The sequence below is a fragment of the Pseudorhizobium endolithicum genome (assembly GCF_902153245.2).
Classification (GTDB): Bacteria; Pseudomonadota; Alphaproteobacteria; order Rhizobiales; family Rhizobiaceae; genus Neorhizobium; species Neorhizobium endolithicum.
The window spans coordinates 57,125-169,688 of sequence record NZ_CABFWF030000008.1; the positions used below are offsets into that span (position 1 = coordinate 57,125).

Sequence of the window (112,564 nt, forward strand, 5' to 3'; positions counted from 1 at the left end):
CGTAGGGGACCATTCCGTGCTGTTCGCCGGTGAGGGTGAGCTGGTGACGCTATCCCATAGCGCCCGCGACCGCTCCATCTTCGCGCGCGGCGCAGTCGCAGCCGCGCTTTGGGGCCGCGACCGGAAGCCCGGCCACTACGACATGCTCGACGTTCTGGGACTGAAACACCGACATCCGGAGGAAATGACTTCATGAGTGGCACCCTCGTCCTCGTTCGCCATGGCCAGAGCGAATGGAACCTGAAGAACCTGTTCACGGGCTGGCGCGATCCGGACCTGACGGAGCTCGGCATCAGGGAAGCGGAGACCGGCGGCCAGGCGCTCGCGGATGCCGGGCTGAAGTTCGATATCGCCTTCACCTCCGTCCTGAAGCGCGCCCAGGACACCCTGCGCATCGTCCTCGACAAGGTCGGCCAGACCGGGCTGGAAACCATTCGCGACGAAGCCCTGAACGAGCGCGACTACGGCGATCTCTCCGGCCTCAACAAGGATGATGCCCGTGCCAAATGGGGCGAGGAGCAGGTGCATATCTGGCGGCGCTCCTACGACGTGCCGCCTCCGGGAGGCGAAAGCCTGCGCGATACCGGCGCACGCGTCTGGCCCTATTACATGACGGAGATCCTTCCCCGCGTCCTGCGCGGACAGACGGTGCTGGTCGCCGCCCACGGCAATTCGCTGCGGGCCCTGGTCATGGTGCTCGACCGATTGAGCAAGGAAGAGATCCTCAAGCTCAATCTCGCGACAGGCGTGCCGATGGTCTACAGGCTGAACGCGGATTCCACCGTCGCATCGAAGCAGGTCTTGGGCGACATGTCCGACGCCCATTGACAGCAACGTACGGCACCGGGCTCAGTTCTCTACGGTGAACTGCACCCGGTCCGCCGGAAACCGGCTGACGGCGTACTGAACGGGAACCCCCTCCGGATCCGCATTCAGCGACCGCGTCACCAACACGACCGCCCCCGCCGACAGGTCCAGGTCCTTCATGTCCCCGGATTCGGCATGGCTGGCGGTGACCTCGGTCGAAACACGAACGTAATCCGCAAGGCCCAGCCTCCTGAAGGCCGCGGTGATCGAGCCGCTGTCGCGATAGGCCTCATCGATCCCCGAAAACCGCTCCGCCGGAAACCAGGCCGTGGCCCGCGACACGGGGCGGCCATCCGCCTTGCGCAGGGTTTCGAGCCGAATGACGGAAGCCCCTTCCGGCACCCCCAACCGGCGCGCCAGGTCAGCGGAAGCCGGCTCATGCGCCGATTGCAAAAGCAGGCCTTCCGTTTCGCGCGCCTGGCTACCCAAACCTTCTATGAACCGGGTCCGGCGGGAAATCGGAAAGTTAAGACGCTCCTTGCGCTCGATCAGCGTACCCACGCCCTGCACCGGACGGACAATTCCTTCCCGGGCGAGAGCTGCCAGCGCGCTGCGCACGGTGTGGCGGTTCACGCCGAACTGGGCAGCCAGCACCGTCTCCGGCGGCACCCGACCGCTCTCGTCATAGTCGCCGCCGGCAATCGACGCGCGGATCCGGTCGGCGATCTGCCGCCACAATGCAACGCCGCTCTGCCTCTGAACCGTCGAATCCGCCGCCATGTCATACTCTTGTTACGTGAGGGATTTAACTCTACAGTAAATTGTATGGTTGTCTATAACAATAGACATTTAAGAGGTGCAGATGTCAGAACCGTTACCGACCTCCTCTCCCCCGCCCCCGGAAGCCCGCCGCCGTACATTGAGCCTGCTGGCCCGCGCTTCCGCCGACGAGTTGCGCGCCGCCTGGGACGCGCTTCCCGCAAAGCCGGAGGTCAAGCCCGTGCGCGGACCGGAAACAGGCCTGGTGATGGTGCGCGGCCGGATCGGCGGCGGCGGCGGACCGTTCAATCTCGGCGAGGCAACCGTCACGCGGGCTACGGTGCTGCTCGGCTCCGGCACCGCCGGCCATGCCCATGCCCTCGGGACCGACAAGGCAAAGGCACGGCTCGGCGCCATCTTCGATGCCCTGTGGCAGGAGGAGCAGACCCGCCCATACGTGGAAAGCAGGCTTCTCGCTCCGGTCGCGGCGCGAATAGAGGCCGAGGACCGCAAGCTGGCGGAGGAAACCGCAGCGACACGGGTCGATTTCTTCACGATGGTCCGGGGAGACGATTGATGAATACCAACCTCCAGGCCCTTTCCGGCGGCTTCGCCCAGCCGGTGCTGAATGCGCAGGCCGTCTTCCGCCTTCTGATGGACGGCATGTCCCGTCCGGGCACCATCCAGACAACGGCGGTCGAGACGGGGCAGCCGGCGCCGCTCGGGCAGGCGGCCGCAGCCGTCGCCCTTACCCTTTGCGATGCCGACACACCGGTCTGGCTGCAATCATCCCTTGCAAAGTCCGCGGTCGGCGAATGGATCGCGTTCCATACGGGCGCGGCTATGGTGCAGGAGAAGGCGGAGGCGAAGTTCGCCTTCCTTCAGGCTTCCGCCGGCGTCTGCTCCTTCGATCTCTTTGCATCCGGAACGCAGGAATATCCCGACCGATCGGCGACGGTCGTCATCGAAGTATCCGCCTTCGGCGAAGGACGCAGCTTCACTCTCGCCGGGCCCGGCATCAGGGACCAATCGAAGGTTTCGATCGCCGGTCTTCCCGCCATGTTCGACGAGATCTGGAGGAACAATCGAACCCTCTTTCCGCGAGGGGTCGACGTCATTCTGACCGCCGGCGCATCCCTGCTCTGCCTGCCCCGAACCACGAAGATCGCGTAAGGAGACAAGCCATGTACGTAGCCGTGAAGGGGGGCGAGACCGCCATCGATGCCGCCCACCGCCTGCTCGCCGATCGTCGCCGCGGCGACCGCTCGCTTCCCTCGCTCACCATAGAACAGATCGCCGAGCAGCTCGCGCTGGCGGTCGACCGGGTCATGGCCGAGGCATCGCTTTACGACCGTACGCTTGCGGCACTCGCGATACGTCAGTCACGCGGCGACCTTATAGAAGCGATCTTCCTGCTGCGCGCTTACAGGACGACCTTGCCGCGCCTCGGCACCTCCGCTCCCGTAGACACGGCGCAGATGAAGATCGAGCGGCGCATCTCCGCCACCTACAAGGACCTGCCGGGAGGCCAGGTGCTGGGACCGACATTCGACTACACCCACCGCCTGCTGGACCCCTCGCTTCTCGCGGACGAGGGTGTGGACGAGCCGCTGCGGAAGGAACCGCTGGCAGGCGCGACGACGCGCGTATCCGACATCCTCGCAGGCGAGGGGCTGATCGAGCACGACGGCATGCTGCCCGAGGATCAGCCGCCGGGAGACCTGACGCGCGAACCGATGGAGTTTCCCATGGGACGCGATCTTCGCCTGCAGGCGCTCGCGCGCGGCGACGAAGGCTTCCTGCTCGCGCTCGGCTACTCGACGCAGCGCGGCTACGGCCGCAACCATCCCTTCGTGGGGGAAATCCGCATCGGCGAGGTCGATGTCGAACTGGACCTGCCGGAACTGGGATTTGCGGTCTCGCTCGGCCGCATTCAGGTGACGGAGTGCCAGATGGTCAACCAGTTCAAGGGATCGGCAAAGGCGCCGCCGCAATTCACACGCGGCTATGGCCTGGTGTTCGGCCAGAGCGAACGCAAGGCGATGAGCATGTCGCTGGTTGACCGGGCACTGAGAGCGGAAGAGCTAGGCGAAGATGTCACCGCACCCGCGCAGGACGAGGAATTCGTTATCTCGCACGCCGACAACGTGCAGGCGACAGGCTTCGTCGAGCATCTCAAGCTGCCGCATTACGTTGATTTCCAGGCCGAGCTTGCACTGGTGAGAAAGATGCGTGCCGACATTGGGGCGACAGCGGGAGAAAGCAACGGCCCCGTGAGCGAGGCTGCGGAATAGGCGCGATCAGTCGCGGCCGGTTTCGCCGTACCAATAGGCACAGCAAATGCCGGTAGCTGCAAATACCGAAAAGAACATCGTGATCAGAAGGCCAGTATCCATGACAATCATCTCCGTTTGTACGGGAGTAACACGCCATGTCCCTTGAGGTTCCCTTCGACGGTGGACTGGCGGAATACAACTTCGCCTATCTCGACGAACAGACGAAGCGGATGATCCGCCGCGCGATCCTGAAGGCGATCGCCATTCCCGGCTATCAGGTGCCATTCGCCTCCCGCGAAATGCCGATGCCCTATGGCTGGGGAACGGGCGGCGTACAGGTTACCGCGTCGATCCTCGGCCCTGACGACGTGCTCAAGGTGATCGACCAGGGCGCCGACGACACGACCAACGCGGTCTCCATCCGCGCCTTCTTCCAGAAGGTGGCGAATGTCGCAGTGACGACGCATACCAAGGACGCGACCATCATCCAGACGCGTCACCGGATACCGGAGCAGACGCTCTCCGAGGGCCAGGTACTGGTCTACCAGGTGCCGATCCCGGAGCCCCTGCGCTTCCTCGAACCTCGGGAGACGGAGACGCGCAAGATGCACGCACTGGAGGAATACGGCCTCATGCACGTGAAGCTGTACGAGGACATCGCGCACAACGGCCGGATCTCGAAGACCTACGCCTATCCGGTGAAGGTCGCGGGCCGCTATGTGATGGACCCCTCGCCGACGCCGAAGTTCGACAATCCGAAGATGCACATGTCCGACGCCCTGCAGCTGTTCGGTGCCGGCCGCGAAAAGCGCATCTACGCCATCCCTCCCCACACCGAAGTGGTCAGCCTCGATTTCGACGATCATCCCTTCGAGATCCAGCGCTTCGACAAGCCTTGCGCGCTGTGCGGCGCGGAGAACGTCTATCTCGACGAGGTAATCCTCGACGACAAGGGCGGCCGCATGTTCGTCTGCTCCGACACCGACCATTGCGAGGAACGGCGCGAGCAGGGGCATGCCGGGGAACTGCTCGCACGCCAGGAGGCCGCGGAATGAGCGAGGCACCGCTTCTCAAGGTCAACGCCGTGTCGAAGTTCTACGGCCAGCGCATCGGCTGCAAGGAGGTCTCCTTCGAGCTTTGGCCGGGAGAGGTGCTGGCGATCGTCGGAGAATCCGGCTCCGGCAAGACAACGCTTCTGAACTGCATCTCCACCCGTCTTCTGCCGACGACCGGCAGCGTGGAATATGCCATGCGCGACGGCAGCATCCGTGACCTCTACCACATGAGCGAAGCCGAGCGCCGCTTCCTGATGCGCACCGACTGGGGCTTCGTGCACCAGAACCCGGCCGATGGGTTGCGGATGACCGTTTCGGCGGGCGCCAATGTCGGGGAGCGGCTGATGGCGGTCGGAAACCGCCACTACGGCAACATACGCTCCACCGCCATAGACTGGCTGACACGGGTCGAGATCGGCACGGATCGCATAGACGATGCGCCGCGCGCATTCTCGGGCGGAATGCGGCAACGGCTGCAGATCGCCCGCAACCTGGTAACGGGCCCCCGCCTCGTCTTCATGGACGAGCCCACCGGCGGTCTCGACGTCTCCGTGCAGGCACGCCTGCTCGATCTCGTCCGCGGCCTCGTCAACGACCTCGGCCTTGCCGCCATCATCGTTACCCACGACCTCGCCGTCGCACGGCTCCTGTCGCACCGGATGATGGTGATGAAGGACGGTCATGTGATCGAGCACGGCCTCACGGACCGGGTGCTCGACGATCCGCGCGAGCCCTATACACAGCTCCTCGTGTCATCCATCCTGCAGGTATAGGAGAGCACCATGGCCACTCCCCTCGTCGTTGCGGAAGTCTTCAAGAGCTTCATCATGCATTTGCGCGAAGGCATCCGGCTGCCGGTCGTCAACGATGTGAACTTCTCCGTCGCCAGCGGCGAATGCGTGGTGCTGGGCGGGCCGTCGGGCATCGGCAAGAGCTCGATCCTCAAGATGCTCTACGGCAATTACGCCGTCGATGCCGGTCAGATCCTGGTCGCCCACCGCGACAAGATCGTCAACATCGCCAATGCCGATCCGCGCACGGTTCTGGATGTCCGCCGCCACACCATGGGCTATGTCAGCCAGTTTCTCCGCACCGTGCCACGCGTTTGCACCCTCGACGTCGTCGCCGAACCGCTGCTCGCCCGAGGGCTCGAGACCGGCGAAGCGAGAGAAGAAGCCTCGGCGCTGCTGTCCCAGCTCAACCTGCCGAGGGAGCTATGGGGTCTGCCGCCGGCGACCTTCTCCGGCGGCGAGCAGCAGCGGGTCAATATTGCGCGCGGCTTTATCACGGACCACAGCATCCTCCTGCTCGACGAACCGACGGCCTCCCTCGACGCGCGCAACCGCCGTGTCGTCATCGAGATGATCACGGAGAAGAAGCGGAACGGCGTGGCGCTCCTCGGTATCTTCCACGACGAAGAGGTGCGCGAAGCGGTTGCCGACCGCGTTCTGGATGTCATGCAGTTCTCGCCGCGAAAGGCTGCCGCATGAGCGTCAAGGTCGGGATCGAGCCATCGGTCCATCCGAGCGCCAGCGTCAGGAACTCGGTTCTCGGGCGCTACACGGAAGTCGCCGAGCGCTGCCGGATCGACGAGGCGGAGATCGGCGACTATTCCTACATCATGCAGGACGGAGCCGTCTGGTGCGCTACGATCGGCAAGTTCGTCAACATAGCCGCCTCCGTCCGCATCAACGCCACCAACCACCCCACATGGCGGGCGACGCTCCACCATTTCACCTATCGCGCCGCGAACTACTGGGACGATGCGGACAACGAGGAGGGATTCTTCGAGTGGCGCCGCGACCATCGGGTCACGATCGGCCACGACGTGTGGATCGGCCACGGCGCGACCATTCTGCCCGGCGTGACCGTGGGCAACGGCGCGGTCATCGGTGCCGGCGCGGTCGTCTCAAAGGATGTCGCCCCCTACGCCATCGTCGGCGGCGTCCCCGCCAAGCTCATCCGCGAGCGCTTCACGAAAGACGTCGGCGAGCGGATGGACGAGCTCGCCTGGTGGGAGTGGGATCATGGGACACTTCGCGCCGCACTCGATGACTTCCGCAGCTTGACGGCGGAGGAATTCCTTGACCGCCACGGCAGTCGGGAGCGTGCAGCATGACGGCGAGGAACGGCTGGACGGCAGGCAATCCATCATCATTCTGTCACGGAAATCCCTTAGCGCAGGGGCCCGTCTGCCGAACGAGCCTGCCTCCACCTCCCGGACAACCCCTGAAACACGGACCTGACGTGCGTTACGCCATTTATTTCTCTCCCGCCCCCTATGATCCGTTGACCTCCACCGCCAGCGAATGGCTGGGACGCGATGCCTTTGCAGGGGAGACGCGCGATGTTCCCGCCTCGCTTTCTCTGTCCGCGGGGCAATGGCGGGAGCTTGTCGCCGAGCCGAGGCGCTACGGGTTCCACGCGACGTTGAAGGCGCCGTTCGAGCTGCGCGAGGGCCGGACGGAGGCAGAGCTTATCGACGCCTTCGACCGTTTCGCTGCCTCGGCGGAGGTTCTTGAAATCCCGCGGGTCGTGATCGGTCAGCTCGGTCCGTTCTTTGCCCTCGTCCCGCATGCGCTTCATCCACCCCTGCAGGCTTTCGCTGCCTCCGTCGTGCGGGACTTCGAGCCGTTCAGGGCGCCTCTTTCCGATGCCGACATGGCGCGCCGCAAGCCGGAGCGGCTGACGGCAGCGCAGCGCGCTCATCTGATGACCTGGGGCTACCCCTATGTGATGGAGGAATTCCGCTTCCACATGACGTTGACCGGCCCCGTCGATCCCGCACTCGCGCCGAGTGTCGAGGAGGAGCTGCAACAACGGTTTTCCTCCTGCACGAACGTGCCGTTGACGCTGGACGGGTTGGCGCTCTTCGTCGAGCGCAGCCGCGGCGAGCCCTTCACCATCCATCGCTGGCGGCCGCTTGGCCGCGAGAACGCCAACAGGAAGACCTTCCCATGAGTCGCGAAACCGTTCTCTCCAATGCCCGCATCATCATCGATGACGCGATCGTATCCGGCTCGGTGCTGATCCGGGACGACAGGATCGCAGACATCTCAGAAGGAACCGCCCGGTCCGGCGAGGACCTGGAAGGCGATTATCTCATTCCGGGCTTGATCGAGCTGCATACGGACCACCTGGAGCAGCATTATTCGCCGCGCCCCGGGGTCCGCTGGAACACGACGGCGGCCATCCAGGCGCATGACGCGCAGGTCGCGACCTCCGGGATCACGACGGTCTTCGACTGCCTGCGGATGGGTGCGGACGAGGACGGCGGTTTTGACAAGGGCGAGATGCGCAGCCTTGCCGATGCTATCCAGGCGGCCCAGGCCGACGGGCGGCTACGGGCGGAGCACTTCTTCCACCTCCGCTGCGAGGTTTCATCCGACAACGTACTCGAACATTTCGCTGACTTCGAGCACGATCCCTATGTCCGCCTCGTCTCCCTGATGGACCATGCGCCGGGCCAGCGGCAGTTCCAGTCGATGGACCAGTATGTCCTTTACTACAAGGAGAAGCGGGGCTTGAGCGACGAGGCCTTTGCTCACTTCGTGGCACGGCGCCAAGCGGCCTCGGCCAAGTACTCAGCCATTCATCGCGACGAGCTTGCGCGCATCTGCGCGGAACGCGGGATCACGGTTGCCAGCCATGATGATGCGACGCTGGACCATGTCGACGAGGCCATCGGGCACGGCGTTCGCCTGGCGGAATTCCCGACCAGCTTCGACGCGGCAGAAGCCTCCCACAAGGCCGGAATGAGCGTGCTGATGGGCGCGCCGAACATCGTGCGCGGCAAATCCCATTCCGGCAACATCGCCGCGCGCGAACTCGCCGAACGCGGCGTGCTCGACGTGCTCTCATCCGATTACGTGCCGCTCAGCCTGCTGCACGCCCCCTTCGTGCTCGCCGACGATCTGGACGGCATTTCGCTGCCGAAGGCGATCGCCATGGTCACCTCGACGCCGGCGCGGACCGTCGGGCTCGACGACCGCGGCCGGATCGCGCCGGGGCTGCGTGCCGATCTCGTGCGCGTGAAGCGGGACCAGGGCGTCCCAGTAGCACGGGCTACATGGCGGGAAGGACGACGGGTGGCGTGATGGGTCAGGCTGCGACAGCCGCGCACGGCAGCAGGGGCCGCCTGGTGGTGGTCGTCGGCCCGAGCGGTGCGGGCAAGGACACGTTGATGGACTTTGCCGCCCGCCGGCTAAGCGGCTCGCCCGATCTGGTCTTCGTCCGGCGCGTCATCACCCGCGACGGTGACGCGGGCGGAGAGGATCACGAGGCGGTTACCGAAGAAATATTCGAGGATATGGCTAAGGCAGGCGGCTTTGCCGTCTCCTGGAACGCCCACGGCCTCCGCTACGGGATTCCCGCCGAAACACTGCAACACATCATCGCCGGCCGAGTGGCGATCGCGAACGGCTCGCGCTCGGCACTGCCCCATTTCCGGGCTGCCTTCCCGTCGATGGTGGTCATCAACGTCACGGCCAGGCCGGAAGTGCTCGCAGCAAGGCTGGAAGGCCGCGGACGCGAGACGCGGGAGGAGATCCTCAGGCGGCTGCAACGCGCCTCGCCGGGCATCTCCGGTGACTTCGAGCTGGTCACGATCGACAACAGCGGCTCGCTGGACGAAGCCGGCGAAGCGATGGTCGCTGTGCTGAAGCGATACCTTCCGGTTTCCGCGGACCGGTAGCGGTCAGTGCGCTTCATCCCAGTTGGCAGCGGCGCGTGCATCGACCTTCAACGGAACCTTCATCGCGATCGCCGGCATGGCCGCCTGCTCCATCGTCGTTATGATCACCGGCAGGGTCTTGTCGATCTCACCGTCCTCGACTTCGAAGATCAGTTCGTCATGCACCTGCAGGAGCATGCGCGCGGACAGCTTCGCCGCCTGAAGCGCCGGCTCCATCCTTACCATCGCTCGGCGGATTATATCGGCCGCCGAACCCTGGATCGGGGCGTTGATCGCCGCACGCTCGTTGAAGGAGCGGACCTGCGGGTTAGACGAACGGATATCAGGATAGTAAGCGCGCCGACCGAAGATGGTCTCGACATAGCCGTGCTCGCGGGCGAACTCCTTCGTGCTGTCCATGTAGTCGCGGATGCCGGGGAAACGTTCGAAATACTTCTTGATGTACTCGCTCGCCTCCGATCGCTCAATGGAGAGCTGATTGGCGAGGCCGAAGGCCGAGATGCCATAGATGATGCCAAAGTTGATCGCCTTGGCCCGGCGACGGATCTCGCTCGGCATGCCCTCCACCGGCACGCCGAACATTTCCGAGGCCGTCATTGCGTGGATGTCGATGCCGTCGGCGAAGGCCTGGCGCAACTGCGGGATATCGGCCACGTGGGCGAGTACCCGCAGCTCGATCTGGCTGTAGTCGGCCGAGACCAGCTTATTGCCGGGCGTTGAGATGAAGGCGGTGCGAATCTTGCGGCCTTCGGCGGTACGGATCGGAATATTCTGCAGGTTCGGCTCGACCGAGGAAAGACGGCCGGTGGTGGTCGATGCCAGGGAATAGGAGGTGTGCACCCGCCGGGTCTGCGGGTGGATGTATCCAGGCAATGCATCCGTATAGGTCGACTTCAGCTTGGTCAGCTGCCGCCAGTCGACGATTTTTCTGGGGAACTCGTGACCTGAAGCCGCAAGATCTTCCAGTACCTGCGCGGATGTCGACCACTGCCCCGTCTTGGTTTTTGCCCCGCCGGGCAGGCCCATCTTGCCGAACAGGATATCGCCGAGCTGCTTCGGGGAGCCGATCGTGAAGCGCTCGCCGGCGATCCGGTAGATCTCGTCCTCGATGGCAGCGGCCTTCTGCGCCAGTTCGCCCGAGAGCCGCGACAGTATCTGCCGGTCCACGGTGATGCCGCGCTCCTCCATCCGGGCGAGGGTGCAGACCAGCGGCCGCTCCAGCCGTTCATAAACCCGCGTCAGGTGCTCGGCCGTCAGCCACGGCTTCAGGACCATCGCAAGCCGGAGGGCGAGATCTGCCTTCTCGGCGGCATAGACGGTGGCGCGGTCGATTTCGACCATGTCGAAGCTCACGCTCGACTTGCCAGTCCCCGCGACATCCTTGAAGGATGCGGGCATATGGCCGAGCCAGCGGTCGGAGAGCGAATCCAGGCTGTGACCGCCCTTCCCCGCCTCCAGGACGTAGGACATCAGCATCACGTCGTCATAGGCCTTGATTTCGATCTCGTACCGCTTGAGGAGCAGATAGGCATATTTAAGGTTATGCCCGACCTTCAGGACCGAAGTATCCTCCAACAACGGCTTCAACCGTCCCAGGACTTCCCCCGCCGTCAGTTGGTTGTCCGCCCGCCCGTTGCCAAGCAGGTCGTCGCTGCCGGTCTTGTGCCCGAGGGGAACATAGGCGGCGCGGACATCGAGGCCGGAAGGATTGTGCGTGTTGTCGGCAAGCGCGAGCGAAATACCGACGATCTCCGACAGCATGGGATCGATGGAGGTCCCCTCGGCCTCGAACGCGACGATACCCGTTTCCCGCGCTGCTCGGATCCAGTCGTCGAGGTCCTCGACGTCGTCGATGGTCACGTAGCAGCTCTTGTCTATCCTGGCGGTGGCGAAGGCTTCAGCCCTCGCCTTGGCGAGCTCCGCCGGCCTATTGTCGCCATAGATGTCTGCAGCACCGGTTCCGTTCGCCGCGCGGACAGGCGCAGCGGCACTGGCACCTGCGTCAAGATCCGGTCCGCGTGCCGCAGGCCCCCATTCCACCTTCACCTGGGCCGGCTCGATCGCGCCGGCATCGCAGTCACAGGCTTCAGCAACACGGCGGGTCAGCGTCCCGAATTCCATGGCTTTCAGGAAGGCGATCAGCTTCGGTCCATCCTGCGGCTCGAGAACCAGAGCGTCCAGCGGCATGTCGAGTGGAGCATCCGTCCTCAGTTGCACCAGCCGACGCGACAGGCGTGCAAGCTCGGCATTCGCAATGATGTTCTCGCGCCGTTTCACCTGCTTGATCTCATTGGCACGGGCCAGCAATGTGTCGAGGTCGCCGAATTCCTCGAGCAGCTGTGCCGCGGTCTTCGGGCCGATGCCGGGGATGCCCGGCACGTTGTCGACGGAATCGCCGACCATGGCCTGCAGGTCGATCATCTTTTCCGGCGGAACGCCCCACTTCTCGATCACTTCGGGGATGCCGATCTGCTTGTCCTTCATGCTGTCGTACATGTGGACATTGGGGGTCACGAGTTGCATCAGGTCCTTGTCGGACGAGATGATGGTGACGTCGGCGCCGATCGCCTCCGCCTGCCTCGCATAGGTGGCGATGATGTCGTCGGCCTCGTAGCCTTCGGTCTCGATGCAAGGCAGGTTGAATGCTCGCGTTGCTTCACGGATCAGGCCGAACTGGGGAACCAGGTCCTCCGGCGGCTCCGACCGGTTCGCCTTGTAGGCATTGTAGAGGTCCTTGCGGAACGTCTTGGCGGAGTAGTCGAAGATCACCGCAAAATGCGTGGGCGTTACCCCAACCGACGTGTCTCGCGCATCGGTCAGGAGCTTCCATAGCATGTTGCAGAAGCCGGAGACCGCGCCGACAGGCAGGCCGTCGGACTTTCGGGTCAAAGGAGGCAGGGCGTGGAACGCCCGGAAGATGAAGCCCGAGCCATCGACAAGGAAGAGGTGATCGCCTTTTTTCATGGCTATGGAATAGCGTGGGGCACCTGCCCCGTCCATGAAAAGTTCAGGGGAGTGGCTGCACCCGAAGACATCACCCGAACGTTACCGATTTGTAATATGTCATCCCTTGAAAAGCCCGATTCGGCTTCTCATCTCAGCGTTACCGGCGCCTGATCACGCCGCAGTCCGGCAGCTGGCTCGTCCCCCGCCGCGCCGGACCGGGCAAAGGCCTTATCCCCTCTCCGGGCCTTTGTCCATCTATCGAATCGCCACGGCCGATCCCCTCCCGGCCGTGGCGATTTTCATTTGCCCTTCCCCTCGGACCCGCAGGCTTGGCGAAAGCAAAGGCTGCCATATATCGTTCCAATTCCTGTAAGGGACGGGCGACTGACAACCATGGCCTATGACCGCTCGCATTCCGCAACCTATCTTGCCGGACAGCTTGCCAAGGGATTCGCACGTTCCCTGCAACGACGGGCGACCGCCCTCGGCTTCTCCCCTGGCCAATTCCCCGTCCTCCTCGAACTCTGGCAGGAAGACGGACTGACACAGAAACAGCTTCTGGATCGGTTGGAGGTTGAGCAGGCGACGCTTGCCAACACGCTTGCGCGTATGGAGCGCGACGGGTTGATCCGCCGCAATCCGCATCCGCAGGACCGCCGGTCGCAGATCATCCTGCTGACGGAACTGGGCCGCGATCTCGAGCCCCGGGCGGTGGTCGCGGCCACGGAAGCGGATGCCGTCCTCTTCGATGGTTTCCGCCAGTTCGAACGCGAACTGATGATGGAATACATGCGCATGGTGATCGAGAACGCGCGCAAGCTCTGACACCCTCCATCACCTCGGGTCTCGAAACCGCCCCTGCTTTGCACTAGAGTCGCCCCGATTTCAGCAGACAGGAATATCCATGACCAAGCTTTCCTCCGTCCTCGACCGCGCCGACCAGAACATCGACGACAGCCTCGACCGGCTCTTCGACCTCGTGCGGATCAGGTCCATATCCACCGACCCGGCATACAGGGCCGATTGCCGCAAGGCCGCGGAATGGCTCGTGAACTGCCTGGCGGATATCGGCTTCGACGCTTCCGTGCGCGACACGGCGGGACATCCCATGGTGGTTGCCCATCATCCGGGCGCCACGCCGGACGCGCCGCACGTGCTGTTCTACGGCCATTACGACGTTCAGCCGGTGGATCCGGTCGAACTGTGGGAGGACGATCCGTTCGCGCCGGCTATCAAGGATGCCGGCAACGGGCGCAAGGTCATCACCGGCCGCGGCACCGCCGACGACAAGGGACAGTTGATGACCTTCGTCGAAGCCTGCCGTGCCTACAAGGAGGTTCACGGCTCCCTTCCCCTGCGGATCACGATCCTGTTCGAGGGCGAGGAGGAGTCCGGCTCGCCATCGCTCAAGCCTTTTCTTGAAGCCAATGCAGATGAACTGAAGGCGAGCTACGCCCTCGTCTGCGATACCAGCATGTGGGACAGCGAGACGCCTGCGATCGCCGCCGCGCTGCGAGGCCTGGTCGGAGAGGAAGTCACGATCTCGGCGGCAGATCGCGACCTGCATTCGGGCCTCTTCGGAGGTGCCGCCGCCAATCCCATCCATATCCTCACCGAAATCCTAGCTGGCCTGAGGGATGAGACGGGGCGGGTGACGCTCCCCGGGTTCTATGACGGGGTGGAGGAGACGCCGGCAAACATAAAGGCCAGTTGGGAGGCTCTCGGGCGAACTGCTGAAACCTTCCTTGGGGAAGTTGGCCTTTCCTTACCATCAGGAGAGAAAGGCCGCTCGGTCCTCGAGCTCACCTGGGCTCGGCCGACCTGCGAGGTCAACGGCATCTGGGGCGGCTATACCGGCGAAGGCTTCAAGACGGTGATCGCCGCCAGGGCATCCGCGAAGGTCTCCTTCCGGCTCGTCGGGCAGCAGGATCCGGCCAGTATCCGCGAGAGCTTCCGCAATTATGTCCGGTCGAGAACCCCGGCAGACTGCTCGGTGGAATTCCATGAGCATGGTGGCTCACCGGCAATCCAGCTCTCCTACGACTCGCCTGTTCTGACGAAGGCGAAGAACGCCCTCTCGGAGGAATGGGAGAAGCCCGCGGTGGTCGTCGGCATGGGGGGATCCATCCCGATCGTCGGCGATTTCCAGAAGATGCTCGGCATGGAATCGCTGCTCGTCGGTTTCGGGCTGGTCGACGACCGTATCCATTCGCCGAACGAAAAATACGACCTGAAGTCCTTCCACAAAGGTATCCGGTCCTGGATACGGATCATGGACGCGCTGGCAGCAAAATAAGGCTTATGGAGAAGGGAGCAGCCATCGCGGCTGCTCCTGAAAAACAAAAAGGCCGGGACGAACCCGACCTTTCCACTCCCGATCTGATGGTGCCAGTACATCCGTGGTCACCGGCGATCGGGACAGGCATTTCCGACGCGTCCGCCTCAGGCTCGATGCCAATGGCGGCTCTGGCGATCATCATCACCTCGATTGGTTAACATCTCGTAAAACACGAATATGTCACCCGACCGGGTGTGGCGCGGTCTCCCGCATTTGCTCACTGCGTCGGAAATGCCGTTAACCTCTCAGATGGGGTCGAGCCCTTGCATTTGCAAGGGCTAAAATAAAAAAGGCCGGACGAGCCGGCCTCTGGTTCGTCTTTTTGGGACGATTTATGCGGCCTGCAGCTGGTCTGCTGCGACCTTGCCCGAACGACGGTCGGTCACCAGCTCGTAGGACAGCTTCTGGCCATCGTTGAGCGAGTTCATACCGGCGCGCTCGACGGCCGAGATGTGAACGAAAACGTCGGCCGAGCCGTCATCCGGTTGGATGAAGCCATAGCCCTTGGTCGCGTTGAACCACTTAACAGTACCGGTTGCCATGATTGAATGCCTTTCTCTTGCAAATAGCGGCGATGTTCCAGCCAGGCCGGAACGGCGAAGTCTCGTATTTGAAGGAAAGATGGTCGAGAACGCCGGAGCGCTTAGAGCAGACTTGTCGAACAAATAGCGATGCTTGTGAGATAGAAGTGAGGCCTGCTCCTGTCAAGGATTTCAGTCCTTGCAGAGGCCACCGCCTATCCCGAAAAACAGAAAACCCGGCGCGGGAGGAGGAGCGCCGGGTTTCCAAAACTGACTGGCAACCGGGAGGAGGAGGTGTTGCCAGTCCCATCGAAGGAACGCTGGGAGGAGGAGTGCGTCCTTCGATGTTTTGGATCATACATCAGAGCCGCACAAAAAACAGCCGCAAGTTTGCAGCGCAGCATTGCGTGAGGCGCATGCCTCGCGCCGGTGACTTCCAGGTTGCAGTACCGGTGAAGAGTCCGTACTCATTGGACATGAGCCTTTCTTCCGTACAAGAATTCTTCGCCGCCCGCGCACCCGATATCGAAGTCCTAGTGACCGAAGCAAGTTCAGCCACTGTTCCGCTGGCCGCCGCCGCCCACGGCGTGGCGCCTGAACAGATCGCCAAGACGATCTGCATACGCGTGAAGGACATGGTGGCGCTCGTCGTCATGGCCGGCACCTCGCGACTGGACAACCGGAAGTTCAAGGACCGGTTCGGCACCAAGCCGCGCATGGTGGCGCCAGAGGAAGTCCTGGAGATGACGAGTCATCCGGTCGGCGGCGTATGCCCCTTCGGTCTGCGGGCACCGCTTCCTGTTCTTTGCGATGTCTCGCTGCGTATTTTCGATATCGTCATCCCGGCCGCCGGTGCGCCTAACGCAGCGGTCCGCATCAACCCTCTACGGCTGGCGGAACTGACAGAGGCCGAATGGGTCGATCTCTGCCAGGATCCGGAGAGCGCCGTCGCGGCTCAATAATAGCGGCGATACCAGGCTGTCTTGGTTTCTGCCGATTGAACGCCCACGAGGTAGCCGATTGCAAAACCGATGGCGCCGACGAGCGTGAAAAGGGTCGTGGCCGTGGCGGGATGCTCCCGTATTGCTCCGGCGACCGAACTTGCTTCACCCTGCACATAGCTGGCGGCGCTGCCTGCCCGATCGGCAAGGCGATCCCTGAGGCTTGCGATCTCCGCCCGCAGGCTGGCGATTTCGAGACCGACCCGGTCGGATTGCCGGTCCTGCTCGGTCTGCCCCATAGGCTTCACACTGCCCACACTCTCAGCCATCGTTATCTCCATCTTTCGGGAAGGACGAACTTTAACTGACGGGATGCAGGATAGGTTCCGCCGCTGCCGGTTTTCGGTCAGTTGCCCCGGCTCTCCGCCAGGATATGCGCGAGCGCTTCCAGCTTATCCTGCTCACTCAGGCCCTTCTGCATCGAATGGACGAGAATCAGAGCCAGGGCTTCGCCATCCGGGCTGGATTTATTGATGTTGTGTTCGACACAGGCCTGGTCGAAGACCTTCTGCAGCATGCTCAGCTGGTCCGGACCAACCGGATTACGAACGATCTGTGTCGGCACACCAAGCTCCCCTCTGTTGCGGCCTTACTCAGTCTACGCCCCTCGGTCCCACAGACCGGATTGATCGTATAAACTTTGGCTTTATGAAGGCGGGCTTGTGCAAGACTTGTGCGGCAACACTCCTCAGCGCTGCTAGCGAAATGCTACAGGGCTCCGATACCCCGGTGTTGGATGTCGGGACAATCCTCAGGCTGCGCCAGCCGGATCCCCGATCGGCAGAAGCGCCGGGTTGAGGTTGGGATCCTGCGGGTTCTTCGTATCGCCCGGGTTCTGAACAGGCGTCAACGGCGGTTTTCCCTGCGTCCTGTCGGGAATACCGGGTGTCGAGGTCGGACCGCGCGGCGTGTCTGGTGCCGGATTGGGAATGGGGTTTCGACTTGGCATCATGACTCTCCCTGTTTCCTTGTGGCGGAACGGGGGAAATCCGACATTGTTCCCAGTGGCGGCTGGGCCGATGCTGACGGAGCGATTCGGCGGCTGATTATTCAGTCGTTACAGCCTGCTCTCCCCCGGCCTTCCTCTTGGCAACCAGGACCGCTTCATCTTCCGAAGCAACGCTTGCCGTCGTGGTAACCTGATCTACCTGCCTGGATGCCGTCACCTTGGAGTGGCCGGCACATTCGGCCAATGCAACGGATGTGAGGAGACCGAATGCAGACGCAGTCACGAGAAATGTCTTCATGGCATTCTCCTTCGCTTGTGGCGTCGGCAGATTAGTGCGGCAGCCGCGAAGGGGGAAATCACGATTGAGTATATCCAGTTGCATCCTCCCGACTCTCGTTATCCCCATGTCTGCCCGACCTCCTCGGCTAATGCCCCCTTAGCCTCAAGTCCCTAATCTTCACGCCGTCCGTTACCGTCGACCTCTTCGGTATTGCCATGCGGTGGCGGAATCCCATCTCCTTGTCACCAAGGAGATGTTGAGATGATCAAGAAGCTAGCCACTGCCTCGGCTCTCGGTCTAATCTGCCTCATGGGGGCAGGCTGCGTCAGCGAAACTGGTTCTTACGTGGCCTACGATTCCGGCCTGAGATATGAGCGCGTCGAACCGGGTTACAGGAACTATCATCGGTGGGACCGTGATCGCCGGGATCGATACGAGCGCCACTATTCGCGCCGTGATGACGACCGGCGTCGAAGATATGACGGGCGGGATCGACGCCGGGATAGTGACAGCAGGAGCCGCCCTGATCGTCCGGATCGCGATGTGAACGCGCGCGATGACTACCGCGGCAGCGAGCTAAGGCGTCTAATCTGGCAATCGGAGCGGAAGTAGTTCCATCAGGCGAAACAGCCCACGCTGCGCTCGAAACCCGCAGCCGCGGAAGGCGCGGTAACGTGCGGTAACGCACTAGCCTCAAGACATTGCGAAGCCGAGGGAATTCACCTTCTGTTGTTTAATACCCCCTTAAATCGCCGCATTTAGAGTCCACCGGAACAACGGGTGAGTGTGGACACGTCGGTTTCGGCCGGCCAGCAGACGGGGGTGCCGATCCGGCATGGCAGCCAGAGGCAAATCGCGGCAAAGGGTGGAGCCGTCCTTCGATGAGGGTTACGGCTATGACGAGGAGGAACTGCGGCTCGACGAGGACGACCGCATCATCGGAAGCCATGCCGGGAAACGCGCGTCGAAAGTCAAAGGACGACCTGCGGCTTCACGACGGGCCAAGAAGGCCGCCCGCGCGCGCCGGAGCTTCGCTCCGCTCCGCAGGCTCGTCTACTGGTGCATCGTCCTCGGCATATGGGCAGGCATCGGCGTCGGCGGCCTGGTGCTCTACTACGGAGCACAGATGCCGGCCGCGAGCACGTGGTCGATTCCGGACCGTCCGCCGAACATCAAGATCGTCTCCACCGACGGCTCCGTGATCGCCAATCGGGGCGCGACCGGCGGCGAGGCATTGTCGTTGGAAGAGATGTCGCCGTTCATCCCGCAGGCCGTGATGGCGATCGAGGACCGCCGCTTCTACATGCACTTCGGGGTGGATCCGCTCGGACTGACGCGGGCCTTCGTCAACAACCTGACGGGACAGCCGATCCAGGGCGGATCGACGATCACGCAGCAGCTCGCCAAGAACCTGTTCCTGTCGCCCGAGCGAACCTTCGAGCGCAAGATCCAGGAGGTACTGCTCGCCTTCTGGCTGGAGCACAAGTTCAGCAAGGACCAGATCCTTGCCATGTACCTCAACCGCGTCTTCTTCGGCTCCAACGCCTACGGCGTCGAGGCCGCATCCCGACGCTACTTCAACAAGTCGGCCCGCGAGGTGAATTTGGGCGAGGCGGCGCTGCTTGCCGGCCTCCTGAAGGCGCCGTCGCGACTGTCCCCCGCGCGGGATCCGGAGGCTGCCGAAGAGCGCGCCCAGGTCGTTCTCCATGCGATGCAGGAAGAAGGCTACATCACGGAGGATGAAATCAAGTCCGCCATGTCGCAGCCGCCGGCCAAGGCCCGCAGCTACTGGTCCGGCGCCGAGCACTATGCGGCCGACATGGTGATGGACGAAGTGACGAAGCTGCTCGGCGAGGTGAAGCTCGACATCGTCGTGGAAACCACGATCGACCTTTCGCTGGAACGGAAGGCCGAGGAAGTATTGACAACCGCGCTGGACGGCGACGGCGCAAAGCAGAATGCCAGCCAGGCAGCGCTGGTATCCATGGATGCAACCGGTGCCATTCGGGCGCTGGTCGGCGGCAAGGACTACGCGCAAAGCCAGTTCAACCGCGCGGTGACGGCGAAGCGCCAGCCTGGTTCCGCCTTCAAACCCTTCGTTTATGCGGCCGCACTCGAGGCGGGCATCCGGCCGGACTCGATACGCAGTGACGCACCAGTGCGGATCGGCAAATGGACGCCGGAGAACTACGACCAGAAATATCGGGGCGACGTGACGGTGTCCTCCGCGCTCGCCCAGTCGCTGAATACGATCGCCGCGCAGTTGGTCATGGAAGTGGGACCGGAAGAGGTCGTCAGCCTGGCGCACCGGATGGGCATAGAACAGGAAATGCAGCCGAACGCATCCATCGCACTCGGAACGTCGGAAGTGCCGCTGGTCGAGCTGACGGCAGCCTATGCGCCCCTCATGAACGGCGGCTACAAGGCGACGCCGCACATCGTGCGCCGCATTCTCGATACGGACGGCAACGTCCTGCACGAGAGCAGCTATGACAACCCGCCGCGGGTGCTGAGCGAAGCGGTGGTCGCGACCATGAACGGCATGCTGACACGTGCCGTCCAGGACGGCACGGGGAAGGCAGCGAGACTGGAGGACTGGCAGGTCGCCGGCAAGACCGGCACCACGCAGTCCTTCCGCGACGCCTTATTCGTCGGCTACACCAGCATCATGACCACGGGCATCTGGTTCGGCAACGACGACGGCACTTCCATGAAGAAGGTCACCGGCGGCGGCCTTCCAGCGAAGGCCTGGAAAGAATACATGTCCGAGGCGCTTGCGGGCTACTCACCAACGCCTCTGTTCGGAAGCCATGGCAGCTACGAGCTTCCGCCCGCCGCGACCGAGCCGGCGCAGGAGCCGACGACCATTGGCGACATCATCTCCGGTGTTTTCCACGGAGGCTCCGGGCGGGACCGGTACCCGGATGCACCAGCGGCGCCAACCCAGGACCAAGCCTTCCCCCCGGACGATATTGCCCCCCGCGATTATCGCGAATACCGCGGGCCATATGACGATCATGCCGCGGCCCCCGTGCCGCCCGCGGATATCGGTGGCGGACCTGTGCCGCCCGCGGAGATCGGCGTGGCCGGCGGCCGCTATGAGCCGCGACAGACCACACTCTACGACCTGATCATGGGACAGTAGGCTCATTCACATTTGCGTGTTTTTTTGCTGAGCTCCGCAGGCACACCCGCCTTGCAGTCCAAAATGCCCATCCTTATATACGCCGCATGATGCAGCGCATGCTGCAGCAACAAGGTATACAAAGACCATCCCAGTCGAGGAACTGTCAGCGGAATGCCTGAGCGGGGTTCCGACGGTTCGCTTAAAGGAGAGAGAAAAATGGCTAAAGTAATTGGCATCGACCTCGGTACGACGAACTCGTGCGTCGCCATCATGGACGGCAAGGACGCCAAGGTGATCGAGAACGCCGAAGGCGCCCGCACCACCCCCTCGATGGTAGCTTTCACCGAAGACGGCGAACGCCTCGTCGGCCAGCCGGCAAAGCGCCAGGCGGTGACCAACCCCACGAATACTCTTTTTGCCGTGAAGCGCCTCATCGGCCGCCGCTACGAAGATCCGACCGTCGAAAAGGACAAGGGCCTGGTTCCGTTCGAGATCTCCAAGGGCGACAATGGCGACGCCTGGGTCAAGGCCCAGGGCAAGGGATACTCTCCCGCGCAGATTTCAGCGATGATCCTTCAGAAGATGAAAGAAACCGCCGAGTCCTACCTCGGCGAGAAGGTCGAGAAGGCGGTCATCACCGTTCCGGCCTACTTCAACGACGCCCAGCGCCAGGCCACCAAGGATGCCGGCCGCATCGCCGGCCTCGAAGTGCTCCGCATCATCAACGAGCCGACCGCTGCCGCTCTGGCCTACGGCCTCGACAAGAAGGACGGCAAGACGATCGCCGTCTACGACCTCGGCGGCGGCACCTTCGATATCTCGGTGCTTGAAATCGGCGACGGCGTCTTCGAAGTGAAGTCGACCAACGGCGACACCTTCCTTGGCGGTGAAGACTTCGACATGCGTCTCGTCGAGTATCTCGCGGCCGAGTTCAAGAAGGATCAGGGCATCGACCTGAAGAACGACAAGCTCGCACTGCAGCGCCTCAAGGAAGCCGCCGAAAAGGCCAAGATCGAGCTCTCGTCCTCGCAGCAGACCGAAATCAACCTGCCGTTCATCACGGCGGACGCCTCCGGTCCGAAGCACCTGACGATGAAGCTGACCCGCGCCAAGTTCGAGAGCCTGGTCGACGATCTCGTCCAGCGGACCGTTGCACCGTGCAAGGCCGCGCTCAAGGACGCAGGCGTTACCGCCGGCGAAATCGACGAAGTGGTTCTCGTTGGCGGCATGAGCCGCATGCCCAAGGTTCAGGAGACCGTCAAGCAGCTGTTCGGCAAGGAGCCCCACAAGGGCGTCAACCCGGACGAAGTGGTCGCCATGGGTGCCGCCATCCAGGCCGGCGTTCTGCAGGGCGACGTCAAGGACGTCCTGCTTCTGGACGTGACCCCGCTGTCGCTCGGCATTGAAACGCTCGGCGGCGTGTTCACCCGTCTGATCGACCGCAACACGACCATCCCGACCAAGAAGTCGCAGACCTTCTCGACCGCCGAGGACAACCAGTCGGCCGTGACGATCCGCGTCTCCCAGGGCGAGCGTGAAATGGCGGCGGACAACAAGCTGCTCGGCCAGTTCGACCTCGTCGGCATTCCGCCGGCACCGCGCGGCGTTCCGCAGATCGAAGTCACGTTCGACATCGATGCCAACGGCATCGTGCAGGTTTCGGCCAAGGACAAGGGCACGGGCAAGGAGCAGCAGATCCGCATCCAGGCTTCCGGTGGTCTGTCCGACGCCGACATCGAGAAGATGGTCAAGGACGCCGAGGCCCATGCCGAGGAAGACAAGAAGCGCCGTGCAGCCGTCGAGGCGAAGAACCAGGCCGAAAGCCTGATCCATTCGACCGAGAAGTCGATCCAGGAATACGGCGACAAGGTTTCCGAGACCGACCGCAAGGCGATCGAAGATGCCATCGCTTCCCTGAAGACCGCGGTCGAAGCGTCCGAGCCGGATGCCGATGACATCCAGGCCAAGACCCAGACGCTCATGGAAGTTTCCATGAAGCTGGGCCAGGCGATCTACGAGGCGCAGCAGGCTGAAGCTTCCGAGGGCTCCGAGGGCGGCAAGGGCGACGACGGCGTGGTCGATGCCGACTACGAGGAAATCAAGGACGACAAGAAGTCGGCCTAAGGCTTCGCCTTTGGGCGAAGCACGATAAAAGGTCGACTAGACATCCGGCTGCCATCGTGCAGCCGGAATCCTTTCGGGAGCCGTTACCTCCATGGCAAAAGCAGACTTTTACGAAACGCTGGGTGTCGGCAGGTCCGCTGACGAGAAGGAGCTGAAAGGTGCCTTCCGCAAGCTCGCGATGAAATATCACCCGGACAAGAACCCGGGCGATGCGGAAGCCGAGAAGAAATTCAAGGAGATCAACGAGGCCTACGAGACCTTGAAGGATCCCCAGAAGCGTGCAGCCTACGACCGCTTCGGCCATGCAGCGTTCGAAGGCGGCGGAGGCTTCGGTGGAGGCGGCTTCGGAGCGGCCGGTGCCGGTGGCTTCTCAGACATCTTCGAAGATATCTTCGGCGAAATGATGGGCGGCGGACGGGCGCGCCGGTCTTCGGGCGGACGCGAACGCGGCGCCGACCTCCGCTACAACATGGAAATCACGCTGGAGGAAGCCTTCACCGGCAAGACCGCGCAGATCCGCGTGCCGACATCGATTACCTGCGACCTGTGCTCCGGTTCCGGTGCGAAGCCCGGCACCCAGCCCAAGACCTGCGGGACCTGCCACGGCTCCGGACGCGTCCGCGCCAGCCAGGGCTTCTTCTCCGTCGAGCGGACCTGTCCGACGTGCCATGGCCGCGGTCAGACCATCACCGATCCGTGCACCAAGTGCCACGGCCAGGGGCGCGTATCGGAAGAACGCTCGCTGTCGGTCAACATCCCATCGGGCATCGAGGACGGCACGCGCATTCGCCTGCAGGGCGAAGGCGAGGCCGGCATGCGCGGCGGCCCATCGGGAGACCTCTACATCTTCCTCTCGGTGAAGCCGCACCAGTTCTTCCAGCGTGACGGAGCGGATCTTTTCTGCACCGTGCCGATCTCCATGACGACGGCGGCGCTCGGCGGCACGTTCGACGTCGCCACGCTGGACGGCACGAAGTCCCGCGTGACGGTGCCGGAAGGCACGCAGCCGGGCAAGCAGTTCCGCCTCAAGGGGAAGGGCATGCCGGTGCTGCGCTCGTCGCAGACGGGCGACCTCTACATCCAGATCCAGATCGAGACGCCGCAGAAACTGACGAAGCGGCAGCGCGAACTTCTCCAGGAATTCGAGGAAATCTCCTCGAAGGAGAACAACCCGGAATCGAGCGGCTTCTTCGCGCGCATGAAGGAGTTCTTCGAGGGATAGCGTCTTTCGATCACCCTCCTCAACCGGAAAGGCGGCGGCATTCGTCGCCTTTTCCGTCTCAGGCCATGGCATGAACCGAGGAGGACGCAAGCAGCAGGGCAAAGCCGAACAGGCCGGCCGCGGCCAGCCTTCGGACGATGCCCGGCCCCAGCCTACGCCCCGCACCACGGGCAGCCTGCGCTCCCGCGATCAGCCAAAGATTGGCCGCGAGGACAACAAAGCCGGAAAACAGCACAAGCCACGGCAGGAGTTCGACGAACGGTATCTGCGGCATGATGACGAGGGCGATGATCGGCGCCTTTGGATTGAGGGCGGTGGTCAGGAAGACGCGCAACCCGTCCAGGTCGCCGCCGGGGGCGGGCGGGCGGTTTGCGGCATACCACAGGCGCCAGCTCAGGAAGAGAACCCAGACCGCTGCTACGCCTCGCGCCCATACCAGCGCCGATGGATACAGGGCCAATGCAGGAGCCGCGACAAGCAGAACCGGCACGATCACCAGAAGATAGCCTGCCAGTTCAGCTGCGATGAGCGTGAGGGCGCCGCGCCAGCCTCGACCGTATCCCGCCAGCATCATCAGCGTGTTTGTCGGACCAGGGGTCAGGAGCAACAAAAGGACGGCGGCAGAAAAGGAAAGAACGTGCATGATCAGTTTCGACAGGAGCAAGCCGGCAGTGGCATTCGCGCCCTCCTACCACACCGTCAGGATCGGGAGTTGACGTCGATCAAGTGAGTTGCCGCGCGGGTTCCGAGGTCAGTAGTGGGGTGGCCGCGTGATCGGCGGCGCTTCCAGCGACGTCTCCTCCAGAAGCAGGAAGCGTTCGGTCAACCGATCGAGCTTGGCGCGCGTCTGCTCGACCACCTCCCACTGCTCGGCCAACTGTTCCGACAGTTCCTCGATCACCTTGGTCTGGTGCGCGGCGAGTTCTTCCAGGCGCATGATCCGCTCGTCCACATCGGCCACGGCAGGTCCTTCCGGTCGTTGCAGCGAAGGCGCTAGAGCTGCTTCTTCCGCTTATAGGGCATCAACATGATGGCCGAGGCTGTTACAGCACCGCCAAAGGTCAGCGCAAGTGGTACGGCCACCATGACGAAGGACAGAAGCGGCGTGCGCGAGCGGCCTATATGCGTGCCCAAGCCGTAGAGATTGAACCACCACAAGGCTGCGGCGATGGCGATGCCGAGCCCGATGCCGAAAAGCGCGTTGACCGCCAGGAACCGCAACATCTCAAGGTGGTCCCGGCGGGCCTCCTCCGGCGTCAAGTCATCATTCGTCAACATAAAGAGCCTCCCGGGAGACATGGGGTCGCCTTGGATAGCGAAAGAGCCCGCGCATGTCGCGCGACAAACTATCAATCTTCGGAAAAGTTCCGCACCCCGCAGATCCTCCTACGGCGCGAAAGGCCGCGCTTGCCATCGCGGCAGAGAACCCTTAGCTCATCGGTACCAGATGCGGACACCCATGGTTCAGAAAGCATTCCTCTCCCGCCTGAAGCTGACCGACTTCCGGAACTATCCGGAAGCGGTGCTCATGCTCGACGGCCGCCATGTCGTTCTGACGGGCGACAACGGCGCAGGCAAGACCAACCTGCTGGAAGCCGTCTCGTTCCTTTCGCCTGGACGAGGCCTGCGCCGCGCCGTCCTGAGCGAGGTGAGCCGCGTCGGGGGAACCGGCGGCTTCTCGGTCTTTGCCGAGGTCGAGGGCATGGAGGGCGAAGTCTCGTTGGGCACCGGCATCGACGGAGACAGCGACAGCCTTTCCCGGCGTTTGCGGATCAACGGCACACCCGCAAGATCCACCGAAGAACTCTCCGATCATCTGAGTGTCCTCTGGCTCACCCCCGCGATGGACGGGCTGTTCACCGGACCATCGGCGGACCGCCGGCGGTTCCTCGACCGGCTGGTCCTGTCGATCGACCCCGGCCATGGCCGGCGCGCGAGCGACTTCGAAAGGGCCATGCGCAGCCGCAACCGGCTTCTCTCCGAAGGGCGGTACGATCCGGCTTGGGTTTCCGCCGTGGAGGCGCAGATGGCGGGGCTGGGTATTTCGATGGCGGCGGCCCGCCGGGAAATGCTCGACCTGCTGCGCCATCTCGCCAGCGTGAGCCAACAGGAACCGTTCCCCACCCCCGTCCTCGCACTGGAAGGCTTTCTCGACGCAGCGGGCGACATGCCTGCAGCGGAACTGGAGGAACGATACCTGGACATGCTCCGCGAGGGCCGCGGGCGTGATGCCGCGGCCGGCCGCACCCTGGAAGGTCCCCACCGGAGCGACCTCCTGGTTCGCCACCGCGAGAAGGACATGGACGCCGGGCGATGCTCGACGGGCGAGCAGAAGGCCCTGCTGATCGGCCTCATCCTCGCCCATGCGCGCCTGACCGCGAACATGACCGGGTTTGCGCCGGTGCTCCTCCTGGACGAGATCGCCGCACACCTGGATGAAGGCCGGCGGATAGCGCTCTTCGATCTCGTGCACGAACTGGGCGGGCAGGCCTTCATGACGGGTACCGATGACGCAATGTTCTCCCCGCTCGGCGAAAGGGCGCAGTTCCTCGAAGTGGACGGCGGCAGTATCCGCAGGGGACCGCTGCTTTCAACGCGCCTGCAAGACTGCTAGACTCCTCCGATGCAGCTGACATCGGAAGACATCGAGCGCTATCGTCGTCACATCCTGCTTCCGGAAATCGGGGGAGCAGGCCAGCAGCGCCTTAAGAATGCAAGGGTTCTGGTTATCGGGGCCGGAGGCTTGGGGGCACCCGTCCTCCTCTATCTCGCCGCGGCCGGGGTCGGGACGATCGGCATCATGGATGACGACATGGTCTCGCTTTCGAACCTGCAGCGGCAGGTCGTCCATGATACCGGAACGATCGGCGAGGCGAAGACGGCGAGCGCCCGCGCCCATATGGCGCGCCTCAATCCAGCAGTTCGCGTGCTGACCTTCGAGGAGCGCTTCTCGCCCGGATGGGCGCTGCTGCATCTGCCGCTCTTCGACTTCATGGTCGACGGGTCCGACAACTTCGACACCCGCTACGCCTGTGCCGACGCGGCCCATGTTGCGGAAATTCCGCTGGTTACCGGAGCCGTGGGACGCTTCGACGGCTCCGTCACTGTTCTCAAGCCCTACGAAGCCGGAAGCGACGGGACCCTTAACCCCACTTACCGCGACCTTTTCCCGGAGAAGCCGCCGGAGGGCCTGATCCCTGCCTGCGCGGAGACCGGCATCATCGGCGCGCTGCCCGGTGTGATCGGCACGCTGATGGCGATGGAGACCATCAAGCTCATAACCGGCGTGGGAGACCCTCTCGTCGGCCGCCTGATGCTTTACGACGCGCTCGCCGCGCGGTTCGACACCATCCGCTATATGCGCCGCACCGCCCCGGCTGCGGCAGAATGATCGAGATCGTACGGATCGACGACGACTTCAGCCGGTGGAGCGACTTGCTGGATCTCATTCGGTCGTCCTTCGCCTACATGGACGGGGTCATCGATCCGCCCTCGTCGGTTCATCGGCTCACACCGGCATTGCTGGCGCAGAAGGCGCGAGATGAAGTTGCGTTCGTGGCGACGTCCGCAGGCGTCCCCGTAGGCTGCATCTTCTGTCTTCCCGAGACCGACTGCCTCTATCTGGGAAAGTTCGCGGTTGCTCCCGAGTTGCAGGGAACAGGGCTCGGACGACGCCTGATGGCGAAGGCGGAAGAGGTTGCCAGAGCCAGAGGTCTTCGGGCGTTGAGGCTCGAAACGCGAGTCGAGCTCAAGGACAATCACGCCCTCTTTGTCCGCTGGGGTTTCACGACGACCACCGAAAGCGCCCATCCCGGCTTCGGTCGCGCCACCTCCGTCGAGATGCGAAAGCTGCTCGACTAGTCAGTTGCGCCCGGGAAGAACGCGGTTCGGCGGGCGATGACCGTCAAAGAAGGTGCGGATGTTGATGATGACCTTGTCGCCCATGTCGATACGGCCCTCGATCGTCGCGGAGCCCATGTGAGGGAGCAGAACCACGCGCCCCTGGTTCGCGAGCTTCACCAGCTTCGGATTGACCGCGGGTTCGTTCTCGTAGACGTCCAGCCCCGCACCGGCGATTTTTCCCTCCCGGAGCAGTTGGATCATCGCCGCCTCGTCGATGATATCGCCACGCGCCGTGTTCACGATCAGGCTCGTGGGTTGCAGCAGCGCAAGCCGCCGTGCCGAAAGAAGGTGGAAGGTTGCGGGGGTCGAAGGGCAGTTCACCGAAACGATGTCCACGCGCGCCAGCATCTGGTCGAGACTGTCCCAGTAGGTGGCCTCCAACTCCTCCTCCGTCGCCGGATGAACCCGCTTGCGGTTGTGATAGTGGATCGAAAGGCCGAATGCCTTTGCCCTTCGCGCCACGGCCGTGCCGATACGCCCCATTCCGACGATGCCGATACGCTTGCCCCAAATGCGCCGACCCAGCATCCAGGTCGGCGACCAGCCCGCCCAGTCACCCGGATTATCCGTCAGGATCCGCGCACCCTCCGGCAGCCGCCGCGACACGGCGAGGATCAGCGCCATGGTCATGTCGGCGGTGTCTTCGGTCAGCACGTTCGGGGTGTTCGTAACGGTTATCCCCTTACGGGCCGCCGCGTCGATATCGATGTGATCGGTTCCGTTGGAGAAGCTGGCGATCAGCTTGAGGTTCGACCCTGCGCCTTCGATCAACGCTTCATCGATCCGATCGGTAACGGTGGGCACAAGAACGTCGGCCGTCTTCATAGCCGCCGCGAGCTCGTCGCGCGTGCGTGGCGCGTCGTCGATATTCAGCTCCGCGTCGAAGAGCTCCCGCATGCGTGTCTCCACGGCGTCCGGGAGCTTTCGGGTGATGTAGACCTTGGGCTTCTTCTTCGCGGTCATGGCGTCGTATTCAGAGGTCCTTAACCAAAATTGCCGATAATCGGCGCATCCAGGCGTTTCTACCAGACCCGTCAGCGAAGACAAACAAAACCTCTGCAGACGGACTGTCGCCCGGCAAGACGTGGTCTCGCGGCCAGCCCCGATGGCGGCGCGGAATTTCCGGATGTAACCGCATGCGCAGCGTATTCCTCACCGCATTCGTGGCTCTCGCGACCACAGCCGCAACGATCCTGTTCCAGGAGCCCGTCCAGGCACAGGGAACCAAGGGACCGAGCGGCCTCCCGCTCCCGCGCTTCGTCAGCCTGAAATCGAAGCGGGTGAACATCCGGATCGGACCCAGCACGGACTATGCCGTCGCTTGGATGTACCTGAAATCGGGTACGCCGATGGAGATCATCCAGGAATACGACAACTGGCGGCGCGTGCGCGATGCAGACGGCACCGAGGGGTGGGTGAACCAGGCGCTGCTTTCGGGCGAAAGAACCGCCGTGGCTGCGCCATGGATGCGCGGCAAGGGCGAAGATGTCTTCGTCAACATGCGGCGCGAACCCCAGGCTTCAGCCCCTGTCGTGGCCAAGCTCCAGCCGGGCGTCGTGATATCCGTTCACGAATGCAATGGTGACTGGTGCCAGGCAACGGCGGGCGGGGCGGAAGGCTGGGTCAGCCAGGCCGAGATCTGGGGCGCCTATCCGGGCGAAGCCTTCAAGTAACCGCCAGCTTCTGCAGAAGCCCTTCCCGGATCGCGGCCTCCTGCAGCGATTCCATGGGACGCGGCCCGATCTGCTGGATGACGATCGCAGCGGCGAGGCAGCCCAGCCGGCCACAGTCGGCGAGTGAGCGGCCTTGGGTGTATCCGTAGAGGAAGCCGGCGGCGAAGAGATCTCCCGCACCCGTCGTGTCCACCACGTCCTCGACCTTATAGGCATCTATCTTCACCCGCTCGTGTCCGCGCAGGATGATCGCGCCCTCCTCGCTGAGGGTGACGGCGGCCAGCCTGCAGTCGGCGGCGATGCTTTTCAGTGCCAGCTCGAAATCATCCGTCTCGTAGAGCGAGAGCGCCTCCTGCTTGTTGGCGAAGACGATATCGACGGTACCTGAACGCATCAGGTCGAGGAATTCGGCGCGATAGCGGTCCACGCAGAACGGATCGGAGAGCGTCATCGACACTTCCCGTCCGGCCCCATGGGCGATCCGGGCGCATTCGAGGATCGCCTCCTTCGCGCGGGGCGGATCCCACAGATAGCCTTCGAAATAGGTGACGGCGGAGGCCGCGACCACCTCGGGCTCGACATCGTTCGGCCCGAGTTCGACGCATGCGCCAAGATAGGTGTTCATAGACCGCTCGCCATCCGGGGTCACGAAGATCATCGAGCGGGCCGTCGGCGGATTGCTTCCCTCCGGCTTGGTCGCGTAGTGTACGCCCTGCGCGCGGATGTCGTGCTGGAAGATCTTGCCCAGTTGATCGTCGGCAACCTTGCCGAAATAGGCCGCCCGGCCGCCAAGACCGGCGATGCCCGCGGCGGTATTTCCCGCGGATCCGCCCGATGCCTCGACCGCCGGTCCCATCTTGGAATACAGCAGTTCTGCACGTTCGGCATCGATCAGGTTCATCGCGCCCTTGATGATGGCGTTGTCGCCGAGGAAGCTGTCTTCGCAGCGCGCGATGATGTCGACAATCGCGTTGCCGATCGTGAGAACGTCATATCTGGACATCCAGCCGAGCCCCTTTGTTTGCCGGAATGGTGGTGGGCTGTTCTCGCACATGCGAAGGAAAAACCCTAGAGGCCGAGGAGAGTAATCCCTGCGGAAAAGCTACTCTGCGCGTTCCGCATTTGTGACGGGGCCTCATCTGGGCTAGGTCGTCAGGACGTCTCGCCAAATCTCAGGAAAGCACCCTCGCCCCGTGTCCGCCACCCTCGTCAATGTCGCTCCCGTTTTCCTGCTGATCCTGACGGGCTGGGTCGTCGCCCGGATCGGAATCCTCAATGAGGCAACCGGCGACGCGCTTGGAGAATTCGTCTTCAAGATCGCGGTGCCCATGCTGATCTTTCGCACGCTTGCCGATACGCATTTCGAGGGCGTTTCGCCGTTCCGCCTCTGGATCGCGTACTTCGCCGGCGTGGCGGTCACATGGACCGCAGGTCACCTGGCCGCGAAATACGTGTTCGGGCGCGACGACAAGATCGGGGTGATCGCTGGCATGTCGGCCGCCTTTGCCAACAACGTCTTCATCGGTCTGCCGCTCGTGGGCCGCTCCGTCGGCGATGACGGGCTGGTGGCGCTTTCGATCCTGCTCGCCATCCATCTGCCTCTGATGATGATCGTCGGCACCATCCTGATGGAACGGGCTTCGGTCGTCGTCGATGGCGGCCAACGGCGGAGCTTGAGGGCCATCCTCCTGCAGGTCGGCTCGAACCTCATCCGCAACCCACTGGTCATCGCGCTGGCGGCCGGGCTCGCCTTCAACCTGTCCGGCCTGACGCTTACCCCTGTCCTCGGCACCGTCGTCGGCCAGTTATCAAATGCCGCCGGCCCTGCCGCGCTGATCTCGATCGGCATGGCGCTGACCCGCTATCCCGTGCGGGGCAATATCGGACTGACGGCCGCGATCGCAGGCCTCAAGCTCTTTCTCCTACCGGCAGCGGTCTTCCTGATGGGAAAGCTTCTCGGTCTAAGCCCCGCCTGGTCGGCGGCGATAGTCCTGACGTCGTCGGTCCCTACTGGCATCAACGCCTGGCTGATCGCCCACCGGTTCCGCAGCGGACAGAACATCGCTGCATCCACCATCAGCGTCACGACGGCCTTCGGCATCGTCTCGGTGAGTTTCTGGGCCTGGCTCCTCGCCTAGGAGGCGCTGCATCCCGCGCACCCGCACATGAAAAAAGCCCGACACGAGGCCGGGCTTCTTTCTCCATTCGGAAGAGACTTGCCGTTTAGTTGTTGGCCGGCGCAGGCTCGCCTTCAGCCGCCGGCTGCTCCTCGGCGGGGGCGGCGGGGGCGTCTGCGGCAGGGGCGGCAGGCGCCTCGGCTGCGGGAGCGGTGCTTTCGGCAGCCGGAGCGGGGGGCTCGGCGGCAGCGGCGGGAGCGTCCGCGGCCGGAGCTGCACCTTCGGCCGGCGCGGCTTCCTCGGCCGCAGGTGCTGCACCCTCTGCAGGTGCTGCACCCTCCGCAGGGGCTGCAGCCTCGCCTTCTGCAGGAGCGGCCGCATCCGCTTCCGGCAGGGGAGCCGGGCTGTCGGAGAGGCCGCGCAGGTAGGCGATGACGTTGGCGCGCTCGTCGTCCTTCTTCAGGCCGGCAAAGCCCATGGCGGTTCCCGGAACATGCTGCTTCGGCGCCAGCAGGAAGCCGTTCAGGTGATCGTAGTCCCAGACGACCGAGCCGCCCTGGGAGAAGTCCTTCATGGCGGCGGAGTAGCTGAAGCCTTCATGCGATGCGACCGGCCGGTTCACGATGTTCCACAGGTTCGGGCCAACCTTGTTGGCGCCGCCCTGCTCGACGGTATGACAGCTCGCGCACTTCTTGAAAGAAGACTCGCCGGCTGCTGCATCGGCGCTTGCCAGGAGCGTCGCGACCGGAACTGCTGCTTCTTCCTCGGCGGCACCGGCTTCCCCGCCCGTTTCCGCAGCGACAATGGCGAAACCTTCCTGTTCAGGTGCTTCCGAATGCCAGATGCCTTCAGACGCAATCGAAACCGTCATCATCACGAAAACGGTGGCAAGAAGGGCTCCTACCGCCATGTTCACGTACGAGTTCATTTGCAAACGCTCCCTTGCAACCGCCGGGGTACAGGCGGGCCATCTTGAAATCGCGCGGAACCTATGTCTTTTGCATTGCCGTTGCAACACGATTATACGGCGGCGCGTGAGACTTTTTGACACTGATCAAGCCGCTTTCGAAGGTTTTTCATGCCTGACCTGGCCTATCACCGGACACTGGTCCTCATCCCCGCGCGGATGGCCTCCACCCGCCTTCCCGGGAAGCCTCTCGCCGACATCGGCGGCCTGCCGATGATCGTTCAGGTGGCAAGGCGCGCGCAGGAGGCGAATGTGGGACGAATCATCGTCGCCGTCGACCATGAGGACATACGGGACGCGGTGGCCTCGGCGGGTTTCGAGGTGGTGATGACGGGAGAGGATCATCAGTCCGGCTCCGACCGCATATACGAGGCGCTCCAGAAGGCGGATCCGGACGGCCGTGCCGAGGTCGTGGTGAACGTCCAGGGAGACCTGCCCACGATCGAACCGGAAGCCGTGCGCGCGGCGCTTCGCCCGTTGGACAACCGGCAGGCCGATATCGCCACACTCACCGTCGAGATCACCGACGAGCACGAGAAGATCAATCCGAACGTGGTGAAGGTCGTGGGCGCGCCGCTGTCCGAAACCCGGCTGCGGGCGCTCTATTTCACGCGTGCTACCGCACCCTACGGCAGCGGTCCCCTCTACCATCATGTCGGCCTCTATGCATATCGGCGGGCAGCTCTCGAACGCTTCGTCTCGCTCGGCCCTTCCGTGCTGGAAAGGCGGGAGTCGCTGGAACAGTTGCGGGCGCTGGAAGCCGGCATGCGCATCGACGTGGAGATCGTTGACTCGGTTCCTCTCGGTGTCGATACTCCGGCCGATCTTGAAAAGGCCCGCGCGATCCTCGCCAGCCACTCCTCCTGAGGCCCTCCCCGATGAACCAGACGACCAACAGGATCGCCTTCCAGGGTGATTTCGGCGCCAATTCCGACATGGCCTGCCGCGATATGTTCCCCGGCATGGAGCCGCTGCCCTGCCCCACCTTCGAGGATGCCTTCGTGGCGCTCGAGAGCGGCGAAGCGGACCTGGCGATGATCCCGATCGAGAACACCATCGCCGGACGGGTCGCGGACATCCATTATCTGCTGCCGGAATCCCGCCTGCACATCATCGGCGAATACTTCATGCCGATCCGCTTCCAACTGATGGTGCTGCTGGGGGTGACGCGGGAGGAGGTGCGCACCGTACACAGCCACATCCACGCGCTCGGCCAGTGCCGCAAGATCATCCGTTCGAACGGGTGGAAGGCGGTCGTTGCCGGGGATACTGCCGGAGCGGCCAAGCTCGTCGCCGAGACGGGCGACCGCTCCATGGCGGCGCTTGCCCCGCGGCTTGCGGCAGAACTCTACGGCCTGGACATTCTTGCAGAAAATGTCGAGGACACCGAGAACAACGTCACCCGCTTCGTGGTGCTGTCGCGCGACGAAAACTGGGCGAAGCGGGACGACCCCTCGGAGATCATCGTCACCACCTTCGTCTTCAACGTCCGCAACATCCCGGCCGCCCTCTACAAGGCGATGGGGGGCTTTGCGACCAACGGCATCAACATGACCAAGCTCGAGAGCTACCAGCTGGGGGGCAAGTTCGTTGCCACACAGTTCTATGCCGACATCGAGGGGCATCCCGACGATCCGGCGGTGCGGCGGGCACTGGAGGAACTGCGCTTCTTCTCCGAGAAGGTCCGCGTCCTCGGGGTCTACAAGGGGCATCCCATGCGAGGGGCATTGCAGAGATCCTGAGCCGTCATCTCGGCCAGTCGATCCAGTCGCGGATCAGGCGGTGGGCGATCGCGCCCTTGGGCGGCGCGAAGAAGCCGCCGCCAGGCAGAGCCTCCAGCATGGTCTCGACCTCGCCGCGGGAAAACCACCGGCAGTCGGCGATCTCCTGCTCATCGATCCTGATGTCCGTCGAGGTTGCTTCCGCATAGCAGCCGATCATGAGCGAGTGCGGCATCGGCCAGGGCTGAGACGCATGATAGCGTACGCGGCCGATCTCTATGCCGGCCTCCTCGAAGGTTTCTCGCCGCACGGCATGTTCGATCGTCTCGCCGGGCTCCACGAAACCGGCCAGGCAAGAATACATCCCTTCCTGGAAGTGATGGCTGCGACCGAGCAGGCAGCGGCCCTGCTCCGCATCCACCGCAAGCATGATGACCACCGGATCGGTGCGGGGGAAGGTCATGTGCTGGCAGGCGCTGCACACGCGCCGGTAGCCCCCGATCCGGCTTTCTGTCGGCGCCCCGCATTTGCCGCAGAAGCGGTTCGTGGCATTCCAGTGTATGAGCGCCGCGCCCTGTGCCGCCTCCCCGAGAAGCTCCTCGTCCAGAAGCCCGTCGCGATAGAGCGCCCGCGCTTCGGTGGGCTTGAAATGCGCGGCTAGGTCTTCCGCCGGGATGCCGACCGGCATCGCGATCCGGGGCTCCCCCGTTTCGAGATAACCGAGCAGCACCGCATTGTCGAAATCCGGCTTCAGCTCAGGCAGTTCGTAGGCCGCGAAGAGCGGATCGAGGATCTGGCCGTCATGCTTCAGGATCAGCTTGTTGCCGGTGAATGCGAGGATATGCGCCCCTTCGACCGCAAGGGCCTTCTCCAGGCAGCCTTCCTCGCGATATTCCGACTGGCGGTCCAGTTTGTTTCCGGAGAAGGCTGTCAGGCTGCTGGGTTCGGGATGGGGGCTATCGGTATCGAACAGCGAGGCGATCATCAGAGGGCTTCAACCAGGGTCTTGAGGAACTTCTGCTTTGCATCGTCGCGGTAAGGTTCCGCCGTGCCGAAACCCCAGATGGGGCCCGGCCAGTTGGGATCGCCTTCGAACCTTGCGACGATGTGTACGTGCAGTTGGCTTACCATGTTTCCCAGGGCGCCGACATTGATCTTCCTAGCATCGGTCACCCTCTTCAACGCCGCCGCGACCGTGTTGCTTTCGAAGGTCAGCAGGGTCTGGTCGAGCGGCGTCAGTTGGAAGATCTCGGTGACCGCCTGCCGCTGCGGCACCAGCAGCAACCACGGCCATCGGCTATCCTTCATCAGCCGAAGCTGGCACAGCCCCAGAACCGTCACCAGTTCCGAATCCCGTTCGAGCCTCTCGTCGAGCCTAAAGTCCTTCAACGGCGTTTCTCCCTGTCGCGCAGACTAACAGTTTTTTACAGGCTTGGCTTGCATTTGCGAACGTTATTGCCGATATGTGCGGCGGGAGGTTGGTGGTGGACGAGCCACTCGCCAACCGGGTCAGGTCCGGAAGGAAGCAGCCCTAACGAGCCCGGCACGGGTCGCCGTGCCAGCCTCCCACCTTCAACCCTCGAGGTTACCATCTTGGTCAGCTTCCGGTCCGGTCAAGAGGCTGGAACGGCCCGCGCAGGCTGGCAGGACTTATGAACGATACCGGGCCCACCTCCACGACATTCCCGCCGCCCGGCAGCGGCTACCGCGTTCTGGCGCGAAAATACCGGCCGAAGGACTTCTCCGACCTCATGGTCGGCCAGGAGCCGATGGTTCGGACCCTTACCAATGCCTTCGATACCGGCCGCATCGCCCAAGCCTACATGCTGACCGGCGTGCGCGGTGTCGGCAAGACGACGACTGCCCGCATCCTTGCCCGCGCACTGAACTACAAGACCGCAGAAATCGACCGGCCGACCATCGACCTGCGCGTCGCCGGCGAGCACTGCCAGGCGATCATGGAGGGCCGCCATGTCGACGTGATCGAGATGGATGCCGCGTCCCATACAGGCATCGACGACATCCGAGAGATCATCGAGCAGGTCCGCTACCGCCCGGTTTCGGCGCGCTACAAGGTCTACATCATCGACGAAGTGCACATGCTCTCGACGCAGGCCTTCAACGGCCTCTTGAAGACGCTTGAAGAGCCTCCGGAGCACGTGAAGTTCATCTTCGCGACGACCGAAATCCGCAAGGTTCCGATTACCGTGCTGTCTCGCTGCCAGCGCTTCGACCTGCGCAGGATCAGCGCCGCCGATCTCGTGCACCTGTTCTCCACGATCGCCGAGAAGGAAGGCATCGCGGTAGAGCCCGAGGCGCTGTCGATGATCGCGCGAGCCGCGGAAGGTTCGGCGCGCGACGGGCTGTCTCTGCTCGACCAGGCGATCGCGCATGGCGGCGGCCGGGTTGAGGCGGAGGCCGTGCGGGGCATGCTGGGCCTGGCCGACCGCGCCCGCATCGTCGATCTCTTCGAACACATCGTGCGGGGCGACGTGGCCGCCGCACTGGCGGAGTTCACGTCGCAGTATGAAGCTGGCGCCAATCCCGTCGTGGTGCTGACCGACCTTGCGGACTTCACCCACCTCGTGACGCGCTTCAAGTACATTCCCGAAGCCACACAGGATCCCTCCCTGAGCGAAGTCGAGCGGCTTCGCGGCCAGGAATTTGCCGGACGCGTCTCGGTCAGCACTCTTTCGCGCATCTGGCAGATGCTTCTCAAGGGGATTCCGGAAGCGGAGAATTCCTCGCGGCCCGCCGGCGCCGCCGAGATGGTCGTGATCCGCCTGACGCACGCGGCGCACCTGCCTGCGCCGGAAGATGCGGCACGCCGTCTGGCGGAACTGGCGGACGGCAACGCACAAGGCGTCTCCCCGGCCCCGCCCGGCAGCTCCGGCGGCGGATCGGCCGCAGCGCCTTCAGGGATGATGACGGGGATGCGGGGCTCGCAGCTGGCCACATCTCGTGTGCCCAGTGGAGGCGCGACCGCAATGCTGCAGGCCGTCCCCTCGCCGGAACGGCCGGAGGCGCCGGTCGGCCGCATCGAGGAGCAGCCGGCGGACAAGCCGGTGCCCAAGGTACCGGTCACTTCGCTTTCGGATATCGCCGATCTTTGCTCCAGGAACCGGGACCCGAAGCTGAAGGCGCTGTTGCGGAACTTCGTACGCCTTGTGAGGCTGGAGCCGGGACGGCTCGAGATCAACCTTTCACCGGATGCACCCAAATCCATCGTCGGCGATCTGCAGAGGCGACTGGAGGAGTGGACCGAGATCCGCTGGATGGTGATCCTCTCGCGCGAGCCGGGGGAGCCGACCCTCGTCGAGGCCGATGCGAGTGCTCGCGAAGCCCGGTTGACGGACGCGCGCGCCGATCCCGACGTGGCGGCAATCCTGGCGCAATTCCCCGGAGCGCGCATCACCGATGTGCGCATCCGCATGCAGGAAGAAGATGCGGCAGAAGCCGAGGCGGCAGTACCCGCGGCGGCAGAATCGGACGAGGGCGACATCCTGCCCGGCGACGACATCGAGATCTAGGAGAAGGACAGGCAGATGCGCGACATCATGGGCATGATGGGCAAGGTCAAGGAAATGCAGGCCAAGATGGAGAAGATGCAGGCGGACATCGCCGCGCTCGACGTCGAAGGCAAGTCCGGCGGCGGGCTCGTCAGCGTCCGCTTGAACGGCAAGGGCGAGATGCTCGGGCTGAAGATCGACCCGTCGCTGTTCAAGGAGGACGACGTCGAGATCCTCGAGGATCTGATCATCGCGGCGCATCAGGACGCGAAGGCGAAGGCGGAAGCGATGGCGGCGGAGAAGACCAAGGAACTGACCGCCGGACTGCCGATCCCGCCCGGCATGAAGCTGCCCTTCTAGAATATCCGGGCCGAGAGAATTCTGGCGCGCAGCCGCCCGGCAAGCGGCGCGTTCAGAAACCGCTCCTTCTGCGCCTCGTCGAGCGGTTTGCCATAGGACGTCAAAAGTTCCCGAACGGCGACTCGCTCGCCGCCATGCGGCGTGAGCCGCGCCTGCTCTCCGGCCGCGATCGTCCCGCCGGCGATGACCCGGCAATAGATGCCGGGTCGGCCGGCAGCGATATAGTGCTTCACGAACATCGGATCGTCCATGCGTGCGGCGAAGGTGGCGCAGGGAATTCGCGGCGCCGTCGCCTCGAGCACCACCTCCTTGAAGATAAACCGGTCGCCGACGCAGACCTCGCGATTGTCCAACCCCTTTACCACGAGGTTTTCACCAAAAGTGCCGGCCGGCAGATCCCGGCCGAGTTCCGCCCTCCACCAGTCGAGCGTCACCGAACCTTCCAGCAGGATGGCCTGATCCGGCCCGCCGTGATGCTTCCGATTGCAGACCGCGTCACCCACCAGTCCCGCCGCATCCACCATCATAGGCGCGTTGACGGCCATCTTGTTGATGCCGGTCCTGTAGCTCTTGCCAGAAAGCACTTCCGGCCGGCCGAGGCAAATGGCAGTGAGTTTCATCCGCGAGGCCCTTCTGACGATTCCGTTCCGGCGGGATATCAGCTAAAAGCGCTTCATGGCAAAGCGCGTCACCGGTCCCGAAATCGAAAAACTCATTCAGTTGCTGGCAAAGGTACCAGGGCTCGGCCCTCGCTCCGCCCGCCGCGCCGCGCTCCACCTGATCAAGAAGAAGGAGCAGTTGCTCGGCCCGCTCGGCCAGGCGATGGGAGACGCCTACGACAAGGTCAAGGTCTGTTCCCGCTGCGGTAACGTCGATACGGCCGATCCTTGCACGGTATGTACCGATCTCCGTCGCGACCAGTCGGTCATCATCGTCGTGGAAGATGTCTCGGACCTTTGGGCGCTCGAACGTGCCGGCGCCATGAACGCCGCCTACCACGTGCTGGGCGGCACGCTTTCGCCACTCGATGGTGTCGGGCCGGACGATCTCAATATCCGCGGCCTGATCGAGCGCGTGAACGAGGGCGGCATCCGCGAGATCATCATCGCCGTCAATGCGACGGTCGAGGGGCAGACCACAGCGCACTATATAACCGATCAACTTGCAGGCCTCGACGTGAAGATCACGCGGCTCGCGCATGGCGTGCCGGTCGGCGGGGAGTTGGACTACCTCGACGAGGGTACGCTGACGGCCGCGCTGAGAGCGCGGACCGCGATCTAGGGAGACACCATGGGCAGACTGGCATTGGCCCTTGCCGGCCTGATCATCTTCTCTCCGCTCTGCGCGTTTTCGCAGAACCGGTCCGAGGTGGAAAACCAGTTCCAGCGATGGATCGCCGGCGATCTTGCGGCCGAGGCGAAGAAGAACGGCATCTCGGAGCAGACGCTCAATGCGGCTTTCCGCGGCGTGTCGCTCAATTGGGATCTTCCCGATCTCGTTCCTCCCGGCAGCCAGCCGCCCAAGGCCCAGGACCAGAGTCAGGCCGAGTTCTCCTCACCCGGCGCCTATTTCTCCGAAAAGCGCCTGCAGGGGCTTGCCGCAACCGGGCGAAGCCTGGCTTCCCAACACAGCGCCACGCTGAAGAAGATCGAAGCCGCCTATGGCGTGCCGGGAGAGATCGTAGTCGCCATATGGGGCCGCGAATCGGGTTTCGGCCGAGCAAAGCTTCCGCATCCGGCGGTCGAGGTTCTGGCGACGAAAGCCTTCATGTCCACCCGCAAGGACATGTTCCGCTCCGAACTCATCGCGGCCCTGCACATGATCGAGGGCGGAGATATCTCCGCCGCGCGAATGATGGGCTCCTGGGCCGGCGCCCTCGGCCAGCCGCAGTTCCTGCCATCCAGCTATCTGAAGTATGCGGTCGATTTCGATGGCGACGGACACCGTGACATCTGGAATTCCGTGCCGGACAGCCTGGCTTCCATCGCCAACTATCTTTCGAAGGAGGGATGGCAGCGGGACCGGGACTGGGGTTTCGAGGTTGCCATTCCCGCAGATGTCAGTTGCGCGCAGGAAGGTCCGGATCTTGCCAAACCCATCTCGGGCTGGGCCCGGTCCGGCATCGAGCGCATTTCCGGCAGCGCCTTCCCGGCTGAAGAGCTGCAGCGCGACGGCATGATGCTCGTGCCGGCCGGCCGGCACGGGCCCGAATTCATCGTCACCCCGAATTTCTACGTCATCAAGGAGTACAACAACTCCGACCTCTATGCGCTCTTCATCGGCAATCTTGCGGACCGGATCGCCTATGGCAGCGGGCCCTTCAAAGCAGGATGGGGCGATGTCGGAAAGATGCTGCGTTCAGACGTCCTGGCGATGCAGAAGGCGCTCGTTGCTCAAGGCTACGACGTCGGCAAGGTCGATGGGCTTGCCGGATACAAGACCCGCCGCTCCCTCGGAGACTGGCAGGCCAGGAACGGCTTGCGCCCCACCTGCTTTCCTGATGCCTCGCTCAAGGCAAGGCTCAAATAGCCGGTTCAGTGCGGGTCGATGTGCGGCTGATGGAAGACGTCGTCGCGCGTCATGGGGATCGTCTGACGCTCGATCATCCGATGCACGCGAACCTTGTCGCCGCGGTGAAGAGCGAGGATGCGGTCGGTCGTCTCGGCATCGGCCTGCGTGCGGCGCTGGTTGTGCCGGACATACTCGACCCAGGTGGGCACGTGATAGGTCTCCGTCCATATCTCGGGATATTGCAGGTCGCGCATCAGCGCCCAATTCCGGGCCCCATCGCGGATGCGGATGCGACGCCGCTCCGCCATCAACGAGAGAAATTCCGGAAGATCCTGGTCGTCGATCTCGTAATCCACCTGAATGACGATCGGCCCGCTTCGCGGCTGGATCTCCAGGCTGAGGGAGGGTTCCACGAAGCGGTTGAGCGGGTCGAGATTGAGGGAGCGGAAGTCCGGCATCGGCAGGCGGAGGCCAATGGCAGCCCCACCGAGCATGAGAAGGCTCGAGGCAATGAGGGCATTGGTGGCTGAAAACTCCTCCGCCCAATAGCCCCAAAGCCAGCTGCCGGCGGCAATGCCGCCGAAGGTCGCCGTCTGGTAGAGTGAGAGAGCCCGCCCCACAACCCAGCGCGGCGTCGACAGCTGCACCACCGTATTCAGCAGCGAAAGCGTAAGGACCCAACAGATGCCCGCAAGTACGAGGCCGAAGAAGGTCACCACGCTGAAAGTGCTCAGGCCGATGATCGATGCGCTCAGGGCAAAACCCGTGAAGCTGGCGCGAACGATCTGCTCGCTCCTCAAGCGCTCCCTGATCCGTGCATTGAGAAATGCGCCGGCAATGCCGCCGACGCCGAAGGCGCCGAACATGACGCCATAGGTCAGCGGACCTCCCTGCAGGATGTCTCGCGCGACGATGGGCAGGAGTGCCAGCACCGATCCGGCCGACACGCCGAACAGGAAGCCGCGGAACATCACCTTCTCGAGATTGGGCGACATCGCGACATAGCGGAGACCGGCGGATATGGCGCTCCCCAGCGTTTCGCGCGGAAGGGGGTTCTTCGGATAGTTCGGCTTCCAGCGAAGCAGCGCGAAGATGAGGGCGAAATAGCTGACGGCATTGACAGCGAAGGCCATGGCCGCACCCGCCGCCGCAACGATGATGCCGCCCAGCGCCGGGCCGACGCTTCGCGTGATGTTGAAGCCGGCGCTGTTGAGTGAAACCGCTTCGGGCAGATCGTCGCGTGGAACGATGTCGCCCACCGAAGCCTGCCAGGAAGGATTGTGCAGCGCCGTCCCGGAGCCGATCACGAAGGTGAACATCAGCAGCAGCCACGGCGTAAGCCAGCCGGCGGATGCGAAAAGCGCCAGCAGGATCGAAGCCGTCAGCATCAGGAACTGCGCCGTCAGCATCACCTTCCGGCGGTCGAAGCTGTCGGCCAGCGCGCCGGAAACGACCGAGAACAACATGATCGGCAAGGCCGTCGATGCCTGGACGAGCGCCACGAGGTTCTCCGAACTGGTCAGCGCCGTCATCATCCACGCGGCACCCACCGCCTGGATCAACCCGCCGAGATTGGAGGCCATGCTGGCCAGCCACATGTTGCGGTAGGTCTCGTGACGTAAGGGGGCGAACGGTGATCTCGGGTTTGGCACGCGAATTCCAACTCGTCTGCAGGCGATGGGCGGAAAGTATAGGACAGGCAGCGCCGGAAGCCAGTCCGAAGCGTTCTGGTGCCGCCCTTGCAAAAGACCTCCGTAGCGCGTATATGCGGGTCATATTCTTGATCGTTTGATGAAGAGTGGGGCCTGACCGGGACCCGCTCTTTTTTGTTAGGCGATCGGGACAGACCACAAGCTCCTAGGAGCAACGGAATGTCGGAACAGCCAATGTCGCAGACGGAACACGAGCCCCGCATCCTCATCGAGACGGGTCTCGACCTCAGAATTGCGGAAATCATCGAGCCGGTGCTCGTCGGCATGGGCTACAGGCTCGTGCGCGTCCGGATGATGAACCAGAACGGCCTCACGCTGCAGGTCATGGCCGAGCGGAACGACGGCACTATGACCGTCGAGGACTGCGAGAAGCTCTCCATGGCGATTTCGCCTGTTCTCGATGTGGAAGATCCGATAGACAAGGCTTATCATCTCGAGCTGTCATCCCCTGGGATCGACAGGCCGTTGGTCCGCAAGTCCGACTTTTCGCATTGGCAGGGTCATGTGGTAAAGTGCGAGACGTCGATCATGGTCGACAACCGCAAGCGGTTCCGCGGCAAGATCGTCGAGACGAACGACGAAGGCTTCACGATCGAGCGCGACCAGGTGGCCTATGGCGAAGCACCGAGCGTCACCATCCCGTTCACGGCGCTCTCGGAAGCCAAGCTGATCCTGACGGACGATCTGATCCGCGACGCGCTTCGCGCCGACAAGCTGGCAAAGGCGCAGGCCGCCAACCAGAACGGCGAAGGCGACGACGAGTAACAACCGAATAACCGGCCGACGCGCCGCGAACCTTTGACTGACGGAGACCAACGACAATGGCAGTGAGTGCAAACCGGCTCGAGCTTCTGCAGATTGCGGATGCAGTGGCACGTGAAAAGGTCATCGACCGCGAGATCGTGCTGGCCGCAATGGCCGATGCCATCCAGAAGGCAGCGCGCTCCCGCTACGGCTCGGAAACCAACATTCGTGCCGACATCAACTCCAAGACCGGCGAAATCCGCCTGCAGCGCCTCCTCGAAGTGGTCGAGCAGGCCGAGGACTACGGCACGCAGATCCCCCTCGAGCTGGCACGCGACCGCAATCCCGACGCCAAGATCGGCGACTTCATCGCCGACCCGCTGCCGCCGATGGACTTCGGCCGCATCGCCGCCCAGTCCGCCAAGCAGGTCATCGTCCAGAAGGTTCGCGAAGCAGAGCGCGATCGCCAGTACGAGGAATTCAAGGATCGCGTCGGCGAGATCGTCAACGGCACCGTAAAGCGCGTCGAATACGGCAATGTCATCGTCGACCTCGGCCGTGGCGAGGGCATCATCCGCCGCGACGAGATGATCCCGCGCGAGACCATGCGCTACGGTGACCGCGTCCGCGCCTATGTCTACGACGTCCGCCGCGAGCAGCGCGGCCCGCAGATCTTCCTGTCGCGCACCCATCCGCAGTTCATGGTGAAGCTCTTCACCATGGAAGTTCCGGAAATCTACGACGGCATCATCGAGATCAAGTCGGTCGCGCGCGATCCGGGTTCGCGTGCCAAGATCGCGGTGATTTCCAACGATTCCTCCATCGATCCTGTCGGCGCCTGCGTCGGTATGCGCGGCTCCCGCGTCCAGGCGGTCGTAGGCGAACTGCAGGGCGAGAAGATCGACATCATTCCGTGGTCGAACGATCCGGCGTCCTTCATCGTCAACGCGCTTCAGCCGGCCGAAGTGGCAAAGGTCGTTCTCGACGAGGATGCGGAGCGCATCGAGGTCGTGGTTCCGGACGAGCAGCTTTCGCTCGCCATCGGCCGCCGCGGGCAGAACGTGCGCCTGGCATCGCAGCTGACCGGCTGGGACATCGACATCCTGACCGAGCAGGAAGAATCCGAACGCCGCCAGAAGGAATTCAACGAGCGCACCCAGCTCTTCATGGATGCCCTCGACGTCGACGAGATGGTCGGCCAGGTTCTTGCCTCGGAGGGCTTCGCCGCCGTCGAGGAACTGGCTTACGTGGATGTGGAGGAAATCTCCTCCATCGAAGGATTCGACGAGGATACCGCCCAGGAGATCCAGACCCGGGCCCGCGAATATCTCGAAAAGATCGAGGCCGAGATGGACGCCAAGCGCAAGGAGCTCGGTGTCCAGGACGAGCTGCGCCAGATCGACGGCCTGAACGGCCAGATGCTGGTTGCCCTCGGCGAAGACGGGATCAAGACGGTCGAGGACTTTGCCGGCTGCGCTGCGGACGATCTCGTCGGCTGGAGCGAACGCAAGGACGGCGAGACGAAGAAGTTCGAGGGCCTGTTCTCGAAGTTCGATGTTTCCCGCGCCGAAGCCGAGAACATGATCGTTCAGGCCCGCCTCTTGGCAGGCTGGATCACCGAGGACGATCTGGCTGCCGAGCAGGACGTAGAGGGTGAAGAGGCAGAAGCCGTCGCTGAAGAATGATGACGGAAGGTGCTGGGCAGGAAGCGGATGACGATGCGGAGCTGGTTGTGAACGACCGCACCTGCATCGTCACGCGAAACACTGCGGAGCCAGGAACGCTGCTGCGGTTCGTCGCCGGCCCCGACGGGAAGGTGGTACCGGACCTGAAGCGGCAGCTTCCGGGTCGGGGCTGCTGGGTGACGCCGGAGCGGGCGCTTGTGGACCGGGCGGTCCAGCGGAGGCTTTTTGCCCGCGCCTTGAAGCGGGAGGTCACGGTGGCGCCGGATCTTGGCGCCCTGGTGGACCGGCTGCTGGCAGCCGACCTCATCGGCATGATGAACATGGCGCGCAAGGCGGGCCAGTTTATCACCGGCGCCATGAAGGTGGATGCCGCCGTGCGTTCGGGTGCTGCCGTGGCGGTATTCCATGCGACCGACGCGGCGGCCGACGGCGTCAGGAAGATCGACCAGGCCAGAAAGGCCTGGAAACTCGGCACCGATGCCGAAGACGACATCCCGTCTTTTTCGCTCTTCACCGGCGCGGAAATGGACGAACTGTTAGGCCAGAATGCTTTTATCCACGCCGCGGCGCTTGCCGGACAGGCGGGTGAGGGTGTAGTGAAGCGCGCAACCATGCTCGAAAAGTACCGCGGTGCCGGTCAATCGGGAGCAGGTGGCGGCGCCAGCCGGCCACAGACATGACGCGGTCACCGGCAGCAGCCGGCCGCCGCACCGAGAGACATGCATTGATAGACGAGGTCTGATGTACGCCATCCGTCCTCGTTTGAAGGAACAGGAACGGAATGACCGACAACAAAGACGACAAGACGCTTGGGGTTAAGAAGACCCTCACCCTGAAGCCTTCGGGAGTGAGCCAGGGCACAGTGCGCCAGGACATGGGCCGTGGCCGCACCAAGGCGGTCGTGGTCGAGACCCGCAAGCGCCGTCCGATCCGTCCCGAGGATGACAAACCGACATTCACGGCACCGGCTCCAGCAGCAACACGCGCTCCCGATCCGGCCGCGCCGGCTCCGCGCCAGCCGCAGGCATCGGCTCCCCGCGTCCATCAGCCCCAGGCTCAGCGCCCGGCCGCTCCCGCCCCGCAGACCCGCCAGCCGGAGAGACCGCGCGGCGCGGTCCTGCATGACCTGTCCGCGGGCGAGATGGAAGCACGCCGCCGCGCCCTGATGGAAGCGCAGGCCCGCGAAGTCGTTGAAGCCAAGCAGCGCGCCGAGGAAGAAGCCCGCCGCAAGGCCGAGGAAGAGCGTCGCCGCATCGAGGAAGCCGCCGAGGCTGCTCGTCGCGCCGCAGAGCCGGCTCCGGAACCGGCCGAAGAGCCGCCGGCACCCGCACCGGCTGCAGCACCGGCTGCCGAGCGTCCAGCCGTCGCTCGCCCGCAGCCCGCCGCGCCGTCTCAACCCGTTGTCGGCCGCCGTCGCGCAGGAGATGATGAGGACGACGACCGCGGTCCGCCCCGTGGTGTTCCCGCCCGTGGCCGCGTTGCGGCTCCGGCGCCCGCCAAGGTACCCGCTCGTCCGAAGACCGAAGACGAACGCCGCCGCGGCAAACTGACCGTCACCACCGTCAGCACGGATGACGAAGGCGGCACCGCCCGCGGCCGTTCGATGGCTGCCATGCGCCGCCGGCAGGAGAAATTCCGCCGCAGCCAGATGCAGGAGCCTCGCGAGAAGGTCATGCGCGAAGTAACGCTGCCGGAAACGATCACCATCCAGGAACTCTCGCAGCGCATGTCCGAGCGCGCGGTGGACGTCATCAAGTTCCTGATGAAGGAAGGCCAGATGATGAAGCCGGGCGACGTCATCGACGCCGACCTTGCCGAGCTCATCGCGGTGGAATTCGGCCACACGGTCAAGCGGGTCTCTGAATCGGACGTCGAAGAGGGTATCTTCGACGTAGCCGATGACGATGGCGAAATGCTGCCGCGTCCGCCGGTCGTCACCATCATGGGCCACGTCGACCACGGCAAGACCTCGCTGCTCGACGCCATCCGCCACGCGAACGTGGTCGCCGGGGAAGCCGGCGGCATCACCCAGCATATCGGCGCCTACCAGGTGGAGCAGAACGGTCAGAAGATCACCTTCATCGACACCCCCGGTCACGCGGCATTCACCGCCATGCGTGCCCGGGGCGCGCAGGCGACGGACATCGCGATCCTCGTGGTCGCTGCCGACGACAGCGTGATGCCGCAGACGGTCGAGTCCATCAACCACGCCAAGGCGGCCGGCGTGCCGATCATCGTGGCGATCAACAAGATCGACAAGCCGACGGCCAACCCGCAGAAGGTCCGCACCGAGCTCCTGCAGCACGAAGTCTTCGTGGAAAGCATGGGCGGTGAGGTGCTCGATGTCGAGGTCTCGGCGAAGAACCAGACCAATCTCGACAAGCTGCTGGAAGCCATCCTGCTGCAGGCCGAAATCCTCGACCTCAAGGCCAATCCGAACCGGACGGCCGAAGGCACCGTGATCGAAGCCCAGCTGGATCGTGGACGCGGCGCGGTGGCGACCGTCCTGGTGCAGAAGGGAACGCTCAAGCCGGGCCAGATCCTCGTCGCAGGGGACCAGTGGGGCCGTGTTCGCGCCCTCGTCAACGACAAGGGCGAGCACGTCAAGGAAGCCGGACCGGCCATGCCGGTCGAGGTCCTGGGGCTTTCCGGCACTCCGGCAGCCGGCGACAAGTTCGCCGTGGTCGAAAACGAAGGCCGCGCCCGCGAGATTTCCGAATACCGCCAGCGTCTCGCCCGCGACAAGGCCGCCGCCCGCCAGTCGGGTTCGCGCGGCTCTCTCGAGCAGATGATGTCGCAGTTGCAGACGTCCGGCCTGAAGGAGTTCCCGCTCGTCATCAAGGGCGACGTGCAGGGCTCGATCGAAGCTATCGCAGGCGCACTGGAGAAGCTCGGAACGGACGAAGTCCGTGCCCGCATCGTCCATTCAGGCGCCGGCGGGATCACGGAGTCGGATATCTCGCTCGCCGAGGCGTCCAATGCCGCGATCATCGGCTTCAACGTCCGTGCGAACGCACAGGCCCGCCAGTTCGCCGAACGCTCCGGCATCGAGATCCGCTACTACAACATCATCTACGACCTGGTGGATGACGTGAAGGCAGCAATGTCGGGCCTGCTGTCGCCGGAGCGCCGCGAGACCTTCCTCGGCAATGCCGAAATCCTGGAGGTGTTCAACATCACCAAGGTCGGCAAGGTCGCGGGCTGCCGCGTCACCGAAGGCAAGGTCGAGCGCGGTGCGGGCGTCCGCCTCGTGCGCGACAACGTCGTCATCCACGAAGGCAAGCTCAAGACGCTCAAGCGCTTCAAGGACGAAGTCTCGGAAGTGCCGGTCGGCCAGGAATGCGGCATGGCCTTCGAGAACTACGAAGACATCCGCGCCGGCGATGTCATCGAGTGCTTCCGCGTGGAGCACGTCACCCGGACGCTGTAAGCGACGGTACCCACAACAAGAGCCGCTGGAGAGAAATTTCCGGCGGCTTTTTCTTGTCACACGAGGAGGAGCGAGACGTGACCATTTCATTCGACCTGACAGGCAGGACCGCCATCGTCACCGGCGCCAATACCGGCCTGGGGCAGGCAATCGCCGTAGCGCTTGCCGGCGCCGGTGCCGATATCGCGCTCGTCGGGCGCTCATCCATGGCCGAAACGGAAGCGGCCATCATGGCGGGCGGGCGGGGCAAGTGCCGCTTCATCAAGGCCGATCTTTCCACCATCGAACCGGTAAAGGATGTCATCGACCAGACCCTCGCCTGGTCGGGACGCGCCGACATCCTCGTCAACAATGCCGGCATCATCCGCCGGGCAGACGCCGTGGATTTCACGGAAGCGGATTGGGACGACGTGATGGATGTCAACCTGAAGAGCGTGTTCTTCCTGAGCCAGGCTTTCGCCCGTCACGTGATCGCTCAGGGGCAGCCCGGCAAGATCATCAATATCGCCTCGCTCCTCTCCTTCCAGGGCGGCATCCGCATCCCCTCCTATACCGCCTCCAAGAGCGGGCTCGCCGGGCTGACGCGCCTTCTTGCCTGTGAATGGGCCGGCAAGGGCATCAACGTCAACGCCATCGCGCCGGGCTACTTCGAGACCAACAATACGGAAGCGCTGCGGAACGACCCGGACCGCAATGCGGCGATCCTCGGCCGCATCCCCGCCGGTCACTGGGGCAGGCCGGATGAACTGGGCGGCGCCGCGGTCTTCCTGGCCTCCGCCGCCTCCGATTATGTTCATGGCATCGTCCTGCCGGTCGACGGCGGCTGGCTCGCCCGCTGATCAGGCCTCCACAAGGTCCTTCATTGCCGCATGGAACCGTGCGGCAATCCTCTGGCGGTGACGGTGCCGTCCGCTCTCGACCAGCTTCGTGCCGTTCACCCACACGCAGTCGGGCCTGACACTTCCGGCAAAGATCCAGCCGTCGAGGACCTGATCGCGCTTGAGGTAGGGTGCAGCCGAGAGGTCCAGTGCCACAAAGTCGGCCGCAGCACCCTCCTTCAGGCCGCTCTCTCCGCCGAGTGCCCGGTTTCCGCCCTTCAGGGCGCCTTCGAACAGGGCGCGGCCGTTCGAGCCGCCAGGCCGTGCGATCACGTTGCGGGCCCGAAGCCCCAGCCGCTGCGAATACTCCAATTGGCGGAGTTCGTCCCCGCAGTCTATGAGGACATTCGAATCGGAACCGATGCCGAAAGCTCCACCCGCCGCCAGGAACTCCGTGCCTGGAAAAATCCCGTCTCCGAGGTTTGCCTCCGTGATCGGGCAGAGACCCGCAACGGCTCCAGTCGTCGCCATTCTCCGCGTCTCTTCCGTTGTCATGTGCGTCGCGTGGATCAGGCACCAGCGCCTGCCGACGTCCGCGTTCGCGAGCAGCCATTCCACCGGCCGCAAGCCGGACCAGGCAATGCAGTCCTCGACCTCCCTTGTCTGCTCGGCCACATGGATATGCACCGGTCCCTCCTCCACCATCGGTACGACGGATGCCAATTCCTCCGGCGACACCGCCCGCAGGCTGTGGGGCGCGACACCGACGACGGCGCCGGGCAGGACTGCAACAGCCGCGCGCGATCCCTCCAGCACGCGGGCAAAGCTTTCCAGCGAGTTGATGAACCGCCGCTGGCCGTCGGCAGGTGCTGCACCGCCGAAACCGGAATGGGCATAGAAGACCGGCAGGAGCGTCAAGCCGATGCCCGTTTCGCCCGCTGCCGCCGCAATGCGCCCTGCCATCTCGGCGATGTTGGCATAAGGTCGTCCATCGCCGTCATGGTGCAGATAGTGGAACTCGCCGACGCGACCGAAGCCCGCCTCCAGCATTTCCACATAAAGCTGTGCCGCGACCGACTCCATCTGGTCCGGCGTCATCGAGAGGGCGAAGCGGTACATGAGTTCGCGCCAGCTCCAGAAATTGTCGGGGCCGGGACCTCGGATCTCCGCAAGACCCGCCATGGCGCGTTGAAATGCGTGGCTATGAAGGTTGGGCATGGCCGGCACCAGCACCGCATGGCGTTCGTCACCCGCCACGGGATCGACACCGACCTCGACGGACCGGATGCGCCCGCCCTCCAGCGTGACCCGCACATCTTGCGCCCATCCTTCCGGAAGCAGCGCGGCTGCGGCATGAACTCCATTCGTCATCAGGGTCCTCCGTCCGGTTGACGGACCAAGGGTTTTCGTCTTGCCAGGTCCGCTTTTATGTATATACATATAGAGCAAGAAGGGAAGAGGATAGCATGAGCCAGTTTTCCGTTTCCGGCATGGACCGAACCGCTTCCGGCCTCTGGCTGAACGCCCGCATCCTTGGTTTGTCGCCCGGGGGGCCTCCGATTGTCGAAGCCGGAGCCCTCGCGGTACAGGACGGCCGCATCGCCTACTGCGGGGCCGAAGCAGACGTGCCCCATTCCCTCAGGCAATCGCTGACCACGTTCGATTGCGGCCGGCGGTGGATCACCCCCGCACTGATCGACTGCCATACCCACCTCGTCTACGGCGGCAACCGGGCGCGCGAATTCGAGAGGCGGCTTGCCGGCGCCACCGCCGAGGAGATTGCGCGGGCCGGCGGCGGCATCGTTTCCTCGGTCAAGACGACGAATGCGCTTTCCGTGGAAGACCTCGTCGCGCAGGCCCTGCCCCGCCTGGACACGCTGCTGGCCGAGGGCGTCTCCACGGTAGAGATCAAGTCCGGCTACGCGCTCAACATCGAGGGAGAGCTGAAGATGCTGCGGGCGGCTCGCCGGCTGGGCGAAATTCGTCCCGTGCGGATCGTCACCAGCTGGCTTGCTGCCCACGCCACACCGCCGGAATACAGGGGTCGCAACGGCGACTACATTTCCGACGTCGTACTGCCGGGACTGGAGGCCGCGCATGCCGAGGGTCTTGTGGATGCGGTCGACGGATTTTGCGAAGGGATCGCCTTCTCTCCGGCAGAGATGGTCCGCGTCTTCGAGAAGGCCGTGGACCTGGGCCTGCCGGTGAAGCTGCACGCGGAACAGCTGTCCGATCTCGGCGGCGCACGTCTGGCCGCGTCCTACGGCGCGCTTTCGGCGGATCATCTGGAATATCTGAATGCCGCCGATGCGAGGGCGATGGCGAAGGCCGGAACGGTGGCCGTGCTGCTGCCCGGCGCCTTCTATACTCTTCGCGAAAGGCAGGCGCCCCCCGTGAAGGCTCTGCGCGAGGCAGGCGCTCATATCGCGCTGGCAACCGACAGCAATCCCGGCACGTCGCCGCTGACCTCGCTCCTCCTGACGATGAACATGGCAGCGACACTTTTCGGGCTGACGGTCGACGAATGCCTTGCCGGGGTCACGCGCGAAGCGGCGCGAGCGCTCGGGCTCAGCGAAGAAACCGGCACGCTCGAAATCGGCAAATCGGCGGATTTCGCCATCTGGGACATCGAGAGCCCGGCGGAACTCGTCTACCGAATCGGCTTCAACCCGCTCCACAAGCATGTCTTCAAGGGAAGAAGGGTTTCCGCATGAGCATCGTCCTTACCCCCGGCGCGGTCGACCTCGCGGCGCTGCAGGAGATCTACTGGAACCGGAAAGCTGCGCGGCTCGACCCAAGCTTCGATGCCGCCATCGAGAAAGGTGCAGCCCGAATTGCCCAGATCGCGGCTGGAAACGAGCCGGTCTATGGCATCAATACCGGCTTCGGAAAGCTCGCCTCCATCAAGATCGACGCCCGCGACGTCGCGACCCTGCAGCGTAACCTCATCCTCTCGCACTGCTGCGGCGTCGGCAGCCCTCTGCCGGAGAGCGTCGTTCGGCTCATCATGGCGCTCAAGCTGGTCTCGCTCGGGCGCGGCGCTTCCGGTGTGCGGCTAGAGCTCGTAAGGCTCCTCGAAGGCATGCTTGCACGCGACGTGATCCCGGTCATCCCCGAAAAGGGATCGGTGGGAGCCTCCGGCGATCTCGCACCGCTGGCGCACATGGCCGCCGTGATGATGGGTGAAGGGGAAGCCTTCCTTGCCGGACGCCGGATGCCGGGCTTGGCCGCCCTGAAGCAGGCGGGACTCCAGCCCGTCGTGCTGGCAGCCAAGGAGGGACTGGCGCTCATCAACGGCACCCAGGCCTCCACTGCGCTGGCGCTGGCCGGCCTTTTCCGGGCCCACCGCGCTGCGCAATCCGCGCTGATCACCGGCGCCATGTCGACCGATGCCGCAATGGGCTCGTCGGCGCCCTTCCATCCGGACATCCACTCGCTCCGCGGTCATCAGGGCCAGATCGACACTGCCGCGGCCCTGCGTGCGCTGCTTGCGGGCTCGGTCATCCGCGAAAGCCATCTGCAGGGCGACGAGCGCGTGCAGGATCCCTACTGCATCCGCTGCCAGCCGCAGGTGGACGGGGCGTGCCTGGACCTGCTCCGCAGCGTCGGCCGCACGCTCGAGATCGAGGCGAATGCGGTAACGGACAACCCGCTGGTGCTCTCCGACGATTCCGTCGTGTCCGGCGGCAACTTCCACGCCGAACCGGTCGCCTTCGCCGCCGACCAGATCGCGCTTGCGGTCTGCGAGATCGGCGCGATCGCCCAACGCCGGATCGCGTTGCTTGTGGATCCCGCCCTCTCCTATGGCCTGCCGCCGTTTCTGGCGAAGAATCCCGGCCTCAACTCCGGCCTGATGATCGCCGAAGTCACCTCTGCCGCGCTGATGAGCGAGAACAAGCAGATGTCGCATCCGGCATCCGTGGATTCGACTCCCACGTCCGCCAATCAGGAGGACCATGTCTCCATGGCATGCCATGGCGCCCGGCGCCTTCTCCAGATGACCGACAACCTGTTCGGCATCATCGGCATCGAGGCACTGACGGCGGCACAGGGGGTCGAACTGCGTGCGCCACTGGAGACGAGCCCCGAACTCGTCAGGGCCATCGCGACGGTTCGCTCCAAGGTTCCGGCATTGGAGGAGGATCGTTACATGGCCCCAGACCTCGAGGCTGCCGCCACCCTTGTTGCCGACGGCTCGCTGAACGCTTCTATTTCCAGCGACATTCTTCCCGCCCTCTGATCGAAAGGCGAACCGATGACCAATCCACGTCACAACATCCGCGAAATCCGGGCACCGCGCGGGCCGGAGCTGAATGCCAGAAGCTGGCTCACCGAGGCTCCCCTGCGCATGCTGATGAATAACCTCGACCCGGACGTCGCCGAGAACCCGAACGAGCTCGTCGTCTATGGCGGCATCGGCCGGGCGGCGCGGACATGGGACGATTTCGATCGCATCGCGGCGACGCTGAAGACGCTGGACGAGGACGAGACGCTTCTGGTGCAGAGCGGCAAGCCGGTCGGCGTCTTCCGCACGCACAGGGACGCGCCGCGCGTGCTGATCGCCAACTCCAACCTCGTGCCGCACTGGGCGACATGGGACCACTTCAACGAACTGGATAAGCGGGGTCTGGCCATGTACGGCCAGATGACCGCCGGCTCATGGATCTATATCGGCACCCAGGGCATCGTGCAGGGAACCTATGAAACCTTCGTCGAGGCCGGCCGCCAACACTATGACGGCAAGCTGAAGGGCAAGTGGATCCTCACCGGCGGCCTCGGCGGCATGGGCGGCGCCCAGCCGCTCGCCGCCGTCATGGCCGGCGCCTGCTGCCTTGCCGTCGAATGCGATGAGAGCCGCATCGATTTCCGGCTGCGCACGCGCTACGTCGATGCCAAGGCGCACACGCTCGACGAGGCCATGGAGATGATCGGCCGCTGGACCGCGGCCGGCGAGGCAAAGTCCGTCGGTCTTCTCGGCAATGCCGCCGAAATCCTGCCGGAGATGGTCAGGCGCGGCATCCGCCCCGGCATGGTGACAGACCAGACGTCTGCTCACGATCCCATCAACGGCTACCTGCCCAGGGGGTGGACGATGGGGGAATGGAAGGCGAAGCGGGAAAGCGATCCGAAGGCGGTGGAGAAGGCCGCCCGCGCTTCCATGCGCGAGCATGTCGAAGCCATGCTCGCCTTCTGGAACATGGGCATCCCGACGCTGGACTACGGTAACAACATCCGTCAGGTCGCCAAGGACGAAGGTCTCGAGAACGCTTTCGATTTTCCCGGTTTCGTGCCGGCCTATATCCGCCCGCTGTTCTGCCGCGGCATCGGGCCGTTCCGCTGGGCCGCGCTTTCCGGCGACCCGGAGGACATCTACAGAACCGACGCCAAGGTGAAGGAACTGCTGCCGGACAACGCGCATCTGCACAACTGGCTGGACATGGCGAAGGAGCGCATCGCCTTCCAGGGCCTGCCGGCGCGGATCTGCTGGGTGGGCCTCGGCGACCGCCACCGGCTCGGCCTCGCCTTTAACGAGATGGTACGCAAAGGCGAGCTGAAGGCTCCGATCGTCATCGGACGCGACCATCTCGACTCCGGCTCCGTCGCCTCTCCCAACCGCGAGACGGAAACGATGAAGGACGGCTCGGACGCAGTGTCCGACTGGCCGCTTCTCAATGCGCTGCTCAATACCGCTTCCGGCGCCACCTGGGTGTCGCTGCACCATGGCGGTGGCGTCGGCATGGGCTTCTCGCAGCATTCCGGCATGGTCATCTGCTGCGACGGCACGGAGGACGCCGACCGCCGCATCGAGCGCGTGCTGTGGAACGACCCGGCCACCGGCGTCATGCGGCATGCGGATGCGGGCTACGACATCGCCCTCGACTGTGCAAAGGAGCAGGGCTTGCGCCTTCCCGGCATTCTGGGGAACTGAAACCCGTGCAGGTTCTCAGGGCAGCCGATTACCGTCGCATGCCGTGGAAGAACGGGGGCGGCGAAACCGCGGAGATCGCCGTCCATCCGCCGGCTGCCGGACTGGACGGCTTCGGCTGGCGGGTCAGCATGGCCACGGTCGCATCCGGCGGGCCGTTTTCCAGCTTTCCCGGCATCGACCGAACGCTGTGCGTGCTGACAGGAGCGGGGCTCCGTCTGGACATCGAGGGCTCGGCGCCCATCCTGCTCGACGCGCAGTCGAACCCGTGCTCCTTCCCCGCCGACGTGGCGACTTCCGCCAGCCTGATCGAAGGAATGATCACCGACCTCAATGTGATGACCCGGCGCGGCATCTTCACTCATTCGGTGGAGCGGCTTGTCGGGCCATGCTCCGTGCCGCCGAAGGAGGACGTTCGCATGCTCCTGTGCCGCACGGGCAGGCTGAAGGTCAGTACGGGCGGCGATATCCTCGTGCTCCATCCTCTCGACGCGCTTCTCGCGGAGGCGCGCGACGTCCTCGATACGGCCGAGGGCGCCGATTTCTTTCTCATCAGGATCCGGAAGGTCGCACCCCATTTTGTCTAGACAAAATATCGGCCGCATGCCTACTATGCCCTCCAGGAGGCAGATCGCCTACCTGCATCATAATAAATCAACAGGGGTCCGGATCATGAAAAGCAACTGGGTAATGGCGGCCTTTGCCGCTGCGTTGATGTCTTCCGCCGCTCACGCAGAAACCGCAGTCTCGATCGGCATGTCCGGCTGGACGGGATTTGCGCCTCTGACGCTCGCCAAGGAAGCCGGCATCTTCGAGAAGAACGGTCTCGACGTGGAGATCAAGAAAATTCCGCAGGCCAGCCGCCATCTCGCACTTGCTTCCGGCGACATCCAGTGCGCGGCCACGACCGTTGAAACCTGGATCGTCTGGAATGCCAACGGCGTTGCCTCGAAACAGATCTTCCAGTTGGACAAGTCGCATGGCGCGGACGGTATCGCTGTTCGCAACGACGTCTCCAGCGTCGCGGACCTGAAGGGCAAGACGATCGCGGCTTCGGCGCCCGGCACCTCCCCCTACTTCTTCCTTGCCTGGATCCTCAAGGAGAACGGCATGGCGATGACGGACGTCAACGTCGTCAACCTGGAACCCGGCCCGGCGGCGCAGGCCTTCGTTGCCGGCCAGAACGACGCCGCCATGACCTACGAACCTTATCTTTCGACCGTCCGCGCGGCACCCGACCAGGGCAAGATCCTTGCAACGACGCTTAACTACCCGGCGGTCATGGACACCTTCGGCTGCACCCCGCAATTCCTGTCGGAAAACCCCGATGCCGCGAAGGCTCTGGCAAAGAGCTATTTCGAGGCGCTGGACATGATCAAGGCGGAACCTGAGAAGGCCTACGGCATCATGGGGGCCGATGTGAAGCAGTCGGCGGAAGCCTTCGGCGGTTCAGCCAAGTTCCTGGAATGGCAGGACAAGGCCGCCAACAAGACCTTCTTCGAGGGCGAGTTCAAGACCTTCTCGGAGAAGTCGGCGGACCTTCTGATGGAAATCGGCATCATCAAGTCGAAACCTGACCTCGCCACGATCGTCGATACGTCCTTCATCGAATAGCATCCACCAGCACCGGCGGAGCCTGCTCCGCCGGATCAACATTCCGGGGCAGAATGCGTCCTCTCGAACCGATCGGCCCGCAGGCTCGCATCCTGCTCGGCATTCTTTTCTTTATCCTGTTTTTCACCGGCTGGGGCATCGCCACGCTCGGCGGCTTCGTCTCACCCACCTTCCTTGCCGACCCGGTCACCATGCTGCAGGATGGAATCTACCTGCTGACTGAGCAGGGCTTCCTGGAAGACATCGGCATGACCGTATGGCGCGTGGTCGGCGGCTTCGTGCTGGCCGCCGCGGTTGCCGTGCCGCTCGGGATCGCAATGGGGGCCTACAAGCCGGTCGAGGCGCTGCTCGAGCCCTTCGTGTCGTTCGCCCGATACCTTCCGGCATCAGCCTTCGTACCGCTCCTGATCCTGTGGGCGGGCATCGGCGAAATGCAGAAACTGCTCGTCATCTTCATCGGCGCCGTCTTCCAGATCATTCTCATGGTGGCCGTCTCCGTCTCCAGCACCCGGCGTGACCTCGTCGGGGCCGCGTATACGCTCGGCGCCACCGATCGCGGCGTCGTAAGGCGCGTGCTCATCCCTGCCAACGCGCCGGACATAGCCGAAATCCTGCGCCTGGTGCTCGGATGGGCCTGGACCTATGTCATCGTCGCCGAACTGATCGGCGCCTCCTCCGGCATCGGCTACATGATCATCAACAGCCAGGCGCTGATGGCGACCGGACAGATCATCTTCGGCATCATCGTCATCGGTCTTATCGGCCTCGTATCCGATTTTGCGTTCAAGAGCCTGAACAGGAAGCTCTTCGCCTGGAGGCTCGCATGAGTGAACTCATCATCCAGGGTGTCAGCCGGGTCTTTCCCGGCGTCCGAGGCGGACAGCCCGTGCAGGCGCTGCAGCCGACGGACCTTGAGATCCCGAAAAACGACTTCGTCACCATTCTGGGGCCCTCCGGCTGCGGCAAGTCCACGCTTCTGCGCATCATCGCGGGGCTCGACCGGCCCACGACAGGAACCGTAACTCTCGACGGCAAGGAGATAAAAGGCCCGGGCGCCGATCGCGGCATGGTGTTCCAGTCCTATACCCTTTTCCCATGGCTCACGATCCGCGAGAATGTCGCCTTCGGCCTTCGCGAACGCGGCGTTCCCGAAAGGGAAAAGTGGGAGATCGTCGACAGCTACCTCGACAAGGTCGGCCTGCACGGCTTCCAGAACCACTGGCCTAAGCAACTCTCCGGCGGGATGCAGCAGCGAACGGCGATCGCCCGCGCGCTGGCCAACGATCCGAAGATCCTGCTGCTGGACGAACCATTCGGCGCTCTCGACAACCAGACCCGCGGCCTGATGCAGGAACTCCTGCTCGGCATCTGGGAGCGGGAGCAGAAGACGGTCGTCTTCGTGACCCACGACATCGAGGAAGCGGTCTTCATGGCGTCGCGCGTCGTGACGATGACGGCGCGTCCCGGCCGCATCAAGTCGATCACGCCGGTCGGCCTTCCGCATCCCCGCCACTACACGATCAAGGCGAGCCCGGAGTTTTCGGCGCTCAGGCTGAAGCTGACGGAAGAAATCCGCAGCGAGGCGATCGTCGCAGCGGAGTATGGCTGAGGCTGGCATGACGGAAGACGTCAAGGCGAAGTCCCTGCATGAACGAATCCTTGGCGAGGTGGAGGGGCGCATCCTTTCGGGCGAGTGGCCGCCGGGGCACCGGATTCCCTTCGAGCACGAGCTGACCGAGCACTACGCCTGCTCCCGCATGACGGTGAACAAGGCGTTGAGCGAGCTGGTGAAGAAGGGCCTCATCGAGCGCCGGCGGCGATCTGGCAGCTTCGTCACCCGCCCGCAGGTGCAATCGCTGGTCATGGAAATCCATGATATCCCCCGAGAAGTGCAGGCACTCGGACTGGACTACGAATATCGCCTTATCTCCTCCGAAGAACGGCCGTGCCGGAAAAATGATCGGCAGCGGCTCGATCTGCCGGAAGGAGCTCCCGTTCTGGAGATCACCGCCTCGCACCTGGCGGGAGGACTGCCCTTCTGCCTGGAGGAACGGCTCATCAATCTCGACGCGGTGCCCGACGCCGCGTCGGCGGACTTTTCCATCCAGCCTCCGGGAAGCTGGCTGCTCGGCCAGGTTCCATGGAGCGCTGCGGAGCACCGTATTCGCGCCATTCCCGCCGACAAGCGTACCGCGGACGCACTCGACCTCGCGCCGGGAACGGCGTGCCTCGTGATAGAACGGCGCACCTGGAGCACCGAAGCGCACATCACGCAGGTACGGCTGACCTATCCGGGCGAGCGCCACGAACTTGTCGCGCAATTCTCGCCTTCACAGGCTTGAGCCGGAGCTTTCCCGGAAAAAGCCAATCCGAACGCCGGGGTTCAAGATTTAATTGTTGCCAACCAAAGTCATGTTTATTATCGAAAGGCCGTGAACAAGGCCGGGACAAAGCCGGCCTTCAATTCCGGAGCCCGGGTCGTCCTCCCACGATCAGGCTCGCAGTCCGGAGAGCCTCTGCCATGTCGACCGCACCCGACCGTAAAACCGTTTTTCTTCGCGCTTCCGCCTTGGCAGGACTGCTGCTGATCGCTCCTTGCTCTGCCGTTGCGCAGGAAGCTCCTCAGCCGCCAGCCACGGCCCCGCAGGCCGCTCCTTCGAGCCCCGTCGACGTTCCGCAAGCAACGCCGCAGCCGCCTGCTGCCGGGCAAGCTGCGCAGCAGCCGACACTGCAGCAACCGGACACCGCAGCCGAACCGACCGCGCCGGCTCCGGCCGCTGCTCAAACGGTCGCCCCCGGGAGCGGAGCTCAACCGCCATCGGCCACACCGGCACCCGATCAGGCCGCCGCACCCGAGGTCACGGCGGAGCCCGCGGATCCGGCAACGCCGACAAGGGGCGGTGCGGAGCCTACCATGGAGCGGTCCTCCACCGACCTGGAGCCCCTTCTTCCAGCCGGGGAGCGCTCCGATATTCCGCATGACCTGTCGCCCTGGGGCATGTTCATGGCCGCCGACTGGGTGGTCAAGGGCGTGATGATCGGGCTGGCCTTCGCCTCGCTGGTCACCTGGACCGTCTGGCTGGCCAAGACGCTCGAACTTGCCGGCGCCCGCACCCGTGCGGGACGGACACTGAAGATCATCCGGAATTCCGCGACGCTTGCCGAGGCCGTGAATGAGCTCGGCAAGCGCGGCGGGCCGGCCGCCTTGATGCTGCGCGCCGCAGCCGATGAGGTTCGCCTATCGGAAGCGGCCCTCGACCATGCCGACAACGGTGGCGTTAAGGAACGCGTCGCCTCCGCCCTCTCGCGCATCGAGTCCTATGCCGGACGGCGGATGTCGCGCGGCACCGGCGTGCTTGCCACCATTGGCTCCACCGCTCCCTTCGTCGGGCTGTTCGGCACCGTCTGGGGCATCATGAACTCCTTCATCGGAATTTCGGAATCGCAGACGACGAACCTGGCCGTTGTTGCCCCGGGCATCGCCGAGGCACTGCTGGCGACTGCGATCGGCCTCGTCGCGGCCATTCCGGCCGTCGTGATCTACAACGTCTTCGCCCGCTCCATCACCGGCTACCGCCATCTGCTGGCGGATGCCGCTTCCGGCGTCGAGCGGCTGGTCAGCCGCGACCTCGACTTCCGCAAGGTGCCGCCCGGCAGCCGCAAGTCGCCCGTCTCGCTCGTGGCGGGAGAATGATCCATGGCCGGCGGCATCCGCGAAAACCACGGTGACGATCTCTCCGAGAACCACGAGATCAACGTTACCCCCTTCATCGACGTGATGCTGGTGCTGCTCATCATCTTCATGGTGGCGGCGCCGCTTGCAACTGTCGACGTGAATGTCGACCTGCCTGCCTCGTCCGCCCAGCCGGCGCAGCGGCCGGATGAGCCGCTCTATCTCACGGTCAGGGACGACCTCGGCCTCAATCTCGGCAACGATCCGGTTCAGCGCGAGCAATTGGCGGCAGCCTTGGAACGGGTAACCGAAGGCAACAAGGACACGCGCATCTTCCTGCGCGCCGACAGGGCGATCGAGTACGGCCAGTTCATGGAGGTCATGAACCTGCTGCGCGATGCCGGGTACCTGAAGATCGCCCTCGTGGGCCTCGAGACGCTGCCCGGTGCGGCGCCCGCCGCGACGGCGGGACAACCGGCGGCACCGGCTCCGGTGAGTGAGGCGGCCCCATGACATCCGCCTCGCCCCGACCCAGCCACGCCGGTCGGTTTGCAGAAATGGCGCTCTGGTCGTCCGCCGCACTGGTGGTGCTGACGGCGCATATCTCGGCGGCCGCCGTCCTGCTGCGGCAGGAACCGGCCCCGCCGGCCGAAAACGGTCCGCCCGCCGCCATCATGATCGAACTGGCCGCCGAACCGGAGGCGGCCAATACGGAAGAAGACCAGGTGGCGACCGAGGAGGTCGACTCCATGGAGGTCGCCAGCAAGCAACTGGAGCCGGTCGAGGAGCCGCCGCCCGAACCGTTGCCGGAGCCCGTCGAACCTCCCCCGCCGGAAGAGATCGCAGAACCGGTCGAGCCGGAGCCCGAGCCCGTGGAACCGGAACCGGTCGAAGAGCCGGAACCGGAGCCCGAAATCACCGAGACGATCCCGGAGCCGCCGCCGGAACCGGTGGAAGAGGTCGATCCGCTGGAACAGCAGATGATCGCGGCGCTGGAAAACGTCGAGGTGCCGCTGCCTGTCTCGCGTCCGCCCCCGCCGCCCGAGCCGAAGAAGGAGCCGCCGAAGCGGGTCCGGAAGCAGCCGCAGGCCTCGAAGGCAGCACAGCAGGCCAAGCTCCAGACGAAGCAGTCGGATCGCACGGCCGCCACCCAGACCACCACAGGCTCGTCGAAACCCTCGGTCTCGCCCGCCAAGTGGAAGTCGAGGGTTCAATCCAAGATCGCGCGAAATGCCCGTCGCTGCCCAGGAAATGATACCGGCACCGCCGCTGTCCGCTTCAGCTTCGACGGCAGCGGCAACATCACCAGCGTCTCGCTGTCCAGGTCGTCCGGCAATTCCGCTATCGACAACTATATCGTCGCCGCCGTGCGACGCGCCTCTCCGATTCCCGCCCCGCCCGCCGGCGTGCCGAGCTATCTGGATCAGGGCCTGAGGTGTGAATAGGCCCTAGGGGCGAGCGATCTCTTCCTGGACAGCGCGCTCACCCGGAGCGGGCTTTCACGACGCGCAAATCTCTCGCGATCGTTCGCCGGCTTGCATGTACTTTGGAAGGTTTGGTGGAGCTAAGCGGGATCGAACCGCTGACCTCTTGCATGCCATGCAAGCGCTCTCCCAGCTGAGCTATAGCCCCATCAGGGTGGTCCGGCACTCTATCCGGTCCTGGGAAATCCGGGGCGTTTCGCCCGGAGTGGCGGCTTCTTACTTCCGGTTTCCGGAGAGTGCAAGCCGTTTTTGAGGGGCCCGCCGAATTTTTCGGTTTCGGCGAGCCGGGAGCGTCTGGATCAGACTTCGTCGTCGTCGCCGGTCACGCCGATGATGCCGCTCATGTCGTCATCGTCATCGTCTTCGTCGGCTTCCAGGAAGGTATCGTCGTCGTCACCTTCGATCTCGACGTCGTCGTCACCGATATCCGGCAGGTCGTCGCCGCCCGCATCGTCGCCGTCGTCATTGCTGACCAGCTCGACGTCCGTGTTCTCGGTATCGACTTCCTGGATCTCCTCCTCCTCGGCCTGCTCCATCTTCATCTGGGCCGTGTTCTCCTCGAAGAAGGAGAGCGGCCAGGACTTGCCCGTATAGGGAGAGACGACCGGGTCACGGTTGAGGTCGTAGAACTTCTTGCCGGTATCCGGGTCGGTACGTTTGGTTCCGAGTTCCGCTTTTGCCACTGTGAAAGCCTCGTGAGTCTGGCCGACCGGGTCGGCTTGCCGCCGGAGCGGCTGTCAACGGGTGAAAAACTAAGCCGGTCCCCATAAGGCCTGCGCTCATTTCTGTCAAAGGTAAACTTGGCCGTCTCGCCTTGTCCAACAGGGCGAAATAGCCGGATGACCGGCTTTCCGCTTTGTGCTAACCACGCCGGCGATACGAGAGACAAGAACAGAAGGACAGACCATGTCGCATGGTGTCGCGTTGAAGCCGGCCCGCTCGCTGAAATCCGCCGATCTGAAGGGCACCGTCCGCATTCCCGGCGACAAGTCGATCTCGCACCGGTGCTTCATGTTTGGCGGCCTCGCCTCCGGCGAGACGCGCATAACGGGCCTGCTCGAGGGCGAGGACGTCATCAACACCGGCAAGGCGATGCGTGCCATGGGCGCGAAGATCGAGAAGGTCGGCGACGAGTGGATCATCCAGGGGACGGGCAACGGCGCATTGCTCGCGCCGGAAGCGCCGCTCGACTTCGGCAATGCCGGCACCGGCTGCCGGCTCACCATGGGGCTGGTCGGCGTCTACGACTTCGAGAGCACGTTCATCGGCGATGCCTCGCTTTCAAAGCGCCCCATGGCCCGTGTGCTTAATCCGCTGCGCGAAATGGGGGTCCAGGTGAAGGCTGCAGAGGGCGACCGACTGCCGGTGACCCTACGCGGCCCGTCGATTCCGAACCCGATCACCTACCGGGTACCGATGGCCTCTGCCCAGGTAAAATCGGCAGTCCTGCTCGCCGGTCTCAACACGCCCGGCGTGACGACGGTCATCGAACCGGTGATGACCCGCGACCATACGGAAAAGATGCTGCAGGGCTTCGGTGCCAACCTCATGGTGGAGACGGATGCCGAAGGGGTGCGGACGATCCGTCTCGAGGGCCGGGGCCAACTGATCGGACAGGTGATCGATGTTCCGGGTGATCCGTCCTCGACGGCATTCCCGCTGGTGGCGGCCATTCTGGTGCCGGGTTCCGACGTCACCATCGAGAACGTGCTGATGAACCCGACGCGCACAGGCTTGATCCTGACCCTGCAGGAGATGGGTGCCGACATCGAGATCCTCGATCCGAGGCTCGCCGGAGGTGAGGACGTCGCGGACCTGCGCGTGAAGCATTCGGAGTTGAAGGGAGTCACGGTGCCGGCGGACCGTGCGCCGTCGATGATCGACGAATACCCGGTGCTCGCCGTTGCCGCGGCCTTTGCCGAAGGCACGACGACCATGCTCGGTCTCGAAGAGCTGCGGGTTAAAGAATCCGATCGTCTTTCGGCTGTGGCAGACGGGCTGAAGGTGAACGGCGTCGACTGCGATGAGGGCGAGGACACGCTGGTGGTTCGCGGCCGCCCCGGCGGCAAGGGCTACGGCAATACCGCCGGGGCAGCCGTCGTCACTCATCTCGACCACAGGATCGCGATGAGCTTCCTCGTCATGGGTCTCGTCGCGGAGCATGCGGTGACGGTCGACAATGCCGGCATCATCGCCACGAGCTTCCCCGAGTTCATGGACCTGATGACCGGTCTCGGCGCCCGTATCGAGCCGGTCGAGAGCAGGGCGGCCTGATGGGCTTCGTCATCGCCATCGACGGACCGGCGGCGGCCGGCAAGGGGACATTGTCCCGCCGGATCGCCGAGACCTACGGCTTCCAGCACCTGGATACGGGGCTTACCTATAGGGCAACCGCCAAGGCGCTTCTCGATGCGGGCCTGCCGCTGGATGACGAGGACGTGGCGGAAAGGATGGCGCGCGAGGTGGATCTCGGCGGGCTCGACCGCTCGGTCCTGTCGCGCCACGAGATTGGCGAGGCGGCGTCCAGGATCGCGGTCATGCCATTCGTCCGGCGGGCACTGGTGGAGGCGCAGCGCAGGTTTTCCCTTCGCGAACCGGGGACGGTGCTGGACGGCCGCGATATCGGCACCGTCGTCTGCCCCGACGCGCCGGTGAAGCTCTACGTCACGGCCTCCCCGGAAGTGCGCGCTAGGCGGCGCTATGACGAGATACTGTCAGGCGGCGGTATGGCAGATTTCGACGCAGTCTTCGCCGACGTGAAGAAGCGCGACGAGCGTGACATGGGCCGAGCCGACAGTCCGCTGAAGCCAGCGGAGGATGCGCACTTGCTAGATACCTCGGAAATGAGTATAGAAGCCGCGTTTCAGGCGGCGAAGAGCCTCATCGACGCTGCCTTGAAGAAAGATTGAGACCTGCCGGCGAGCCGGCACGTCAGACTAGCTCGCAGATCAGTCCTTGCGCCGGATTGCCTCCATGACGAGGCGGACTGACTTTGAGCGTGTTCAACACGAACCCCCGGCGTATATGTGTCCTTGAACGGACACTCTCAGGAGATTTCATGGCAGTATCTAACCCCACGCGGGAGGACTTCGCAGCCCTCCTCGAAGAATCCTTCGCACAGACCGATCTCGCCGAAGGCTATGTCGCCAAGGGCAAGGTCACCGCGATCGAAAAGGACATGGCTGTTGTTGACGTCGGCCTCAAGGTCGAAGGTCGCATCGCGCTGAAGGAATTCGGCGTCAAGGGCAAGGACGGGTCGCTGAAGGTCGGCGACGAGGTCGAAGTCTATGTCGAGCGCATCGAAAATGCCCTCGGCGAAGCTGTTCTGTCGCGCGAGAAGGCTCGCCGCGAAGAGAGCTGGGTCAAGCTGGAAGCCAAGTTCGAAGCCGGCGAGCGTGTCGAAGGCATCATCTTCAACCAGGTCAAGGGCGGTTTCACCGTCGATCTGGACGGCGCTGTCGCCTTCCTTCCGCGTTCGCAGGTGGACATCCGTCCGATCCGCGACGTGACCCCGCTCATGCACAACCCGCAGCCCTTCGAAATCCTCAAGATGGACAAGCGCCGCGGCAACATCGTCGTTTCGCGCCGTACGGTTCTGGAAGAGTCCCGTGCCGAGCAGCGTTCTGAAATCGTTCAGAACCTCGAGGAAGGCCAGGTTGTCGACGGCGTCGTCAAGAACATCACCGACTACGGTGCGTTCGTCGACCTCGGCGGCATTGACGGCCTGCTGCACGTCACAGACATGGCTTGGCGCCGCGTCAACCATCCGTCGGAGATCCTGTCCATCGGCCAGTCGGTCAAGGTCCAGATCATCCGCATCAACCAGGAAACCCACCGCATCTCGCTCGGCATGAAGCAGCTCGAGTCGGATCCGTGGGATGGCATCGCGGCCAAGTACCCGATCGGCAAGAAGATTTCCGGTACGGTCACGAACATCACCGACTACGGTGCGTTCGTCGAGCTGGAGCCGGGCATCGAAGGCCTGATCCACATCTCCGAAATGTCCTGGACCAAGAAGAACGTACACCCCGGCAAGATCCTGTCCACGAGCCAGGAAGTCGATGTCGTCGTTCTCGAAGTCGATCCGTCCAAGCGCCGTATCTCGCTCGGCCTCAAGCAGACGCTGGAAAATCCGTGGCAGGCATTCGCCTACTCGCATCCGGCCGGCACTGAAGTCGAAGGCGAAGTCAAGAACAAGACCGAGTTCGGCCTGTTCATCGGCCTCGAAGGCGACGTCGACGGCATGGTCCACCTCTCCGACCTCGACTGGAACCGTCCGGGCGAACAGGTCATCGAGGAGTACAACAAGGGCGACGTCGTGAAGGCTGTCGTCCTCGATGTGGACGTCGAGAAGGAGCGCATTTCGCTCGGCATCAAGCAGCTCGGCAAGGATGCAGTCGGCGATGCCGCTGCTTCGGGCGAACTGCGCAAGAACGCTGTCGTTTCGTGCGAAGTCATCGCCGTCAACGACGGTGGCGTCGAAGTGAAGCTCGTGAACCACGAAGACATCACCTCGTTCATCCGTCGTAACGACTTGGCGCGCGATCGTGACGATCAGCGTCCGGAGCGTTTCTCGGTCGGTCAGGTGTTCGACGCGCGCGTTACCAACTTCTCCAAGAAGGACCGCAAGGTCATGCTGTCGATCAAGGCTCTCGAGATCGCTGAAGAGAAGGAAGCCGTTGCACAGTTCGGTTCGTCCGACTCTGGCGCATCGCTCGGCGATATCCTGGGCGCCGCTCTCAAGAACCGCGGCAACAACGAGTAATCGCTGTTCCAGATGATCGAAGGCCGCCGGATGCAAGTCCGGCGGCCTTTTTCATGTCCGCTTTCGGTTCAGGCGAGGTCCGCCATGCGCCAATAAAGATCCTGCGCCTCGTCCGGCCGGTCCGGGTCCGAAGCCTGTCCCTCTTCCGGTTCTTCGCTTTCGGCGGGCGCCTCTTCACCCTCTTGCCGCCGGTCATGCCCGGCCTGGTGGCCTTCGCCGTCCTCGTCGACCGGTGACAGCCGCTCCACGTCGCGTTCGTCTTCGTCCGGTTGTCCGGGCACCGCGGGATAGGCCACGAACGCCGGAACAAGGCCTTCGCGGACCACCGCCGGCGCCGCCATCGGGAGGAAGAGGGCCTGTTCTATCAGCCTCTCGACACCGCCTTCCTGTACCGCATTCGGGACGGAGGACGCAGGGACGGGCAGCGGCGCAGTTGCAGCCACATCAGTATTCAAGAGCGAGGATGCGGCGGGTTTTCCTGCAGCGTTTCCCGTTAGACCGGGAATGTCGGCCGCCGGATCGGACGATCCGGTCGTCTCGTAGGTTGAGAGGGATGCCCCCGGCGGCACGAAGCCTTTCGCGCCGCCCGACCCTTCCGCGGCAGGAGAACCTCCGGAAATCCTGCCGGCAAGATATCGTACGTCCTGCGGCAGCGGCCTTCCTTCCTCCAGGCGCTGCGCCATTCGTACCAGTTCCGGCGCGTCGTAGATCACAACCGCACCTCGAATGGAGGCGGGACGCGAAGCTTCGGCGGGAGCCGGGTTGCCGGCGGGATGCGAGGGGGAAGCAGCGCGACGCTGCTGCGCCGGGATCTCGCCTCCCGACAGGTCGTCTTGTGGCGGCATGGCGGAGGCGGCTACGCCTCCAGGCCGCGCCGGGCTAGCCGCTTCACGGGAGGCAGGCACATTGCCCTCCGTCAGATCCGGTTTCACCGCCATGATTGCCTCCGCATGCGGCGGCTGTTGAGGCGTCGGGCGCGAGGATGCACCCCCGGCAAGACCGATTTCTCCGGCCCGTTGCGGCTGCGATGCGACAACCCCTCCGGCAGCGTCCGGAAGCCCTGCCTCCGTCTGCGGAGGGACCACTGCTACGCTTTGTGATCCTGCGAGGGAGGGGGGAGCTCCGCCCGGCGGGTAGGAAGGGGCAGACGACAACCTCGCCAAGGCCGGATGGCTCGCCCAGGGCTCCGAAGCCGCATTCTGACGGTAAGAACTGACGACGGCCCTGGCGGCAGGGTCGCGCTCGGACACCTGGCCGGTCTCGATGTAGGCGTTCAGGCGGGCCGCCTCCGGGCCTAGGGGATTTTCGAGGATTTCGGTGAGCATCCGCAACGTCATGCTGCGTGTCAGTTGCATCAGGGCCTGCTCCAGCACCGCGCGCTGGGCCGCTGTCAGCGATTTCAGCCCTTCCGCCAGCCGGTGAGCGTAGTCGACCAGGCTTTCGCCTTCGCGCCGGCTGATCTTAAGGTAGTTGCCGACCGTTTCGGCGAAGATCGATAGACCCTGGGCGAGATGCAGCTGTCCCGACAGAGACAGAAGATCAAGCCGCCCGCTGCTGAGATAGCTGACCGGCGAGGGCGAAGAGGGGACGCTTGCGGCAGCGGTCGCCGCGACAAGTGGGCGGATGACGTGCCGGCCGGCGGTCTGGTAATCGGTGGAGGCGCTCAAGGCAGCGCCAAGGGGCGGCAGCATGACCTGCTCCATGTCTTCGCGTTGGCAAGACAGATCGGCTACAGCGGTTCAGTGTTTTCGCAGCGTTCGGCGCTGCGGCCGCGACGCCTCATGGCGTCACCAATGCCGATAATGCGTTAGAATTTCTTAAAAATGCTAACAAATTGCTAACACGGGCGGAATTGCTTGACCTTTGCCAGAATATAGTGGCCCGAAGGGTGCCTATGCGGCCAGCTTCTTCTTGAGCAGCTGGTAGAGGCCGATCTCGTCCACCGAGACGGGCAGGACCTCGACCTTGGTCACAGCCTCTGCGCTCAGTTCCTCGTGGGCTTCCGCATTCAGCTCGGTAACCTCTCCCGGCACGGCATCCTCAACGGGATGGGCAATATCGGTTGCAGGGCCGGCAGGCGGCGCATCCGTATCCGCTTCCGTATTCCGTGCCTGCTCCACCGTCGCACCGAGAAGCAGGACGATGTCCGCGTCCGTCGTAGCGGCGCCTGATCCCGTTCCATGTCCGATGTCGGGCTTGACCGCCCGGTCATTGTGCTCTTCGAGAGCGTCCTGCATTTGCTGGACGTCTTCCAGCTTTTCGGACGCCTCAAGCGCCTGGATGTCCTGCTGCCGCTCTGCGCGGGCCTCGGCATCCTCGACGCGGGTCGGGTCATAGCCCTGAGGGCCGAGTTTCAACTCCTCCAGCGTCTTCGGATCGGCCACATCATTGAGCCGCTGCAGTACGCGCGATACGTCAAAATCCGCCTTGCCGCCATTGGCGACCTTGGTCAGTCCCTCAAGCAGGCGGCTGTTGTCGTCGCCATACGGATTCTTGATAGCCGCGATCACCGTGGCCAACGAAACGCCCGCCGCCTTCAGCCCAAGCTCTTCCTCCAGCTTGGCGGCGTCGAGACCGAGGTCCTTGACGGCCTCCTCGATAGCACGTCCCAGCGCAAAACCCGAGCGCTCCTCTTCCAGATCGAGACCAAGCTTGGCAGCCAGTCGTTCTATCAGCTGTATCTTGAGTTCGTTCGGGTCGACGTTGTTCAAGCCAAACAGCGCCTCCGCAATTTTTTCGCGCGCACGTTTGGCCTCTGTGCCGGCGCTGACGCGTGCTTCGGCGATGGGGTCTCTCTTCGCGCCCCGCGCCTGCTCCTCCTCCTGCCGCCGACGCTCCTCGATGCTGTCGAGCGCAGCCTGCATGATGCCTCTGGCCGCCAGTCCCGCTGTCTGCTGCGTTGGAAGAAGCATAGCCTCACCGTCCCTTTCCAGGCGGCAGGCTAGGTTAGATAGGTTAACGCCGGCATAACAGGTCGAAGCAGCAAGGAAGAGCGTCAGCTATGGGCGAAGATATCGGTCTCCTCCCAACCCAACAGGTCGAGCTTGGCACGGGTGGGTAGGAACTCGAAGCAAGCTTCGGCCATTTCGAGCCGGCCGTCCCTTTTCAGCCGGGCCGTCAACCGCTCCGCCAGGGAATGCAGATAAAGAACGTCCGATGCCGCATACTCCAGCTGGGCGGGGGACAAGATCTCCGCGGCCCAATCCGACTGCTGCTGCGCCTTCGATACGTCGATATCGAGCAGTTCCTTGAGATTGTCCTTCAGTCCGTGGCGGTCGGTGTAGGTTCGCGCGAGCCGCGACGCGATCTTCGTGCAGAACACCGGCGTCGTAGTGACGCCGAAGGTATGGAAGAGAACCGCGATATCGAAGCGACCATAGTGAAAGATCTTCCGCCGGGATGAATCGGCGAGCATGGCGACGAGGTTCGGCGCCTCCTTTTGGCCCGCGGAGATCCGGATCACATCCGCCGTTCCGTCACCTGGCGAAAGCTGCACCACGCAGAGCCTGTCGCGGCGGGGCACCAGCCCCAGCGTCTCGGTATCGATGGCGATATCGTCCGTGTAACGGCTTGCATCCGTGGCCGAGATGTCACCTTCGTGATAGCGAATGCTGCTCATTTTACCCTCTCATGTTCTCTACGAGGCAATGCCACAGCGACCTTCTTCCGGCAAGCAGGCGGCGGATAAAGTCGCCGCGACAGGCGAAGATAAAGCGAGCCTTGCATAAAACGCATTGCTGCGATGCAGCAAAGCTCTTGGCAATGCGCCCGGCGCAGCCTATATCTCACCCATCGAAGCGACGCACTCCTCCTCCCAGCGTCGTTAGATACGGATCGGCAATCTCCTCCTCCTCCCAATTGCCGATCAAGTTTAAAGCCCGACGCACCTCCTCCCGCGTCGGGCTTTTTCCTTTTCCGAGCACAGTTCAGATCGGCCGCTTCCAGTCCGGCGGAAGAGTTTTGCGTCGTCCCCGCGCCTGCTGGCGCAGGTCAAGAATGGGTTCGTGATTGACATCCTCTCCCGATCCCGCTGAATGGACGGCATGACAACCGGCGCCGCCCTCATCCCAGGTCGCCTGCAGGCGCTCCTTCTCCCGCTCCTCGTGGCCGTGAGCCTTTCCGGCTGCGCAGGCCGGGCCGAAGGCGTGCTTGTGCCCACGGCCGATGCCGCGACCACGCCTGGCACACAGGTCGACATGCTGGTGGCGACGACCCGTTCTCCTTCCGAAAACCCAGGCATCCTGTTTTCCGGAGAGCGTGGCACTGGCCTCAAGATCACCGACATCGCGGTTTCCATCCCGCCGGAAGCAAATCGGAAGGTCGGGGAGGTCCAGTGGCCAAAGAAGCTGCCCGCGGATCCGACGCGTGAGTTCGCCACGGCGCGCGTCCTGCCGGTCGATAAGGCGGACGCCCGGGACTGGCTCGTCCGCCACCTGCCGCCCAGCGGCCGCGTGCTCGTGTTCGTCCACGGGTTCAACAACCGCTACGAGGACGCCGTCTACCGATTCGCCCAGATCGTTCACGATTCCGGAACGGATGTCGCACCGATCCTGTTCACCTGGCCTTCGCGCGCCTCGATCTTCGACTACAACTACGACAAGGAAAGCACGAACTATTCGCGCGACGCGCTCGAAGAGATGCTGGACGCCATTACGGACGACCCGAAGGTCCGGGAGGTCACCGTCATGGCCCATTCCATGGGTTCGTGGCTGACGGTCGAGGCGCTGCGGCAGATGGCCATCCGCGACGGGCGGGTTGCGCCGAAGATCCAGAACGTCATCCTCGCCTCCCCCGATCTCGATGTCGACGTCTTCGGGCAGCAGTACAAGGCGCTGGGGCCCAGCCGCCCGGACTTTACCTTGTTCGTTTCGCGCGACGACCGCGCGCTGCAACTGTCGCGGCGGATATCCGGCAATATCGATCGCCTCGGCCAGATCGACCCTTCCGTGGAGCCTTACCGGACCCAGTTCGAGGCAGCGGGCATCTCCATCATAGACCTCACGGCGCTCCAGAGCGGGGACCCGCTGAATCATGGCAAGTTCGCGCAGAGCCCCCAGGTGGTGCAGTTGATCGGGACGCGGCTGCTGGCGGGGCAAACAATCACGGACTCCAATATCGGCCTTGGCGACCGGATCGGGGCAGTGGCACTCGGGACGGCACAGACCGTCGGTGGTGTGGCCAGCGCCACCGTGAACGCGCCAATTGCAGTCTTCGACGCCAACACGCGTCGCAACTACGACGAGCAGCTCCGTCGCGTGGGACGCTCCTTCGAAAACACCATCATCTCCACCATTCCCCAGTAGGAAACATGGCTAGACCCGGACGGCCTTTCCATCCGCGTCGAAGCGGTGCAGGGCAGTCGCATCCGGGGTTGCGAAGACGGTGTCGTCTGCCGCATAGGGATGTTCGCCGAAGAGTCGGACCGTCAGCAAGCCAGCCGCTTCCGTGGCCAGGTAGACGATCGTGTCGGCTCCGAGATGCTCGACGTGCTCCACGCGCCCCTTCCAACTACCCGCTTCGCGCGACAGCGAGATATGTTCCGGCCGGATGCCGATCGTCCGGGCCCCCGGCTCGTTCAGGCGCGAGGCCTCGATGAAGTTCATCTGCGGGGAACCGATAAAGCCCGCCACGAAGAGGTTGGCGGGTCGGTTGTAAAGTTCCATCGGTGAGCCGATCTGCTCGATCGCCCCTCCATTCAGGACGACGATCTTGTCGGCGAGCGTCATCGCCTCCACCTGGTCGTGGGTGACGTAGATCATCGTCGCCTTCAGACGGCGATGCAGGGCAGCGATTTCCAGCCGCATGTGCACCCTGAGCGCCGCATCGAGATTGGACAGCGGTTCGTCGAACAGGAAGAGCTTCGGTTCGCGAACAATCGCCCGACCGATCGCGACACGCTGCCGCTGGCCGCCGGAAAGCTCCGCCGGGCGGCGAGCCAGGTACTGCTCGAGCGACAGCATGGTGGAAGCCTTTGCAACCCGCTCCTCGATTACCTCCTTCGATTCCCCCGCCTGCTTCAGGCCGAGCCCCATATTGTCCTTCACCGTCAGGTGCGGATAGAGCGCGTAGGACTGGAACACCATTGCGATCCCACGCTTTGCCGGCGGCGTGTTGACCACTTCCGCTCCGTCGATGCGAACACTTCCGGAGGTCGCATCCTCCAGGCCGGCGATCACCCGCAGCAGCGTCGATTTTCCGCAGCCGGAAGGGCCGACGAAGATCACGAACTCACCGTCCTTGACCTCGAGATCGATTCCTTTCAGCACCTCATGCGTGCCGAAAGACTTGCGGATGGAGGAAAGCTGCAGCGAACCCAAGGTCGTTCCTCCTTACAGAATGATCGGCGCGCCGGTGCGCACGCTCTGGTCTGCCGCCAGGCAGATGCGCAGCGACTGGACGGCGTCGTTCATGTGACGGTCGAGATCGATGTTCTCGCGGATCGCCTTCAGGACATAGGCCTGCTCCAGGTCGCAAAGGTCCTGGTGGCCCGGCTCGCCAGCCATTGCCAGATCCTCGTCCGGCCGCAGGAACCTGCCGTCCGGCCCGGTCTCCGCATCGTGCACCCGGATGAGCGAAGTCTTGGTATGGGTATCGATGTCGTCCGACTTGGCGTTCGGGTCCATGACGATCGAGACTGATCCCTTCGGCGACATGACGTCCTTCACGAAGAAGGCCGTTTCCGAGATCATCGGCCCCCAACCGGCCTCATACCAGCCCACGGAACCGTCGTCGAACATCACCTGCAGGTGGCCGTAGTTGTACATGTTCGGCGCCACCTCATCAGAAAGGCGCAGACCCATGCCACGCACCTGCACGGGCTTACCATCGGTGATCTGGCACATGACGTCGACATAATGCACGCCGCAATCGACGATCGGCGATGTCGTCTGCATCAGCGCCTTGTGGGTCTCCCAGGTCGGGCCGGAGGACTGCTGGTTGAGGTTCATGCGGAAGACGTAAGGCGGGCCGAGCTTGCGCGCCTCCTCGATCAGCCGCATCCATGACGGATGGTGGCGCAGGATATACCCGATCACCAGCTTCCGTTGCGCCGCCTTTGCGGCTGCGACGACACGCTCGGCATCCGCCACGGTGGTTGCCAGCGGCTTTTCCACGAAGACATGGCAGCCTGCCTCGAAGGCCATGACCGCGTAGTCGGCATGGCTGTCGGAATAGGTGCAGATGGAGCAGAGGTCCGGTTTCAGCGCGGCCAGCGCTTCGGGGAAAGACGGATGGATCGTATAGCCCTGCAATTCCTCCGGCAGCGTCACCTCCGAGCGGTTGACGAGGCCGACGATCTCAAAGCCGGGATTGTTGTGGTAGGCCAGCGCATGGCTGCGGCCCATATTGCCGAGGCCGGCGACGAGGACGCGGACGGGCTTAAATTCAGAACTCACTTGACTGCTCCAGAGGTGATGCCGCGGATCAGTTGCCGCGAGAAAATGACGTAGAGAACCAGGACGGGCAGGATGGCGAGCGACAGTGCCGACAGGACCGCGTTCCAGTTGGTGACGTACTGGCCGATGAACATCTGCGCGCCGAGCGTGATCGTCTTCGTCGCCTCGCCCGGCGCGAGGATCAGCGGGAACCAGAGGTCGTTCCAGATCGGGATCATGGTGAAGACGGCGACAGTCGCCATGGCCGGGCGCACCAGCGGCAGGACGAGGCGGAAGAAGATCGCATATTCCGATAGGCCGTCGATCCGCCCGGCATTCTTCAGATCGTCGGAGACGGTCCGCATGAACTCCGACAGGATGAAGATCGCGAGCGGCAGCCCCTGCGCCGTATAGACCAGGATCAGCGCGGTCCGCGTGTTGACCAGACCGGTGGCGACCATGCCCTGCAGGATCGCCACCGTACCGAGGCGGATCGGGATCATGATGCCGAGCGCCAGATAGAGCCCCATCAGCATATTGCCCCGGAAGCGGTATTCCGACAGGGCGAAGGCCGCCATGGCGCCGAACAGCAGCACGAGCGCGATCGAAACCACCGTGACGATCAGGCTGTTCTGGAAATAGCCGAGGAAGTCGCCCTGGGCGAGCACGGTCTCGTAGCCGACCAGGCTGAAGGTCTTCGGGGTCGGAAGGGCCAGCGGCTCACGGAAGATGGCGTTCCTCGCCTTGAGCGAATTGACGAGCGTCAGGAAGACGGGGAAGAGCGCGATCAGCGTATAGGTGATCAACGCCAGATGGATTAGGCCGCTGCGGAGAAGGGAAGAACGTGCCTTGGACATCTCGCCTCCCTCAGAACTGATAGCGGCGGATGCGCCGCTGGATGACGAAGAGGTAGAGCGACACGCCGGCAAGGATGATCAGGAACATCACGGTGGCGATCGTCGCCCCCATCGGGCGATTGCCCATCTGGTTCTGGAAGCCGAAGAAGGTGCGGTAGAGCAGCGTGCCCAGGATGTCGGTCGAGCCGTCCGGTCCGGCCAGCGCCCCCTGGACCGTGTAGATGAGGTCGAAGGCATTGAAATTTCCGACGAAGGTCAGCACGGAGATGATGCCGATCGCCGGCAGGATCAGCGGCAGCTTGATCTTCCAGAACTGGCTCCAGCCGGTAATGCCGTCGATCTCGGCCGCTTCCAGCACCTCCTCGGGAATGTTGAGAAGGGCTGCATAGATCAGCATCATCGGGATGCCGACATACTGCCAGACGGAAATCAGCGAGACGGTGATCAGGGCACTCTCCGGCTTGCCGAGCCAGGGGGAGAAGAAGGATTTCAGCCCGACCAGATCCATCAGGCCGGGCGCAATTCCCCAGATCGGCGAAAGGATCAGCTTCCAGATAAAGCCGACGATGACGAAGGATAGCAGCGTCGGCACGAAGATAGCGGAGCGGTAGAAGGCGGCGAAGCGCAGCGTCGGCACCGACAGCATGGCGGCAAGCGCGATGCCGATCGGGTTCTGCACAGCCATGTGGATGGCGAAGAAGATCGTGTTGTTCCAGAGGGCATTCCAGAAGTCGGCGGCAAGGCGGGGGTCGCCGAACAGGCGCTGGAAATTGCCGAGGCCGACGAAGCGCATCTCGCCGTCGACGAGGTTGAAGAGCGAGAGCCTCAGCGTCTCGATCAGCGGCAGGATCATCACCGCGGTGTAGACGAGAAAGGCGGGCGCTAGGAAGACTAGGATATACCAGCGGGTGGGGCGCTTGATCTGAGCGCTCTCGGGATCGGCCTTGTCGATGTCGCTCATGGCTGGGTACCGGTGTTTTCTGTTGTGGCGCGTGCGCCGCCTTGTGCATCGACCCCTCATCCGCCTGCAGGCACCTTCTCCCGCACGCAGGGAGAAGGGAATGCCGTGCCGGCCCGCCTGACCGGCAACCTTTGGGTGGACGAAGGTCCCTCTCCCCGCTTGCGGGGAGAGATTTAGGGTAAGGGGTAAACCCGAAAGGCAAAACGCTCGATAAGCGCGTTACTGCTTCGGCTTGTACCAGCTGTCGAGCCCCTTCTGGGTCTCCTCGCCGGCCTGCTCCGGCGTCATCGTGCCGTTGATGACGTTCGCCGACACGCGCCACATCTCGAGGTCGAGGTTAGGATCGCCGCGGCCGACGATTGCCGCACTTGGTCGGATCGTCGTTTCGCAGTTCTCGCGCCAGGAGACGAATTCCTGCGCCAGTTCGTCCTGCATGGTGACCGGGTTCGAGTTCAGGCTGAAGAAGCCCGGCGCCGAGTTGGCATAGAGATCGGCGAATTCCGGCGAGGCGACCCAGGACAGGAAGGTCTTGGCGGCTTCGGCATTGGCGCTCTTCGCATTGAGGCCGATGCCGATGTCGTTGTGGTCGGAGATGTAGCACTTGTCGCCTTCCGCCTTCACCGGGGGCGGAAACGCGCCCATCTCGAAATCGGCCTGGCTCTTGAATGGCGCGATTTCCCAGGAACCGGCCGGGTAGATCGCGGCGCGGCCGAGCGTGAAGAGGTTCTGGCTGTCCGGATAGGTCTGCGCCTCGAAACCGTCGCCGAGATAGTCCTTCCACTTGGCAAGCGTCCCATAGGGCTCGACCCACTGCGGATCGGTCAGCTTCTGGGTGCCGGCGATCAGCGCCTTGCGGCCTTCCTCGCCCTTCCAGTAGTTCGGGCCGATGTTGTAGTAGCCCATGGTCGCAGCTTCCCACTGGTCCTTGGTGCCCATCGCCATAGGAACGTAGTTGCCGTCTTCCTTGAACTTCTCCAGAACCGCGAAGAACTCCTCCTCGGTCTTCGGCACTTCGACGCCGACTTCCTCGAAGGCGGCCTTGTTGTAGATGAAGCCATGGATGACCGACGCCATCGGCACGCAGAAGGTCGTCGCACCGTCGTCCGTCGTCCAGGCGGACTTGGCGACGTCGGAAAAGTTCTCCATGCCGGGCAGATCGTTCAGCGCGGCGAGCTGGCCCTTCTCGAACATGGCGAGCGACAGGTCGAACGGACGGCAGGTGATGAGGTCGCCGGCGGTTCCGGCTTCGAGCTTGGCGTTGACGGCCGAATTGTATTCGGTCGGCGCCATCGGCGCGAAGGTCACCTTGATGTTCGGATGCTTGGCCTCGAAGGCGGGGATGATCTTCTCCTGCCAGATCGGCAGGTCGTCGTTGCGCCAGCTCTCGATGGTGAGCTGCGTTTCCTGCGCCGACGCCGCGCCCGCGGACGCGAGCACCGTGCCGGCCATGAGCATGCCTGTCAGAATGCGGGTCATGATGTTCTCCCTCTTCGTTCACGCCCTTCAGGCGCGTTTGTGAAACCCGTTGATGTCTTGGAATTCTGCGAGCGTGGACCGCAGCACCTCGCCATTTCGATGCAGCGCCCGTCGGGCGTCCTCGGCCTCGGGGGCACCGGCCGCGAGCAGCACCGCCACCTTCACGGAGCCCCCTGCCCTGTCCAGCAATCGCCGCGCCTCCTCCTCGGCCACACCGGCAATATCGGCCACCATTCGCGTCGCGCGCGCCTTCAGCTTGATGTTGTCCGCATGGAGGTTGACCATATGGCCGTCATGCACATGGCCAAGCCTTACCGCCGCCAGCGTCGACAGCATGTTGAAGGCGATCTTCTGCGACGTTCCGGCACCCATGCGCGTGGAGCCGGCAATCACCTCCGGCGGCGTCTGGAGCAGGATCGAGACGTCGGCATGGGAAAACAGTGCGGCACCCGGATTGTTGGCGATCGCCACAACCTGCGCCCCGCGCTCCCTGGCAGCCTGCGCGACGGCGACAGCATAGGGGGTGGAGCCGCTTGCCGAGACGCAGATGACGCAATCGGAAGCTTCCACCACCGCAGCATCCCTTCGCGCCTGCTCGACATCGTCTTCCGGCGAGCCTGTCAGATCGCTGAGGCTTGCCACGCCGCCCGCGAGCAGCACGACGATCCGGTCCTTCGGAATGCCGTAGGTGCCGGGGAGTTCCAGTGCATCGGCCATGGCCATGAGGCCCGAACTGCCGGCGCCGGCATAGACGAGTTTGCCACCGGCCCTGAGCGCCTGCGCCATATGGGCCGAACCGGCCTCGATCGACGGTATCGCCGCGTCCACTGCCGCCGCCGCAGCCTGCTGGCCGGACGCGAGGAGACTCAGGATCTCCCTCATCGGACGCCTGTCCAGCCCTTCCGCTTCTCCATGCCTGGCTTCGGTGGCGGTTCCGCTCATCCGTTGTCTCCCTCTTGCCCAAAATGATGCCAAAAAAATACCACTTGTCCAGCCGGCAAATTAGGAAATGTGACGCAGCAGTTAATTTAGCGCAGGAAATCCAGTCTCGAGGCCCTATTCCGCAGCGCGAAAGGGCGGAAATGGAGTGCCTCTTCTTTAGCTCTTGGTAATTGGTATTTTTTTGGTATTGTGCGCTTGGAGGTTGCAGCATGCAGGAATATTTCATCGGGATCGACGGCGGCGGAACCAGCTGCCGGGCCGCCGTGGCGGATGCAGAAGGCCGCATTCTCGGCCGCGGGCGCAGCGGCGCCTCCAATATCCTGACCGATCCCGACACGGCGCTCCGCCATATCGAAGAGGCGGCGCGGCTGGCCTTCCGGGACGCGGGGCTGGCGGAGGATCTCTCCGCAGCGTCGGCACTGTTGGGCGTTGCCGGAAACAATGTCGGCGATGCGGTCTCCTATGTGCTCGCCCGCCTGCCCTTCGCACGGGCCGAGATCGTCTCCGACGGACTCATCGCCCTGCAGGGCGCTCTCGGTGACGCCGACGGCGCGATCGCGATCGTCGGCACGGGAACGATCTTTATCGTGCGCCACCAGGGCAGGATCCACTATCTCGGCGGCTGGGGCTTCCAGGTCGGAGACCTCGGCGGTGGCGCGAGGCTCGGGCATGCGGCGCTGCAGGAAAGCCTGCTCGCCCATGACGGCATCCGGCCCGGCAGCGCCTTGACGAAGAGGATCCTGGATGAATTCGGGCACGATCCGAAGATGGTGGTAGACTTTGCCCGTGCCGCCCGCCCCGGCGATTTCGGCCGCCACGCCCCCACGGTGGTGGCATTCGCCGCAGAGGGCGATCCCACCGCGCTGCGGCTGATGCGGGACGCAGCCTCGCAGGTCGACGAAGCACTCGACGCCGCCGCCCGGATCGATGGCGGCACCGGGCGGCTCTGCCTGCTCGGCGGCCTGGCGGAGGTCTACTCTGCCTACCTCGCCGACCGCCATCGCGACCGGCTTGCTCCACCGCTGGCCGACGCGCTGACCGGTGCGGTAGAACTGGCCGTCAAGACCTTGCGGACGGGGGCACCATGACGGTTCCGCTCGCAACACTGCTTCCCCTGGAAGGCCTGCAGGCGCCCGGTGGCGGGCCGCTCTATCTCAGGCTGCGGCAGGTGCTGGAGGAGGCGATCCGATCCGGACGGCTCGGTCATGGCGATGCCCTTCCCGCCGAACGGGACCTTGCGGACTACGCCGACGTCAGCCGGGTCACGGTGCGCAAGGCGGTGGACGATCTCGTGCGCGACGGTCTGCTCGTGCGGCGCCAGGGTTCGGGCACTTTCGTCGCCAAGCCCGTCTCGCGCGTGCAGCAGCCCCTGTCGCGGCTCACTTCGTTTACCGAGGACATGGCGCGGCGCGGCCTCGATACCCGCTCCGAATGGCTGGAGCGCGGCCTGTTTCATCCGTCGCCGGAAGAGATGATGATGCTCGGCCTTGCCGCCGGCACGCTCGTGGCGCGCATCGGCCGGCTGCGCATCGCCAAGGACATACCGCTGGCGATCGAGCGGGCGAGCCTGTCGCCCGAATTCCTGCCGGACCCGACCGTCGTCACGTCATCGCTTTATGCGGAACTCGAGACGAAGAACGCGCGTCCCGTACGGGCCATCCAGCGCATCTCCGCCTGTAACGTCAAGGAGCCGGAAGCCGGCCTGCTCGCCGTTCCGGTCGGTGCTGCGGGGCTCTCCATCGAGCGCATCTCCTACCTGGCCTCGGGCCGGGTGGTGGAGTTCACCCGCTCGCTCTACCGCGGCGACACCTATGACTTCGTGGCCGAACTGACCTTGGGAGAATGACATGCAGACCCATATGCGGCGCGAGATAAACGAGATTCCCGAAGCAGTTGCCAGGCTGCTGGAACAGTCGGCGGCCGATCTGGCGGCGACCGGCCGGGCGCTGCGCGAACGCGATCCTGCCTTCCTGGTGACGATCGCCCGCGGTTCCTCCGACCATGCGGCAACCTTCATCAAGTATGCGGTCGAACTGACCACCGGGCGGCCCGTTGCCTCGCTCGGCCCCTCGCTTGCCTCCATCTATCATGCGCCGATGAAGCTTGCCGGCAGCGCGGCAATCGCCATCTCGCAGTCGGGCAAGAGCCCGGACATCGTCGCCATGGCAAAAGCGGCAAGCGAGGCGGGAGCGTTGAGCCTCGCGCTGACGAACACGCCGGGGTCGCCCATGGCGCTCGCCTGCTCCCACGCGATCGACATCAAGGCCGGACCCGAAGTCGCGGTCGCAGCGACCAAGTCCTACTTCAACTCGATCGTTGCCGGGCTTGCCGTCCTGGCCGAATGGGTGGACGATGCGGATCTGCGGCAGGCCCTGCAGGACCTGCCCGCCTTCTGTGCCCGTGCCGTCGATCTCGAGTGGACGGACCTTGCCGGCCAGTTGGGCGACGCCGATTCGCTCTTCATGCTCGGCCGCGGGCCGGCCCTGGCGATTGCCAGTGAAGCTGCGCTGAAGTTCAAGGAAACCTCGAACATGCACGCCGAAGCCTATTCATCGGCGGAGGTCCTGCACGGCCCGGTGGCACTTGTCGACTACCGTTTCCCGGTCATCGCCTTTGCAGCCCGCGATGCCGCCGAGACCTCGATCGTGGAGATCGCCGATGGCCTCGTCGGCAAGGGGGCGCTTGCCTTCGCAACGTCGGCACGGGCCGGGAAGGCCACGGAGCTTCCCTTCGTGGCCACCGGTCATCCGCTGACGGACGCGCTCTGCCTGATCCTGCCCTTCTACGGCTTCGTGGAAGCCTGGTCGCGAACGCGCGGCTACGATCCTGATGCGCCGGCGGCGCTCAAGAAAGTGACGGAAACAAAATGACTCCAGCGGCCATCCGAGGCGCCCGCATCTTCGACGGCGAGACCTGGCATCAGGGGGCGTCCCTCCTGCTATCGGAGGGACGCGTCGTGGCCATCGTGCCGGACACGGACATTCCGGGCGAGGCCGACGTGGTCGAGGCCGAAGGCGGCATGCTCGTCCCCGGCTTCGTCGACCTGCAGGTGAACGGCGGCGGCGGCGTCATGCTGAACGATGCGCCGACGGTCGAGGGGCTTCGGACCATCTGCTCCGCCCATGCCCGTTTCGGCACCACCGCGATCCTGCCGACGCTGATCACCGACACGCCGGAAACCACGGCGGCCGTCATCGCCGCCGGCCGTCAGGCGATCGCCGAAAGCGTGCCCGGCTTTCTGGGCCTGCACCTGGAAGGGCCGCACCTCTCGCTCGGCCGCAAGGGCGCGCACGACCCCTCGCTGATCCGGCCGATGGAGGAGGCGGATCTCCACCTCCTCCTCTCCTGCCGCGGCGCTTTCCCGGCGATGATGGTGACGGTGGCACCGGAGAACGTGACGGAAGCGCAGGTCTCGCGGCTGGCGGAGGCCGGGCTGACCGTCAGCCTCGGCCATACCGACGCCGGTTTCGAAACGGTGCAGCGCTACGCGCAGGCCGGCGCCCGCACCGTTACGCACCTGTTCAACGCCATGAGCCCGCTCGGCCACCGCGAGCCGGGAATGGTCGGTGCAGCGCTTCACACCGGCAGCCTGCATGCGGGCCTGATCGCCGACGGCATCCATGTCCATCCCGCAGCGATGGCGATCGCGCTGCGGTCGAAACAGGGGCCGGGCCGCATCTTCGTCGTTACGGACGCCATGTCGCCCATCGGCACCGACCTCACGCGCTTCACCCTGAACGGCCGGGAAATTCTCCGCCGCGACGGCCGGCTCACATTGGCGGACGGGACGCTTGCCGGCGCCGATATCGACATGCTCTCATCGCTGCAGTTCCTCCATCGGGTACTCGGCCTGCCGCTCGAGGAAGCGCTCCGGATGGTGTCGACCTATCCGGCCGAAGCGGCCGGGCTCTCCCGCCGCAAGGGTTGCGTCGTTGCCGATGCGGACGCCGATTTCGTGCTTCTCACCGACGATCTGTCCATGAAGAGCACCTGGATCGGCGGAGCCTGCGTCTACTCGCGATGATCCCTCGGGAGGGGGAACCGTATCCGGACGCAGAGGCCCCGGCCACCGCCTCCGTCCAGCAACTCCACCCTGGCGCGATGCAGCCTCGCGATCTCCTCGACAATCGGCAGGCCCAGTCCGGAGCCTGAGGAATCCGCGCGGGTGCCGCGATCAAAGCGCTGCAGCACGGCGGCGCGCCTGCCCCGAGGAATGCCTGGTCCGTTATCCTCCACCTCGATCACGGCCTCGCTGCCTTCACGGTTGGCACGGACTGTCATCTCCGCGCCAGCCCCGGCATAAAGCAGCCCGTTAGCGATGAGGTTCTTCAAAAGCTCCCCGAGAAGCAGCGGCTCACCCAGGATCGGGAGGGAACCGGCACCCTCGAAGCCCAGATCGATCCCCGCCTCGGCCGCCAGCGGCACGTGCTCGGCGGTCAGCGCCTGCGCCAGGGAGGAAAGATCCGTCTCCTGGAAGGACGAGGAGCGCGTCGCCGCGTCGATCTTCGCCATCAGCAGCAACTGGCCGAGCAGACGTTCCCCGTCCGCAACCGCGGCATCTGCCTTGCCGACCGCACGCTTCGCGCTCTCGATATCGGTGGAGCGCGCGGCAAGGGCAAGCTGCGTGCGGATGATTGCGAGGGGGGTCCGCAACTGGTGGCTCGCGTTCCCGGTGAAGTTCCGCAGCGCATCGAGTGCCGATTCGAGGCGAACCATGAAGGAATTCACCGTATCGACCAGACCCTGCACCTCGCTCGGGACGCGCTCCACGATGGGATGAAGATCATCCGGGCTGCGCTGCGCGATCGCCTCGCTGAAACGGTAGAGCGGGCGAAGAGAGACAGTGACAGCGATCCAGACGATCACGGCGGCCCCGACGATCATGAAGAGCAGGCGCGCAGCGGACCGGAACAGGATGGTCTGCATCAGTTGCTGGCGTGCGATGGTCGTCTCGGCCACCGTAACGACGAAGGGCACGGAGTTGATGCCCGTCGAGGCAGAACGGGCAAGCACCGCGACCCTTATGGGTTCGCCGCGGAACACGGCATCCTCGAATGCCGCGGCCTGTCCTTCCACGCGCGGTACGGTGGGCAGGTTCTGATAGCCGGTGATGAACGTGCCGGGCGGCCCGTCGACGCGATAGAAGACGCGATCCTGCGCGGCCGAGGTGAGCATTTCCAGCGCGACATAAGGAATATCGACTTCCAGACTGCCCTCTTCGGAAACGATGACGCGTTCGGCAATCGCGAGCGCAGAGCCCATCAGCACACGGTCGGAAACCTCGTTTGCCGTCTTTTCCGCTTCCCGCCAGGTATCGGCCAGGGCGAAAGCGCCCAGCACCGCAGTGGCAATCAGCAACCAGGCAAGCAGCCGCCGCCGCAAGGAATAGGAATAGGTCATGGAGCCGGGCTTGTGCTTTCCAGGTAGTAGCCGAGGCCCCGGGCCGTGCGGACCGTCAGGCCGTGCGGCGCAAGGCGACGCCGAAGCCGGCTGACATATTGTTCGATCGCATTCGCCGACAGATCCTCGTCGAAGCCGGTGAGCGACCGGACGATCGCATCCTTGGAGACCACCTTTCCGGCCCGCAGGAACAGCAGTTCCAGCAGCGCCACCTCCCGCGCGGGGATATCCAGCGGCAGCCCCGAACTGCTGAAGGTCCGGGAGGTCAGGTCGAGGGTAATGCCGCCGAACTGGACGACGGAGCTTCGAAGCCCCGCCTGCCGCCGGAGCAGCATCCGGATACGCGCCTCGAATTCGGAGATGTCGAAGGGCTTGATCATGTAGTCGTCGGCGCCGAGATCCAGGCCCCGCACGCGATCCTCCGGCGCGCCGCGGGCCGTCAGGATCATCACCGCCGCCCTGTTCTGGCGGGAGCGCATGGAACGCAGCACATCCAGACCGTCCATCTCCGGCAGATTGAGGTCCAGAATGACAAGGTCGTAGGTCTCGGCAGCGGCGACCGCCTCCGCCGACGCCCCGTCAGCCACCACATCGACGGCATAGCCGCTCCCGCGCAGGATCGTCGACAGACCCTCCGCCAGCGCCTGATTGTCTTCCACCAGAAGAATTCGCACCTGGTTACCCCCTCCGGCGAGATTATCCGGCCGGAGGCCGAATGTCACGAACCGGGCAGATTTCCTCGGCTTGTGCTGCGTCGCCTGCTGGTGCATGTTTTCCGGATGAGGCCCCTCTTCATCCTCCCCCTTCTCCTCGCCTTGCTGTCGGCCAGCTTTGCGTGCGCCGCGACGACAGTCTTTCCGGCCCTGTCCGGCCGCGCCGACGCGCCGGTACTGGTTGTCTATTCCTCCCTCGACGAGCCGCTGGCGCGGCCGATGATCGCCGGCTTCCAGTCCGCCAACCCGGACGTCTCCATCCGCTATGAGGACATGCTCACCGGCGAAATCTACGACCGGATCGTACGCGAGACGGATGCAGGGCGGAAAACGGCCGATTTCGCCTTCTCCTCGGCCATGGACCTGCAGGTGAAGCTCGCCAATGACGGCTATGCCCAGCGCAGCGACCTGCCCATGAGCGACCGCTGGCCCGGCTGGGCGAACTGGCGGAACACCGCCTATGCCCTGACGTTCGAGCCGGCGGTCTTCGTCTACCACAAGCCAAGCTTCCCGGACGCGCCACCGCCATCGACCCGAGCCGAATTCGTGGACTATCTGAAGGCGCACGGCGACGCGGTGCACGGCCGTATCGGTACCTACGACATCGAGCGATCGGGGGTCGGGTTCCTGTTCATGTCGCGCGATCAGGAGCAGTTCGGCGACATCTGGTCCGTCATCCAGGCCATGGGAGCCGCCGGCGTGAAGCTCTATTCGACCAGCCAGGCCATCCTTGAGCGGGTGGCCGACGGACGCTTCCTCCTCGGCTACAACATCCTCGGCTCCTATGCGGCGGACTGGGCCTCACGGCATCCCGACGTGGGTATCGTCCTGCCGAAGGACTATACCGTGGTGATGTCGCGGATCGGGCTCGTACCCCAGGCCGCCGCCTCCCCCGATCTCGGCCGCCGCTACCTCGCGTTCTTCATGTCGCGGCAGGGACAGACGATCATGGCGCGGGAATTGCAGATCCCGGCGGTCAGTCCGGAGGTGTCCGGCAACAATACCGCAACGACCCTGCGGGAGATGCTCGGAGGGCAGTTGAAGCCGGTCCCGGTCAGCCTCGGGCTGATGGTCTATCTCGACCAGGTGAAGCGGGCGCGTCTCATCTCCCGCTGGAACGAGGTACTGCGGCTGCAGTGACCGCCCTCTTGCCATTTGCGCGCGGGAGGCGGAATGTCAGGTAGATGTCAGCTTGATGTGATCGCTTAGGGCATTCGGCCCTCCTGGAGGGGAGCGCCGATGTGGATGGGAGGCGCCCACCGGCATTCGCCGCGGCAAGTCGTCCTCCTTGTCCCAAATAAATCACCGCGTCCGAAGACGCACTTTGGAGGACAGACCTTGAAACACTTCGTTCTTGCTTCGATTCTCGCCGGAGCTCTCGCCCTGCCGGCCGCAGCGGCCGATTACACGATCATGGCTCCCGCGGCGCCCGGCGGCGGCTGGGACCAGACGGCCCGCTCGCTGCAGACCGCTCTTCAGGAAGAGGGCATCTCCGGCAATGTCCAGGTCGTGAACGTTCCGGGCGCGGGCGGCACGATCGGGCTCGCCCAATTCGCCAGCCAGCAGAAGGGCAACCCGAACGCGCTGATCGTCGGCGGCTATGTCATGGTCGGCGCGATCCTGACCAACCAGTCGCCCGTCACCCTGAAAGACGTCACGCCGATCGCGCGCCTGACCGGCGAATACGAAGCCATCGTCGTCCCGGCCTCGTCCGAAATCCAGTCGATCGACCAGCTCGTCGAAAAGCTGAAGGCAGATCCCGGATCGGTCTCCTGGGCCGGCGGTTCGGCCGGCGGCACCGACCACATCGCGGTCGGCCTGCTGGCGAAGGCTGCGGACGTTGACCCGACCAAGATCAACTACATCGCCTATTCCGGCGGCGGTGAAGCTCTGGCCGCCATCCTCGGCAGCCAGGTGACTGCCGGCATTTCCAGCTACGGCGAATTCCAGTCGCAGGTAGAGGCCGGCACGCTGCGCCTGCTGGCGATCTCCAGCGAAGAGCGCATCGAGGGCGTCGACGCTCCGACGCTGAAGGAAGCCGGCTATGACGTGGTGCTGCAAAACTGGCGCATGGTTGCTGCCGCTCCCGGTCTGTCGGACGAGCAGAAGGCGGCCGTACTGGCCGATATCGAGAAGCTTGCCAAGTCGGCCACGTGGCAGGAAACGCTAAAGACGAAAGGCTGGGCCGACACCTATCTCGCCGGCGATGCCTTCGTCGAGCAGCTCGACAAGGACGTCAGCGCGACCGAGACCGTCCTGAAGGACATCGGACTGGTGAAATGAGCCTGGACCACAACACCTCGACATCCGAGCAGCGCCGCCCCGATTGGGCGGCGCTTGCCATTGCCGTGATCCTTATCGTCATCGCAGCCGTGATCTTCTTCGACGTCGCGCGGGTGAAGGATGCTGCCGGCTATTCGCAGGTCGGCCCCGCGACTGTTCCGGAGTGGATCTCCTTCGGCCTGATCGGACTGGCTGTATGGACCGCGATCGAAGCCTTCCGGGGAGACTTTCCGCAGCGCGACCGGCAGGAATTCGGCCCGCTCGTCTGGGTCGTCGCGGGCCTTGCCGCCCAGATGCTGCTCCTCAACCGGGCCGGGTTCTCGATTGCCACCGGCATTCTCTTCGCCCTCGTCGCCGCGGGCTTCGGCCGCCGCAAGCTGTGGCTGACAATCCCGATCGGCATCGTCCTCTGTCTCGGCATCTGGCTGATCTTCGCCGGGCTGCTCCAGCTGTCTCTTCCAGCCGGGCCGCTGGAACACCTGTTCCTCTAACACGGACGCCGCGACGCTCATGGCCACGTTTGAATTTCTTCTCCAGGGATTGATGTCGGCGGCACAGCCGCTCAACCTCCTCTATGCCCTGATCGGCGTCACCCTCGGCACCGCGGTGGGCGTGCTGCCCGGCATCGGACCGGCGCTGACGGTGGCACTGCTGCTGCCAGTCACCTACCGCCTCGATCCGACCGGATCGCTGATCATGTTCGCCGGCATCTATTACGGCGGCATGTACGGCGGGTCGACGACCTCGATCCTTCTCAACACTCCAGGCGAGAGTGCATCGATCGTCACCGCGCTGGAGGGCAACAAGATGGCGAAGGCCGGCCGCGGCGGACCTGCGCTCGCAACCTCTGCGATCGGCTCCTTCGTTGCAGGCCTCATAGCAACGCTCCTGCTCGCCTTCCTGGCGCCCTATGTCGTGCAAATCGCGATCAAGTTCGGTCCACGCGAGTACTTCGCGCTGATGGTTCTGGCTTTCGTGACTGTCTCTGCGGCTTTCGGCGATTCCGCCCTTCGAGGCTTGACCGCCCTCTTCGTGGGCCTTGCCTTCTCGATCATCGGCATCGACCAGCTTACCGGCCAGACCCGCCTCTCCTTTGGGGTTCCGGATCTCCTGGACGGCATCGAGGTGACGACGATGGCGGTCGCCATGTTCGCGATCGGGGAGACGCTGTTCGTCGCCGCGCAGGGCGCGCGCGGTCCGGAGACGGTGGAAGCGGTCAAGGGGTCGGTCTGGATGAATGCGCAGGACTGGGCGCGCTCCTGGAAGCCCTGGCTCCGCGGAACTGTGATCGGCTTCCCGATCGGCGCCATGCCGGCCGGCGGTGCGGAGATCGGCACCTTCCTCTCCTATGCGACGGAAAAGCGGCTGACGAAGCATCCGGAAGAGTTCGGCAATGGCGCCATCGAAGGGGTCGCCGGGCCGGAAGCGGCGAACAACGCCTCCGCCGCCGGCACGCTTGTGCCGCTGCTCACCCTCGGGCTGCCGACCACGGCGACGGCTGCGATCATGCTTGCCGGCTTCCAGCAATACGGCCTGCAGCCCGGCCCGCTGCTGTTCGCGACAAACCCACAGCTCGTGTGGGGCCTGATCGCATCGCTGCTGATCGCCAACGGCATGCTGCTCGTTCTCAACCTGCCGCTCATCGGCTTGTGGGTGAAGCTCCTGACCATCCCGAAGCCCTGGCTCTATGCCGGCATCCTGGTGTTTGCGACGCTCGGCACGATCGGAGCGAACCCCTCCGTGTTCGAGCTGGGCATGCTCCTGACCTTCGGCCTGCTCGGCTATGTGATGCGCGTCTTCGGCTATCCGATCGCGCCGGTCGTCGTCGGCCTGATCCTCGGGCCGCTCGCCGAGCAGCAGCTCCGCCGCGCGCTTGCGATCAGCCAGGGCGACGTCACCTATCTCTTCACGTCTCCCATCGCCGCCGTGCTCTTCGCGGTTGCGGCCCTCGCCTTCATCGTGCCGCTGATCCTCAGGATGCGCGGCCGCGGCCAGATCCTGTCGCAGATGGCGGCGAACGAAGATTGAGTTAGTCCTCCCAGGACGGAAGGGGTGCGGTTTCGGCCGCGCCTCTTTTTCTTCGCGCCGGATCAGGGACCGAAGACGGACCAGCCGGTCCGGTGCGCCAGCATTTCCAGCGCAAGGGACCCGAGCAGCGAGTTGCCGCTGTGGTTGAGGCCGGGCGACCAGACGGCGATCGAGGCCTTGCCGGGCGCGACGGCCAGAATGCCGCCGCCTACGCCGCTCTTGCCCGGCAGCCCGACCCGATAGGCGAAGTCGCCCGAGCCGTCGTAGTGTCCGCAGGTCAGCATCAGCGCGTTGATCCGCCTTGCCCTTTGTCTTGAAACCACCGTGTGGCCGGTCAGGGGATTGCGGCCGGCTGCCGCGAGGAACAGGCCGGAGCGGGCGAGCTGCGTGCAGGTCATGGCGAGCGCACAGTGGTGGAAATAGACCCCGAGCACATGATCCACCGGATGGTCGAGCTTGCCGAAGCCACGCATGAAGTTGGCGAGCGCGATGTTGCGGTATCCTGTGGCCGCCTCGGATCTGGCGACGGCGGGGTCTATGGCGATGGTGTCGTCGTCGGCCAGGTATTGGACGAAGCGGACGATCTCGCCGATCGCCTCCCGCGGCGTGTGCCCCGCAAGCACAAGGTCGCTCACGGCGATCGCCCCCGCATTGATGAACGGATTGCGCGGCTTGCCTTCCTCGTGCTCCAGCTGCACGATCGAATTGAACGCCGATCCCGAAGGTTCGCGCCCGACCCGTTTCCAGACATTCTCGCCGTGCTTGCCGAGCGCCAGCGTCAGCGTGAAGACCTTCGATACGCTCTGGATCGAGAAAGGCTCGTCGCAGTCACCCGCGCTGGCGGTGACGCCGTCGGTGCCCATCACGGCTATCCCGAACTTCCTCGGGTCGATATGGGCGAGTTGCGGAATGTAATCGGCAACCTTTCCCTCGCCGAGCCGCGGCATCAGGGTGTGGTGGATCTCATCCACGATGGCCTGGAGGTTTTCCATGAACGCGCTATTCGAACTCCGAGCCGGAGAGATGATTGCGAGCGGAGGCCTTCACCTTGCCGATGTCCGACCACAGCCCGCCTACCACGGAACGATCCACGTCTGCCATCAGGTCGCGGAGCCATCCTTCATGCGCCGCAGCCATGGCCGCGAAGAGCTTCGCCCCCGCCGGCGTCAGCTGCGCGACCGTAACCCGGCGGTCCCGATCGGGCGTGACGCGTCTCAGGAGCCCATCCGCCTCGAGACGCTCCACCAGCCCCGTGACATTGCCGTTGGTGACCATGGTGCGCTTTGACAGTTCGCCCAGGCGAAGGCCGTCCTTCTCGCGGTAGAGCTGCGCCATCAGGTCGAACTGGGGCAGCGTCGCCCCGAATTCCGATCTCAGCCGGCGGCGGATCTCGGTCGTGATCAGTTTCGTGGTCGAGAGCATGCGCAGCCAGAGTTTCGTCTCGGGCTTGCTGCTCCCCGCCGGCCCGTGCACGATCAACTCGAGATCCGCGGTCGCCGCTTCGTTCTCCACCATGTCCATCCGCGTTCCTAACCCGCCCCCTTCGAACTGTTACGAAGCGATATTTGAATTGTCAAAGACTCCCTTGGGCGATCACGCCAGGGCCTCGAAAGAGCTTGACGGCCCCATCCACCCCCATATAGTTTAAACTTAAAATAATAAGAGCGGGAACTTCAGGAGGAATTGCTTCATGCGCATCGTCTGCATCGGCGGAGGCCCGGCCGGGCTCTATTTCGCGCTCCTGATGAAGAAGCAGCATCCGGAGCACGAGATCTCCGTCATCGAGCGCAACCGCCCCTACGACACCTTCGGCTGGGGTGTCGTCTTTTCGGACGCGACGATGGAAGCCATGCGGGCCTGGGATCCCGAGAGTGCGGCCGAGATCGAGGATGCGTTCAACCACTGGGACAACATCGAGGTCTGGTTCAAGGGAACCCGCCAGCGCACCTCCGGCCACGGCTTCGTCGGCATCGGCCGCAAGAAACTTCTGAACATCCTGCAGCGCCGCTGCGAGGCGCTCGGCGTGGAACTGGTGTTCGAGACGGAGGTGGCGAGCGACCTCGACTATCCGGATGCGGATCTGATCATCGCCTCGGACGGATTCAATTCGAAGATCCGTAACAGGTACCAGGAGGTTTTCAAACCCGACCTCGTGACACGGCCGAACCGGTATATCTGGCTCGGCACGAACAAGCTCTACGACGCCTTCACCTTCGATTTCCGCAAGACCGATCACGGCTGGTTCCAGGCGCATATCTACAAGTTCGATGACAAGACGTCGACGTTCATCGTCGAGACGACCGAGGAGGCCTACGAGAAGCACGGTCTCGGGCAGATGGACCAGCAGGGCTCCATCGATTTCTGCCAGGACCTGTTTTCGGAGGTGCTGGACGGCGCCGAACTGATGACCAATGCCCGCCACCTGCGGGGCTCCGCCTGGTTGAACTTCAACCGGCTGATCTGCGGCAAGTGGAGCCATTTCAACGGCCGCTCGCATGTCGTGCTGATGGGCGACGCCGCCCACACAGCCCACTTCGCCATCGGTTCCGGCACAAAGCTTGCGATCGACGATGCGATCGAGTTGACCAACCAGTTCAACCGGCACGGCCACACCAGGGAGAAGATCCCTGCCGTCCTCGACGTCTATGAAGAAATTCGCCGCGTCGACGTGGCCCGCATCCAGAATGCCGCGCGCAACGCCATGGAATGGTTCGAAGTCGTCGGCGAACGTTATGCCGATACGTTGCCGCCCGAGCAGTTCATGTATTCCATGCTGACCCGCTCCCAGCGCATCAGTCACGAGAACCTGCGCCTGCGCGACAAAACATGGCTGGAGGGCTACGAAAGCTGGTTCGCCGGTCAGGCAGGTGTCGAACCTTCAGCCGATGGCAGGGTGCCGCCGCCGATGTTCACGCCCTACACCATGCGCGGGGTGACGCTGAAGAACCGCATCGTCATGTCGCCCATGGCAATGTATTCCGCGAAGGACGGCCTGCTCGACGACTTCCATCTCGTGCATCTCGGCGCCCGTGCCCTCGGCGGCGCCGGCCTCGTCTTCGGGGAGATGACCTGCGTGTCTCCCGATGCCCGCATCACGCCCGGCTGCCTGGGCCTCTGGAACGAGGAGCAGGCTCGGGGGTGGAAGCGCTTCGTCGACTTCGTCCACAACAACAGCACGGCAAAGGTCGGCATCCAGCTCGGCCATGCCGGCCGCAAGGGCGCCACGAAGCGGGCCTGGGAGGGGATCGACCAACCGCTCGATGAGGGAGGTTGGCCGCTGATCTCCGCCTCCGCCCTGCCCTACCTGAAGAACAGCCAGGTCCCGAAGGCCATGGACCGGGCCGACATGGATCGGGTGAAGACGGACTTCGTCCGCGCCACCGAGCTTGCACTCACGACAGGCGCGGACTGGCTGGAACTCCACTGCGCGCACGGCTATCTGCTCTCGAGCTTCCTGTCGCCGCTGACCAACCGCCGAACCGACGAATATGGCGGCAGCCACGAGAACCGGGCGCGTTATCCGCTGGAGATCTTCCGTTCCATCCGCGCCATCTGGCCGGAGGACAAGCCGATCTCCGTGCGCCTCTCCTGCCACGACTGGTTCGAGGGCGGCAACACTCCGGATGACGCGGCGATCTTCGCGAAGATGTTCAAGGATGCCGGGGCCGACATGATCGACTGCTCCTCGGGCCAGGTCTGGAAGGAAGAAAAGCCGGTCTATGGGCGCCTCTTCCAGACGCCCTTCTCCGACAAGATCCGCAACGAGGTGGGCATCCCGACCATCGCCGTCGGCGCGATTTCGGAGGCAGATCATGCGAACTCGGTGATCGCTGCCGGCCGTGCCGATCTCTGCGCCGTCGCCCGTCCCCATCTCGCCGATCCGGCCTGGGTCCTGCATGAAGCGGCGCGCATCGGGCTCACCGAGATTGCCTGGCCGAAGCAATACTATTCCGGCAAGCTGCAATACGAGACCAATCTCGCGCGTGCCGCGGCAGCGAAGTGAGGACCGATCGATGGATGCAATCCGAAAGCTGGAGGGGCGCCATGCGCTCGTCACCGGCGCCGGCAGCGGCATCGGGGCCGCCATCGCAACCGCCCTCGTCGCCGCGGGTGCCCGCATTACCCTGGCCGGCCGCCGGGCAGAACCCCTGCAGGCGCTGGCGCAGCGGCTGGGTCTTTCCCAGGTCCACGTCGCCCATGGCTTCGATGTCACCAGCGAGGCGGCGATCGCAGACGGCCTGAAAGGTGCTCGCACCGCATTCGGCCCAATCGACATCCTCGTCAACAATGCCGGAGAGGCACCCAGCGCGCCCTTCGAGAAGACGTCGCCGGATGTGTGGAACCGCGTGCTCGCCGTCGACCTGACCGGCGTCTTCCTCGTCACCCAGGCGGCGCTTCCGGACCTGAAGCTGCGTGGCGATGGCGCCCGCATCATCAACATCGCCTCCACCGCCGGCCTCACCGGCTATGCCTATGTCTCTGCCTATACGGCGGCCAAGCACGGCGTCATCGGCCTGACCCGGTCGCTGGCCCTTGAGCTTGCGAAGACGGGAATTACCGTCAACGCCGTCTGTCCGGGATTCACGGACACGCCGCTGATCGCACAGGCGATCGATACGATCATGGCGAAGACCGGCCGCAGCCGGGAAGACGCGATGAAGGAGTTCACCAAAGGCAATCCGCAGGGGCGCCTGATCAGGCCGGAGGAAGTCGCAGACGCCGTTCTCTGGCTGGCATCGCCCGCTGCGGCTTCGATCAACGGCCAGGCGATCGCGATCGCCGGCGGGGAGGTATTGGCAGGATGAGCACGGTTTCCATGGCAGGTCACCTGCGCCCCTTCAAGGACTATCAGGCGCAGCATTTCCTCTGGGACGTCAGCGCCGACGGGCGGGTCGCCATGATCCGCCTGAACCGGCCGGAACGTAAAAATCCGCTTACTTTCGAAAGCTACGCGGAATTGCGAGACCTGTTCCGCGACCTCGCCTATGCTTCGGATGTTCGCGCGGTGGTCCTGACCGGCGCCGGCGGCAATTTCTCATCCGGCGGCGATGTCTTCGAAATCATCGAGCCTCTGACCCAGATGGCGATGCCTGACCTCCTCGCCTTCACCCGCATGACGGGAGATCTCGTCAAGGCGATGAAGAAGTGCCCGCAGCCGATCATCGCGGCGGTGGACGGCATCTGCGCCGGTGCCGGCGCCATCCTGGCCATGGCTTCCGACCTGCGGCTTGCGACGCCCGAGGCGAAGACGGCTTTCCTCTTCACCCGCGTGGGCCTTGCCGGAGCCGACATGGGCGCCTGTGGGATCCTGCCGCGCATCATCGGCCAGGGTCGTGCCGCGGAACTCCTCTTCACCGGCCGCGCCATGAGCGCCTCGGAAGGTCACGCCTGGGGCTTCTACAATGCGCTTCACGCGGAGGACGCCGTGGAGGCCGAGGCAGTAAAGCTGGCGCAGTCGCTGGCAGACGGGCCGTGGTTCGCCCACACGATGACGAAGACCATGCTGAACCAGGAGTGGGCCATGGGCATCGATGAGATGATCGAGTCCGAAGCGCAGGCGCAGGCGGTCTGCATGGCGACCAGGGACTTCCGCCGCGCCTTCGAGGCCTTCGCGGAGAAGCGCAAGCCGGTCTTCGAGGGGAACTGACATGGCGGCACCGAACAGGCTCGCCGCCCCGACGCGGGAGCATCTCGACTGGCCCTTCTTCGACGAGAGCCACCGGACCCTGGCTGCCAGGCTCGACGCCTATGCTGCCTCGGGAGCACTCAGCGGGATAGACCACGCCGACACCGACCGCGCCTGCCGCCATCTCGTTCGATCTCTCGGAGAGGCGCGGCTGCTGGACGCGGCGACCGGCGCAGGTGGCACACGCCCCATCGATTCCCGCGAGGCCTGCCTCACCCGCGAGACGCTTGCCTGGCATGACGGGCTTGCCGATTTCGCCTTCGCCATGCAGGGACTCGGCACCGGCGCGATTGCGCTTTCCGGAACGGAGGAACTGCGTCGCACCGTGTTACCGAAAGCGCAGACGGGCGAATGGATCGCCGCCTTTGCACTGTCCGAAAAGGACGCGGGCTCCGACGTCGCCGCCATGGCCTGCGCCGCGCGCAAGGATGGCGGGCACTATGTCCTCGACGGCGAGAAGACGTGGATCTCCAACGGCGGGATCGCGGATGTCTACACCGTCTTTGCCCGCACCGGCGAGGCGCCCGGCACCCGCGGCATCTCGGCCTTCGTGGTTTACGCCGATGATCCCGGCTTCTCGATCGCTGAGCGGATCGACGTGATCGCGCCGCATCCGCTGGCGACCATCCGTTTCGAGAACTGCCGCATTCCGGCTGATCGGCTGCTCGGCAATCCCGGCGAGGGCTTCAAGATCGCCATGCGCACGCTCGACATCTTCCGCGCATCAGTTGCCGCAGCCGCGGTCGGCTTCGCCCGCCGGGCGCTGGACGAGGCGCTGGCGCATGCGAGGAGCCGCCCGATGTTCGGCAACCATCTTTCCGACCTGCAACTCACGCAGGCCGCCTTCGGGGACATGGCCGCGCAGATCGACGCCGCCGGCCTCCTTACCTACCGCGCCGCGTGGCGCCGCGACGTCCAGGGCCTGCCGACCACCAAGGAAGCAGCCATGGCAAAAATGGTCGCGACCGAGAACGCCCAGCAGGTGATCGACCGCGCCGTGCAGATGTTCGGCGGACGGGGCGTGAAGAGCGGCGAGATCGTCGAGAGCCTTTATCGCGAAATCCGCGCCCTGCGGATCTACGAGGGTGCGACCGAAGTCCAGAAACTCATCATCGCGCGCGAACTGCTGAAGAGCGCCCCTCCGGAGAAGACCCATGAATGACATTCTTCAGCCTGAAGGCTGGGCAAAGCCGATCGGCTATTCCAACGGCGTGGCGGCCCGAGGCCGGCAGGTCTATGTCGGTGGCCAGATCGGCTGGAACGACCAGTACCAGTTCGAGACCGACGATTTCGTGGAGCAGGTCCGCCAGACGCTGAAGAACGTCGTCGCCGTCCTCGCCGCCGGCGGTGCAGGCCCGGAGCATGTGACGACCATGACCTGGTACTTCACGGACAAGGCGGAGTATCTCGCAAACCTGAAGGGCATCGGCCAGGCCTATCGCGAAATCATGGGCAAGAATTTTCCGGCCATGGCCGCCATGCAGGTGACGGCCTTGATCGAGGACCGCGCCAAGATCGAGATTCAGGCCATCGCCGTCGTTCCGGAGTAAGCCAATGGAAGCTGCCGCGATCCCTTTCTCCGACACTGTACGCGGCGAGATCCATGGCGAGGTTCTCGTCGTCACCATTGAAAATCCGCCGGTCAACGCGCTCTCGGCCGATGTCCGCGCCGGACTGGTGACGGCACTGGACCGTGCCGCTGGTGACGCCAGCATCCTCGGCCTCGTCATAACCGGAGCTGGAAAGACCTTCATCGCCGGCGCCGACATCCGGGAATTCGGACAGCCGCCAGTGGAGCCGATCCTGCCGACCGTCATCGAGCGGATCGAGGCCTCCGGGAAACCGGTCGTCGCGGCCATCAATGGTGCGGCCCTCGGAGGCGGCCTGGAGGTTGCACTCGGCTGCCACTATCGGGTGGCATCCCCGGCGGCGCAGATGGGACTTCCGGAGGTGAAGCTCGGCATCGTGCCGGGTGCGGGCGGTACCCAGCGCTTGCCCCGGTTGATCGGCATCCCTGCGGCAATCGACCTGATCGGCAGCGGCCGGAGCGTCAAGGGACAGGAGGCCTTGAGCCTTGGGCTGATCGATGAAATCGTCGATGCCTGCCTGGAAGATGCAGCCCTTGCGGCCGATCGGCGGCTTGCGGGCCAGGATCCCCGCCGGACGGGCCATTTGGCGGTCCCGGCTGCCGACAACACCGCCGTCGAGAAGGTGAAGGCTCGGATCCTTGCCAAGGCACGCGGGCAACAGGCACCCGCCGAAGCCATCCGTCTCGTGGAGGCCGCGGCACGGCCGCTCGCTGAGGGTCTGGCTGATGAGCGGGCCACCTTCCTCAGGCTCCGCGACGGCAGCGAGGCGGCCGCATTGCGACATGTCTTCTTTGCGGAACGGCAGGCATCAAAGGTCGAGGATCTGGAGGGTGTGTCCCCTCGCCCCGTCGAAACGATCGGCATCGCCGGGCTTGGGCTGATGGGAAGCGGCATTGCAGTTGCCGCGCTCAATGCCGGCTATCGCGTGATCGGGCTTGACCGCGACGATGAGGCAGCGGCCAAGGGTCGCGAGCGTATTCTCGATCTTCTTCAAAAGAACCTGTCGGCCGGACGGATCGATCAGACGACCTTCGACGCACAGGAAAACCGCCTCTCGGTCACGGCAGCCGACGGCGATCTCGCGCCCTGCGATCTCATCATCGAAGCGGTGTTCGACGATCTCGACGTCAAGATCGATCTCTTTCGCCGCCTGGACAAGGTCATCCGGCCGGACGCGATCCTCGCCACCAATACCAGCTATCTGAACCCGGACGAGATCGCCGCCGCCACGGCTTACCCGGAGCGCGTGCTCGGCCTGCATTTCTTCTCGCCGGCTCATGTCATGCGGCTACTCGAGGTCGTGCGCTGCGCCCGCACGGCGCCCGACGTGCTGGCGACCGGGCTTGCCGTGGCTAAGAAGCTTCGAAAGCTCGCGATCGTCACCGGCGTCACCGAAGGCTTCATCGGCAACAGCATCTTCTCCGCCTACCGCCGTGAAGCGGAGTTCCTCTTGGAAGACGGCGCCCTGCCGCACGAGATCGACGCAGCGCTGGAAGACTATGGATTTCCGATGGGCCTGTTCGCCGTCTACGACATGGCGGGGCTGGAGATCGCCTGGGCAAGACGCAAGCGCCAGGCTGCGACGCGCGATCCGTCAGAGCGCTATGTCGAGATTGCGGACCGGCTCTGTGAAGCCGGCCGGCTCGGCCAGAAGACCGGACGGGGCTGGTATGCCTATCCCGAGGGGAAGCGGCAGGTCGATCCTGTGGTTACGGACATCATCGCGCAGTGCCGCGCAAACAAGGGTATCACGCCGCGCAACTTCAGGGCCGACGAGATCGTCGAGCGCCTGCTTGCCGCGATGGCCGAGGAGGGGCAAAAGCTGCTCGACGAAAGCGTCGCCGCTCGCGAGAGCGACATCGATCTGGTGATGATCAATGGCTACGGCTTTCCGGCCCACAAGGGCGGGCCGATGTTCGCGGCAACTCAGACGCCGAGATAGCGGTCCTGCAGGTCAGCGGTCAGTTCCGCCGGCGTTCCATGCCAGGCGCTCCGTCCGTTCTCCAGGATGACGCAGCGGTCGGCGACAGGAAGCAGTTCCGACAGCGTCTTGTCGACGACGAGGATGGAGAGCCCCTCCGCCTTCAGCTTGCGGATCGCCGCCCAGATGTCCTGCCGGATGACGGGTGCCAGGCCCTCCGTCGCCTCATCGAGGATGAGGAGGCGCGGATTGGTCATCAGCGCGCGGCCGATCGCCAGCATCTGCTGCTCGCCGCCAGACAGCGACCGCGCCATCTGCGCGTGACGTTCCGCCAGACGCGGGAAGAGATCGTTGACGCGCGCGAGCGTCCAGGCCCCCGGACGCGCGGCCGCTACGAGGTTCTCGTGCACCGTCAGGTTCGGGAAGCAGCGCCGCCCCTCCGGCACAAGGCCGATGCCGAGCTTGGCGACGCGGTGCGACGGCTTGCCCCTGAGGTCCGTGCCGCCGAGACGGACCGAGCCGGCGCGCGGCGGATTGAGGTTGCAGATCGCGCGGATGGTCGTCGTCTTGCCCATGCCGTTACGACCCATCAGCGCCACGGCCTCACCCTCGGCCACCGCGAGGTCGACGCCGAACAGGGCCTGGCTGGCGCCATAGGAAGCTTCGATCTTCGAAACGTCGAGCAGCATCAGGCATGGTCTCCCAAGTATGCAGTCCGCACAGCCGGATCACGGCGGATCTCCTCGACCGTGCCGGTGGCGATCACCCGGCCGTAGACCAGCACGGAGATTCGATCCGCCAGCGCGAAGACCGCATCCATGTCATGCTCCACCAGCAGGATAGGCGCTTCCTGCCGGAGCGTATCGAGGAACCCGGTCAGAACCTTCGATCCTTCCGGCCCCATGCCGGCCATGGGCTCGTCGAGCAAAAACGCCTTCGAGTTCAGCGCAAGCGCGATGGCGATCTCCAGCTGGCGGCGCTCGCCGTGGGACAGCTCGGCCGCCGGTATGCGCGCCCTGTCCTGTAGGCCGACCCGCTCAAGCATCGCCATGGAACGGTCGATCAGCGAGGCATCGCGCATCACCGGCTTGAAGAAACGGAAGCTCGATCCCTGCTGCGCCTGTACCGCAAGCATGACATTGCGCAGCGCCGAGAACTCGGGAGCAAGCGAGGATACCTGGAAGGTCCGCCCCAGACCAAGCCGCGAACGCTCTGCAACGCCGAGATGCCCGATATCTCTGCCTGCAAGGCGGATCGTCCCGGAGTCCTGCCGTAGCGTGCCGCAGATCTGGTGGATGAGCGTCGACTTGCCGGCACCATTCGGTCCGATCAGCGCGTGGATTTCGCCGGGCTTCAGGTCGAGCGAGACATGATCCGTCGCCCTCAGCGCACCGAAGCTCTTGACGATATCAGAGAGTTCAAGAACCGGCTCAGCCATGACGCGCCTTTCCGGCCAGGAGCCCGAGAAGCCCGCCCCGCGCAAAGAGCACGGTGCCGAGCAGAATGAGGCCGAGGAAGAACTGCCAGCGCTCCGTCAGTCCGCCCAGCACATATTCGAAGACCACGAAGAGCGCCGCACCCGCCAGAGGACCGAACAGGCGGCCCGTACCGCCGAGGATGATCAGGACGATCAGTTCGCCGGACATGTGCCAGGACAGCATGGAGGGGCTGACGAAGCGGTTGAGGTCGGCAAACAGCGCGCCCGCAAGGCCGGTGATCGCGGCCGAGACGGCAAATGCGGTGAGGCGGATGCGATAGGGCGCGATCCCGACGGTGGCGACGCGAACCTCGTTTTGGCGCGCCGCCTGCAGGGCGGAGCCGAAGCGCGAGGCACGGACAAGCACGAAGAAGGCGAGCGCCGTGATCAGCACGCCATAGCAGATCAGGAAGAAGCTCACCGGCTTCATCGTATTGACACCGGGGAACTGGTTGCGCACCAGGATCGACAGCCCGTCCTCACCGCCATAGGCCGGCCAGGAGATCGCGAAATAATAGACCATCTGCGCAAAGGCGAGCGTGATCATGATGAAGTAGACGCCGGAGGTCCTGAGGCTGATCAAGCCGATGAAGAGCCCCACCAGGCCGGCGACCAGCATCGCTACCAGCCAGATGACCGGCATCTGGTTCGTTCCCGTCCATCCAAACAGCAGCGGATCGCCGGAGAAGGCGTGCGTCGCAAGAATGCCCGCCGCATAACCGCCCAGCCCGAAGAAGGCAGCATGGCCGAAGGAGACGAGCCCGCCGAGGCCGAGGGCGAGATTGAGGCCGGCCGCTGCCAGCGCCAGGATGGCGACGCGGGTGGCGAGCGTTACGTAGAATGGTTGGCCGAAGGCATTGGCGGCCAGCGGAACGGCAAGCAGCAGGGCTGCGAGGACGAGATTGGCGATCGTTTCACGGTTCAGCATCGCGGCCTCACGCATGGGCTGCGGGAAACAGCCCGCGCGGCTTCATCGCCAGGATGATTGCCATCATGACATAGATGAGCATGGAGGCCGCGGCGCCTCCGATCAGCCCGGCCTGCGAGGGCGGCACGAACAGCGCCAGCATCTGCGGCAGCAGGAAACGCCCCATGGTATCGACGACGCCGACAAGCAGCGCCCCCAGGAGCGCGCCCTTGATGGAGCCGATGCCGCCGATGACGATGACCACGAAGGCGAGGATGAGGACAGGCTCGCCCATGCCGACCTGTACCGATTGCAGCGCTCCGACCATGGCGCCCGCAAGCCCCGCGAGAGCAGCGCCGAGCGCGAAGACGACGGTATAGAGCGTGCGGATGTCGACGCCGAGCGCGCCGATCATTTCGCGGTCGCTTTCGCCGGCGCGGATGCGCATGCCAAGCCGCGTCTTGCCGATCAGGAGATAGAGGCCGAAGGCCACCAGTGCGCCGGCGGCAATGATCGCCAGTCGATAGACGGGGTACTGCGCACCACCGGGCAAGGCGACGGCGCCCTGCAGAAGCGGCGGGATATCGAGATAGAGCGGAAAGGAGCCGAACAGCCAGCGCGTGCCTTCCGAGAACATCAGGATGAGAGCGAATGTCGCCAGAACCTGGTCGAGGTGGTCGCGGTCGTAGAGACGGCGGATGACCAGAAGTTCCACGATGGCGCCGGCCGCCGCCGCGCAGGCGAGGCTTGCGACGAGCCCGAGCCAGAAGGAGCCTGTTGCAGCAGCCACCGCCGCACAGGCGAAGGCACCCACCATATAGAGAGAACCATGCGCGAGATTGATGAGGCCCATGACGCCAAAGATCAGCGTCAGCCCAGCAGCCATGAGAAACAACATGACGCCGAGCTGAAGGCCATTGAGCAACTGCTCAAGAGCAAGTGCGAGAGTCACCAGCCGCCCTTACATCTTGCAGTCTTTGGCGTAGGCATCCTCGTGGTCGTCGAAGATCTTCTCCACCGTCTTGTTGGTCAGAACGCCATCGGAGCCCTTCACGACTTCCGTCAGGTAGATGTCCTGGATCGGGTGCTGGTTGGTGTTGAACTTGAAGTCGCCGCGCGGCGACTGGATGTCCGCCTTCAGGAGTTCCGCTCGGAACGCTTCGGTATCCTTGACGTCCGCCTTGGCGGCGGCAGAGATGATTAGCTGGGCAGCATCATAGGCCTGGACGGCATAGATGGACGGCAGGCGGCCATATTCGGCCTGGAAGTCGGCCAGGAATTTCTTGCTGACTTCGGTATCGAAGTCCGGAGCCCACTGACCGGAGGCCTTGGCGCCGAGTGCGGCATCGCCAATCGCCGGCAGCACGTCCTGGCTGAAGGAGAAGCCCGGTCCCATGATCGGGGTGTCGACGCCCGACTGGGCGTACTGCTTCATGAAGGCGATGCCCATGCCGCCGGGCAGGAAGACGAAGACGCCATCGGCGCCGGAGGCACGGATCTGCGCGATCTCGGCGGCGTAGTCCGTCTGGCCAACCTGCGTGTAGACCTCGGAGGCGACCTCGCCCTTGTAGAAGCGCTTGAAACCGGTCAGCGAATCCTTGCCGGCCGGATAGTTGGGCGCCATGATGAACATCTTCTTGTAGTCCTTGTTGGCGTATTCGCCCATGGCTTCATGAAGATTGTCGTTCTGGTAGGCCGCGTTGAAATAGAGCGGGTTGCAGTTTTCGCCCGCGAGCGCCGCCGGGGCAGCGTTGGTCGAGACATAGAACTTGCCCTGGGCGACTGCGCTCGGCGCCACCGCCATCAGCAGGTTCGACCAGACGATGCCGGTGAGGATGTCGACCTGGTCGCTCTGGATCATCTTGTCGGCGATCTGGACGGCCAATTCCGGCTTCTGTCCATCGTCCTCGGTGATGACCTCGATCTCGCTGTTGCCGGCTTGCTTGATGGCCAGCATGAACCCGTCGCGCGTGTCGATACCGAGGCCGGCACCGCCGCCCGAAAGCGTCGTGATCATGCCGATCTTCACAGGCTCGGCGAAGGCAAGGCCGGAAACGCCCATGCTGAGCGCCAGCGTGGCGGCGGAAACCAGTGTCTTCATTGTCTCGAACTCCCAGTTGTTTTTATGATCCCATCCCCAGGCGCGGACCGCTCGATCTCGCAGCCGGATATCCGCCCGGTGTCATCACCGGCCGGCATTCCCGATACCTTCCATACTTGCAAAAGAACGTCCACTGGCGAAGCCGCACGAATGCGCTTTTGCAGAATGTCGGTAAATGCTCATGCCGCCCGTGCCTGCTTCAACCGGAACCGCTGGATCTTGCCCGACTCCGTCTTCGGCAGCGTATCGGCGAAGACGATGGACCGCGGGTACTTGTAGGGGGCGATCACCTTCTTGACATGCTCCTGCAGGAGCTTTGCCATCGCCTCACAGGCGGCGCCGCGATCCGTAAGCACGACATGCGCCTCAACGATGTGGCCGCGCTCGGCATCGGGTACGCCGATCACGGCGCATTCGGCCACCGCTTCATGCTTGAGAAGAGCCGCCTCGACTTCCGGCCCTGCAATGTTGTAGCCGGCCGAGACGATCATGTCGTCCGAGCGGGCGGCGAAGTGGAAGTAGCCGTCCTCGTCCTGCACGAACGAGTCGCCCGTCAGGTTCCAGCCGTCGCGGACATAATCCCGCTGCCGGTCGTCCGCAAGATAGCGGCAGCCGATCGGCCCCTTGATCGCAAGCTTCCCCACTGTTCCCCGCTGTACCTCGCGCATGTCGTCGTCGACCACGATTGCCTGGTAGCCGGTCAATGGCTTGCCCGTACAGGCGGGCTTCGAATCCTCCAGGCGGTTGGAAATGAAGATATGCAGCATCTCCGTTGAGCCTATGCCGTCGACGATCGGCTTGCCGGTCTTGCGCACCCATTCGTCGTAGACGGGGGCCGGCAGGGTCTCGCCTGCAGAGACCGCAACCCGCAGCGAGGACAGATCCGCCCCCTCGTCCATCGCCGCCAGCATGGCCCGGTAGGCGGTCGGCGCGGTGAAGCAGATGGTCGCCTTGTAGGTCTCGATGATCTCGATCATCTTCGCAGGCGTCGCCTGTTCCAGGAGGGTCGCTGCCGCGCCGAAGCGCAGCGGGAAGACCGCGAGGCCACCGAGCCCGAAGGTAAAGGCGAGCGGCGGTGAGCCGACGAAGACGTCGTCCGGCGTGACGTTCAACACTTCCTTCGCATAGGCATCGGCGATGATCAGGATATCCCGGTGGAAGTGCATGGTGGCCTTCGGGACCCCAGTCGAGCCGGAGGTGAAGCCGAGCAGCGCCACGTCGTCACGACCCGTCTTCACCGCCTCGAATTTGACGGGCTTGTCGAGCGCCGCACGATCGAGCTCGGCATCGTGATTGGCCGTGCCGTCGAAGCCGATCACCTGTTCCAGGAAGCGGCTCTCCTTGGCGACAGCCACCAATTCGTCCATCAGGCGGGTGTCGCAAAGCGCCATCGTGACTTCCGCCTTGTCCACCACCTTGGCGAGTTCGCCCGCCCGCAGCATCGGCATGGTGTTGACGACCACCGCACCTGCCTTGGTCGCCGCCAGCCAGCAGGCGACCATGGCTGGATTGTTGGCGGAACGGATCAGCACCCGGTTGCCGGGCTTCAAGCCATAATCCTCCGTCAGCGCCCGCGCTATGCGGTTGGTCCAGTCGGACAATTCCTTGTAGGTGCGGCGACGGCCGTTGCCGATCAGCGCGGTATGGTCGCCGAAGCCGCGCTCCACAATGCGGTCCGTCAGCTCTACGCCAGCATTCAGCCATTCCGGGTAGTCGAAGCCCTCGAGGAGAAGCTCCGGCCACTGGTCCGGCGGCGGGAGATGATCGCGCGCAAAGGTATCCAGATGGCCTGTCGGTCCCAGTTTCATCGTCGTGTTCCCATGCGTTCTTCTGGTCCTCGCCCGGATGTTTCCGGTGCGGCGGCCAATGGCAGTTCTTGCCTTTTCACCAGAAAAGCACTGCTCCCATGCGCTGGCAAGAGAGAAATTTTAAGTTTGTAATAATTTTCCCGAAGACGGCCGATACCTCTTTTTCCACCGGCAGGCAGATGCCAGTATGGCGCAAGAACAGGCCATATCCGGAGGATGACATGCGACATCGGATTATCGACTGGGACGATGCCTACGCCAACGGCCCGAACATTCCCGGAGGCGAGCGGTGGCCCGGGCTCTGGATCGAACCGGCTCGGGCGTACCGCCAGGCGCTGGAGGGCGCGGGCCACGCAAGCCTGGACATCCGCTACGGCGACGGCCTACGCAACCATCTGGACCTCTTCCTGCCGGGTACGGAACCCGCCGGCCTCGTCGTCTTCGTCCATGGCGGCTTCTGGCTGCGGCTCGACAAGTCCTACTGGTCCCACCTGGCCCGCGGCGCCGTAGAGCAGGGCTATGCCGTTGCGATGCCGTCCTACACCCTGTGCCCCGATGTCCGCATCGCCGGCATCACCACGGAGGTGGCGCAGGCCATCGAAAAGGCCGCCGAACGGGTGGCCGGGCCGATCCGCCTGATCGGGCATTCGGCCGGCGGCCATCTCGTGACGCGGATGGTCACCGTCACCTCTCCCCTGCCTGAAGAAGTCCGCAGCCGTATCGTCCGCACCGTCTCGCTTTCCGGCCTGCACGATCTCAGGCCGCTGATGCACACCGCCATGAACAGGCAGTTGAACATCGACCGTCAGGAAGCATGGCGGGAAAGCCCCGCACTCCTGGAACCTGTGCCCGGCACCCGGCTGACCTGCTGGGCGGGTGGCGCCGAGCGGTCCGAATTCCTCCGGCAGAATGCGCTGCTCGCCAATATCTGGAAGGGTCTGGGCGCAGAGACCGAGGTGGTGGAGGAACCCGACCGGCATCACTTCGATGTGCTGGACGGGCTCGCGGACCCCCTTCACCCGCTGACTCAGGCGCTACTCTCCTAAAGGGTTGCCAGCGCTCTCAAAGCACCACGATGCGCGCACCGATGTTCACTCGCTCGTAGAGATCCATGACATCCTGGTTCAGAAGGCGGATGCAGCCTGCGGATACTGCCTTGCCGATCGAAGAGGGATCGTTCGTACCGTGGACGCGGTAATAGGTATCGATGCCGTCCTTCTGAATGTAGAGCGCTCTTGCGCCCATGGGATTGCCCGGCCCGCCTTCGACGCCATCCCTGAACCGGCCGTAGTGTTCGGGGCTTCGCTTGATCATGCTGTCCGTCGGCCTCCATCTCGGCCACGCAGCCTTCCGGTCGATCATCGCCTCGCCCGTGAAGTTGCGGCTCGCCGGTCCTACGGCTACCGAATAGCGCATCGCCTTGCCTCCGGGCATGACGAAATAGAGATAGCGGGCGGTTTGATCCACAACGACGGTGCCAGGCGCCTCCGTGGTCGCGTAGTCGACCTCCTGCCGGCGCCGTTCCTCCGGCAGTTTCGATATGTCGACCGCGGCGATCTGAAAACCGTGGTCCAGCTTCTCGCCATACATGATGGCAGGATCTGCGGGCTCTGCCGGTTCGACGGGAGCTTCGAACGTGGCGGCTGCAACGACCGGAGGAGGAGCGGACTGGGTCGTGGAGGTCGTGCAGGCCGAAAGCGGCGCAATGAGGATCAGGAATGCCAGGCCACGCCGGCAAAGGGTATTCGATGTCATGGTGCGTCCCGTGCGCAAGGCACATTACAAGATGACCTCCCGCCCCTCGAGCACCACAAAGTGCTGTCCCAATTGTGTCGCTTCTCACCAATCCTGTGGTTGAAGCGCCAATATCACCTGCTGTTGCCGGAAGGGCACAGGTCACTGGCGGGCAATATCGGTGTCGTCAGGCAGCCGCAGCCGGACTGCGGATAGGGTTTTAAAGCGAGGCCGCCGCTCGTGCCGCCTGGTCGTAGTGTCCCGACAGCGCCCGAAGGCGGGCGGCGACCTCCGAAAGGCTGTCCGCGGAGACTTCCGTCGCCAGCACCGACTTGACGAGCAGGCTCTCGCGCATCGCCTTGTAGCGCGTGCAGGCCTCTGCCCCCGCGTCGGTGACCATTACCAGCTTTTCCTTGCCGCGCCGGCCGGACTTGATGAGCTTCAGACGTTCCAGCTTCTTCAGCGCATAGGTGACGACATGGGTATCCTCGATGTTCAGCACGAGGCAGATGTCGGCGAGCGTCTTCGGCTTGTTGCGGCTGTTGATGTTGTGCAGCACCAGGATATCGACGGGTGACAGGTCCGGCACGCCGGCCGCCGCCATGCATCTGACCATCCACCGGTTGAAGGCGTGGTTGAGCATGATCAGCCCGAACTCGATTTCCGAAAGGGCCGGCAGGGCACCACTGGCCAGGTGGCCGGAGGACACGATGGGGCCCAGGTCATCCTTCTTGGCAGACATGATGTTTCCTCCCGAAAAGAAGCGCCGCCGGAACTGCCGGCGGCGCTTCTTGATCACATCTTCTTGTAGGCGTCTATGATCGCCTTGCCTTCGTCGCCCGCCTTGGACAACCAGTCCTCGGTGAGCTGGGCACCGACTTCGGCCAGGCCTTTCTTCAGTTCCTCACTCGGGGCAAGAACCTGCATGCCGTTCGACTTCAGCGTATCCATGTAGGCCGCCGTCTTCTCGACGCCCAGCTTCCAGCCGCGCTCCTCGGCGGCGGCCGCGGCTTCGGTGACGGCTGCCTGGACGGCGGGATCGAGCGCCTCGAACGCGTCCTTGTTCACGAAGATGACGTTCTTCGGGATCCAGGCCTGGGTGTCGTAGTAGTGGGTGAGCGATTCCCAGATCTTGGAATCGACGCCCGTGGCGCTGGAGGTCATCAGGCCATCGACCACGCCGGTCGCCAGCGCCTGCGGAAGCTCGGCAGCCTGCACGGTCACCGGCTGGGCACCGACGAGTTCGGCAATGCGCGACGTGCCGACGTTATAGGCGCGCCATTTCAGCCCCTGGAGGTCTTCGACGGTATTGACATCCTTCTTGGTGAAGATGCCCTGCGGCGGCCAGGGCGTCGTGTAGAGAAGCTTCAGCCCCTGCTCGTCGAGGGCCTTCTCGACCGTCGGCTTCGACGCCTCCCACAGCTTCTTCGACTGCTCGAAGCTCGTTGCCAGGAACGGCACGACATCGACGCCGAAGACCGGGTTCTCGTTTTCGTGCAGCGAAATCAGGACCTCACCCGCCTGCGCCTGTCCGGTCTGGACAGCACGCTTGATGTCCGGCGCCTTGAAGAGTGCCGCGCCCGGATGAACGGTGATCTTAAGTTCGCCTTTCGTCGCGGTGTCCACATCGGAAGCGAACTGCATGAGGTTTTCGGTGTGGTAGTTGGCTGGCGGATAGGCCGAAGGCAGCACCCAGGCCGTCTCTGCCAAGGCAGCGCCCGCTCCCATCACAAGGGCCGCCGCGGTCATGCCTGATCGGGCAATCCGTCTTGCATACATGTTCATGTCATTCCCCTTTGCGTTACCCCGGAAACGCCATTCGCGGCAGGACCATCACGATGTCCGGGAAGACCGTGATGATGGCGACAGTCGCCACGAGCAGGAAGAAGAAGGGCAGCGATGCGCGCGCAACCGTCAGGCTGTCTCGCCCGCTCATCGTCTGCAGGACGAAGAGATTAAAGCCCACCGGCGGAGAGACTTCCGCCATCTCGACGATCAGGATCAGGAAGATGCCGAACCAGATCAGGTCGAAGCCCGCCTGCTGGATCATCGGCAGGACGACGACGGTGGTCAGGACGATCATCGACAGCCCGTCCAAGGCTGCGCCGAGCACGATGTACATCACCGTCAGTACCGCGATAAGGGCGTAGGGGCTGAGGTTGAAGCTCTCCACCCAGCTCGCAAGAGCATTCGGTATTCCCGTATAGCCCATGGCGATCGACATGAAGCCGGCCCCCGTCAGGATCAGCATGATCATGCAGGTAAGCCTTGTGGCGCCCATGACGCTTTCCCAGAAGGACTTGACCGTCAGGGAGCCGGACCATGCGGCGATCGCCAGCGAGCCAAGGACGCCCCAGGCGGCACATTCCGTCGCGGTCGCCCAGCCCATCAGGAGCGTCGCGAAGACGAGGATGATGAGCAGCAGGACGGGGATCAGGTTGACCGATTCCCGCAATTTCTCCTTGAAGCTCATCTTCGGCGGCGCCGGCGGCGTCTTGTCAGGGTTCAGCCAGGACCAGACGATGATGTAGCCGGAATAGAGTGCCATCACGATCATGCTCGGCAGAAAGCCGGCGAGAAAGATCTGGATGATCGATACGTTGGCGGCCACGGCATAAACCACCATGGTGATCGACGGCGGGATAAGGATGCCGAGCGTGCCGGCGCCAGCCAGCGAACCCAGGCTGACCATCTCGTCGTAGCCCCGCTTCTTCAGCTCCGGCAGCGCGATCTTGGCAATCATCGCGGTCGTTGCCGCCGAAGACCCGGAAATGGAGCCGAACAGGCCACAGCCCAGCACGTTCACATGCATCAGCCGGCCCGGCAGCCACCCAAGCCAGGGCGAAAGGCCGCGGAACATCTCCTCGGAAAGCTTGGTCCGGAACAGGATCTCACCCATCCAGACGAAGAGCGGCAGAGCCGCGAGCGACCAGGATGCGCCGTTGCTCCAGGAATTCGTGGCCAGCACGGCCCCCACAGGTATGCCCGGCACGAAGAGCATGGCGATCCATCCGCAGATCAGCAATGCGATGCTGATCCAGACGCCGCCGGCAAGCAGGCCAAGGAGAGCCAGGAGGACGACCCCCGCGATCTCGACGAGTTCCATCGTTCCCATCGGTTCAGGCTCCGCTCTGAATTGCGCGTTCGATGACCTCTTCGGCCGATTCCGGAGCAGGCTTCTCGTAGCGCGGCAGCCCGCCGAACAGCACGTGCAGAAGTTCGTCCACCAGGGCGATCGCCAGGATGACCAGGCCGCCGCAGAAGGCGAGTTGCGGGATCCATAGCGGCATCGCCACCACGCCCTGTGCCAGATCGTTGAAGCGGTACGAGGTGCGCGTCATGTCGAAGGCATACCAGGCGAAGTAAAGTGCAGCCGCCGTGCCGATCGCCAGAACCAGGATCTCGGCAATCTGTCGCGGACGTCCCCGAACCTGCTCGATCAGGAGGCCGACGCGGATCATCTCTCCCGATCGGAAGGTGTGGGCGAGCCCGAGAAAGGCAGTCGCGGCCATGGCCCATGACGCGAAATCATCTCCGGCCGGCACATCGATGCCCAGGGGACGCCCCGCCGACAATGCCAACATGATCAGGAAGATCGAGATCAGAAACAGCCCGGCCAGCCAGCCGGAAACGAGGTAAAGCCCGTCGAGCGACTTCCTCAGCCACTCGGGAAAAACGCTATGGCGCGGATCACTGGAGGACACAGATCGCCCTCCCGCTGTGAATACGGCAGTTCTTCATCGTCGGCTCCCCTCGGTTGCCGTGGCCGGGCGAAGCTCTGGCGGCCTCTTTGCCCGTTATGCAGGCATGATGCAGCAATGAACATTTTGCTGTCAATCAATCATTGACGTTTTATCGACGAAATGTATTCGTAAAGAAAAAGCAATCAGTGAGGGGCACGTCATGACCAGCGGAAAGTGGGATTTCTGGATCGATCGCGGCGGTACGTTCACCGACATCGTCGGGCGCAGGCCGGATGGTTCGCTGATTGCCCACAAGCTGCTGTCGGAAAATCCGGAGGCCTACCGGGATGCTGCCGTGCAGGGGATTCGGGAACTCCTGGGGCTGAAGCCGGGCGAACCCGTCCCTGCGGGTGCCATCGGTGCGGTCAAGATGGGCACAACTGTCGCCACCAACGCGCTCCTCGAGCGCAAGGGGGAGCGGACGCTGCTCGTGACGACGCGCGGGTTCCGCGATGCGCTCGCGATCGGATACCAGGCCCGCGCCGACATCTTCGCCAAGAAGATCATCAAGCCCGAACTGCTCTACAGCGCCGTGGTGGAGGTCGACGAACGCGTGCGTGCCGATGGCGAGATCGAGGCAGCCCCCGACGAAGCCGTCATCCGCCGGGACCTGCAGGCGCAGTTCGATGCGGGATTCCGGGCCGTCGCCATCGTCTTCATGCACGCCTACCGGTACCCTGAGCACGAGCAACTGGCCGCCAAGGTCGCGCGCGAGATCGGCTTTACCCAGGTCTCCGTCAGCCACGAGGTCTCGCCGCTGATCAAGCTGGTGGGCCGGGGCGACACGACGGTCGTCGACGCCTATCTCTCGCCGATCCTGCGCCGCTATGTCGAGCAGGTGGCGAGCGAGCTCGGAGCCGACGCCGATGGGGGCACGCGGCTGATGTTCATGCAGTCCTCGGGCGGCCTCACGGCTGCCGACCTGTTCCAGGGCAAGGACGCCATCCTCTCCGGCCCCGCCGGCGGTGTCGTCGGCGCGGTGGAGACGTCGAGGCTCGCTGGCTTTGACCGCATGATCGGCTTCGACATGGGCGGTACGTCTACCGACGTTTCCCATTACGATGGCGAACTGGAGCGGTCCTTCGAGACGGAAGTCGCCGGCGTGCGCATGCGCGCACCGATGATGTCGATCCACACGGTCGCGGCCGGTGGCGGATCGATCCTTCATTTCGAGAACGGTCGCTTCCGCGTCGGCCCCGATTCCGCCGGCGCCAACCCTGGCCCGAAGGCCTATCGCCGCGGCGGGCCGCTGACCGTGACCGATGCAAACGTCATGCTCGGCAAGTTATCACCGGATCTTTTCCCGAAGATTTTTGGCCCGCACCGTGACCAGCCTCTCGACGCCGAGGCCGTTCGCGCAGCCTTCGAGGATATGGCCGGGGCGATCGGCGACGGCCGCACACCCGAAGAGGTCGCCGACGGCTTCCTTGCCGTCGCCGTCGAGAACATGGCGAATGCCGTCAAGAAGATCAGCGTGCAGCGCGGCTACGACGTCACCAACTACGTGCTCACCTGCTTCGGCGGCGCCGGCGGCCAGCATGCCTGCCTGACCGCCGATGCGCTCGGCATCTCCACGGTGATGATACACCCCTTCTCCGGCATCCTGTCCGCCTATGGCATGGGCCTCGCCGACATTCGCGCCACCCGTCAGAAGACGATTTCCGCCGGGCTTGAGGAAGCGCTCGCGGCACTATCGCCGGTGCGCGACGAGCTGACTTCGAGCGTGCTCCGGGAGATGGCGGCGCAGGGCGTGAGGGAGGCCGACGCCGATGTGCTGCACCGCGCCCACCTGCGTTACCAGGGCACTGACACGACGCTTGCCGTCCCCGTCTCCACGGTCCCGGAGATGGCGGAGGTCTTCGAGGCGCTTCACCGCAAGCAGTTCGGCTTCATCTTCGAGAACCGCGAGATCATCTTCGAATCCTACGAAGTCGAAGCCATCGGCGGTGGCGCCGAATCCACCGAGCCGGCGCATGCGCTGGACCCGGCCGCTCCCACCTCGGCTGAAGAGACCCGGTTCTTCTCCGGCGGTGAATGGCGTCAGGCGCCCGTCTACCGGCGCACGGACATCCGCCCCGGCGCAAAGGCTGCCGGCCCCTGCCTCATCATCGAGCCGCATCAGACGATCGTCGTCGAGGACGGCTGGGCGTTCGAGATCACCAGGCTCGACCATGTCGTGCTGAAGCGGGTCAAGGCACTCGCGCGCAGCAAGGCGATCGGCACGGAAGCCGATCCGGTGCTGCTGGAGGTCTTCAACAACCTCTTCATGTCGATCGCCGAGCAGATGGGAGTCACGCTGCAGAACACGGCCTCCTCGGTCAACATCAAGGAGCGGCTCGACTTCTCCTGCGCGGTATTCGACGAACACGGCGCTCTGGTGGCCAATGCGCCGCACATGCCGGTCCATCTCGGCTCCATGGACCGTTCGGTCGAATCCATCATCGCCCAGAACAAGGGCAGGATCCGTCCGGGCGACGTCTTCGCGCTGAACGCCCCCTACAACGGCGGAACGCATCTTCCGGACATTACCGTGGTAACGCCGGTCTTCGACGCAGAGGGCAAGAATATCCTCTTCTACGTTGCCTCCCGCGGCCACCATGCCGACGTCGGCGGCACGGCTCCGGGATCGATGACGCCGCTCGCCACCACCGTGGACGAGGAAGGCGTGCTCTTCGACAACGTGCTTCTGGTCGACCGGGGACGCTTTGACGAGGAAGGCATCACCCGCCTCCTGTCCGACCATCCCTATCCCGCCCGCAACGTCGCCCAGAATGTCGGCGACCTGCGCGCCCAGATCGCCGCCAATGAGAAGGGCGTGCACGAAATGCGCAAGATGATCGGGCAGTTCGGGCTCG

General features: G+C 64.2%; 111 protein-coding genes, 1 tRNA gene and 1 other RNA gene (2 of these 113 cut by a window edge). 69 read left to right on the forward strand and 44 right to left on the reverse strand.

Annotation, left to right across the window (positions count from 1 at the left end; translation table 11 throughout):
- Both dapB and RTCK_RS04925 read left to right on the forward strand, forming a co-directional pair.
- Positions 1-196, forward strand: the end of a protein-coding gene (gene dapB, locus RTCK_RS04920; RefSeq protein ID WP_142522195.1) for a 4-hydroxy-tetrahydrodipicolinate reductase. It extends 650 nt beyond the left edge of the window; 196 of the gene's 846 nt are visible here — the last part of the coding sequence; its start codon lies beyond the left edge, outside the window; its stop codon occupies positions 194-196.
- Positions 193-828, forward strand: a complete 636-nt coding sequence (locus RTCK_RS04925; protein ID WP_142591977.1) for a 2,3-bisphosphoglycerate-dependent phosphoglycerate mutase — start codon at positions 193-195, stop codon at positions 826-828. The genes dapB and RTCK_RS04925 overlap by 4 nt, the downstream gene beginning before the upstream one ends.
- 21 nt (positions 829-849) lie before the next feature.
- Here RTCK_RS04925 and phnF read toward each other — a convergent pair whose 3' ends face one another.
- On the reverse strand, positions 850-1,587 hold the full coding sequence (gene phnF, locus RTCK_RS04930) for a phosphonate metabolism transcriptional regulator PhnF (protein ID WP_142591978.1): 738 nt from the start codon (positions 1,585-1,587) through the stop codon (positions 850-852).
- A gap of 82 nt (positions 1,588-1,669) precedes the next feature.
- On the opposite strand from phnF, the gene phnG reads away from it, so the two are divergent.
- The 10 genes from phnG (at position 1,670) to phnN (ending at position 9,590) form a co-directional block, all read left to right on the forward strand.
- Positions 1,670-2,143, forward strand: coding sequence for a phosphonate C-P lyase system protein PhnG (gene phnG / locus RTCK_RS04935; protein ID WP_142591979.1), 474 nt, complete (start codon positions 1,670-1,672; stop codon positions 2,141-2,143).
- On the forward strand, positions 2,143-2,739 hold the full coding sequence (phnH, locus tag RTCK_RS04940) for a phosphonate C-P lyase system protein PhnH (protein ID WP_142591980.1): 597 nt from the start codon (positions 2,143-2,145) through the stop codon (positions 2,737-2,739). The genes phnG and phnH overlap by 1 nt, the downstream gene beginning before the upstream one ends.
- Before the next feature lie 11 nt (positions 2,740-2,750).
- The gene (locus tag RTCK_RS04945; RefSeq protein WP_142522200.1) at positions 2,751-3,860 is read left to right on the forward strand and encodes a carbon-phosphorus lyase complex subunit PhnI; all 1,110 of its coding nucleotides are present in this window, start codon (positions 2,751-2,753) and stop codon (positions 3,858-3,860) included.
- Positions 3,861-3,997: 137 nt separating this feature from the next.
- Positions 3,998-4,897: an alpha-D-ribose 1-methylphosphonate 5-phosphate C-P-lyase PhnJ gene (locus tag RTCK_RS04950; RefSeq protein WP_142591981.1), complete on the forward strand. Its 900-nt coding sequence runs from the start codon at positions 3,998-4,000 to the stop codon at positions 4,895-4,897.
- Positions 4,894-5,670 carry a phosphonate C-P lyase system protein PhnK gene (phnK, locus tag RTCK_RS04955; protein WP_142591982.1) on the forward strand — a complete coding sequence of 259 codons (777 nt, stop codon included), beginning with the start codon at positions 4,894-4,896 and terminating at the stop codon, positions 5,668-5,670. The genes RTCK_RS04950 and phnK overlap by 4 nt, the downstream gene beginning before the upstream one ends.
- A 9-nt stretch (positions 5,671-5,679) precedes the next feature.
- On the forward strand, positions 5,680-6,387 hold the full coding sequence (phnL, locus tag RTCK_RS04960) for a phosphonate C-P lyase system protein PhnL (protein WP_142591983.1): 708 nt from the start codon (positions 5,680-5,682) through the stop codon (positions 6,385-6,387).
- Positions 6,384-7,016 carry a DapH/DapD/GlmU-related protein gene (locus tag RTCK_RS04965; RefSeq protein ID WP_142591984.1) on the forward strand — a complete coding sequence of 211 codons (633 nt, stop codon included), beginning with the start codon at positions 6,384-6,386 and terminating at the stop codon, positions 7,014-7,016. Before phnL ends, RTCK_RS04965 begins: the two co-directional genes overlap by 4 nt.
- A gap of 128 nt (positions 7,017-7,144) precedes the next feature.
- Complete coding sequence (locus tag RTCK_RS04970; RefSeq protein ID WP_142591985.1) at positions 7,145-7,858, forward strand: DUF1045 domain-containing protein; 714 nt, start codon at positions 7,145-7,147, stop codon at positions 7,856-7,858.
- Positions 7,855-8,994 carry an alpha-D-ribose 1-methylphosphonate 5-triphosphate diphosphatase gene (locus tag RTCK_RS04975; protein ID WP_142522206.1) on the forward strand — a complete coding sequence of 380 codons (1,140 nt, stop codon included), beginning with the start codon at positions 7,855-7,857 and terminating at the stop codon, positions 8,992-8,994. The genes RTCK_RS04970 and RTCK_RS04975 overlap by 4 nt, the downstream gene beginning before the upstream one ends.
- Positions 8,994-9,590, forward strand: a complete 597-nt coding sequence (gene phnN, locus RTCK_RS04980; RefSeq protein ID WP_142592114.1) for a phosphonate metabolism protein/1,5-bisphosphokinase (PRPP-forming) PhnN — start codon at positions 8,994-8,996, stop codon at positions 9,588-9,590. The genes RTCK_RS04975 and phnN overlap by 1 nt, the downstream gene beginning before the upstream one ends.
- A gap of 3 nt (positions 9,591-9,593) precedes the next feature.
- On the opposite strand, the gene polA is transcribed toward phnN, so the two are convergent.
- Positions 9,594-12,554, reverse strand: coding sequence for a DNA polymerase I (gene polA / locus RTCK_RS04985; protein WP_142591986.1), 2,961 nt, complete (start codon positions 12,552-12,554; stop codon positions 9,594-9,596).
- Here polA and RTCK_RS04990 point away from each other — a divergent pair.
- The 4 genes from RTCK_RS04990 to RTCK_RS05005 all read left to right on the forward strand — a co-directional run bounded on the left by RTCK_RS04990 (position 12,492) and on the right by RTCK_RS05005 (position 15,032).
- Entirely contained in the window at positions 12,492-12,707 is a 216-nt protein-coding gene (locus RTCK_RS04990) for a hypothetical protein (protein WP_185927929.1), read from the forward strand. The two genes, polA and RTCK_RS04990, sit on opposite strands and share 63 nt — an antisense overlap.
- Positions 12,708-12,929: 222 nt before the next feature.
- Complete coding sequence (locus tag RTCK_RS04995; RefSeq protein ID WP_142591987.1) at positions 12,930-13,361, forward strand: MarR family winged helix-turn-helix transcriptional regulator; 432 nt, start codon at positions 12,930-12,932, stop codon at positions 13,359-13,361.
- A gap of 79 nt (positions 13,362-13,440) precedes the next feature.
- Positions 13,441-14,832: a dipeptidase gene (locus RTCK_RS05000; protein WP_142591988.1), complete on the forward strand. Its 1,392-nt coding sequence runs from the start codon at positions 13,441-13,443 to the stop codon at positions 14,830-14,832.
- 5 nt (positions 14,833-14,837) lie between these two features.
- Positions 14,838-15,032 carry a hypothetical protein gene (locus RTCK_RS05005; RefSeq protein ID WP_142591989.1) on the forward strand — a complete coding sequence of 65 codons (195 nt, stop codon included), beginning with the start codon at positions 14,838-14,840 and terminating at the stop codon, positions 15,030-15,032.
- Between the two features lie 174 nt (positions 15,033-15,206).
- Here the strand turns inward: RTCK_RS05005 and RTCK_RS05010 are convergent, their stop codons facing one another.
- Positions 15,207-15,416 (reverse strand): cold-shock protein, encoded by a 210-nt coding sequence (locus tag RTCK_RS05010; RefSeq protein WP_142522210.1) that lies wholly within the window; start codon positions 15,414-15,416, stop codon positions 15,207-15,209.
- Between the two features lie 455 nt (positions 15,417-15,871).
- On the opposite strand from RTCK_RS05010, the gene RTCK_RS05015 reads away from it, so the two are divergent.
- Entirely contained in the window at positions 15,872-16,357 is a 486-nt protein-coding gene (locus tag RTCK_RS05015; RefSeq protein WP_142591990.1) for a YbaK/EbsC family protein, read from the forward strand.
- Here RTCK_RS05015 and RTCK_RS05020 read toward each other — a convergent pair.
- From RTCK_RS05020 to RTCK_RS05035, 4 genes are all read right to left on the reverse strand, one after another.
- Entirely contained in the window at positions 16,351-16,665 is a 315-nt protein-coding gene (locus tag RTCK_RS05020) for a hypothetical protein (protein ID WP_142591991.1), read from the reverse strand. The genes RTCK_RS05015 and RTCK_RS05020 overlap by 7 nt on opposite strands.
- 77 nt (positions 16,666-16,742) lie before the next feature.
- Positions 16,743-16,961, reverse strand: a complete 219-nt coding sequence (locus RTCK_RS05025; RefSeq protein WP_142522212.1) for a hypothetical protein — start codon at positions 16,959-16,961, stop codon at positions 16,743-16,745.
- Between the two features lie 186 nt (positions 16,962-17,147).
- A complete protein-coding gene (locus RTCK_RS05030) occupies positions 17,148-17,348 on the reverse strand; it encodes a hypothetical protein (protein WP_408004506.1) in 201 nt (66 codons plus the stop codon).
- 94 nt (positions 17,349-17,442) lie between these two features.
- Positions 17,443-17,643 carry a hypothetical protein gene (locus RTCK_RS05035; RefSeq protein WP_142591992.1) on the reverse strand — a complete coding sequence of 67 codons (201 nt, stop codon included), beginning with the start codon at positions 17,641-17,643 and terminating at the stop codon, positions 17,443-17,445.
- A gap of 352 nt (positions 17,644-17,995) precedes the next feature.
- Between RTCK_RS05035 and RTCK_RS05040 the strand changes: the two genes are divergently transcribed.
- The 4 genes from RTCK_RS05040 (at position 17,996) to dnaJ (ending at position 24,098) form a co-directional block, all read left to right on the forward strand.
- Positions 17,996-18,172 (forward strand): hypothetical protein, encoded by a 177-nt coding sequence (locus RTCK_RS05040; RefSeq protein WP_185927916.1) that lies wholly within the window; start codon positions 17,996-17,998, stop codon positions 18,170-18,172.
- Between the two features lie 288 nt (positions 18,173-18,460).
- Positions 18,461-20,770, forward strand: a complete 2,310-nt coding sequence (locus tag RTCK_RS05045) for a transglycosylase domain-containing protein (RefSeq protein WP_142591993.1) — start codon at positions 18,461-18,463, stop codon at positions 20,768-20,770.
- Positions 20,771-20,968: 198 nt separating this feature from the next.
- Positions 20,969-22,876 carry a molecular chaperone DnaK gene (gene dnaK, locus RTCK_RS05050; protein WP_142591994.1) on the forward strand — a complete coding sequence of 636 codons (1,908 nt, stop codon included), beginning with the start codon at positions 20,969-20,971 and terminating at the stop codon, positions 22,874-22,876.
- A gap of 91 nt (positions 22,877-22,967) precedes the next feature.
- Positions 22,968-24,098 carry a molecular chaperone DnaJ gene (gene dnaJ / locus RTCK_RS05055; RefSeq protein ID WP_142522218.1) on the forward strand — a complete coding sequence of 377 codons (1,131 nt, stop codon included), beginning with the start codon at positions 22,968-22,970 and terminating at the stop codon, positions 24,096-24,098.
- Positions 24,099-24,156: 58 nt separating this feature from the next.
- On the opposite strand, the gene RTCK_RS05060 is transcribed toward dnaJ, so the two are convergent.
- The 3 genes from RTCK_RS05060 to RTCK_RS05070 form a co-directional block, all read right to left on the reverse strand.
- Positions 24,157-24,741 (reverse strand): threonine transporter RhtB, encoded by a 585-nt coding sequence (locus tag RTCK_RS05060; RefSeq protein ID WP_142591995.1) that lies wholly within the window; start codon positions 24,739-24,741, stop codon positions 24,157-24,159.
- Positions 24,742-24,849: 108 nt separating this feature from the next.
- On the reverse strand, positions 24,850-25,059 hold the full coding sequence (locus RTCK_RS05065; RefSeq protein ID WP_142591996.1) for a SlyX family protein: 210 nt from the start codon (positions 25,057-25,059) through the stop codon (positions 24,850-24,852).
- Positions 25,060-25,091: 32 nt separating this feature from the next.
- Positions 25,092-25,376 (reverse strand): hypothetical protein, encoded by a 285-nt coding sequence (locus RTCK_RS05070; RefSeq protein ID WP_185927917.1) that lies wholly within the window; start codon positions 25,374-25,376, stop codon positions 25,092-25,094.
- 181 nt (positions 25,377-25,557) lie between these two features.
- On the opposite strand from RTCK_RS05070, the gene recF reads away from it, so the two are divergent.
- From recF to RTCK_RS05085, 3 genes are read left to right on the forward strand one after another with little or no spacing between them, the layout of a single operon-like run.
- Positions 25,558-26,712: a DNA replication/repair protein RecF gene (gene recF / locus RTCK_RS05075; protein WP_142591997.1), complete on the forward strand. Its 1,155-nt coding sequence runs from the start codon at positions 25,558-25,560 to the stop codon at positions 26,710-26,712.
- Positions 26,713-26,721: 9 nt separating this feature from the next.
- Positions 26,722-27,489 carry a molybdopterin-synthase adenylyltransferase MoeB gene (gene moeB / locus RTCK_RS05080; RefSeq protein WP_142591998.1) on the forward strand — a complete coding sequence of 256 codons (768 nt, stop codon included), beginning with the start codon at positions 26,722-26,724 and terminating at the stop codon, positions 27,487-27,489.
- Positions 27,489-27,959 (forward strand): GNAT family N-acetyltransferase, encoded by a 471-nt coding sequence (locus RTCK_RS05085; protein ID WP_142592115.1) that lies wholly within the window; start codon positions 27,489-27,491, stop codon positions 27,957-27,959. Before moeB ends, RTCK_RS05085 begins: the two co-directional genes overlap by 1 nt.
- Here the strand turns inward: RTCK_RS05085 and RTCK_RS05090 are convergent, their stop codons facing one another.
- Positions 27,960-28,964, reverse strand: a complete 1,005-nt coding sequence (locus tag RTCK_RS05090) for a 2-hydroxyacid dehydrogenase (RefSeq protein WP_142591999.1) — start codon at positions 28,962-28,964, stop codon at positions 27,960-27,962.
- A 173-nt stretch (positions 28,965-29,137) separates the two neighbouring features.
- Between RTCK_RS05090 and RTCK_RS05095 the strand changes: the two genes are divergently transcribed.
- Entirely contained in the window at positions 29,138-29,674 is a 537-nt protein-coding gene (locus tag RTCK_RS05095) for an SH3 domain-containing protein (protein ID WP_142522225.1), read from the forward strand.
- On the opposite strand, the gene RTCK_RS05100 is transcribed toward RTCK_RS05095, so the two are convergent.
- Positions 29,667-30,677: an adenosine kinase gene (locus tag RTCK_RS05100; RefSeq protein ID WP_142592000.1), complete on the reverse strand. Its 1,011-nt coding sequence runs from the start codon at positions 30,675-30,677 to the stop codon at positions 29,667-29,669. The two genes, RTCK_RS05095 and RTCK_RS05100, sit on opposite strands and share 8 nt — an antisense overlap.
- 190 nt (positions 30,678-30,867) lie before the next feature.
- Between RTCK_RS05100 and RTCK_RS05105 the strand changes: the two genes are divergently transcribed.
- Positions 30,868-31,812 (forward strand): AEC family transporter, encoded by a 945-nt coding sequence (locus RTCK_RS05105; RefSeq protein WP_142592001.1) that lies wholly within the window; start codon positions 30,868-30,870, stop codon positions 31,810-31,812.
- Positions 31,813-31,897: 85 nt separating this feature from the next.
- On the opposite strand, the gene RTCK_RS05110 is transcribed toward RTCK_RS05105, so the two are convergent.
- Complete coding sequence (locus tag RTCK_RS05110) at positions 31,898-32,719, reverse strand: c-type cytochrome (RefSeq protein ID WP_142592002.1); 822 nt, start codon at positions 32,717-32,719, stop codon at positions 31,898-31,900.
- Positions 32,720-32,869: 150 nt separating this feature from the next.
- On the opposite strand from RTCK_RS05110, the gene RTCK_RS05115 reads away from it, so the two are divergent.
- Both RTCK_RS05115 and RTCK_RS05120 read left to right on the forward strand, forming a co-directional pair.
- Positions 32,870-33,625: a 3-deoxy-manno-octulosonate cytidylyltransferase gene (locus RTCK_RS05115; protein ID WP_142592003.1), complete on the forward strand. Its 756-nt coding sequence runs from the start codon at positions 32,870-32,872 to the stop codon at positions 33,623-33,625.
- Between the two features lie 11 nt (positions 33,626-33,636).
- Positions 33,637-34,500 carry a prephenate dehydratase gene (locus RTCK_RS05120; RefSeq protein WP_142592004.1) on the forward strand — a complete coding sequence of 288 codons (864 nt, stop codon included), beginning with the start codon at positions 33,637-33,639 and terminating at the stop codon, positions 34,498-34,500.
- A 4-nt stretch (positions 34,501-34,504) separates the two neighbouring features.
- Here the strand turns inward: RTCK_RS05120 and nudC are convergent, their stop codons facing one another.
- Positions 34,505-35,467 (reverse strand): NAD(+) diphosphatase, encoded by a 963-nt coding sequence (gene nudC / locus RTCK_RS05125; protein ID WP_185927926.1) that lies wholly within the window; start codon positions 35,465-35,467, stop codon positions 34,505-34,507.
- The gene (locus tag RTCK_RS05130) at positions 35,464-35,868 is read right to left on the reverse strand and encodes an HIT family protein (RefSeq protein WP_142522232.1); all 405 of its coding nucleotides are present in this window, start codon (positions 35,866-35,868) and stop codon (positions 35,464-35,466) included. The genes nudC and RTCK_RS05130 overlap by 4 nt, the downstream gene beginning before the upstream one ends.
- Before the next feature lie 84 nt (positions 35,869-35,952).
- Here RTCK_RS05130 and ffs point away from each other — a divergent pair.
- The 3 genes from ffs to RTCK_RS05145 all read left to right on the forward strand — a co-directional run bounded on the left by ffs (position 35,953) and on the right by RTCK_RS05145 (position 38,348).
- Positions 35,953-36,049, forward strand: an RNA gene (gene ffs / locus RTCK_RS05135) — signal recognition particle sRNA small type.
- Positions 36,050-36,131: 82 nt separating this feature from the next.
- Positions 36,132-38,009: a DNA polymerase III subunit gamma/tau gene (locus RTCK_RS05140; RefSeq protein WP_142592006.1), complete on the forward strand. Its 1,878-nt coding sequence runs from the start codon at positions 36,132-36,134 to the stop codon at positions 38,007-38,009.
- Between the two features lie 15 nt (positions 38,010-38,024).
- Positions 38,025-38,348 carry a YbaB/EbfC family nucleoid-associated protein gene (locus RTCK_RS05145; protein WP_142522234.1) on the forward strand — a complete coding sequence of 108 codons (324 nt, stop codon included), beginning with the start codon at positions 38,025-38,027 and terminating at the stop codon, positions 38,346-38,348.
- On the opposite strand, the gene RTCK_RS05150 is transcribed toward RTCK_RS05145, so the two are convergent.
- Positions 38,345-38,968: an MOSC domain-containing protein gene (locus RTCK_RS05150; protein ID WP_142592007.1), complete on the reverse strand. Its 624-nt coding sequence runs from the start codon at positions 38,966-38,968 to the stop codon at positions 38,345-38,347. The two genes, RTCK_RS05145 and RTCK_RS05150, sit on opposite strands and share 4 nt — an antisense overlap.
- A gap of 55 nt (positions 38,969-39,023) precedes the next feature.
- On the opposite strand from RTCK_RS05150, the gene recR reads away from it, so the two are divergent.
- On the forward strand, positions 39,024-39,629 hold the full coding sequence (gene recR, locus RTCK_RS05155; protein WP_142522235.1) for a recombination mediator RecR: 606 nt from the start codon (positions 39,024-39,026) through the stop codon (positions 39,627-39,629).
- A gap of 9 nt (positions 39,630-39,638) precedes the next feature.
- Positions 39,639-40,877 (forward strand): lytic murein transglycosylase, encoded by a 1,239-nt coding sequence (locus tag RTCK_RS05160; protein ID WP_142592008.1) that lies wholly within the window; start codon positions 39,639-39,641, stop codon positions 40,875-40,877.
- A 5-nt stretch (positions 40,878-40,882) separates the two neighbouring features.
- Here the strand turns inward: RTCK_RS05160 and RTCK_RS05165 are convergent, their stop codons facing one another.
- Positions 40,883-42,511 carry an MFS transporter gene (locus tag RTCK_RS05165; protein ID WP_142592009.1) on the reverse strand — a complete coding sequence of 543 codons (1,629 nt, stop codon included), beginning with the start codon at positions 42,509-42,511 and terminating at the stop codon, positions 40,883-40,885.
- A 219-nt stretch (positions 42,512-42,730) separates the two neighbouring features.
- On the opposite strand from RTCK_RS05165, the gene rimP reads away from it, so the two are divergent.
- The 5 genes from rimP (at position 42,731) to kduD (ending at position 49,269) form a co-directional block, all read left to right on the forward strand.
- Positions 42,731-43,336, forward strand: coding sequence for a ribosome maturation factor RimP (gene rimP, locus RTCK_RS05170; protein WP_142592010.1), 606 nt, complete (start codon positions 42,731-42,733; stop codon positions 43,334-43,336).
- Between the two features lie 56 nt (positions 43,337-43,392).
- Positions 43,393-45,000 carry a transcription termination factor NusA gene (gene nusA / locus RTCK_RS05175; protein ID WP_142592011.1) on the forward strand — a complete coding sequence of 536 codons (1,608 nt, stop codon included), beginning with the start codon at positions 43,393-43,395 and terminating at the stop codon, positions 44,998-45,000.
- A complete protein-coding gene (locus RTCK_RS05180; RefSeq protein WP_235988584.1) occupies positions 45,000-45,680 on the forward strand; it encodes an RNA-binding protein in 681 nt (226 codons plus the stop codon). Before nusA ends, RTCK_RS05180 begins: the two co-directional genes overlap by 1 nt.
- Before the next feature lie 101 nt (positions 45,681-45,781).
- A complete protein-coding gene (gene infB, locus RTCK_RS05185; protein ID WP_142522241.1) occupies positions 45,782-48,430 on the forward strand; it encodes a translation initiation factor IF-2 in 2,649 nt (882 codons plus the stop codon).
- Between the two features lie 77 nt (positions 48,431-48,507).
- Positions 48,508-49,269, forward strand: coding sequence for a 2-dehydro-3-deoxy-D-gluconate 5-dehydrogenase KduD (gene kduD, locus RTCK_RS05190; protein WP_185927918.1), 762 nt, complete (start codon positions 48,508-48,510; stop codon positions 49,267-49,269).
- Here kduD and RTCK_RS05195 read toward each other — a convergent pair whose 3' ends face one another.
- Entirely contained in the window at positions 49,270-50,619 is a 1,350-nt protein-coding gene (locus RTCK_RS05195; protein WP_142592014.1) for a formimidoylglutamate deiminase, read from the reverse strand.
- Positions 50,620-50,714: 95 nt separating this feature from the next.
- On the opposite strand from RTCK_RS05195, the gene hutI reads away from it, so the two are divergent.
- The 11 genes from hutI to RTCK_RS05250 all read left to right on the forward strand — a co-directional run bounded on the left by hutI (position 50,715) and on the right by RTCK_RS05250 (position 61,906).
- Positions 50,715-51,962 carry an imidazolonepropionase gene (gene hutI, locus RTCK_RS05200; RefSeq protein WP_235988585.1) on the forward strand — a complete coding sequence of 416 codons (1,248 nt, stop codon included), beginning with the start codon at positions 50,715-50,717 and terminating at the stop codon, positions 51,960-51,962.
- Positions 51,959-53,488: a histidine ammonia-lyase gene (gene hutH / locus RTCK_RS05205; RefSeq protein WP_142592015.1), complete on the forward strand. Its 1,530-nt coding sequence runs from the start codon at positions 51,959-51,961 to the stop codon at positions 53,486-53,488. The genes hutI and hutH overlap by 4 nt, the downstream gene beginning before the upstream one ends.
- A gap of 15 nt (positions 53,489-53,503) precedes the next feature.
- The gene (gene hutU, locus RTCK_RS05210) at positions 53,504-55,177 is read left to right on the forward strand and encodes a urocanate hydratase (protein ID WP_142592016.1); all 1,674 of its coding nucleotides are present in this window, start codon (positions 53,504-53,506) and stop codon (positions 55,175-55,177) included.
- A 5-nt stretch (positions 55,178-55,182) separates the two neighbouring features.
- Entirely contained in the window at positions 55,183-55,761 is a 579-nt protein-coding gene (locus RTCK_RS05215; RefSeq protein ID WP_142592017.1) for a HutD/Ves family protein, read from the forward strand.
- Positions 55,762-55,846: 85 nt separating this feature from the next.
- Positions 55,847-56,788 (forward strand): ABC transporter substrate-binding protein, encoded by a 942-nt coding sequence (locus tag RTCK_RS05220; RefSeq protein ID WP_185927919.1) that lies wholly within the window; start codon positions 55,847-55,849, stop codon positions 56,786-56,788.
- A gap of 53 nt (positions 56,789-56,841) precedes the next feature.
- Positions 56,842-57,615: an ABC transporter permease gene (locus RTCK_RS05225; protein ID WP_142592018.1), complete on the forward strand. Its 774-nt coding sequence runs from the start codon at positions 56,842-56,844 to the stop codon at positions 57,613-57,615.
- The gene (locus tag RTCK_RS05230) at positions 57,612-58,397 is read left to right on the forward strand and encodes an ABC transporter ATP-binding protein (RefSeq protein WP_142592019.1); all 786 of its coding nucleotides are present in this window, start codon (positions 57,612-57,614) and stop codon (positions 58,395-58,397) included. Before RTCK_RS05225 ends, RTCK_RS05230 begins: the two co-directional genes overlap by 4 nt.
- 7 nt (positions 58,398-58,404) lie before the next feature.
- Positions 58,405-59,130 (forward strand): histidine utilization repressor, encoded by a 726-nt coding sequence (hutC, locus tag RTCK_RS05235; RefSeq protein ID WP_142592020.1) that lies wholly within the window; start codon positions 58,405-58,407, stop codon positions 59,128-59,130.
- A 179-nt stretch (positions 59,131-59,309) separates the two neighbouring features.
- Positions 59,310-60,482, forward strand: coding sequence for a tonB-system energizer ExbB (exbB, locus tag RTCK_RS05240; protein WP_185927920.1), 1,173 nt, complete (start codon positions 59,310-59,312; stop codon positions 60,480-60,482).
- 3 nt (positions 60,483-60,485) lie between these two features.
- Positions 60,486-60,974, forward strand: a complete 489-nt coding sequence (gene exbD / locus RTCK_RS05245; RefSeq protein ID WP_142592021.1) for a TonB system transport protein ExbD — start codon at positions 60,486-60,488, stop codon at positions 60,972-60,974.
- Positions 60,971-61,906 (forward strand): TonB family protein, encoded by a 936-nt coding sequence (locus tag RTCK_RS05250; RefSeq protein WP_235988586.1) that lies wholly within the window; start codon positions 60,971-60,973, stop codon positions 61,904-61,906. Before exbD ends, RTCK_RS05250 begins: the two co-directional genes overlap by 4 nt.
- Positions 61,907-62,017: 111 nt before the next feature.
- Here RTCK_RS05250 and RTCK_RS05255 read toward each other — a convergent pair.
- Together RTCK_RS05255 and RTCK_RS05260 are read right to left on the reverse strand one after the other, a co-directional pair.
- Positions 62,018-62,093, reverse strand: a tRNA-Ala gene (locus tag RTCK_RS05255).
- A gap of 151 nt (positions 62,094-62,244) precedes the next feature.
- Positions 62,245-62,628: a TIGR02300 family protein gene (locus RTCK_RS05260; RefSeq protein WP_142592022.1), complete on the reverse strand. Its 384-nt coding sequence runs from the start codon at positions 62,626-62,628 to the stop codon at positions 62,245-62,247.
- Positions 62,629-62,851: 223 nt separating this feature from the next.
- Here RTCK_RS05260 and aroA point away from each other — a divergent pair, with 223 nt between their 5' ends.
- The 3 genes from aroA to rpsA all read left to right on the forward strand — a co-directional run bounded on the left by aroA (position 62,852) and on the right by rpsA (position 66,710).
- Positions 62,852-64,219 carry a 3-phosphoshikimate 1-carboxyvinyltransferase gene (aroA, locus tag RTCK_RS05265; protein WP_142592023.1) on the forward strand — a complete coding sequence of 456 codons (1,368 nt, stop codon included), beginning with the start codon at positions 62,852-62,854 and terminating at the stop codon, positions 64,217-64,219.
- Entirely contained in the window at positions 64,219-64,854 is a 636-nt protein-coding gene (gene cmk, locus RTCK_RS05270) for a (d)CMP kinase (protein ID WP_142522255.1), read from the forward strand. Before aroA ends, cmk begins: the two co-directional genes overlap by 1 nt.
- A 149-nt stretch (positions 64,855-65,003) precedes the next feature.
- Positions 65,004-66,710 carry a 30S ribosomal protein S1 gene (rpsA, locus tag RTCK_RS05275; protein WP_142522256.1) on the forward strand — a complete coding sequence of 569 codons (1,707 nt, stop codon included), beginning with the start codon at positions 65,004-65,006 and terminating at the stop codon, positions 66,708-66,710.
- A gap of 68 nt (positions 66,711-66,778) precedes the next feature.
- On the opposite strand, the gene RTCK_RS05280 is transcribed toward rpsA, so the two are convergent.
- The 3 genes from RTCK_RS05280 to RTCK_RS05290 all read right to left on the reverse strand — a co-directional run bounded on the left by RTCK_RS05280 (position 66,779) and on the right by RTCK_RS05290 (position 70,329).
- Positions 66,779-68,401, reverse strand: coding sequence for a hypothetical protein (locus RTCK_RS05280; RefSeq protein WP_142592024.1), 1,623 nt, complete (start codon positions 68,399-68,401; stop codon positions 66,779-66,781).
- A gap of 201 nt (positions 68,402-68,602) precedes the next feature.
- Entirely contained in the window at positions 68,603-69,622 is a 1,020-nt protein-coding gene (locus RTCK_RS05285) for a hypothetical protein (RefSeq protein ID WP_142592025.1), read from the reverse strand.
- 83 nt (positions 69,623-69,705) lie between these two features.
- The gene (locus tag RTCK_RS05290; protein ID WP_142592026.1) at positions 69,706-70,329 is read right to left on the reverse strand and encodes a ribonuclease D; all 624 of its coding nucleotides are present in this window, start codon (positions 70,327-70,329) and stop codon (positions 69,706-69,708) included.
- A 424-nt stretch (positions 70,330-70,753) separates the two neighbouring features.
- Here RTCK_RS05290 and RTCK_RS05295 point away from each other — a divergent pair, with 424 nt between their 5' ends.
- Positions 70,754-72,013: an alpha/beta hydrolase gene (locus RTCK_RS05295; protein WP_142592120.1), complete on the forward strand. Its 1,260-nt coding sequence runs from the start codon at positions 70,754-70,756 to the stop codon at positions 72,011-72,013.
- A gap of 9 nt (positions 72,014-72,022) precedes the next feature.
- Here RTCK_RS05295 and RTCK_RS05300 read toward each other — a convergent pair whose 3' ends face one another.
- The 6 genes from RTCK_RS05300 to RTCK_RS05325 all read right to left on the reverse strand — a co-directional run bounded on the left by RTCK_RS05300 (position 72,023) and on the right by RTCK_RS05325 (position 78,319).
- Positions 72,023-73,027, reverse strand: coding sequence for an ABC transporter ATP-binding protein (locus RTCK_RS05300; protein ID WP_142592027.1), 1,005 nt, complete (start codon positions 73,025-73,027; stop codon positions 72,023-72,025).
- Between the two features lie 12 nt (positions 73,028-73,039).
- Complete coding sequence (locus tag RTCK_RS05305; RefSeq protein ID WP_142592028.1) at positions 73,040-74,104, reverse strand: Gfo/Idh/MocA family oxidoreductase; 1,065 nt, start codon at positions 74,102-74,104, stop codon at positions 73,040-73,042.
- A complete protein-coding gene (locus RTCK_RS05310) occupies positions 74,101-74,940 on the reverse strand; it encodes a carbohydrate ABC transporter permease (protein WP_142592029.1) in 840 nt (279 codons plus the stop codon). Before RTCK_RS05310 ends, RTCK_RS05305 begins: the two co-directional genes overlap by 4 nt.
- Positions 74,941-74,950: 10 nt before the next feature.
- The gene (locus RTCK_RS05315; protein ID WP_142592030.1) at positions 74,951-75,901 is read right to left on the reverse strand and encodes a carbohydrate ABC transporter permease; all 951 of its coding nucleotides are present in this window, start codon (positions 75,899-75,901) and stop codon (positions 74,951-74,953) included.
- Positions 75,902-76,120: 219 nt separating this feature from the next.
- Positions 76,121-77,377 carry an ABC transporter substrate-binding protein gene (locus tag RTCK_RS05320; RefSeq protein WP_142522264.1) on the reverse strand — a complete coding sequence of 419 codons (1,257 nt, stop codon included), beginning with the start codon at positions 77,375-77,377 and terminating at the stop codon, positions 76,121-76,123.
- Between the two features lie 27 nt (positions 77,378-77,404).
- Positions 77,405-78,319: an N-acetylmuramic acid 6-phosphate etherase gene (locus tag RTCK_RS05325; RefSeq protein ID WP_142592031.1), complete on the reverse strand. Its 915-nt coding sequence runs from the start codon at positions 78,317-78,319 to the stop codon at positions 77,405-77,407.
- Between the two features lie 209 nt (positions 78,320-78,528).
- On the opposite strand from RTCK_RS05325, the gene RTCK_RS05330 reads away from it, so the two are divergent.
- The 4 genes from RTCK_RS05330 to nagA are packed head-to-tail and all read left to right on the forward strand — an operon-like array spanning position 78,529 to position 82,343.
- Positions 78,529-79,407 (forward strand): N-acetylglucosamine kinase, encoded by an 879-nt coding sequence (locus RTCK_RS05330; RefSeq protein ID WP_142592032.1) that lies wholly within the window; start codon positions 78,529-78,531, stop codon positions 79,405-79,407.
- A complete protein-coding gene (locus tag RTCK_RS05335; RefSeq protein WP_142592033.1) occupies positions 79,404-80,165 on the forward strand; it encodes a GntR family transcriptional regulator in 762 nt (253 codons plus the stop codon). Before RTCK_RS05330 ends, RTCK_RS05335 begins: the two co-directional genes overlap by 4 nt.
- 1 nt (position 80,166) lies before the next feature.
- The gene (locus RTCK_RS05340; protein WP_142592034.1) at positions 80,167-81,189 is read left to right on the forward strand and encodes an SIS domain-containing protein; all 1,023 of its coding nucleotides are present in this window, start codon (positions 80,167-80,169) and stop codon (positions 81,187-81,189) included.
- Positions 81,186-82,343: an N-acetylglucosamine-6-phosphate deacetylase gene (nagA, locus tag RTCK_RS05345; RefSeq protein WP_142592035.1), complete on the forward strand. Its 1,158-nt coding sequence runs from the start codon at positions 81,186-81,188 to the stop codon at positions 82,341-82,343. Before RTCK_RS05340 ends, nagA begins: the two co-directional genes overlap by 4 nt.
- On the opposite strand, the gene RTCK_RS05350 is transcribed toward nagA, so the two are convergent.
- Together RTCK_RS05350 and RTCK_RS05355 are read right to left on the reverse strand one after the other, a co-directional pair.
- Positions 82,331-83,719, reverse strand: coding sequence for a sensor histidine kinase (locus RTCK_RS05350; protein ID WP_142592036.1), 1,389 nt, complete (start codon positions 83,717-83,719; stop codon positions 82,331-82,333). The two genes, nagA and RTCK_RS05350, sit on opposite strands and share 13 nt — an antisense overlap.
- The gene (locus RTCK_RS05355; RefSeq protein ID WP_142592121.1) at positions 83,716-84,393 is read right to left on the reverse strand and encodes a response regulator; all 678 of its coding nucleotides are present in this window, start codon (positions 84,391-84,393) and stop codon (positions 83,716-83,718) included. The genes RTCK_RS05350 and RTCK_RS05355 overlap by 4 nt, the downstream gene beginning before the upstream one ends.
- Before the next feature lie 105 nt (positions 84,394-84,498).
- On the opposite strand from RTCK_RS05355, the gene RTCK_RS05360 reads away from it, so the two are divergent.
- The 4 genes from RTCK_RS05360 (at position 84,499) to RTCK_RS05375 (ending at position 88,743) form a co-directional block, all read left to right on the forward strand.
- Positions 84,499-85,572, forward strand: a complete 1,074-nt coding sequence (locus RTCK_RS05360; RefSeq protein WP_142592037.1) for an ABC transporter substrate-binding protein — start codon at positions 84,499-84,501, stop codon at positions 85,570-85,572.
- Positions 85,573-85,770: 198 nt separating this feature from the next.
- Positions 85,771-86,715, forward strand: coding sequence for a Bug family tripartite tricarboxylate transporter substrate binding protein (locus RTCK_RS05365; protein ID WP_142592038.1), 945 nt, complete (start codon positions 85,771-85,773; stop codon positions 86,713-86,715).
- Positions 86,712-87,206 carry a tripartite tricarboxylate transporter TctB family protein gene (locus tag RTCK_RS05370; RefSeq protein ID WP_142592039.1) on the forward strand — a complete coding sequence of 165 codons (495 nt, stop codon included), beginning with the start codon at positions 86,712-86,714 and terminating at the stop codon, positions 87,204-87,206. The genes RTCK_RS05365 and RTCK_RS05370 overlap by 4 nt, the downstream gene beginning before the upstream one ends.
- Positions 87,207-87,225: 19 nt before the next feature.
- The gene (locus RTCK_RS05375; RefSeq protein ID WP_142592040.1) at positions 87,226-88,743 is read left to right on the forward strand and encodes a tripartite tricarboxylate transporter permease; all 1,518 of its coding nucleotides are present in this window, start codon (positions 87,226-87,228) and stop codon (positions 88,741-88,743) included.
- 62 nt (positions 88,744-88,805) lie between these two features.
- Here RTCK_RS05375 and RTCK_RS05380 read toward each other — a convergent pair whose 3' ends face one another.
- Both RTCK_RS05380 and RTCK_RS05385 read right to left on the reverse strand, forming a co-directional pair.
- The gene (locus RTCK_RS05380) at positions 88,806-89,735 is read right to left on the reverse strand and encodes a glutaminase (protein ID WP_142592041.1); all 930 of its coding nucleotides are present in this window, start codon (positions 89,733-89,735) and stop codon (positions 88,806-88,808) included.
- A gap of 7 nt (positions 89,736-89,742) precedes the next feature.
- The gene (locus RTCK_RS05385) at positions 89,743-90,258 is read right to left on the reverse strand and encodes a MarR family winged helix-turn-helix transcriptional regulator (protein ID WP_142592042.1); all 516 of its coding nucleotides are present in this window, start codon (positions 90,256-90,258) and stop codon (positions 89,743-89,745) included.
- 175 nt (positions 90,259-90,433) lie between these two features.
- Here RTCK_RS05385 and RTCK_RS05390 point away from each other — a divergent pair, with 175 nt between their 5' ends.
- From RTCK_RS05390 to RTCK_RS05415, 6 genes are read left to right on the forward strand one after another with little or no spacing between them, the layout of a single operon-like run.
- A complete protein-coding gene (locus tag RTCK_RS05390; RefSeq protein ID WP_142592043.1) occupies positions 90,434-92,746 on the forward strand; it encodes a bifunctional salicylyl-CoA 5-hydroxylase/oxidoreductase in 2,313 nt (770 codons plus the stop codon).
- A 10-nt stretch (positions 92,747-92,756) separates the two neighbouring features.
- Complete coding sequence (locus RTCK_RS05395) at positions 92,757-93,548, forward strand: SDR family NAD(P)-dependent oxidoreductase (RefSeq protein WP_142592044.1); 792 nt, start codon at positions 92,757-92,759, stop codon at positions 93,546-93,548.
- Positions 93,545-94,390: an enoyl-CoA hydratase family protein gene (locus RTCK_RS05400; protein WP_142592045.1), complete on the forward strand. Its 846-nt coding sequence runs from the start codon at positions 93,545-93,547 to the stop codon at positions 94,388-94,390. Before RTCK_RS05395 ends, RTCK_RS05400 begins: the two co-directional genes overlap by 4 nt.
- A 1-nt stretch (position 94,391) precedes the next feature.
- Positions 94,392-95,591 (forward strand): acyl-CoA dehydrogenase family protein, encoded by a 1,200-nt coding sequence (locus RTCK_RS05405; protein ID WP_142592046.1) that lies wholly within the window; start codon positions 94,392-94,394, stop codon positions 95,589-95,591.
- Positions 95,584-95,979: a RidA family protein gene (locus RTCK_RS05410; protein WP_142592047.1), complete on the forward strand. Its 396-nt coding sequence runs from the start codon at positions 95,584-95,586 to the stop codon at positions 95,977-95,979. Before RTCK_RS05405 ends, RTCK_RS05410 begins: the two co-directional genes overlap by 8 nt.
- A gap of 4 nt (positions 95,980-95,983) precedes the next feature.
- Positions 95,984-97,960, forward strand: coding sequence for a 3-hydroxyacyl-CoA dehydrogenase NAD-binding domain-containing protein (locus tag RTCK_RS05415; RefSeq protein ID WP_142592048.1), 1,977 nt, complete (start codon positions 95,984-95,986; stop codon positions 97,958-97,960).
- On the opposite strand, the gene RTCK_RS05420 is transcribed toward RTCK_RS05415, so the two are convergent.
- The 6 genes from RTCK_RS05420 to RTCK_RS05445 form a co-directional block, all read right to left on the reverse strand.
- Positions 97,945-98,628 carry an ABC transporter ATP-binding protein gene (locus RTCK_RS05420; RefSeq protein ID WP_142592049.1) on the reverse strand — a complete coding sequence of 228 codons (684 nt, stop codon included), beginning with the start codon at positions 98,626-98,628 and terminating at the stop codon, positions 97,945-97,947. The genes RTCK_RS05415 and RTCK_RS05420 overlap by 16 nt on opposite strands.
- Positions 98,628-99,377 carry an ABC transporter ATP-binding protein gene (locus RTCK_RS05425; protein ID WP_142522284.1) on the reverse strand — a complete coding sequence of 250 codons (750 nt, stop codon included), beginning with the start codon at positions 99,375-99,377 and terminating at the stop codon, positions 98,628-98,630. Before RTCK_RS05425 ends, RTCK_RS05420 begins: the two co-directional genes overlap by 1 nt.
- On the reverse strand, positions 99,370-100,344 hold the full coding sequence (locus tag RTCK_RS05430) for a branched-chain amino acid ABC transporter permease (protein WP_235988587.1): 975 nt from the start codon (positions 100,342-100,344) through the stop codon (positions 99,370-99,372). The genes RTCK_RS05425 and RTCK_RS05430 overlap by 8 nt, the downstream gene beginning before the upstream one ends.
- Before the next feature lie 7 nt (positions 100,345-100,351).
- Complete coding sequence (locus tag RTCK_RS05435; protein ID WP_142592051.1) at positions 100,352-101,275, reverse strand: branched-chain amino acid ABC transporter permease; 924 nt, start codon at positions 101,273-101,275, stop codon at positions 100,352-100,354.
- Positions 101,276-101,284: 9 nt separating this feature from the next.
- The gene (locus RTCK_RS05440) at positions 101,285-102,424 is read right to left on the reverse strand and encodes an ABC transporter substrate-binding protein (RefSeq protein ID WP_142592052.1); all 1,140 of its coding nucleotides are present in this window, start codon (positions 102,422-102,424) and stop codon (positions 101,285-101,287) included.
- A 179-nt stretch (positions 102,425-102,603) separates the two neighbouring features.
- Positions 102,604-104,232: an AMP-binding protein gene (locus tag RTCK_RS05445; protein WP_142592053.1), complete on the reverse strand. Its 1,629-nt coding sequence runs from the start codon at positions 104,230-104,232 to the stop codon at positions 102,604-102,606.
- A 221-nt stretch (positions 104,233-104,453) separates the two neighbouring features.
- Between RTCK_RS05445 and RTCK_RS05450 the strand changes: the two genes are divergently transcribed.
- On the forward strand, positions 104,454-105,278 hold the full coding sequence (locus RTCK_RS05450) for an alpha/beta hydrolase (RefSeq protein ID WP_142592054.1): 825 nt from the start codon (positions 104,454-104,456) through the stop codon (positions 105,276-105,278).
- A gap of 16 nt (positions 105,279-105,294) precedes the next feature.
- On the opposite strand, the gene RTCK_RS05455 is transcribed toward RTCK_RS05450, so the two are convergent.
- From RTCK_RS05455 to RTCK_RS05475, 5 genes are all read right to left on the reverse strand, one after another.
- Positions 105,295-105,987 (reverse strand): L,D-transpeptidase, encoded by a 693-nt coding sequence (locus RTCK_RS05455; RefSeq protein WP_142522290.1) that lies wholly within the window; start codon positions 105,985-105,987, stop codon positions 105,295-105,297.
- Between the two features lie 199 nt (positions 105,988-106,186).
- The gene (locus RTCK_RS05460) at positions 106,187-106,708 is read right to left on the reverse strand and encodes a winged helix DNA-binding protein (protein ID WP_142592055.1); all 522 of its coding nucleotides are present in this window, start codon (positions 106,706-106,708) and stop codon (positions 106,187-106,189) included.
- A 53-nt stretch (positions 106,709-106,761) separates the two neighbouring features.
- Entirely contained in the window at positions 106,762-107,751 is a 990-nt protein-coding gene (locus RTCK_RS05465; protein ID WP_211181431.1) for a TRAP transporter substrate-binding protein, read from the reverse strand.
- Positions 107,752-107,767: 16 nt separating this feature from the next.
- On the reverse strand, positions 107,768-109,081 hold the full coding sequence (locus tag RTCK_RS05470) for a TRAP transporter large permease (protein ID WP_142522292.1): 1,314 nt from the start codon (positions 109,079-109,081) through the stop codon (positions 107,768-107,770).
- Positions 109,082-109,085: 4 nt separating this feature from the next.
- Positions 109,086-109,670, reverse strand: a complete 585-nt coding sequence (locus RTCK_RS05475; protein ID WP_235988588.1) for a TRAP transporter small permease — start codon at positions 109,668-109,670, stop codon at positions 109,086-109,088.
- A gap of 199 nt (positions 109,671-109,869) precedes the next feature.
- On the opposite strand from RTCK_RS05475, the gene RTCK_RS05480 reads away from it, so the two are divergent.
- Positions 109,870-112,564: the 5' portion of a hydantoinase B/oxoprolinase family protein gene (locus RTCK_RS05480; RefSeq protein WP_142592056.1), read on the forward strand. The gene runs 920 nt beyond the window's last position; only the first 2,695 of its 3,615 coding nucleotides appear in the window; its start codon is at positions 109,870-109,872; its stop codon lies off the right edge, out of view.

Coding starts and splice junctions, on each gene's coding strand:
- RTCK_RS04925 (WP_142591977.1), top strand. CDS start 193: ATGAGTGGCACCCTCGTCCTCGTTCGCCATGGCCAGAGCGAATGGAAC.
- phnF (WP_142591978.1), bottom strand. CDS start 1,587: ATGGCGGCGGATTCGACGGTTCAGAGGCAGAGCGGCGTTGCATTGTGG.
- phnG (WP_142591979.1), top strand. CDS start 1,670: ATGTCAGAACCGTTACCGACCTCCTCTCCCCCGCCCCCGGAAGCCCGC.
- phnH (WP_142591980.1), top strand. CDS start 2,143: ATGAATACCAACCTCCAGGCCCTTTCCGGCGGCTTCGCCCAGCCGGTG.
- RTCK_RS04945 (WP_142522200.1), top strand. CDS start 2,751: ATGTACGTAGCCGTGAAGGGGGGCGAGACCGCCATCGATGCCGCCCAC.
- RTCK_RS04950 (WP_142591981.1), top strand. CDS start 3,998: ATGTCCCTTGAGGTTCCCTTCGACGGTGGACTGGCGGAATACAACTTC.
- phnK (WP_142591982.1), top strand. CDS start 4,894: ATGAGCGAGGCACCGCTTCTCAAGGTCAACGCCGTGTCGAAGTTCTAC.
- phnL (WP_142591983.1), top strand. CDS start 5,680: ATGGCCACTCCCCTCGTCGTTGCGGAAGTCTTCAAGAGCTTCATCATG.
- RTCK_RS04965 (WP_142591984.1), top strand. CDS start 6,384: ATGAGCGTCAAGGTCGGGATCGAGCCATCGGTCCATCCGAGCGCCAGC.
- RTCK_RS04975 (WP_142522206.1), top strand. CDS start 7,855: ATGAGTCGCGAAACCGTTCTCTCCAATGCCCGCATCATCATCGATGAC.
- phnN (WP_142592114.1), top strand. CDS start 8,994: ATGGGTCAGGCTGCGACAGCCGCGCACGGCAGCAGGGGCCGCCTGGTG.
- polA (WP_142591986.1), bottom strand. CDS start 12,554: ATGAAAAAAGGCGATCACCTCTTCCTTGTCGATGGCTCGGGCTTCATC.
- RTCK_RS04995 (WP_142591987.1), top strand. CDS start 12,930: ATGGCCTATGACCGCTCGCATTCCGCAACCTATCTTGCCGGACAGCTT.
- RTCK_RS05000 (WP_142591988.1), top strand. CDS start 13,441: ATGACCAAGCTTTCCTCCGTCCTCGACCGCGCCGACCAGAACATCGAC.
- RTCK_RS05005 (WP_142591989.1), top strand. CDS start 14,838: ATGGAGAAGGGAGCAGCCATCGCGGCTGCTCCTGAAAAACAAAAAGGC.
- RTCK_RS05010 (WP_142522210.1), bottom strand. CDS start 15,416: ATGGCAACCGGTACTGTTAAGTGGTTCAACGCGACCAAGGGCTATGGC.
- RTCK_RS05015 (WP_142591990.1), top strand. CDS start 15,872: ATGAGCCTTTCTTCCGTACAAGAATTCTTCGCCGCCCGCGCACCCGAT.
- RTCK_RS05020 (WP_142591991.1), bottom strand. CDS start 16,665: ATGGCTGAGAGTGTGGGCAGTGTGAAGCCTATGGGGCAGACCGAGCAG.
- RTCK_RS05030 (WP_408004506.1), bottom strand. CDS start 17,348: ATGATGCCAAGTCGAAACCCCATTCCCAATCCGGCACCAGACACGCCG.
- RTCK_RS05035 (WP_142591992.1), bottom strand. CDS start 17,643: ATGAAGACATTTCTCGTGACTGCGTCTGCATTCGGTCTCCTCACATCC.
- RTCK_RS05040 (WP_185927916.1), top strand. CDS start 17,996: ATGAGCGCGTCGAACCGGGTTACAGGAACTATCATCGGTGGGACCGTG.
- RTCK_RS05045 (WP_142591993.1), top strand. CDS start 18,461: ATGGCAGCCAGAGGCAAATCGCGGCAAAGGGTGGAGCCGTCCTTCGAT.
- dnaK (WP_142591994.1), top strand. CDS start 20,969: ATGGCTAAAGTAATTGGCATCGACCTCGGTACGACGAACTCGTGCGTC.
- dnaJ (WP_142522218.1), top strand. CDS start 22,968: ATGGCAAAAGCAGACTTTTACGAAACGCTGGGTGTCGGCAGGTCCGCT.
- RTCK_RS05060 (WP_142591995.1), bottom strand. CDS start 24,741: ATGCACGTTCTTTCCTTTTCTGCCGCCGTCCTTTTGTTGCTCCTGACC.
- RTCK_RS05070 (WP_185927917.1), bottom strand. CDS start 25,376: ATGTTGACGAATGATGACTTGACGCCGGAGGAGGCCCGCCGGGACCAC.
- recF (WP_142591997.1), top strand. CDS start 25,558: ATGGTTCAGAAAGCATTCCTCTCCCGCCTGAAGCTGACCGACTTCCGG.
- moeB (WP_142591998.1), top strand. CDS start 26,722: ATGCAGCTGACATCGGAAGACATCGAGCGCTATCGTCGTCACATCCTG.
- RTCK_RS05090 (WP_142591999.1), bottom strand. CDS start 28,964: ATGACCGCGAAGAAGAAGCCCAAGGTCTACATCACCCGAAAGCTCCCG.
- RTCK_RS05095 (WP_142522225.1), top strand. CDS start 29,138: ATGCGCAGCGTATTCCTCACCGCATTCGTGGCTCTCGCGACCACAGCC.
- RTCK_RS05100 (WP_142592000.1), bottom strand. CDS start 30,677: ATGTCCAGATATGACGTTCTCACGATCGGCAACGCGATTGTCGACATC.
- RTCK_RS05110 (WP_142592002.1), bottom strand. CDS start 32,719: ATGAACTCGTACGTGAACATGGCGGTAGGAGCCCTTCTTGCCACCGTT.
- RTCK_RS05115 (WP_142592003.1), top strand. CDS start 32,870: ATGCCTGACCTGGCCTATCACCGGACACTGGTCCTCATCCCCGCGCGG.
- RTCK_RS05120 (WP_142592004.1), top strand. CDS start 33,637: ATGAACCAGACGACCAACAGGATCGCCTTCCAGGGTGATTTCGGCGCC.
- RTCK_RS05140 (WP_142592006.1), top strand. CDS start 36,132: ATGAACGATACCGGGCCCACCTCCACGACATTCCCGCCGCCCGGCAGC.
- RTCK_RS05145 (WP_142522234.1), top strand. CDS start 38,025: ATGCGCGACATCATGGGCATGATGGGCAAGGTCAAGGAAATGCAGGCC.
- RTCK_RS05150 (WP_142592007.1), bottom strand. CDS start 38,968: ATGAAACTCACTGCCATTTGCCTCGGCCGGCCGGAAGTGCTTTCTGGC.
- recR (WP_142522235.1), top strand. CDS start 39,024: ATGGCAAAGCGCGTCACCGGTCCCGAAATCGAAAAACTCATTCAGTTG.
- RTCK_RS05160 (WP_142592008.1), top strand. CDS start 39,639: ATGGGCAGACTGGCATTGGCCCTTGCCGGCCTGATCATCTTCTCTCCG.
- rimP (WP_142592010.1), top strand. CDS start 42,731: ATGTCGGAACAGCCAATGTCGCAGACGGAACACGAGCCCCGCATCCTC.
- nusA (WP_142592011.1), top strand. CDS start 43,393: ATGGCAGTGAGTGCAAACCGGCTCGAGCTTCTGCAGATTGCGGATGCA.
- RTCK_RS05180 (WP_235988584.1), top strand. CDS start 45,000: ATGACGGAAGGTGCTGGGCAGGAAGCGGATGACGATGCGGAGCTGGTT.
- infB (WP_142522241.1), top strand. CDS start 45,782: ATGACCGACAACAAAGACGACAAGACGCTTGGGGTTAAGAAGACCCTC.
- RTCK_RS05195 (WP_142592014.1), bottom strand. CDS start 50,619: ATGACGAATGGAGTTCATGCCGCAGCCGCGCTGCTTCCGGAAGGATGG.
- hutI (WP_235988585.1), top strand. CDS start 50,715: ATGAGCCAGTTTTCCGTTTCCGGCATGGACCGAACCGCTTCCGGCCTC.
- hutH (WP_142592015.1), top strand. CDS start 51,959: ATGAGCATCGTCCTTACCCCCGGCGCGGTCGACCTCGCGGCGCTGCAG.
- hutU (WP_142592016.1), top strand. CDS start 53,504: ATGACCAATCCACGTCACAACATCCGCGAAATCCGGGCACCGCGCGGG.
- RTCK_RS05220 (WP_185927919.1), top strand. CDS start 55,847: ATGAAAAGCAACTGGGTAATGGCGGCCTTTGCCGCTGCGTTGATGTCT.
- RTCK_RS05225 (WP_142592018.1), top strand. CDS start 56,842: ATGCGTCCTCTCGAACCGATCGGCCCGCAGGCTCGCATCCTGCTCGGC.
- RTCK_RS05230 (WP_142592019.1), top strand. CDS start 57,612: ATGAGTGAACTCATCATCCAGGGTGTCAGCCGGGTCTTTCCCGGCGTC.
- hutC (WP_142592020.1), top strand. CDS start 58,405: ATGACGGAAGACGTCAAGGCGAAGTCCCTGCATGAACGAATCCTTGGC.
- exbB (WP_185927920.1), top strand. CDS start 59,310: ATGTCGACCGCACCCGACCGTAAAACCGTTTTTCTTCGCGCTTCCGCC.
- exbD (WP_142592021.1), top strand. CDS start 60,486: ATGGCCGGCGGCATCCGCGAAAACCACGGTGACGATCTCTCCGAGAAC.
- RTCK_RS05250 (WP_235988586.1), top strand. CDS start 60,971: ATGACATCCGCCTCGCCCCGACCCAGCCACGCCGGTCGGTTTGCAGAA.
- aroA (WP_142592023.1), top strand. CDS start 62,852: ATGTCGCATGGTGTCGCGTTGAAGCCGGCCCGCTCGCTGAAATCCGCC.
- cmk (WP_142522255.1), top strand. CDS start 64,219: ATGGGCTTCGTCATCGCCATCGACGGACCGGCGGCGGCCGGCAAGGGG.
- rpsA (WP_142522256.1), top strand. CDS start 65,004: ATGGCAGTATCTAACCCCACGCGGGAGGACTTCGCAGCCCTCCTCGAA.
- RTCK_RS05280 (WP_142592024.1), bottom strand. CDS start 68,401: ATGCTGCCGCCCCTTGGCGCTGCCTTGAGCGCCTCCACCGATTACCAG.
- RTCK_RS05285 (WP_142592025.1), bottom strand. CDS start 69,622: ATGCTTCTTCCAACGCAGCAGACAGCGGGACTGGCGGCCAGAGGCATC.
- RTCK_RS05290 (WP_142592026.1), bottom strand. CDS start 70,329: ATGAGCAGCATTCGCTATCACGAAGGTGACATCTCGGCCACGGATGCA.
- RTCK_RS05295 (WP_142592120.1), top strand. CDS start 70,754: ATGACAACCGGCGCCGCCCTCATCCCAGGTCGCCTGCAGGCGCTCCTT.
- RTCK_RS05310 (WP_142592029.1), bottom strand. CDS start 74,940: ATGTCCAAGGCACGTTCTTCCCTTCTCCGCAGCGGCCTAATCCATCTG.
- RTCK_RS05315 (WP_142592030.1), bottom strand. CDS start 75,901: ATGAGCGACATCGACAAGGCCGATCCCGAGAGCGCTCAGATCAAGCGC.
- RTCK_RS05320 (WP_142522264.1), bottom strand. CDS start 77,377: ATGACCCGCATTCTGACAGGCATGCTCATGGCCGGCACGGTGCTCGCG.
- RTCK_RS05325 (WP_142592031.1), bottom strand. CDS start 78,319: ATGAGCGGAACCGCCACCGAAGCCAGGCATGGAGAAGCGGAAGGGCTG.
- RTCK_RS05330 (WP_142592032.1), top strand. CDS start 78,529: ATGCAGGAATATTTCATCGGGATCGACGGCGGCGGAACCAGCTGCCGG.
- RTCK_RS05335 (WP_142592033.1), top strand. CDS start 79,404: ATGACGGTTCCGCTCGCAACACTGCTTCCCCTGGAAGGCCTGCAGGCG.
- RTCK_RS05340 (WP_142592034.1), top strand. CDS start 80,167: ATGCAGACCCATATGCGGCGCGAGATAAACGAGATTCCCGAAGCAGTT.
- nagA (WP_142592035.1), top strand. CDS start 81,186: ATGACTCCAGCGGCCATCCGAGGCGCCCGCATCTTCGACGGCGAGACC.
- RTCK_RS05350 (WP_142592036.1), bottom strand. CDS start 83,719: ATGACCTATTCCTATTCCTTGCGGCGGCGGCTGCTTGCCTGGTTGCTG.
- RTCK_RS05360 (WP_142592037.1), top strand. CDS start 84,499: ATGAGGCCCCTCTTCATCCTCCCCCTTCTCCTCGCCTTGCTGTCGGCC.
- RTCK_RS05370 (WP_142592039.1), top strand. CDS start 86,712: ATGAGCCTGGACCACAACACCTCGACATCCGAGCAGCGCCGCCCCGAT.
- RTCK_RS05375 (WP_142592040.1), top strand. CDS start 87,226: ATGGCCACGTTTGAATTTCTTCTCCAGGGATTGATGTCGGCGGCACAG.
- RTCK_RS05380 (WP_142592041.1), bottom strand. CDS start 89,735: ATGGAAAACCTCCAGGCCATCGTGGATGAGATCCACCACACCCTGATG.
- RTCK_RS05385 (WP_142592042.1), bottom strand. CDS start 90,258: ATGGTGGAGAACGAAGCGGCGACCGCGGATCTCGAGTTGATCGTGCAC.
- RTCK_RS05390 (WP_142592043.1), top strand. CDS start 90,434: ATGCGCATCGTCTGCATCGGCGGAGGCCCGGCCGGGCTCTATTTCGCG.
- RTCK_RS05395 (WP_142592044.1), top strand. CDS start 92,757: ATGGATGCAATCCGAAAGCTGGAGGGGCGCCATGCGCTCGTCACCGGC.
- RTCK_RS05400 (WP_142592045.1), top strand. CDS start 93,545: ATGAGCACGGTTTCCATGGCAGGTCACCTGCGCCCCTTCAAGGACTAT.
- RTCK_RS05405 (WP_142592046.1), top strand. CDS start 94,392: ATGGCGGCACCGAACAGGCTCGCCGCCCCGACGCGGGAGCATCTCGAC.
- RTCK_RS05410 (WP_142592047.1), top strand. CDS start 95,584: ATGAATGACATTCTTCAGCCTGAAGGCTGGGCAAAGCCGATCGGCTAT.
- RTCK_RS05415 (WP_142592048.1), top strand. CDS start 95,984: ATGGAAGCTGCCGCGATCCCTTTCTCCGACACTGTACGCGGCGAGATC.
- RTCK_RS05420 (WP_142592049.1), bottom strand. CDS start 98,628: ATGCTGCTCGACGTTTCGAAGATCGAAGCTTCCTATGGCGCCAGCCAG.
- RTCK_RS05425 (WP_142522284.1), bottom strand. CDS start 99,377: ATGGCTGAGCCGGTTCTTGAACTCTCTGATATCGTCAAGAGCTTCGGT.
- RTCK_RS05430 (WP_235988587.1), bottom strand. CDS start 100,344: ATGCTGAACCGTGAAACGATCGCCAATCTCGTCCTCGCAGCCCTGCTG.
- RTCK_RS05440 (WP_142592052.1), bottom strand. CDS start 102,424: ATGAAGACACTGGTTTCCGCCGCCACGCTGGCGCTCAGCATGGGCGTT.
- RTCK_RS05445 (WP_142592053.1), bottom strand. CDS start 104,232: ATGAAACTGGGACCGACAGGCCATCTGGATACCTTTGCGCGCGATCAT.
- RTCK_RS05450 (WP_142592054.1), top strand. CDS start 104,454: ATGCGACATCGGATTATCGACTGGGACGATGCCTACGCCAACGGCCCG.
- RTCK_RS05455 (WP_142522290.1), bottom strand. CDS start 105,987: ATGACATCGAATACCCTTTGCCGGCGTGGCCTGGCATTCCTGATCCTC.
- RTCK_RS05460 (WP_142592055.1), bottom strand. CDS start 106,708: ATGTCTGCCAAGAAGGATGACCTGGGCCCCATCGTGTCCTCCGGCCAC.
- RTCK_RS05465 (WP_211181431.1), bottom strand. CDS start 107,751: ATGAACATGTATGCAAGACGGATTGCCCGATCAGGCATGACCGCGGCG.
- RTCK_RS05470 (WP_142522292.1), bottom strand. CDS start 109,081: ATGGGAACGATGGAACTCGTCGAGATCGCGGGGGTCGTCCTCCTGGCT.